Genomic DNA, 110,115 nt, shown 5'->3' with positions numbered 1-110,115 from the left:
GTACTGGGGTGCCCCTCCGCCTTGCGATCGCACGCACCGGACGCCGCAGGCCCCGCCCTGCGGGCGGACGGCGCTACTTTCGCAACACGCCCTAGGGCGCGGAAGCGGGGGAGCCGGTTGAGCGCCGCCTCCCGCGCCGGCCAGTCGAAGCCGTCCGCCCAGTAGGCCACGAGCTCGCGGAGATAGGCGACGTCGGTGCCGAGCGACCACCCGGCGTCCTCGGGCGTATCCGGCCAGCGCGTCGCACGCAGCCGCGTACGGAGGTCATCGAGTGCCGCGGGGGTGGCCCGCGGGGTGAACGGCTCGGGGCGAAGCGGGGCATCCGGCATGGGGCGCACCTTACAAGCCGCCTCGCACGGCATTACGCGAACGCGCTGACCAGGCGCCCGAGGCGGCCGTCGACGTACCCCGGCGCTCGTCGGCTCAAGCGCCGGGAAGCAGTCGTGTGTCGGCGCCCGGCACTCCTTTGGTCCACCAGTGGTCGTAGCGTCCGTAGGCCCTCGGATCACGGGTGGCGAGGAACGCGATGAGGGAACCGGCCTCCGCGGCAAGTCCCTCCCAGACATGGCCCGGAAGGGGATGGAAGGCGGTGGCCTCGATTCCACCGTCGACGGCACGCCAGACGCCGGCGACGTAGCCATCGACCAACAACGTGGGCAGCACATCGCCGTTCACCCGTGTCACGCGCTTGCGGTAATCGGGCGGGACGACGCGGCTGCGATCGGCGTAGGCCAGCAGGGTGCTGTCCCACATCGCCATCAGTCTGGGTGGAGCGGGGGTGTCCTCGGCCGGCCGTGGCGCGCCGGGGATGTCGTACAGCACCGTGCCGCCCGGGCCTTCCAGTTGCTCGAACTCGTCGGCGAGCGCGTTCACCGCCGCTCTGACCCGAGCCCGCTGTACGAGCGCGAACTGCGCCATGTCCGCCACCGACGCCGGCCCGAAGCCCTCCAGGTAGCGGCGTATCAGGGTCCGCAGACTCGCGTCGGCGACGTCGGGATCCGCCAGCACCGGCCGGGTGGCCGCCGCGACATACGACGCCCGGGTCTGGAACGACCAGGGCCCTCCGGTCGGCGCGTGCCACAGCGGCGCGTACTGCCGCAGCATCCGCTGGGCCGCCGACTCCATCGGTGCGCCCAGCCGCTCCCCCAGCCAGCCCCCCAGCTCGGCGGGGGTCCGCGCCCGGTCGGCGTACTCCAGGAGATCCGGGACCAGTACGGTGGCGTCGTCGGCGGTGAGCCCGGACGCCGTGAAGCGCGGGTCGCCGAGCCTGGAGCCGCGCAGCGTCGGCTCCATGGCCTCACGGAAGGTCCGGTAGTCCTCGGCGTGGACCGCGTGCAACGTGATGCGCATCAGCGTCGCCTTGACCGTCCGGTGTCCGGCGAGGGCCGCGTCGAGGCCCGCCGGATCGAATCCGCTGAGTCGGTTCCACAGCGCGATGTACGGCGAGGCCGGCTGCTGTGCCTGCAAGGCGACCACACGTCGCACCGCGTCCGCGACATCGAGCGGCTCACGGCCCAGCAGCAGTTGTCGGGCGAGGGTGGCCCGGTTGAGCGCGTGCGCGGTGATTGTCATGCCGGGATTCTCTCGTCCCGTCGGTCACGCGGAACCGTCGGCCTCCGGCTTGGCCGTCCTGCTCGGGCGGCCTGGCCGGCCGTCTCGGGTGACCGGGCCGTCCGTCTCGGGTGATCGGTCCTGTACGTGGCCGCTCACCGCCGTGCACGCCCCGGAGCGCGATCCGCGCTCCGGGGCATACGGCCACCCCCGTCCAGGGTTCCGCGCCGTGTGTCAGTCCACGAGCATGACGTTGAGCGGCACCGCTCCGGCCGTCGGCGCGAACGCGCTGCCGAAGTTGCCCTCGACCTCCGCCTTCTCGGCGGTGTTCGGGTAGGGGTTCGTGCAGGCGGTTCCCGCGGTGGAACCGGACATCAGGCTCGAACACGGACCGGGCTTGCGGTCCGGCAGGCCCAGGATGTGGCCCAGTTCGTGAGACGAGATGCGGATCGTGTCGTAGCCCTGGTCCACGGCCTGGCGTCCGATGTAGACGGTTCCGTTGCCCAGTGAGGTGGTGATGGCGCGGGGCCAGCCGTTGTCCGCGAGGACCCGTATGTTGGCGCGCTGCCCGGCCGCGGACGGCCGCAGTTCGACAGCGTCGACAACCTCGTTCCAGATCGCCGCGCCCCGGTCGACCGCGGACCTGAACTCCGCGGAACCGCTGGCGTCGTAGGTGACCACCCGCGCGGCCGAGGCCCTGTCCGCGGCCGTGTCCGCGTCGGCGGAAGGAGCGGCCACGGCCTGACCACCCACCAGGGAAAGGGTCAGGGTGACAGCGGCGACAAGCCCGCGGGTCAACTGAGGAACGTGCATGATCGGCCTCCTTGGAGGAGAGATTGGACGGCTATCGATGGTCGTGCACATGACATGAGTTCCTCTGCTCACTGCCCAGGGAGGACTGACACCAATCCGTCAACCCGGCGGCCTGATCCGCGGCGGCCCCGCCCGCGCGGCCGACGCCACCGTCACGGCGTCGCACGGCGAAGCGCCGCCGGGCGGGACCGGTACGCGCCCCGGCCGTGGGCGGGGGCGCGCGGCATCATCCCGTGGCGTCACCTTCGGCACGGGCCTGCCCCGCGAGCACCTGGGACAACCGGTCGCCCACGACGGGCGCGATGGCCTGGGCGTAGGTCTCGGCGACATGGCTTTCGTCGCGGTAGACGAGTGTGTCGTCCACAACGATCGGGCAGTCGCCGTTGGGTGCGCAGAACCAGGGCTCGGGGTCGATGACGGTCACCCCGCTGGAGGCCGCCGCCAGCCGGCCGGCCTCTCTGCGGGTCGGGTCCCGGAACACCTCGGCCGTGGTGGTGGCACATGTGGTCAGCCGCAGCGGGTACGACGCGGCGCAGTCGACCGCGTCGGCCTCTGGCCAGGGTGTGTCGAGGACTTCAACCACCCGGGCCCCGGTTGCCGTGAGGCGCTGGAACGTCGTGCGGTACCCGGCCGTCCACTCCTGAAGGGGATCGAGCCCGGTGTCCGCCAGGGTGCCCGCGTCGGAGGACGAGGCGATCACGAGGAAGGGGCGCAACTCGTCGATCCTGGCGAGGGCGTTGTTCCGCCAGATGTCACAGGAGCGGTAGGGCTTGTGCGCGTTGACGGTGGTCACCGTCGCGACCTTGCACGACGCCTTGGTCAGCGAGACCAGCCGCCAGTGCTCGGTACGGGCCAGACGGTCCAGCGCCGGAAACCACTGGGCGGCGTGGGAGTCACCGAAGATCACCACGACCTTGTCGGAGTCCCGGTCGCCGAAGACGCACGGCCGAGCGCTCGTGCTGGTGTAGTTGGCGTGGCAGCCGTCACGGTAGATCGCCGACCGCTCGCCCTTGACCGCGCCTATCCCCGGCGTGAGGTTGCTCGGCAGACGCGCGGGGGCGGTTCCCAGCAGCTCCGTCAGCCGCCCTTCGGCGTCCGGCGCGGCCCGCAGGACGTTCTGGAGTACGGGCGCGGCCACGCCGGAGTCGATCGCGGGCGGAAACGCCCCCGCGACCAGGGCCAGCGACACGGCCCCCGCCGAGAGGCCCGCGCCCATGCCCAGCGCTCTGCCCGGCCGACGGCGCAGAGCCGGATGGAACCGCACCGGGTTCTCCACCAGACGGGACGTCGCCCACGCGGCGAGCAGGGCGACGGCCATCAGAGCGCACAGCAGCGGAAGTTCCGGGCTCATACGCAGCGCCGTCGGCGCGATGACCAGGAGCGGCCAGTGCCACAAGTACCAGCCGTAGGACAGCCCGCCCACCCATACCGCGGGCCGCAGCGCGAGCAGTCGCCCCGCGCCGAACCGGGTCGGAGCGCAGCCGCCGGCCAGGATCAGGGCGGTTCCCAGCACCGGTAGCAGCGCGTGGTACCCCGGGAACGGAGTGTCCTCGCCGAAGGCGCACGCGGCGATCAGAACGCAGACGAGCCCGACCCAGGTCGCCGGAGCGGCGATCCTGGCCGGGAGTCTCTCCAGCCGGGTGGCGCCAAAGGCGAGCAGGGAGCCGGTCCCGAGCTCCCACACGCGGGTGTGCGGACCGAAGTACGCCCAGGACGGCGAGGACGCGGTGGTAAGCAGGCTCAGCGCGAAGGAGGTCACCGTCAGGACGGCCGTCAGCAGAACGGGCGCGAAGGCGTACCGCCGTGCCGCCATCCAGCCGACCAGCAGAAGGAGCGGCCACAGCAGGTAGAACTGCTCTTCGACGGCGAGTGACCAGAAGTGCTGGAACGGCGAGGGCGGGCCGCTTTGGGAGAGGTAGTCGGTGCCGGTGAGGGCCAGCCGGATGTTGGCCGTGTAGAGGGAACTGCTGAGGGCGTCACCCACGTAGTCGGCGAACCGGACTTTGGAGAGATACAGCCACGATCCGGCGAGGGTGGCGATCACGACCACGGTGGCGGCGGGCAGCAGGCGCATCGCTCGGCGGGCGTAGAAGTCCCTGAGGGACAGCCGGCCGGTGGAGGAGTGCTCGCGCAGCAGCATCGACGTGATCACGAATCCAGAGATCACGAAGAAGACGTCGACGCCGATGTAGCCGCCGCCGAACCGGGCCACTCCGATGTGGGAGAGGACGACAAGGGCCACCGCCAGGGCGCGCAGCCCTTGGATGTCCAGCCGCAGGTGTGCGGCGCCCGACTTTCCTGGTGCGGTTCGGCGGGGCGGCTCTGTCGCGGGAGGCGGCGGCGGAAACGTGGTCATGCCCATTACTGACCGGTGGGCGCCCACCGTTCCGGTGAGAGAGATCACAGAACCGGCGCCGGCCCGTGCGGTCACGGCGTAAAGACGCCCCGGACGGGGCGCCCGCCATGACGTACGTCACAGTGCCGCGCGCGAACGGGGTCCCCGATCCGGCGCCCGGCGCGGGCAACGGACCGCTCTCGTCGGCCGATCCGGGATGACCCCGGGGGCGGGCACGGTGGTGTCCGGCCCCGGGGCAACTAAGGCCACCCTTCCCTGTCGCGGGATCGCCTGGTAAAGATGGCGGGGTTCCGTCGACACATTGGAAGTTTCGCAATGAATCAGGACAATGACATCGGCCTCATACCCTTCACGATCGACCTGACCTTCGAGGAAGCCCGACGACGGGCGGAGGTCGTGGCCGCGCTCGGGCCCGACTGGGACCCGGTGGCCGCACTCCGAGGCGAGGACGAGGCGTACGCACTCCTCTACTCGGGCCTTGACGCCGAGCAGCAGCGCACCTACGACCTCCTCGTGGCGGCCGGTGTCCTGCCGAGGGAGGAGCCCGGCGGTGCGGCTTCCCATTGACCCCCAGGCGGACATCGCCCGCCGCGCCTGGGTGGCCTGCCCCGCCTGCGACGACGCCCGTCACTGCGCGACCTGCGCCGACCGTCGCAATTGCGGTGAGCACTGGCGCTATCTGATCTCCAGCAGCGGACCGGTCGTCCACCTTCAGTGCCCGCGATGCACGCACATGTGGTCACTGAACACCCGGCCGGGCGTCACCTGCCGCGACGACAGCTCCCCCACCGCCTGACCGAGGGCCCGCCTGACCAAAGGCCCGCCGGGCCCGGATCTCCGTCCGGCGTCAGCTCCACGCCCGTCGTTCCCGGCCGTGCGGGTCGTCGATCCGGGTCCACTCGGCGTCGACGCGCATCGTGGCCCGGCGCCCGCTGTCGTACGGGTCCCAGCCGGGGTCGCCGGTCCTGGCGAACCGTACCCAGGTCCCGTGCACACGGGCGGCGAGATCCGCGGGGGGCTTGTCCGGGCCGAGCAGGCCGCGCCGTCCGTGCAGCCGGGGAAGACGCGCGAGGTCGAAGACGAAGGGGAGTTCCACCGCGTGAGAGGCACCGAGCTCGCCGTCCAGGGCATGGGAGCGCCACGCGAACTCGTAGCGGAAGGTGCCGGATCGGGGGTGGGCGGCATGTGCGTCGGCCAGGGCCCGGCTGCCCGCGCCGAACAGCGCGTCGCCCATGATGGCGGAGCGCAGCTCGCCGAAGGACGCCCCGGGGCGCGCCTTTCGGTATGTCTCGACGAGCCGTGCCGGATCCGCGTGCGAGCGGGCCGCCGCCGCGTCGACGTCCATGGCGGTCGAGGTGGAGTAATGGCCCATGGGGGCCAGATAGAGGTTTCCCTCCTCGCTGTTGGTCCCGATGAGCAGGTCGACATCGGCACCGAGGCCGGCGGCGACGGATACGGCGGGCTGCGTGTCGAGGACCAGACTGAAAGGGCTGAGCCCGATCAACGGGTCACTGTGCGTCTCGGTCCGCAGGTCGATACCGGCGAGCCGCGAGGCCGCCTCGACCAGCCGCTCGTCGGAGATCTCCGCGAAGGCGTCGACATGGGGTTCGACGCCCAGGGCCTCGGCCGCCGCCCCGGTGACACGGGCGGCCTGCTCGGTCGTGAACGCGCCCAGGCCGCTGCCGCTCTGGACGATCGCGCGGCGGAAGAGGCCCATGGCCTCGGGGGTGGCGAGGACGCCGCCGACGATCGTCGCCCCGGCCGACTGGCCGAAGAGCGTGACATTGCGCGGATCGCCACCGAAGGCGGCGATGTTCTCCCGCACCCAGCGCAGCGCGGCGACGACATCGAGCAGACCGCGATTGGCGGGCGCTCCGGGGACATCGAGGAACCCCGCGATACCGAGCCGGTAGTTCAGGGTGACGAGGACGACGCCGTCGCGGGCGAAGGCGGAGCCGTCGTACACGGCGGACCGCGTCGATCCGGCGACGAATCCTCCGCCGTGCACGAACACCATGACGGGCAGGTCGCCCGCCATGGCCGCGGGCGTCCACACGTTGACGGTGAGGTAGTCCTCGCCACGGCTCCAACCGGCGCCGAAGTAGGGGGACATGTCCATATCGCCGAGCGTGCGCGCGGACTGCGGCGCGTTGGGCCCGGGCACGGTGGCGTCTCGTACGCCGTCCCAGGACGTGTGCGGCCCGGGCGGCGCGAATCGGCCGGCACCGAGGGGAGGCGCGGCGTACGGGATGTTCAGGAAGGCGGTGATGGCGTCCTGGCGCAGGCCGCGGACCGCCCCCCGCGCGGTGGTCACGACGGGTTCGGGGTGGTGGTTCACTACCGTGCCTTTCTGTGGGCCTCAGCCCTGTTCGGTGTACGGGGCGAAGGGCGCCCAGCCCTTGATGGCGAACTTGCTTCCGTCACGCACCACTTCCGCGGCGCCGTGACCGCCCAGATGCGCGGGGACCAGGAGTGCGTTGTTGTCGGCCGCCCAGCCAAGGACCTTGCGGCGGGTGGCGCGGGCGCCCGCGGGGTCCTCGCAGAAGCAGCTGTTGGCGTCGGGTTCGAGGATCTGCACCGGGCTGTGCAGCAGGTCGCCGACGAACACCGCGCGATCCGACCCGGACGCGAGGGTCAGTACGGAGGAGCCGGGGGTGTGCCCGGGGGCGGCGTCCAGGCGCAGGCCGGCGTCGATCTGATAGCTGTTCTCCCACAGGAGCGTCCGGCCGGCCTCGTGCACCGGGGCCACGCTGTCCTCGAAGACATTCTGGTTGCCGCGGCCGAGCACCGGCTCATGACCGTTCTCGGGATTCCAGAAGTCGAAGTCGTCCTTCGATATCAGATAGGTGGCGTTGGGGAAAGTGGGAACCCAATGCCGGCCGTCGAGATATGTATTCCAGCCGACGTGATCGACATGGAGATGCGTGTTGACCACGATGTCCACGTCCTCGGGTTCGACACCGGCCCGGGCGAGATTGGCCAGGAAGCCGGTTTCCAGATGGCTCCACACCGGTGCGTACGGGCGCTCCTTATGATTGCCCACGCCCGTGTCGATGAGGATCGTCCTGCCCTCACTGCGCAGCAGCCAGGTCTGGATCGCGGAGTTCACGATCGAGGTCCCGGAATCCAGGAAATGCGGGGTCAGCCAGGAGGCGCCTTCTTCCCAGACTTCCTTCGGGCTCTCCGGGAAGAAGGTGTCGGGGGTCATATCCACGGGACCGAAGTATTCCCGGACCCGGGTGACGGTGACATTGCCGAGCTCGATCTGCTCCACAGGGCTTCCTTGAGAATTCAGGGGATTTCCCGGAACCGTACGGGCGCCCACGCCGCCGTCGGTATCCGTCAGCTGACTGCACCCGCCCGAACGTGCTCCGGGCACCCGCCCCGGCGCTTGTAGCCTGGGTGGGGCACGGCACGGCGGCTCCGATCGGGAGCCATGACTCCCGGAGACTTTGTGGACGACGAGCACGCAGGGGATCCCGGTGCGCTCACGCGAGCGGAGCCGGACGCGGGGACGCCGATCGTCGGCCGGAACGCGGAGCTGACCCGTCTCTTCCGCGCGGTGGACTCGGCGCCGGCCGACCCGGTTCTGGTGCTCGTGGGCGAGGTGGGTACGGGGAAGAGCGCGCTGCTTGACGCCGCCGTGGGCCGGGCCGGTGCGAGAGGCACTCGCGTACTGCGCGCCGACGGGAGCGAGTCGGAGTCGAGCCTCGCGTTCTCCGCGCTGCATCAACTGCTGCGGCCGGTACGGGCCGAGCTGGACGGGCTGCCCGAGCGGCAGCGTACGGCGATACGTGACGCCTTCGGCGAGGGGCCGGCCATGACGGCGCCCGACCTGATGCTCATCGGGGTCGCCGTCCTGAGCCTGCTGTCGGCCCTGGGCGACCGGGGCCCTCTGCTCGTGGTGCTGGACGACGCGCAGTGGTGCGACCGTGCTTCCCTGGACGCGCTGTCCTTCGCCGCCAGACGGCTGCGGGACGAACGGGTCACGATACTGATCGGAGCCCGCGCCGGCGATCAACCGCCCGGATTCGACCGGCACGTACCGACGCTCACCCTCGGACCGCTCGACAACGCCGCGGCCAACCGGCTGCTGGACCTCCAGCCGGAGAGCCCCACCGGCCGGACCAGGACCCGCATCCTCGACCAGGCCGGCGGCAACCCGCTGGCACTGGCCGAACTGACGCGGTCGGCCGCCGTACACGGCACGGCCGTTCAGCCGCCGGCGGCGGGTCCGCTCCCGCTCACCGAGCACCTGGAGCGGATCTTCGCGGCCCGTCTGACCGGTCTCTCCGCCTCCACCACCCGGGCGCTGCTGCTCCTGGCCGCCATGGACAGTGCCGATTCCGCGATCGCCGTCTCCGCCGGGCTGCCGCCCGCCGAGGACGACGCATGGCCCCCCGCCGAGCGGGCCGGGCTGGTCCGGCGCACTGGTCGGGACATACGGTTCCGCCACCCGCTGGTCCGGTCCGCCACCTATCACGCCGCGTCCGCCGACGCGCGGCGCGAGGCTCACCTCGTACTCGCGGAGCTGCTGCGGGACGAACCCGACCGGCGTGCCTGGCATCTCGCCGCCGCCTCGCCGCGCCCGGACGCGGCCGTATCGGCGGAGCTGGAGCGGACCGCCGACCGGGCCCGTCTGCGCGGCGGCCACGCGGCGGCGGCCAAGGCCCTGCAACGCGCCGCGGAACTGGCACCGGGACGCGAGGACAGCGCCCGGCTGCTGGTCGAGGCCGCCGCGGCGGCCGTGTTCACCGGCGATATCGCCTGGGTCGAGGAACTGGCCGCCGCGGCACACGCGCGCACCGACGACGCGTCGCTGCTGGCCGCCGCGGCGGTGCAGGTCGGCCGACTGGCGGCGCTGACCGTCCGCCACACCGTGGTCTTCTCCCGACTGGCCGACGCCGCCGAGCGGTTGGCGCTCTCGCGGCCCGCCGTCGCTCTGGACCTGCTGGCCACCGCCGCCGTGGTCCGCTACTACTCCGGGGAGGACACGGGGCGGCAGCGCGTCCGGGCCGTCCTGCGGCGCCTTCCCGAGGACGCGTCACACGCGTGGTCGCGCGCCTGGGTGAGAGCCGTGACGGATCCCTTCGACGACAGAGCCGAACTCCTCTCCCTGCTCCCCCGGTTGGCGGCCGAGGCGGAGCACCGTCCGGACCGGCTCACCACCCTCGCGATCATGGCGTGGCTCCTGGACGAGACCCCGCGGGCCGTCCGCGCCGCCGACGAGGCCTTCGACCGCTGGGAGTCACGCGGACCGCTGCCGGAGGGTTTGGGCGGCGCGATCGCCTGGGCCTATGTGGAACACGGCAGATGGGACCAGGCCCGCGAGGTCTGCGCCCGCACCACCGCGGTCGGTTCGACGACCGGCCTCGACCACGCCGTGGCCTGTGCGGCCTCGGCGGATGCCACCGTACTGGCCTTCCAGGGAGACGTGTCGGCGGCCCGCTCCCGAGCCGCCGACGCCTTCGCCCTGATCGATCCGCTGGAGAGCCGTTCTGTGGCCGTCCGCGCCCGTCGCGCGCTCGGTGCCGCGGCGGTCGCGGCGGGCGACTACGAGACCGCGTACGACCAACTCCGCATGGCCTTCACGGCGGAAGGCGCACCCGTGCACTACCACGCGTCCTACCCGGCCCTCGCCGATCTGGCCGCCGCCGCGGTGCGCGCCGGCCATCGCGAGGAGGCGGTGGCGATCGTCGAGCGTTCCGCACACACGCTCGCGGACAACGCCTCACCCCGCCTGCGCGCGCTGATCAGCCGCGCTCGTGGCCTGCTGGCGGCTCCGGAGAACGCCGAGCCGCATTTCCGGGCGGCCCTGGCGGACCCGGTACTGGAGCGCTGGCCCTTCGAACGCGCGCAGACCCTCCTCGACCTCGCCGAGTGGCTGCGGCGCCGGCGGCGCATCGCGGAGGCGCGAGCGCCGCTGACAGAGGCCCTGGAGATCTTCCGTCGCCTGGGAGCGCGCCCGTGGATCGAGCGCGCCCGCGCCGAATCGCGCGCCGCCGGCCTCGACGTCACGGACCCCGCCCCCGACACGCTCGCCGAACTCTCCCCACAACAGCGGCAGATCATCGGGCTCGCCGCCCGCGGGCTGACCAACCGCGAGATCGGCGAGAAGCTGTTCCTGTCCCCGCGCACGGTCGGCTCGCACCTCTACCGCAGCTTCCCCAAACTGGGTATCACCGCCCGCTCCCAGCTGCGCGATCTCGTCGAGGGACCTCTCCCGACTGCCGGGCGCCAGGAATGACGGCCGCGCCGGGTCGGTAACTTCCGCTGCTTCCCGCGCTGTTGGCCGTCGGCGGTCGGTGCCGGGCTCCCCCGTCAGTCGTCGATGCCGGAGCGCTCCGTGCCCGCGACAATATGGCGTTGCAGCACCAGGAAGACCACCAGCAGGGGGAGGATCGAGACGGCGGCGGCGATGAAGAGCTCATGGAGGCTGATGGTCTGGGCCGTGGTGAAGGTGGCGAGGGCGACCTGGACGGTCCAGGCGTCGCGGTCCTGGCCGATCACCAGCGGCCACAGAAAGGAGTTCCAGGAGCCGATGAAGACGATCGCGCCGACGGCGGCGAAGACCGGCCGTGTGTTGGGCACGACGATCCGCCAGAACGTACGCCAGTGGCCGAGCCCGTCCACCCTGGCCGCGTCCTCCAGCTCGCGGGGGAAGCCCAGGAAGTACTGGCGGAAGAGGAAGACCGCCAGGGCGCTGAAGAGGGTCGGGATGATCAGTCCCCGCAGGGTGGAGATCCAGCCGAGCGCGGAGACCAGGACGAAGCTCGGAACGAAGGTGACGGCGGACGGGATCAGGAGGGTGCCCAGAAACGCGTAGAAGACGTGGTTCGCGTAGGGGTATGCGACGCGGGCCAGGCCGTATCCGGCGAGCGAGGCGAGCAGCAGGGTTCCGGCGGTGGTGAGGACGGCGATCACGGCCGAGTTCCACAGGGCGTGCGCCATGGGCACACCGCTGTCGTCGAACAGCTCCCGGAGGTTCCCCCAGTGCGGGCTGTCAGGGAAGAACGTCCACTCGGGCCCGGTGATGTCCGCCTCGGTGGCCAGTCCGTTGCGTATCAGCAGATAGAACGGGATGAGGAAGAGCCCGGCGAGCGCGCCGAGCAGAACGAGCCGCGGTCCGCGGGCGAATCGCCGGCAGGCCCGGCCTGCCGAGTACTCTCCCGGTCCGCTCGTGGGGTGTCGTCGCATGGGTCAGTCCTCCCGGCGCCCGAGGCCGAACCAGCGTGCCTGTAACACCGTCACGACGGCGATGATGAGTGCGAGGATCACGGCGCCCGCGCTGCCGAGCCCCAGGTTCTGCCCTTGGCCCAGTGCGGTGTAGTAGAGGTAGACCAGGGGCGGTCTGGCGTAGGGCGGGTAACCGCTCGCCGTGGACAGCAGGTTGTAGAACTCGTCGAAGGCCTGGAAGGCGTTGACCACCAGGAGCAGGACGACGGCGACGGAGGTCGCACGGAGCTGTGGGAACGTGATGTGCCGGAAGACCTGCCAGCCGGGGCGGGCGCCGTCGACCGCGGCGGCCTCGTAGAGCGTGGGCGGGATGCGCTGCAGCCCGGCAAGCAGGATCACCATGTAGAAGCCGGCCTGGAGCCAGAGTCGCAGGGTCACGATGACCAGCCAGTACCAGGGCGGTCTGGTGGTCGACAGCCAGGCGATGCCGGAGCCGTCGAACCAGCCGAGCACCGTGTTCGCCAGCCCGTACCGCACCCCGTTGAAGATCGAGAGCTTCCAGATGATCGCGGCGACGACATAGGAGCAGGCGGTCGGCAGGAAGAAGACGGACCGGAAGAACGCCTGGGCGAAGCGCAGCCGGTGCACCATCAGCGCGAGCGAGAGCGAGAGGGCGTACGTCGCCGGGACGATGAAAAGGGAGAAGACGGCGAAGGTGGTGAGGCTGGAGGTGAAGGAGGGGTCGCCGAGGATCTCGATGTAGTTGTCCAAGCCCACGAACTCGGTCGGGGTCACGGTGTTGTGGGCGTCGAAGAAGCTCAGCCATACGCTCCACACCAGTGGTACGTAGACGAAGAGAGCGAGCCCGGCGGCGAAGGGCCCGACGAAGGCCCAGAACCATACGTAGCGATTCTGGGGTCCGCGCAGTCGCCGCCCAAGTGTCCCGCCGTTCAGGTCCTGTCCGGCCGATCTTCGCGGGCGGACAGGACCTACGCGAGTTGTCGGGGCGGCTATGACCGCACCCGCTTCAGCTCGGCCCTCGTCGTGGCGATGACCGGCCTGAGCTCCGCGGCCGGGTCGGCGCCGTCGATGATGATCCGGCTCAGGGCGTCCTGGAAGGCGGTCACGCTCCTGTCGGTCCACAGCAGGGGTCCCGCGTATCCGTAGTCGGTCGTGAACCGGACGGCGTCGGCCGCCGCGCCCTTGGCGGGTCCGGCCGCCTTCTTCGCCAGCGAGAGCCTGGCGGGGATGTGGAGACCGTAGGAGAGCGCGAAGTCCTCCTGATAGTCGGTGCGTTCGACCCACAGCCACTTCACGTAGGCCTTCGCCGCGTCGATGTGGCCGCTGTGCGCGCTGACGGCCGCGCCGTAGGCACCGACCGGGACCGACGGTCTGCCCTGGGGGCCGTCCTCGGGGAAGGGCAGGACGCCGAAGTCGTCGCCGAGCGCCTGCTGGATCCGCGGCAGGGCCCACAGTCCCGTCCACTGCATGGCGGACAGCCCCTGGACGAACGCGGACGGGTCGGACCAGTCGGTGGGAGCGCCGAGCAGGAGGGAGCCGTCGGCGTGGAACCGGTGCAGTTTGCCGAGGGTCCGGGCGGCCCGTGGGTCGTCGAAGCCGACTTCTCCGTCGGAGGTGACCGGTTCCAGGCCGGCGGCGCGCAGCGGGGTGGCACCGAGGACACCGGCGCCGCCGTCATTGCCGAGGAAGAGGCCCTTGACGTCCTTCGTCGTCAACGCCTTCGCGGCGTCGATCAGTTCGTCAAGGGTGCGCGGCGGCCGGACACCGGCCTTGTCCAGTAGGCTCTTGCGGTAGTAGAGCAGCTGTGTGTCGATGACCTGCGGGATGCCGTAGACCTTGCCCTGATACGTCTTGGGGGCGAGCACCGCGGGAGGGAAGTCGTCCCTGACGCCCTTCAGCAGGCCGGTGAGATCGGCGACCTGCCCTCCCCTGATCTGGTCGAGGGTCGGCCGGCCCTCGAAGATGTCCGGCCCGCTCTCGGTCAGCAGTGCCGCGGCCGTCTGCTGGTCGTAATTCCCGGGCCGCCACTGGACGTTGACCCGCGCCTTCCGGTACGCGGACGCATAGCGCCGCACCGCCTGTTCGGTGCCGGCCTCGCCGTACTGGTGATACCACTGATCGAGCGCGGGACCGCCGCCCGCTCCCCCGCCCCGGCCGGTGTTGGAGCCGCAGGCGGCGGTCAGCGCGAGGGCACCGGAGACGGACAGCACCTGCCGGCGGCTGACGCGGGTGGCGGAGGATCTTGAGTGGCGCATGGTTCCTCAGTGTGTGGCGCCGATGTGTGGGAGCGGTATCGCTCGCCCGTGAAACCACCCGGATGTGTCTGCGCGCGACTTGACCGGTCAGCGCCCCGAGAAGCGGACACAACCTGTCCGCTTCTCCTGCGATTGTTGTCTCGTGCCAGCCAATGGGAACAGCACCGAGAACAACCGGAAGGACCTGATCACCGTGACCCCGACGATCACACCCGGCTCAGTCGTCGACGCCGAGCGGGCCGACCTGCTCGCCACGCTCGCGACCGCGCGATCCGCCCTGATCAACACGGTGCGCGGGCTCAGCGACGCACAGGCGGGCGAGCGCCCGACGGTCAGCGAGCTGTGCCTGGGAGGGCTCATCAAGCACGTCGCGTCCATGGAGGAGGAGTGGGCTCGCTTCGCGGTCGAGGGCCCGTCGGCGATGTCGTACGACCTGCCCGACGGTGTCGACTGGGGCGATATCGCCGCCGGCACCGCACGCGAGTTCCCGCAGTGGGCGATCGACCACCGTAACGACTTCCGGATGCTGCCCGGCGAGACGCTGGCCGGGATCCTCGCGCGGTACGAGGAGGTCGCCGCCCGGACCGAGGAGGTCGCCACCACAGTGCCCGATCTGTCGGTGACGCACCCGCTGCCCGAGGCGCCCTGGAACGAGCCGGGAGGGGTGCTCAGCGTGCGCGGGGTGCTGATGCACCTCATCGCCGAGACCGCTCAGCACGCCGGGCACGCGGACATCCTGCGCGAGACGCTCGACGGCCGGAAGTCGACCTGACCGGCGACGGATCCCGACCGGGTCGGGGCCACCGCCCCGGCCCGGTGCCGCGCTCCGGGCGCGGTGAACCAGGGCCGGGCGGCGGCTGTCCGCCGGCCGTCCGGTCCTGGCCTCAGGACATCTATGGCACACGTACGGAACGTGTACGGATTCGAAGGGAACGGCGTCACCGTGACAACGCGCGAGCCGGGGCGGACCGGTCATCAGGTCGGCCCCTGCCCCCTGGGCACCCTGATGTTCGGACGGGCCGGTAACACCGACCGGCAGCGCCCCGCGGGTGTGACCCGATGACCGTTCTCGACACCCGGGCGCTCAACCGCGCGACGCTGGCCCGGCAGTTGCTGCTCGATCGCGCCGACGTACCGGTCCTCGACGCCGTCGCGCATCTCGGCGGTCTGCAAGCGCAGGAACCCCAGGAACCGTTCGTCGGGCTCTGGTCACGGCTGCGCGCGTTCGACCCGGCGGTGCTGTCTGACCTGCTCACCGGGCGGCGCGTGGTGCGGACCCATCTCATGCGCCGCACCGTCCACCTCGTCACCGCGGACGACGCCCTGGCCTGGCGCTCCCGCCACGACGCCATGCTGCGCCAACGGGTACTCGGAACCTACCGCCGCGAGCTCGACGGAATAGACCTCGACGAACTGTCCGCCGCGGGCCGGGCGGTCATGGCCGACGGCGAGCCCCGCTCGATGACCGAGCTCGCGCGAGCGCTCGCCGAGCGCTGGCCTACGCCGGGGAGGCGAGCACTGGGCGAGATGCTGATCGCCGCCCTCGTCCCGGTGGCGCAGCTGCCGCCGCGCGGGCTCTGGCGGGCCAAGGGAGGGGTGCGCAATGTCCCGCTCGCGTCGTGGCTGGGTCGCGAGATCGACCCTCCGTCCCCGGACGGCGCCGATCCCGTGGGCCAGGCGCTGGTACGGCGCTACCTGGCCGCGTTCGGCCCTGCGGCCTCGGCCGACCTGCGTGCCTGGTGCGGTCTCGCGGGACTGCCGGCCGCGGTGGCCGCGATACGCGAAGAGCTGGTGACCTTCCGCGACGAGCGAGGCCGGGAACTGCTCGACCTCCCCGACGCGCCACGCCCCGACCCCGGCACACCCGCCCCGGTGCGGTTCCTGCCGGCGTTCGACAACGCGATCCTCGGTTACCACGACCGCGGCCGGATCATCGACGACGCCCACCGCGGTCTGTCGGTCACCGGCGCCCGCGTTGTCCTGGTGGACGGCCGGGTGGCCGCGACCTGGACTGTCACGGCCGGCACGGTGGTGGTCACCCCGCTGCGCCCGTTCGCCGGGGCCGACCGCGCCGCCGTGGCCGAAGAGGGGCGGGAGTTGGCGTCGTTCCTCTCCGACAGCGACAGCCACCGCGTACAGATCGCCGTTGCCCCCCACTGATCAGGGACGCCCCCACTGACCGGGAGGGAAAGGTCCTGGCCTCCGGAGAGAGGCAAGGGCCCGCTTCCTTCGCGCGCGGCACCGGTCGGGCCGGCCCGGGTGCTGTCTCCATCCCTGGTTAACCGGGTGCTGTCTCTATCTCTGGTTAGAGGGCATGATCGTCCTGGGGCCTGATGCCCACGGGTCGCGGGTGACCGTAGCGTGGAGCCCATCATGGAACGAACTGACAACCGGTTTCTCCCGGTCCTGCTGCTCGGCGCCCAGGCAGCCGTGTGGCCGGGGTACGCGCTGTCGCGCGGCGCGACCCCGACGGCCGCGCACCTCCTCGTGGCCGCCCTGGTGGGCGGTCTGGTGGGCGCCGCGCTCGCGGTCCGCCGTACCCGCCCGGTGCCCGCCCTCATCCTGGTCGCCGCCGCCTGCGCGGTCGGCGCGGGACCGCTGCCCGCGGGCGCGGTGGCTGTGCTCGGTACCGCGGGTGTCGCGCTGGCCCTGTTCACGGTGGCCGTCGAACGGGACACCTTCACTGCGCTGTTGTCTGTGGCGACGCTCGCGGTCTGGCAGCTCGTGCACGGCCTCAGCCTGCACGGTCTCGGCGGCGGCCAGGGCCTCGACCTCGTCCTCACCACACTGCTCTACGCGACCGCCACCGGTACGGGGCTGTTTCTGCGGCGGGTACGGGCCGCTCGGCAGACCGCCGAACGGCGTCTGCACCGGGCGGAGGACGAGCGGCACCGGCTTCCGGCGGCGGAACGACGCCGGATGGAAAGGGAGTTGCACGACGTCAGCGCGCACCACCTCACGGCGGTGGTCGTGACGGTCGAGGCGGCGCTCGGGCTGCGCGACCGCCGGCCCGAGCTGGCCGACCAGGCGGTGCGGTTCGCCGCCGAGACGGGCCGCGAGGTGACCCGGGCACTGAGTGCGGTGAGGGCTCCGACACCCACACCGGAGGACCTCCCGGCGCCGGAGGAGCGACTGCGGGAACTCGTCGCCGGCTTCCGTGCCCTCGGACAGCCGGTGACCTATGAGACCGAGGCCCTTCCGGACGGCTCCATCGGCGACGCCGCGTACGGCATTGTCCGCGAGGCGCTGACCAATGTGGTCCGCCACGCCTCCGGCGCACCCACCACCGTGCGCTGTACCTACGGTGACACCCACACGGACATCGTGGTGCGCAACGCTCCGCCGGACGCGTCCGGCACCGGTACGACGCACGGCGAAGGGCTGGGGGGCGGGAACGGCCAGAACTTCCTGCGCGGCCGAGCGAGGGAGGCGGGCGGCACACTCACCAGCGGGCCGACACCCGACGGAGGGTGGGAGGTGCACGCGGTCCTGCCGGGGCGGAACAGGGCGGCGCCGTCTCCATCCGTTCCGCGCGCCTACCGCCTCGCCCAGCTCACCGCCGCCGCGGGGCTGTGCCTCCAGCCGCTGCTGCCGCTCCTGGTCATCCGGGAGAGCGCGACGCCTGCCGGGTCGGGCGTTTCCGCCGGTGCGCTCTTCGCGCTGCTCGCCACGGCGCAGGTGCTCACACTGCTGTGGTTGCGGCAGGCTCCGCGGACCGCGCTGAGTGTGCTGCTGGTCCTGGCCGGATTCTGGCCGGTGGCGATGTCGGTGAGCGGATACACGGGTCCGGTGCTTCTGCCGCCGGGGCTGAGCATGCTCGCCACCTGCGTGGCGCTCGCCATGGTGGCGGTGCCGCGTCCGGCCGGGAGTCGGGCCGTACCGGCGGTGGCCGCCGCCGTGCACGCGGGCGCGGTGATCGCCGCCGTACTGGCCCGTGGTGTCTCCTTTCCCGCCTGGGCGGTCGTCGGGGCCGCGATCGCCATGGCCGCGTCGGCGGCTGCCCTCGCCCAGTCCGTCGGCGCCCGGTACGGGAAGCGTCGGCGAGCCGCCCGCGATACGGACCAGGACCGTCTCGCGGCATGGACGGAGGAGGCGGTCAGGGACGCCTGGGCCGAACGCCGCCGTATCACCATCGGGCTGGAGACCACCGTGCTGGCACGCACGGCCGAAGTGGTCGAGGAGGCGGAGGCGGGGCGGCTCGCGCGGACAGCGGAACGGGCCCGGGACGCGTTGACCGCCATGCGGTCCCTGCTCGAAACGGTCCGGGCCGGGGAGCAGCACGCCGAACTACGGCCGCAGCCCACGCTGCAGGCCCTCGACCTGCTCGTCGGCCAGTACCGGGCCACCGGCCGTCAGGTGGAGGTACGACTCACCGACCGGGTGCCTGAGCGGCTGCCCGCGGAGGTGGACATCGCCGCCTACCGTGCCGCCGAGACCCTTCTCCAAGCGGGCGGTGACGAACCCGCGGTGCTCGTCCTCGACGCCGTGGACCGCGAACTGACCCTCACCGCGACCGGCGTGTCCCAAGCCACCCACCTCGCGGCACACCACCGGCTGGTGACACGGGCCGCCGCCCTCGGCGGCACTCTCACCACCGAACGACCGGACACGGTCCTGTTGCGTCTGCCCCTGAGCACCGTCCCGAGCGACGGAGCCACGCCCCAGAAGGAAGCCCCATGACCCTCACCGTGCTGGTGGTCGACGACCAGACAGTCGTCCGGGCGGGTTTCGCGGCCGTCATCGACGCCGAGCCGGACATGACCGTCGTGGGTGAGGCAGGCGACGGCGCCGCCGCGGTGGGCCTCGCCGAACAGCTCGCGCCGGACGTGATCGTCATGGACGTACGGATGCCAGGACTCGACGGCATCACCGCCACCCGGATCATCACCGGGCGCGACAATCCGCCTCGCGTCCTCGTGCTGACCACGTTCGACCTCGACGCCTATGTCTTCGAAACGCTGCGCGCCGGTGCGTCCGGCTTCCTGCTCAAGGACGTGCAGGCGGCCGAACTGCTGCACGGCATCCGGATCGTGGCGGGTGGGGAGAGCGTCCTCGCCCCGTCCGCCACCCGCCGGCTCATCGGCCACTACGCCGCCGACCGGCCCGCCGGGCCGTGGGCCGGGAAGGACGCGGCGGCCCTTGACCGGCTGACCGCACGAGAGCGTTTCGTCCTCACCCTGATCGCGTCGGGACTCAACAACGCGGAGATCGCAGCCGAACTCGACATCACCGTCGGCACCGTCAAGTCCCATGTGAACGCGTTGCTGCGCAAACTCGGGGTACGCGACCGGGTGCAGGCGACCATCCTCGCGTACGACCTGGGTCTCGCCCGTGTGACCCCTCCCGGCACGCAGATGTGACGCCCCGGAGCCGTCCGCCACCACGCTCGACCCGACACACGACACCCACCACCCACCACACCGAAAGGGCCGTTGAAGCCATGAGTACCGCACACGAGGAGAGCACTGTCATGACCGAATCCGGCTCCGAGTCGACACACCCGGTCCTGCGCACCGTTCGCCACGCGCTCGGCAGCGTTCTCGCTCGCGTCTATCTCGCCGTCTGCGCGGTCCTGACCGTCTGGGCCGTTGTCGTGAGTCTCGGCGACAACCCCGACGCCTCGTTCGCCGGGGTGGTGCCGCTGATCGCCACCGCACCGGTCAGTCTGATCGTGATCGTACTGCCGGACCATTTCTCCATGATCTTCGTCGCGATCGGTCTCGGCGCCCTGGTGAACGCCGTGGTCATCGGCTGGTGCGCCCGCGCGCTGCGGCGGTGAGAGCCGTCGGGATCAGACCGCCGGGGCCGGGTAGGTCGGGTACTCCACCCCGGACACGTGTTGGACGACACGGATGACCTGGCAGGAGTAGCCGAACTCGTTGTCGTACCAGAGGTAGAGGATCGCGTTGTCGCCCTCGACCTTGGTGGCCCCGGCGTCGACGATCGAGGCGTGGCGCGAGCCGATGAAGTCGCTGGAGACCGCGTCGGGGGCGCTGATGAAGTCGATCTGACGCTTGAGCGGAGAGCTCAGCGACACATTGCGGAGGTAGTCGAGGACCTCCTCGCGATTGGTCTCGCGCGCGAGTCGCAGGCTGAGGATCGCGATCGAGACGTCCGGCACGGGGACGCGAATGGAGCTGCCGGTGATCCTTGCCTTGAGGTCCGGCAGCGCCTTGGCAACAGCGGAGGCGGCGCCGGTCTCGGTGATGACCATGTTGAGAGGCGCCGACCGGCCGCGGCGGTCGGACTGATGGTAATTGTCCAGCAGGTTCTGGTCGTTGGTGAACGAGTGGACGGTCTCCACATGGCCACGCAGGACGCCGTATTCGTCCGCCATCGCCTTCAGCGGCGGGACGATCGCGTTGGTGGTGCAGGACGCGCAGGACATGATCCGCTCGTCCGACGTGATCATGTCGTGGTTGACGCCATGGACGACATTGGGGACGTCACCCTTGCCGGGCGCGGTCAGGACGACCTTGTCGATGCCGGGGCGGAGATGCTTCGACAGGCCCTCGCGGTCACGCCACTTGCCGGTGTTGTCGATGAGGATGGCGTCCTTGATGCCGTACGCCGTGTAATCCACCGACGTCGGGTCGTCGGAGTAGATCACCCTGATCTCGTTGCCATTGGCGATGATCTTGCTGTTCGTCTCGTCGACGGTGATCGTGCCCTGGAACTGGCCGTGGACGGAGTCACGGCGCAGCAGCGAGGCACGCTTGACGAGGTCCTGGCCGGCGCCCTTGCGTACGACGATGGCGCGCAGCCGCAGGCCGTTGCCGGAGCCGGTCTTCTCGATGAGCAGCCGGGCGAGGAGGCGGCCGATGCGGCCGAAGCCGTAGAGGACGACATCGCGCGGCTCGCGGCGCTCGATCTTGTTGTCGCCCGTCGCGCCCGCGACGGCCTCGGCGGTGAACTCCTCCTCCGAGAGACCACGTTCGTCGGCCTGGTACGTCGCGGCGAGCATGCCGATATCGATCTGCGAGGGGCCGAGATCGAGTGTGGTGAGAGCACGCAGGAACGGCAGTGTCTGCGTGACCGAGAGTTCCTCGCCGGCGATCTGCCGGGCGAATCGGTGGGTCTTGAGGATGCTGACCACCGACTTGTTCACCAAGGAACGGCTGTGGAGCAGGACCGTGATGTCCCGCTCCCGATGCAGCTTTCCGATGATCGGGATCATCGCCTCCGCGATCTCCTCGCGGTGCTTCCAGTTGGTGAACGATTCCTCAGCGACAGTCACAGATCTTATCTTTCGAGCTAGGCGGCGCTCATATGGTAACCCGTCGATGTATCGGTCATTCAAACGGTGCCGATATTGACTGGTTCGCCCGTTGGCGATTGGTTAGCGTGCCTGTCGTGACGGACAGCATCGACAGCAACGCCCCTGCCCCTCAGCTCGTGGCCGAAGAGGTCCTGCGCGGACAGGGAGCGGATCTCAGTGGCGCCCGACGCGGACGGGGCTGGACCAACGCCACATGGCTCACCGATGAACTGGTCATTCGCGTCGCGGCCCAGCCCGGGACCGCCGATCTGCTCCGTGAGGAACGGCTGGTGAGGCTTCTCCCGAGGGAGGTCGGCTACCCCACGATCGTGGACTCGGGCGTCACCCGGGGCCACGAGTGGGTGCTCACCCGGCGGCTGGCCGGGGAGAATCTGGAGGAGGTCTGGCCGTCGCTCGACCACACCGACCGATCGCGCGCCCTCGATCAGATGTGGGAACGGGCCCGTCATATCCACCGCGTCGACGTGGCCGCCGCCGCGCCGCACGCCCGCTCCCGCTCGCCGTTCTTCCCCGAGACCGCGGGGGACGTCACGACCGCCCTCGACCGGCTCGTCAAGGCCGGGGAGCTCAACACGTCCCAGGCGAAGGGACTTGGCCGGTCACTTGAGCGTTTCTGGACCGCCCTGCCCGGAGCGCGGAAGGTGCTGAACCACGGCGACTTCTGCACGCCCAACACACTCTGGAACAACGGGGAGGTCGTGGCGCTTCTCGACTTCGAGTTCGCAGTCGTCGCGCCCGTCGCGATCGACCTCAACGAGATGGCCAAGATGGCTTTCGGCCCGGGTGATCCCGAGGAACGCGCACCGCTGCGGGACGTGGTGGGTCGCATCGTGGAAGCCACGCTGGACACCGCGGGCGGCCCCGACGTGCTGATCGGCTACTCCATCATGCTGGAGATGTGGATGCTGGCGAACGAACTGGCCGCGGACGACCCCGACGAAGCCGACCGCGCCACCGCCGCCGCGATGCTCAGGGCGTTCGCCGAGGAGGACGGCGGCTACTTCGCACCGCTTCTCGCCGGTCTCCGGTAGGTGTCCGGCTGATCGCCCCGAGCGGCACCGCCGTTGAGAGCCGCGTACGGCCGGCCGGTGGTGGGGCGGATCCCGGATCGGACCCCGGGTCCGTAACCGTTCCGACGGGCCCCGGACCTACCGCTCCCGGCGGGAACCGTCCGCCTCGGACTCATCGGTCGTGGGTCCGCCCGCTCCGCGCGCGCCCGCCCGTAGTCCGTCCATCACGAGGTCCAGCAGCCGTGCCGCGCGCGGCTGCCAGTCGCCTCGCGGGTCGAGCTGCCAGAGCCCGGCGATGGCGAGCACGAAGTCGTCGGGGGTCAGCCCCGGGCGGATCGTCCCGGCCTTCTCGTTCGCGTTCAGCAGCAGCGTGACCGCCTGGGTCACCGGGCCGTGTCCCAGCTGGGCCAGGCCGCCGTGGTCACTGGTGGCTTTGCGCAGCGCGGCGGCCAGGCCCGCCTTGGCCATCGCGTACTGGGCCAGGCGGTCCATCCACTCCCTCAGGGCCAGGTCGGGCGCGCGGGTCCGGAGGAGCTGGGCCGCGGTGTCGGCGACCTGCTGCATCTCGTAGCGGTAGACCTCCAGGACGAGGGCCTCGCGGTTGGGAAAGTTACGGTAGAACGTCCCCTGCCCGACACACGCCTTCTTCGCGATCACGCTCAGCGGGGCGTCCGCGGCTCGCGTCAGCTCGACCAGCGCGACTTCCAGAATGCGCTCGCGATTCCGTTGCGCGTCCGAGCGCAGCGTCGCCTCTTCCCGCGCTCGTCCCTCTTCCGGTCGCACGTGTCCTCCTGCCGGAATCACAGCCAAGTCTTCCGGGGCTCTCCGGAATAACGATCAAGCCCGGCCTTGCTTACCGGACAGCTGTCCGTTAGGTTCGATGACTAACGGACAGTTGTCCGCTTAGCTTCACCATAGCGGTGATCCGGCCAGTGTGGGCGACCCATGCCCTCTCCCTCCCGGACCGTCTGCCGGGATCGTCTCGTTCGACGACGCGGATCAGCAACGCGAAAGAAGGCTGACATGCCCCCACCTCCCTTCTCGACGCACAGCGCCATCATCCTGAACATCAATGGCGAGAAGTACACACTGCCCGTCGACCATCGCACCACCCTGCTCGACGCCCTGCGTGAGCATCTTGATCTGACCGGTACCAAGAAGGGATGCGATCAGGGTCAATGCGGTGCCTGTACGGTGCTGGTCGACGGACGCCGGACGGTTTCCTGCCTCCAGTTCGCGGTCGCGGCCGAGGGGCGCGCGATCACCACCATCGAAGGCGTTGCCGATGGTGAGCGGCTGCATCCGGTGCAGCAGGCCTTTCTCGACCTCGACGGCTACCAGTGCGGCTACTGCACACCGGGGCAGATCTGTTCGGCGCTCGCCGTGATCGAGGAGCACGCGGCGGGCTGGCCGAGCGCCGTGACCGGCGATATCCGGCCCGAGGCGGGGGTGCCCGCGCTCACCGCCGAGGAGATCCGCGAGCGGATGAGCGGCAACCTGTGCCGCTGTGGCGCCTACGTGTCGATCGTGCAGGCGGTCGCGCGGGCGGCGGAGGCAGCCGAGGCCGAGACGGCCGACGCCGAGGTCAAGGAGGCGGCGGCATGAGGGAATTCGGATACGAACGTGCCTTCGACGTCTCCGGCGCGGTCGCCCTGCTCGGCACCGCTCCCGAGGCCCGCTTCCTCGGCGGCGGCACCAACCTCATCGACCTGATGAAGTCCGGCGTCGAACGGCCCGCGCTGCTCATCGACATACGCGAACTCCCCCTCGACGGAATCGAGTTCACACACGACGGCGGGCTCCGCATCGGCGCGACCGTCACCAACAGCGATCTCGCGGCCCACCCCGACATACGGCGTCACTACCCGGCGTTGGCGCAGGCCGTCCTGGCCGGCGCCTCGGGACAGCTGCGCAACATGGCCACGGTCGGCGGGAATCTGCTCCAGCGGACCCGCTGCGGCTACTTCACCGACCTCGGCAAACCGTGCAACAAGCGTGCTCCGGGCAGCGGTTGCCCCGCGCTCGCGGGTGAGCACCACAATCACGCGATCCTCGGCGCCTCCGAGCACTGCGTCGCCACCCATCCCTCGGACATGGCGGTCGCACTCGCCGCCTTCGACGCCGTCATTTCGTACGAAACGGCGGACGGACCGGGTGAGTTGCCGATCGCCGAGTTCTACGCGCCCGTGGGCGACACCCCGCACATCGAGACCGCCCTTCCGCCCGGCGCGCTGATCACCGGTGTCACGCTGCCACCTGCCCCGGTCGCCGCCCACTCGCGCTACCGGAAGGTGCGCGAGCGCGCCTCGTACGCGTTCGCGATCGGCTCGATCGCCGCCGCGCTCGACGTTCAGGACGGTGTCGTACGGGAAGTGCGCCTGGCCTTCGGGGCGGTCGCGTCCCGCCCGTGGCGGGCCCGTACGGCCGAGCGGGCGCTGATCGGCGGCCCGGCGAGCGCGGAGGCGTTCGCCGCCGCCGCGGATGCCGAACTGGAGGCCGCCGAGGCGCTTCCCGAGAACGGATACAAGGTGACGTTGACGCGCAACCTCGTGGTGGCCGTGCTGACCGAACTCTCCGAGGAGGTGCCCCGATGACCACGCCGACGACATCGACCACGGCGGCCGGTATCTCCGCGGTGACGGGCGCCGTCGGCTCCGCCCGCACCCGGGTGGAGGGCCGCGACAAGGTCACCGGCGCGGCCCGCTACGCGGGAGAGATCCCCTTCGCCGAACTCGCCCACGGCTGGCTGGTGTTGTCGACCGTGGCCCGCGGCCGTATCCGCTCCGTCGAGGACTCCCCCGTCCTTGCCATGCCCGGCGTCCTCACCGTCCTGCACCACGGGAACGCGCCTCGTGTCGACATCGACTACGTGGGCATGTTGGGGCGGCCGAACCCGGTCCTCGGGATCTTCCAGCACGACCGTGTCCCCTTCGTGGGATGGCCGGTGGCGTTGGTCGTGGCCGAGACCTCCGAGCAGGCCAGGGAGGCCGCCGAGGCGCTGGTGGTGCGCTACGACGAGGAGCCGCACGACGTCGCGTTCTTCGCCGGACGTTCCGGTGTGTATACGCCGGACAGCAACGCGATGGTCCAGGCCGAGACGGAGAAGGGCGACATAGAGGCCCAACTCGACGCGTCCGCCGTCGTCGTGGACGAGGAGTACACCACTCCGGAGGAGCACCACAACGCGATGGAGCCGCACGCGGCGACGGCTCGCTGGGACGGCGGCCGGCTCGACGTCGTCGACTCCAACCAGGGCAGCACCTGGGTGGCGACCGAACTGGCGCAGCTCTTCTCCCTCGCCCCGGCCTCCGTACGGGTGCGGTCCGAACATGTCGGCGGCGGCTTCGGATCGAAGGGGCTCAGCCCGCACCAGGTGGCCGCGGTGATGGCCACGACCCTCCTCCATCGCCCGGTCCGTGTCGTACTGACCCGCCGTCAGCTGTTCTCCCTCGTCGGCTTCCGCAGTCCCACGGCGCAGCGGATGAGGCTCGGCGCCGATGCCGACGGCCGGCTGCGGGCGTTCGACCACCAGGCGCTGAGTCTTACGTCGACCGTGCACGAATTCGTCGAGTCGAGCGCCGTGCTGGGGCGTGTGATGTACGACGCCGACGCGCATCGCACACTTCACCGGCTCGTGCGGCTCGATGTGCCGACCCCGTCCTGGATGCGCGCACCGGGCGAGGCGCCGGGGTCCTTCGCCCTCGAATCCTCCCTGGACGAACTGGCCGAGAAGTGCGGCATGGACCCGATCGCGCTGCGCGCGCGCAACGAGCCGGAGACGGGTCCCGTGTCCGGGCTGCCCTTCAGCAGCCGCAATGTGCTCGCCTGCTTCGAGGAGGGCGCCCGCAGGTTCGGCTGGGCGGACCGTGACCCGCGTCCCGGTCTGCGCCGTGAGGGGCGCTGGCTGCTCGGGACCGGAACGGCGGCGGCCACCTATCCCTCGGGAGCCCGCCCGTCCACGGCGGCCGTGACCGCGGAGTCGGACGGCACCTTCACCGTGCGGATCAACGCGGCGGACATCGGCACCGGGGCACGGACCGCGATCGCCTTGGTCGCCGCGGACGCCCTGACGGTGGATCCGGACCGTATCCGGGTACGCCTCGCGGACAGCGATCTCGGCCCCGCGATGTTCGCCGGCGGCTCGATGGGCACGCGCTCCTGGGCGTGGGCCGTGACGATCGCGGCGGACGAACTGCGCGAGCGGCTGGCCCTGGGAGGCGGTATTCCGCCGGAGGGGATCACCGCCCGCTCGAACACGGCCGAGGCCATCGGTGCCCTCACGAAGAAGGAACGGCACTCGTTCGGGGCGCAGTTCGCCGAGGTCGCGGTGGATGTCACCACCGGTGAGGTGCGCGTACGACGGCTGCTCGGCATCTATGCCGCGGGCACCATCGTGAACCCGCTCACGGCCCGTAGCCAGCTCATCGGCGGTATGACCTGGGGGCTGTCGATGGCCCTCCACGAGGAGGCGTTCAGGGACCAGGCCTCCGGCGGCCATGTCGGCGCCGACCTCGCCGGCTACCACTTCGCCGCACACGCCGATGTGCCGGTCATCGAGGCGGACTGGGTGGACGATCCCGTCCCGGACGACCCGATCGGGATCAAGGGCATAGGCGAGATCGGTGTCGTGGGCGTCGCCGCCGCCATCGCCAACGCGGTGTGGCACGCGACCGGCGTACGCCACCGGGATCTGCCGATCCGTCCGGACCGGGTCCTGCGTGCGGCGGACGAGGCCCGGCGCCGGGCGGCGGAGGGAGCCCGGAGTGCTTGATATGGCCGAGGAGTTGAACCGCTGGTTCGAGGAGGGCCGGGACTTCGCCGTCGCCACCGTCGTGGCCGTCGGGGGCAGCGCGCCGCGCGGTCCCGGCGCCGCCCTCGCGGTCGACCGTCAGGGCACCGCCATCGGTTCCGTCTCCGGCGGTTGCGTGGAAGGGGCGGTGTACGACCTGTGCGTCCAGGCGCTCCAGGACGGCCGCACCGTACGCGAACGGTTCGGATACAGCGACGAGGACGCCTTCGCCGTGGGACTCACCTGCGGCGGCGTCATCGAGGTCCTGGTCACGCCGGTGCGCGCGGACGCACCGGTGTTCCGGGCCGCGGTGTCGGCCGCGCGGCGAGGTGAGACGGCGGCACTCGCCCGGGTGGCCGGGGGCCCGGCCGAACTCCTCGGCAGGGCGCTGCTCGTCCACCCCGACGGGTCGTACGAGGGAAGCCTCGAAGGACATCCGGAACTGGACCGGACGGCGGCGGCGGAGGCCCGCGCCCTGCTGGACTCCGGCCGCACCGGCACCGTCGAGATCGCGGCGGACGGATCGCGCTGCCCGGGCGGTGTGACACTGTTCGTGGAGTCGAGGGTGCCACCGCCCCGGATGATCGTCTTCGGCGCCGTGGACTTCGCGACGGCGCTCGTACGGGCGGGCAAATTCCTCGGTTACCACGTGACCGTGTGCGACGCCCGGCCGGTCTTCGCCACCCGCGTCCGCTTCGCCGAGGCCGACGAACTCGTGGTGGACTGGCCGCACCGCTACCTCCGGCGCACCGCGACCGACGAGCGAACCGTCCTGTGCGTGCTCACCCATGACGCCAAGTTCGACGTTCCTCTACTGGAAACGGCCCTGCGGCTGCCGGTCGCGTTCGTCGGCGCGATGGGGTCGCGCCGCACCCACGAGGACCGCGATCGGCGCCTGCGTGATGTCGGCCTCGGCGAAAGGGAGTTGGCGCGCCTGCGCTCCCCGATCGGCCTCGACCTCGGCGCCCGTACGCCTGAGGAGACCGCTCTGTCCATCGCGGCGGAGATCGTCGCGGCGCGCCGGGGCGGGACAGGCGTTCCACTGACCGGTTCCGGGACGCCCATTCACCATGACGGGGACGGACGGGAGATGGGCGGGATCCGCTCCCGAGCCGTGGCCTGACCGGGCCCCGGACGCGGCCCCGGCTCGCCCGTACGACGGGCCGTCACGATCCGAAGACGGCCGCCGTCACGATCCGAAGACGGCCGCCGTCATGCTCCGAAGACGGCGGCCGTCTCTTCCGAGGACGGCCGCCCGGTGGTCCGCTCCGTTTCAGACGCGGGGCCAGGGCCTGCCGCCGAGGCGTTCGATGTCGGTGTTGAAGCGCTTCAGATAGGCGGCGAAGGCGACGATGTCCTCCTCGGGCCAATCGGCCATGACCCGGTCCAGGGAACGGACGAAGCCCTCCCTCTCCTCGTCGAGTACGCGCGCGCCCTCCGGTGTGAGGCGGAACTTGCGGGCCATCCCCCCGTCGGGGTCCGGGATACGCTCCGCGAGTCCGGCGCGTACCGTCGCGGCCGTCTGCCGGTTCAGGGTGGAGGCGTCGAGCCCGAAGGCGTCGCTGAGTTCGCCGATCGACATCGGTCCCTGCACGCGGATACGGCTGAGCAGGATGTAGGCGCTGCGCTCCAGCAGGGCGTCTTTGCGTCGTCCGCCTCTCTGGTTCAAGAACGTGTGGCGGCTGAGCAGCATCTGCTCGTACTCGACCTCGTGCGTGGCGCCGACCATGCGTATGTCGCCTCCTGCCTCTCTCGCCCGTCATTGTCGCACCGCGTCCGGACGACCCGTACTCCTCACCCATATGAATCATGCACGTAAAGTGGAAGTTGCAGTCAGTATGTACGATGCACAAACACTTTCCGGCCGTACATTCATAGGAGTCCCTTGATGGACGCCCCACAGCACGCCTCCCGTTCGGGTGGCGTGGTCGCCACGCTTGCGCTCGCCGGCACCACGGCGGCGATCATGCAGACACTGGTCACGCCGCTCATCGCGGAGCTGCCGCGGATTCTGGGCACCACGCCGTCGAACGCCACCTGGGTGATCACGACCACCCTCCTCGTGGCAGCCGTCTGCGTCCCGGTCGTCGGCCGCCTGGGCGATCTGCTCGGCAAGCGCCGCATGCTCCTCGCGTGCTCGGTGCCGCTGATCGCGGGCTCGGTGGTGTGCGCGCTCTCGTCCTCCGTCGTGCCAATGATCATCGGGCGCGGTCTGCAGGGCATGGGAATGGGCATGGTGCCGCTGGGGATCGCCCTGCTGCGCGACGTCGTTCCGGCGCAGAAACTCAGTTCGTCCATCGCGCTGGTGAGCGCCTCCATGGGGATCGGCGGCGGCCTCGGTCTGCCGATCGCCGCGGCGGTCGCCCAGTACGCGAACTGGCGCGTGCTCTTCTGGGGATCCGCCGTACTGGCCACGGCGATCGCCGTACTGATCTGGTTCCTGATCCCGGGCGTGCCCGCCGCCAAGGGTCAGCGTTTCGACGCGCCCGGCGCGCTCGGTCTCGGGGCCGGTCTGGTCTGTCTGCTGCTCGCGATCTCCAAGGGAGCCGACTGGGGCTGGGGTTCGGGGACCACGCTCGGCCTGTTCGCCGCCGCCGTCGTGCTTCTGATCGGCTGGGGCGCGTGGGAACTGCGTACGACCGACCCGCTGGTCGACCTGCGCACCACGGCCCGCCCCCGGGTGCTGCTCACCAACATCGCCTCGATCTTCGTCGGTTTCGCGATGTACGCCGGCATGCTGGTGATGCCGCAGCTGCTGCAGTTCCCCGAGGCCACCGGCTACGGGCTGGGGCAGTCGATACTCGCGTCCGGTCTGTGGATGGCACCCGGTGGCGTGATGATGATGATCGTCTCCCCGCTCGGCGGCAAGCTGACCAATGCCTGCGGCCCGAAGGTCACCCTGCTCAGCGGAGCCCTGGTCATCGCCGCGGGCTACGGGCTGTCGCTCGCGCTGATGGGGTCCGCGTGGGGAATCATGCTGGCCATCATGGTGATCAACAGCGGTGTGGGGCTCGCCTATGGCTCGATGCCGGCACTCATCATGAGCTCCGTCCCGCTCTCGGAGACCGCCGCCGCGAACAGCTTCAACACACTGATGCGCTCCCTGGGCACGTCCGTCGGTGCCGCCGTGATCGGCCTGGTGCTCTCCCAGATGACGACCAGCATCGCCGGCCGGAGCATCACGTCCGAAGGCGGCTTCCGTACCGGCCTGCTGATCGGCTGCGGCATCGCCGTGGTCTCGGCCGCGATCGCGGCCGTCATCCCGGCCGTACGCGATATCGCGGCCGGCTCGGAGAAGACCCCGGCGGCCCCCGAGCCGGAGAAGTCCACCGTCGAGGCCGGCACCATCGGACGGTAGCTGAAGTAGCCGGGCTTTACCGGAGTTGAGCGCCAGGGCGGACACGGGCCGGAGCCCGCGTCCGCCTTCTCCTATGAGATGCGTCACATTTACTGTCTATTGACGGTAAGGAAACGTGACAGCAATATCTGTAAACGTTTCCAGTTGCCGGAAACGTTTACAGAATCCGGAAGCCAACGGACGCAGGGGGCCAAAACGATGCCGAGGGCACAGAGCGGCGGTCAGCCGACCATCGTGTCGATCGCCGAACGCGCCGAGGTGTCCATCGCCTCGGTCTCCCGTGTGCTCAACGGCCTCGGTGCCCGCCGGGACACCGTCGAGAGGGTGGAGCGGGCCGCGGCCGAGTTGGGCTATGTGCCCAACGCGGTGGCCCGCTCCCTCAAGGACGGCAGGACACGGCAGTTGACGTTCGCGATGCCCGACATCGGTAACCCGGTGTACGTCGCGATGGTCCGCGCCATCCAGTCCGTCACCAAGGCGGCCGGTTACCGGCTGCTGCTGCACTCCACCGACGCCGTGGTGGCCGACGAACTCGCCGTGCTGCGCAGCCTGGGCGACCGCACCAGCGACGGCCTCATCATCTGCCCCATCCGGATCACGGACGAGCATGTCGAGGCGCTGCGCTCCGCGGCCGGACCGGTGGTCGTCATCGGTTCGCTCCCCGACGATGTGCCCGTGGACAGCGTGCGCGCCGACTCCGTCGCGGGCGCCGCCCTGGCCGTGCGCCATCTGTACGAGACCGGCCGGCGCCGTATCGCCTTCGTCAACGGGCCTTCCGACACGGTCCCCGGCCGCAACCGGGACGAGGGGTTCCGCACCGCCATGGCGGAACGCGGCCTCGAATACGACGACTCGCTCGTCGTACACACCGATTTCGGCATCGACTCGGGAGCAGAGGCCGCCGAGAAACTGCTGGCCAACAGCGCCTCCCGGCCGGACGCCGTGTTCTGCGCCAACGACCAGCTGGCACTCGGCGTCGCCCGTGCCCTGCACTCCAGGGGCCTGCGCATCCCCGAGGACGTCGCCGTCGCGGGGATGGACGACAGCCTGCTCGCGCAGGCCGGCTGGCCCCCGCTGACCAGCGTCGACCTCGGCTCCACCGAGCGCGGCCGACAGGCGGCCGAACTCCTGCTGGAACGCCTTCGCACCCCTGACGGCACGCGCCCCGCAGCCACCCGCACCACCACCGCCCCTCCCCGCCTCGTCGTCCGCGCCTCCACCGCGCCGACGGCGGCCACTAGCTAGAGGACAAGGTCCCCATGAGTCTCACCGCCTCCCGGGCCAAGGCCGTCCCGGGCAGCCGCGGCACCCCACCGCCCCGCACCCCCGCCCAGCGCAGACAGGCCCTCGGCCTGGACCGGGACGCCTGGTTCCTGCTGCTTCCCGCGCTGATCCCGATCCTGGTACTCAGCGTGGGCCCGCTCCTGTACGGCGTCTCGCTCGCGTTCACCGACGCGCAGGCGGGACGTACGGCGGCCACCCAGTTCATCGGGCTGGACAACCTTCTCGACCTGCGCCACGACTCGCTGTTCTGGGAGTCCTTCCGCATCGGTCTCGTCTGGGCGGTGTCCGTGACGGCGCTGCAGTTCGTGCTGGCCATGGGTCTCGCGCTGCTGCTCAACCAGAATCTGCGTTTCCGCTGGCTCGCCCGGACGCTGGCGCTCGTACCGTGGGCGATGCCCGAGGTCGTCGTCGGCATCATGTGGCGGCTCGTGTACCACTCCGACGCGGGTGTCCTGAACAAGACACTCACCCAGCTCGGCCTCATCCACGAGAACGTGGACTGGCTCGCCGATCTCTCCTACGCGCTGCCCGCGGTCATCGCCGTCGGCGTCTGGGCGGGCATGCCGCAGACCACGGTCGTACTCCTGGCCGGTCTGCAGAACGTTCCGCACGAACTGCGTGAGGCCGCCCAGTTGGACGGCGCCGGCCTCTGGCGCCGCTTCACCACGGTCACCTGGCCCGCGCTCAAGCCGGTCGTCCTCGCGATCACTTCGCTGAACTTCATCTGGAACTTCAATTCCTTCGGCCTGGTGTACGTCCTCACACAGGGCGGACCGGGCGGGCAGACACGGCTCCCGATGCTCTTCGCCTACGAAGAGGCCTTCAAGTACGGGCAGTTCGGCTACGCGGCCGCCATGGGGCTGGTCATGGTCGCCGTGATCGCGGTCCTGCTCACCCTGTTCCTGCGCAAGAAGCTGAAGGAGGACGCGGCATGAGCGCGACGTCTGCCCCGCCCAAGGCCCTGCCCACGGCCCCGCCCGCGGCCCCCTCCAAGGCCCGGCCCAAGATCCGGGCCCTGCGTGCCGCGGGCCGCACCGGCCAGTACCTGGCGCTGCTGTGCTTCCTGGTCTTCCTGGCCTTCCCGCTCCTCTGGCTGGTGTCCACGTCCTTCAAGTCGCCCCAGGAGCTGGGCTCGATCAACCCGACGTGGCTGCCGGTCGACCCCGGTCTCGGCAACTACCGCGCCGCGTTCGAGGCGCAGCCGCTGCTCCACTCGGCGCTCAACAGCCTTCTCGTGGCGGTCAGCGCCTCGGTCATCTCCGTGTCGATCGCCGTCCCGGCCGCGTATGTGATGGTCCGCTACAGAACGCGGGTCAGCCAGGCGGGCACCGTCTGGATCCTGGTGAGCCAGATGTTCCCGTTCGTACTGGTGATCATCCCGCTGTTCCTGGTCCTGAAGAATCTGCACCTGATCAACAGCCTCGCCGGCCTGATCATCGTGTACGTCGTCTGGAATCTGCCCTTCTCGCTGTGGATGCTCCAGGGCTACGTCAAGTCGGTGCCGCGCTCCCTCGAAGAGGCCGCGGCGATGGACGGCGCGGGCCGGCTGCGCACGCTCGTCAGCGTGGTCCTGCCGCTGCTCGCGCCCGGCCTGGTGGCGACGCTGATGTTCTCCTTCGTCACCGCCTGGAACGAGTTCTTCTTCGCCCTCGTGCTCCTCAAGTCTCCGGAGAACCAGACGATGTCCGTGATCCTCACCCATTTCATCGGCGCCGAGGGCGTGGCGGACCTGGGCCCGCTGGCGGCGGCCTCGGTCCTCGCGACCATCCCCAGCCTGCTCTTCTTCGCGCTGCTGCAGCGCCGGCTCGTGGGCGGCATGCTCAGCGGGGCGGTGAAGGGCTGATGCGTATCCGTACGAAGCGGCTGAGCGCCTGTGCGGCCTCGGCCCTCGCGCTGACCCTGGTCGCCGGGTGCAGCGGCTCGGGGCCTGACTCCTCCGACGGCCGGATCACCCTCGACTTCCTCAGCCTGGCCTGGCAGAAGGAGTCCGTCGACGCCAACAAGGCGCTCGTGCGGCAGTGGAACGCGACCCACCCGGATATCCAGGTCAGATACGTACAGGGCAGCTGGGACAACATCCACGACCAGCTCCTCACCTCCTTCGAGGGCGGTGAGGCTCCCGACATCATCCACGACGACGCCTCCGACCTCACGGACTTCGCGAACGGCGGTTACCTCGCCGACCTCGGCGACTATCTGCCGGCGTCGCTGCGTGAGGACATCCCGAAGGCCGCGTGGGACACCACGACCTACGGCAAGGGGACGTATGGCGTCCCGTTCGTCCAGGAGCCACGCGTCCTCATCGCCAGTACGGAACTTCTCCGCCAGGCGGGGGTCCGCGTCCCCACGGCCCAGCATCCCTGGACCTGGGGCGAGTTCGAGGACGTCAGCAAGAAGCTGACACGCGACAGGAACGGCGACGGCAAGACCGACCAGTACGGCGTGGCCTGGTCCATGAAGGAGCCGGTCGCCCAGTCCGTCAACCTGTCGCTGTCCACCGGTGGCAAGATCTTCTACAAGGACACGGACGGCAAGAACGAGATCCGCTACGACAACGCCGACTCGTCCGTCGCACGGCTGATCGACCGACAGGTCAACGAGGACCGAACCGCGCCCAAGAACGGCCTCGGCATGTCGGGGTCGGACACACTGCCCGGCTTCTTCGCCGGCCGCTACGCGATGGTGCCGCTCAACTTCTCCTTCCGCCAGCAGGTCCAGCAGCAGGCTCCCAAGGGCTTCGACTGGACGGTCCTGCCGATGCCCACCGGCGAGGGGGAGCCGACGCAGGGCACGATCCCGCAGACCCTCTCGGTCGCCGAGGACAGCCCGCACAAGCGGGCGGCGGTCGACTTCATCGCCTTCCTCAACCAGCCCGAGCACCAACTGCGACTGGCGCGCGGTGACTGGCTGCTGCCCACGAGTACCCAGGCCCTCAAGGACCCGTCCCTCAACACCGACACCTATGGATGGAGGACCGGCGCCACCATCGCGGCCGGTCTGCGCGCGTCCCCGGTGCTCGGGGTGCGCGGCTACGCGGAGTGGAAGGACAAGATCGCCACCCCCGCCTACCAGGAGTACTACAACAACGCGTTCGGGATCGCGGAACTGCGAGAACGCCTGGCGGACGACGGAAACCGCATCCTCGACCGTTATCAGCGCTGAACCCGAGCACAACCCCAGAAAAGAGCACGAACCCAGCATGAGTGTCAGCCTCGACTCCGATCCCGCCCCGTCGGCCGAGGGCGCGCCGGATGCCCGCGGGCGCCGTACCGCCCCCTTCTCCCGGCCCGCGTCCGCCGCCGCTGTTCCGCTCCGGGATCGCGCTCGCGGCGCCCTGCTCGGCCTCGCGGTCGGCGACGCGCTCGGCGCACCGGCCGAGAACATGAAGCCCTCCCAGATCCGTGAGCGCTGGGGCCGTATCCAAGGCTTCGTCTCGGACGACCCGGCCGGTACGGACGACACCGAGTACGCGATCTTCTCGGGTCTGCTCCTGGCCGACCACGGCTCCGCTCTCACCATGGCCCATGTCGAGGCGGCCTGGCACGAGGGGATCGCCGACCGTGACGAAGGGGCGTTCAAGGGAGCCGGGTTCAGCGAGCGCGGCACCCTGGAGAACCTGCGCCGTGGTCTCGCCGCCCCCATCTCCGCTCAGCACAGGCACGCCTGGAGTGACGGTCTCGCCATGCGCGCCGCGCCGTTCGGGGTGTACGCGGCGGGGCGTCCGGCCGAGGCGGCCCGTCTGGTCGCGATCGACGGCACCGTGTCGCACGACGGCGAAGGCATCCTCGGCGGCCGGGCGGTGGCGGCGGGCGTCGCCGCGGCCATGGTCAGCCACACCCCGGACGCGGTCGTGCAGGCCGCGCTCTCCGTCGTACCGGACGACTCGTGGACGGCCCGCTCACTGCACCGCGCGGTGTCGGCGGCGCGCCGGGCTCGCCGTGATCCCGGCAGCACTCAGTTGTCGCGGGAGCGAGGGGTGCGCAAGGCCGTCGTCATCGGGGGTTATCCATGGACGGATCTGGCGCCCGAGGCGGTGGGCCTGGCGTTCGGCGCGTTCGCGGTGGCCAGGGGCGACTTCCGCGAGTCGGTCCTGATCGCCGTCAACATGGGCCGCGACGCCGACACCACGGCCGCCGTGGCGGGCGCCCTCGCCGGCGCCCTGCGCGGCGAGTCCGCGATCCCCGCCGACTGGGCGGGCACCATCGGCCCCGTACGCGGCAGCTGTCTCCCCTCCATGGCCGGCCGGCACATCCTCGACATCGCGGACCGGTTGACGCCCACCGCACAGGACCGGCCCGGGACGACGGCGTGACCAGGTCCTGTCCGGTCGATCCGCACGGATCCGGACACCGGGACAGCGCCGTCGTACCGCCCAGTACCACCGAAAGGCCCCTCGCTCTCATGCTCCCCGCACCAGCGGACGCCACCCACCGGATCGAGGGCCTGCTCCTCGGCATCGCCGCGGGTGACGCCGCCGGTTGGCCCTCCGGTCGGCACCGCGCCGCCCGGCTGCCCGACTGGACGCGCCGCCTCACCCGCGAACTGGACACCTTCGCCGAACAGAACGCGACGACCACCCTGCCGGTGCCGATCGCACTGAACCAGCCCCCTGAGCCGCTGCGCCTCGGCCCGTCCGACGACGCGGAGTGGGCGGCCTTCACCGCGCTCTCCGTTCTCGGCGCCTACGCCGACGGTCTCGGGGACCTCCCCGCCGACCAGCGCGTACGCTCCGCGCTCTCGCTCGCGTGGAACACCCTCGCGGACGAGATAGCGGCGGCGGCGGACCGCGCGGACGAGATCGAGTCGGCCGAGATGCCGCTGCGCGCCCGTATCTCCGTACGGGCCGGCCTGGGCAATCTCGCCGCGGGTCTACGGCCTCCCGCGACGGGTCACGACAACCCGCACTACTTCGATGACGCGGCCTGCGTACGCGCCGCGGTCCTCGCGGTCGTACACCCGGGCGAGCCGCGACTCGCCGCTGATCTGGCCGAGTTCGACGCGCGCTACACCCAGGACGGCGACGGTGTGCACGGCGCCCGCGCCATGGCGGCGGCCGTCTCCGCGGCGCTCGGCGGCGCGCCCGTCGACAGCTGTGTGGACGCGGCCCTCGCCCAACTGCCCGAGGGCACCGAGATCCACCGCAACGCGGTGCGCGCCGTCGGCCTGGCCCGCACCGCGGTGACCGCGCACCCCGGCCTGCCCGGCAACGCGTTCGCCCTCGTACCCGTGCTGGAACACGAGATCGTCGACCACGTCTACAGCTATGGCATCGCCGCGGCCGAAACGGTGCCCGTCGCCCTCGCCGTCGCCACGGCGGCGGCCGGCGCCGTCAGCGAGGCGGTCCCCACCGCGGCCTGTCTCTCCCGCGTCGCCGACTCGGCGCCCGCCCTGGCCGGTGCCCTCACCGGCGCGCTCGGCGGCGGTGACGCGTTCCCGGAGAGCTGGCGTGCGGCCTGCCGCACACTCGCGGGCTGCGCGCTGCCGCGCCTGGCCGGTACCGACCTGATCGGCCTGGCGGAGCGCCTGGCCACCATGAGCAGCCCGACCGTCTCCCCCTCTCCCGAAGGAATCCCCGCATGACCACGTCCAGCAACCCGACGAGTCCCATTCCGTCCCTGGAGGACCGCACCGCCGGCGCCCTCGTCGGAGCCGCCGTGGGCGACGCGCTCGGCGGTCCGGTCGAGGGCTGGACCCCGGAGGCCATCGCCGAGCGGCACGGCGGCCGGGTGCGCGGCATCGTGGAGCCGTTCCACAAGGACGAGTGGAAGACCGCGCGGCCCATCGCGCCGTACCACAAGGGCGATGGCCATGTCACCGACGACACCTTGATGACACACGCCCTGATCCGTGTCTACGAGAAGGTCCGCGACCACCTCGACGCGTACGCGGTCGCCGACCATCTGGTCCCTGACCTGATCACCAACCCCCGGTGGATCCCGGAGCTGGAGGCCGAGGCACTGCCGCTCCAGCGCATCTTCCTCGCGGAGAAGTGGATCGTCGCCCGTATCCACTACGGACATGTCGACCCGCGTGAGGCGGGCGTCGGAAATATCGTCAACTGCGGTGCGGCGATGTACATGGCGCCGGTCGGCGTGGTCAACGCGGGCAACCCGCTGAAGGCGTACGAGGAGGCGCTGGAGGTCGCGGGCGCGCACCAGTCGTCGTACGGCCGCGAGGCGGCGGGTGTCTTCGCGGCGGCGGTGGCCTCGGCGTTCACACCGGGCGCCACGCCCGAATCCGTCGTCGAGGATGTCCTGAAGCTAGCGAAGGACGGTACGAGGTCCGCGATCGAGGCGGTGTGCGAGGTGGCGGCGCACCATGACGACTTCGAGGACGCGCTGGCGCCGCTGCGCGAGGCCGTGGCTCCGTTCGACACGGTCGGCCCCGAGTACCGCAAGCCGTCTCTCGGCGCCCGCCGCCCCTCCCGGCTGCACTCCATCGAGGAACTGCCCATCGCCCTGGGCATGTTGCTGGTCGGCCGCGGCGACTTCCGGCACACGGTGCTCGGCTCGGTCAACTACGGCCGCGACTGCGACTCGATCGCCACGATGAGCGGCGCGATCGTCGGTGCCCTGTACGGCGAGGGCGCCGTGCCCAAGGAGTGGAGCACGGAGATCGCGCGGGCCAGCAGGCTGGATCTGCACGCCCCGGCGCTCTCCCTCGCCCGCGTCACACGCGAGGTGTACGCCCGCGACCTGGAGCGGCGCCGGGCCCATGAGGCCGCCTTCACGACGCTCGCGGGGTTCTGATGCTGCGTCTGACGTGGGTACAGCCGGAGGATCTGGTCGGGCACGAGTTGCGCCAGGCGGCCCAGGACGGCCGTGACGCGACGGACGTCGAACGCCGCTGGATCGCGGCGGGCGGCCATCCGGCGCCGGAGCGAGCCGGCGCGTCACCGGACCCGGCCTCCCCCGAACTCAGGGCGCTCGCCCAGGAGCTGCTGGACGAGCTGGCACGGCTCCCGTCCCCCCTCGCGGCAGTGGAACCGGCCGTGTTCCAGATCGGTACGGTACGTGAGGGCAGGCCGTACGGGCGGCAACCGGAACCCGGACCGGAATCAGAGTCGAGACGGGAGCCGGGACCGGACTCGGACCCGGGACCGGACCCCGACCCGCGATCGGAGACGGAGCGCCTGCACGCGGCCTGGCTGGGCCGGGCCGTCGGCTGCGTCCTGGGCAAGCCCGTGGAGAAACTCCCCCTCGACGGTATCCGCGCCATCGCCCGCGACACCGGCAACTGGCCCCTGGGCACCTGGTTCACCGAACGGGACCTGGACCCGCGGATCGCGGCGGCGTACCCCTGGAACCGCCGCTCCCGCCCCACCTCCCTCGCCGAGAACATCGACGGCATGCCGGAGGACGACGACCTCAACTACCCGCTCCTGGGCCTGCTGCTGCTCCAGCGCCACGGCCACGACTTCACCACGGGCGACGTGGCGAAGCTGTGGCTGGACGAACTCCCGGCGGCCCGTACGTTCACCGCCGAACGCATCGCCTACCGCAACCTCCTGGACGGCCTGGAGCCACCGCACACGGCGACACACCACAACCCGTTCCGCGAGTGGATCGGCGCACAGATCCGGGCGGACATCTTCGGCTGGACGCACCCCGGCGACCCGGCGAAGGCCGCCGAACTCGCCCGCCGGGACGCGATGTTGTCCCACACGGCGAACGGCGTGTACGGCGAGATGTTCGTGGCGGCGGCGATCGCGCACGCGGCCGGCCCCGCCCCCACCACGGTCCACGAAACCCTCGCGACCGCCCTGGCCCACATCCCGCCGGACTCCCGCTACGCGCGGGCGATCCGCTTCGGCACCGAGACGGCGCGGGCGGAACCCACCGGCACTCCGGCCGGCTTCGAGCGGGTCGTCGACGCGCTGCACGCCCGCTACGCCCACGACCACCACTGGGTGCACGTCCTGCCGAACGCCGCCCTGCTCGCCGCCGCGCTCACCCACGCCGACGGCGACTTCACCGGCTCCATCTGCCGTGCCGTGTCGGGTGGTTGGGACACGGACTCCAATGGCGCGACCGCCGGCTCGATCGCGGGCCTGCTCGCGGGCAGCCCGGGAGCGCTCGGTGAGCGCTGGACGGTCCCGCTGAAGAACCGCCTCGCCACCACGGTCGGCGGCTTCGACGGCATCGGCTTCGACGAACTGGCCCGCCTCACCCTGGAGGCCCGCGCATGACACGTCCGACCGCCCTCGGCCCGGCCACCATGACCCCGGTCGCCTTGACCCCGGTCGTCAACGTACGGAAGGCACGATGAACGAGACCTCGCTCCCCCGGCCACCCCGGCACGACGGCCCGCTGGCGGGCCTGCGTGTCCTCGATCTGGCGACGCTCTTCGCCGGTCCCCTGTGCGCCACGATGCTCGGTGACTTCGGCGCCGAGGTGATCAAGGTGGAGCACCCCCGCAAGCCGGACCCGTCCCGCGGCCACGGCCCGTCGAAGGACGGCATCGGCCTGTGGTGGAAGCTGCTGGGACGCAACAAGAAGAACATCACGCTCGACCTGTCCACCACCGGCGGCCGGGAGGTACTCCTCAGACTGGTCGCTGAGTCCGATGTCCTGATCGAGAACTTCCGCCCCGGCACCCTGGAGAAGTGGAACCTCGGCTGGGACGAGCTGTCGGCCGCCAACCCCCGTCTCGTCCTGGCGCGTATCACCGGCTTCGGCCAGTTCGGCCCGTACTCCAGGCGCCCGGGATTCGGCACCCTGGCCGAGGCGATGAGCGGCTTCGCCGCGATCACCGGGCAGCCGGACGGTCCGCCGACACTGCCGCCGTTCGGCCTCGCCGACTCGATCGCCGCGCTCTCCACCTCGTACGCGGTGATGGCCGCCCTGCGCGGCCGGGACGAGGCGGGCCGCGGCCAGATCGTCGACATGGCGATCATCGAGCCGATGCTGACGATCCTCGGCCCCCAGCCCCTCTGGTACGACCAGCTCGGCTACGTACAGGAGCGCACCGGCAACCGCTCCGCGAACAACGCGCCGCGCAACACCTACCGCACCGTCGACGGCAAGTGGGTCGCGGTCTCGACCTCCGCGCAGTCGATCGCGGAGCGTGTGATGCGTCTGGTCGGCAGGCCCGGGTTCATCGACGAGGACTGGTTCGCCACGGGGTCAGGCCGTGCCGCGCACGCCGACGAGCTGGACGAGGCGGTCGGTTCGTGGATCGCGGCGCACACCCGCGACGAGGTCGTGACGGCCTTCGAGAAGGCGGAGGCGGCCATCGCCCCGATCTACGACATCCGCGATGTGATGGCCGATGAGCAGTACCGGGCGCTCGACTCGATCACCGAGCTCCCCGACCCGGACTTCGGCACGGTGAAGATGCAGAACGTCCTGTTCCGGCTCTCCGAGACCCCGGGCTCCATCAAGTGGACGGGGCGCCCGCACGGCGCGGACACGGACGAGATCCTCAGCGGAATCGGCCTGACGGACACGGAGATCACCGCGCTGCGCTCGGCAGGTGCGGTGTGACCGACCACGCGTATCTGACCTGGCTGTACGTTCCCGGTGACCGCCCCGGCGTCGTCGCCAAGGCCCTCGGCTCCGGGGCCGACGTGGTGCTTGTCGACCTGGAGGACGCCGTCGCCCCCGACCGCAAGGGCTACGCGCTCGACGCGACCGCCGAACTCCTCGCCGACAAGCACGAGGTGCCGGTCCATGTCCGCGTCAATGCCCTCGACGGTCCCCTCGCGGAGCGGGAGATACGCCGTCTCACCCCGCTGCCCGGCCTGGACGCGCTGCGCCTGCCGAAGGTGACCGGCCCGGACGACCTCACCCGCGTCCTGGACTGGGCGGTCGAAGTGCCGCCCCTGTACGCCCTGCTGGAGTCGGCGCTCGGCATCGAGCACGCCTACACGATCGCGGGCCATCCGAGTGTGCACGGCATCGCGCTCGGCGAGGCGGACCTGCGCGCCGAGCTCGGCGTCACGGACGCGGCGGGCCTCGCCTGGCCGCGCGGTCGCGCGGTGGTCGCGGCGCGGGCGGCGCGACTGCCGCCCCCGCCGCAGTCGGTGTACCCGGACGTCCGCGACACCGAGGGCCTGGCCCGCTCCTGCGCCGAGGGCCGCGCGCTGGGCTTCCTGGGCCGCACGGCGATCCATCCGAGGCAACTCCCGGTGATCGAGGAGGCTTTCCTGCCGACGGAGCCGGAGGTGGCGGCGGCCCGTGAGATCGTCCGGACGGCGGCGGCGGACGCGGGCGCCCTGGCGCTCCCCGACGGCCGCTTCGTGGACGCGGCCGTCGTCGCCGACGCACGACGGCTGCTGACGCTGACGGAACGCCGGGGCTGACCCGCGGACGGTGAGGACGCGATCGGGGTCCCCGGTCAGCTCGATCAGGGACGGCAGCGAGCCGCCGCCCGGGGCGGCCTGGTCGGCGCGGTCGATCCGGCCGCCGGTCGGGGCCGTGTCCAGAGCGCGGTCGACGCGGCCCCCGGCCAGTGCGGCGACACGTTCGGCCATACCGTCGCCGTAGCCGGTCACCCGGGTACGGGCGCTCGAACAGCGCGGCGTCGAACTGCGCGAGGCGGTCGCGCCCGCCGGCCCCGAACAGGTGATCACGAACACGGCCGAATCCGGCGGCGGGACTGTGAAGACACGCCCTAGTCCTCGGCGAGGACCACGACCGTATCGCCCTCGGACAGGACCAGGGGCGCGGTCTTGGAGGGGTTGAGATGCACACCGTAGAGCGGCGGCTCGTCGCTCCGCTGTGCCAGCCGGTAGCCGATGGCCGTCTCGCCGCGCTGCTGGGCGGCCACGATCACGGCGGCGAAGTTCGCCTCGGCACCCGGGACAAGATAGCTCGGCGCCGGCTTGAGGTAGATCTCCGAACCCTTGGGGTCGAAGAGGTCGGCGAACACCGCGTACAGATCCCGGTTCTCGCTGAGTTGGGTGAGCAGGAGGCTGATCACTTTCGTACTGACGATGAAGTCGTCAGCCTTGGTGACCTGCGCGACCTCGCGGTTGGCGTCGTCGTTCATCTCGGTGACGATCGAGTACGGATCGCCGAGCTGGATCTCGATGTCGCGCAGATGCAGCAGGGTGACCAAGGTACGGTCGTCGGCCCGTCGGGGGTCGATCGCGTCGTCCGTCAGCACCACGACATGGCGGTAGCTGTCCAGCCCCAGGGCCTCCAGCGACGGCCGGTGGATGGGGTCGCAGTGCTTGAAGCCGACGGTCAGGTTCTCCCACCGCCCGTTCATGTCCTCCAGCGGTCGCCGTGGGGCCGCGACGTCCACCACGGATCCCGGCTTCACGAGACGGTCGAGCAGTGAAATGATCTTCGGGGCTCGCGGGTTCCAGCCGATCACCAATGTCCGGTCCGGTAAGGGGGACCGCACCTGGGCGGTCCTGATCGCCGACCGCGGGACCACGGGCCGTACGGTCGCCCGCTTGATGAGCAGATCGTCCTCGGCGAGTACCAGCAGCCGGTCTCCGCCCTCCATGACCGTGTCCATGGCCGGGTTGACGAGTATCTCCCCGTCCTCGCGGTGCAGTCCGATGGGTACGCCGAGCTCGAACGCGTTCAGAGATTCCCCGTAGGTGGAACCGGTCAGCCCCGGTTCGGCCCAGGGGTAGATCTCATTGCCTATGAAGCTGAGCAGTTCGTTGAAGACGGTGGACAGCCCGGACTGCCGGTGGGACTGCACGATCAGTCGTACGGCGATGTCGTCGACATCGATCACCAGCGCGGTCTCGCCCGCGGCCAGCCGGGCGGCGGCCAGATTCGGGGAGTTCTGCACGGCCGCCACCACATTCGGGCGCGCCCCGCGCCATGTTCGGTTGTTCAGGAGCAGCAGCACCTTGATGACATCGATATCGCTGTCGTCCCCGACGGGCGGCAGCACGATGATCGCCTTGGCGGTGTCCGGACTCACCAGCTCCAGATCGCCGCGTTGCAGTGGACTGCCGGAGCGGCAGATGACCCGCGTCTTCCCGGTGTCCGGGATCCGCCGCCGGATCTCGTCGTCCATGTCGACCTTGTCCCGGTCGGCGAGGATCACCACACAGGACCGGCGCTCGCTCTGATTGGCCTCCGCCAACTCGGCGATCACGGTGAAGATCTGATCCGACCAGCCCAGTACGATGGTGTGCCCGTGCTCGATCAGACGTGACTTGCCCTTGCGCAGCTCCTGGATCCGGGTCTCCAGACCGGTCGTCAGCACACCGATGAGCGCGCTGACGATGAAGATCCCTCCGATGGTCACTGTCAGCATGAGGATCAGAAACAGCGGCTGCCCAGTGTCCCCGCCCATCGTGCCCGGATCGAGGGTGCGCAGCAGACTCATCCAGACGACGCCCGGCCAGCCGCCGTTCTCTTCCGTGTCTTCGTGCGCCGCGACGACCACCACACTGGAGACCAGGGTGATCAGCCCCAGCGAGGCAAGCCCCAGCCAGCCGATCAGCGCGGGTGTGCCACGGTCCATCGTCCCGTCGAACCAGTACCGCAGTCGCGCGCTCAGCGTTCTTTGCATACGGAATCCCTCCCTAGCCCCATTCCGCCGAGGGGCCCAACAGGGCCGCGAGGGCGGCGTGTTACGCCCCGATGATCTCTCCCCGGCTCCGTGCCACGCCAATCGGCTCCGTCTCCGAGCCGTGCCGACGCGACGCCGAGGTGATGCCGACGCGGCGAGACGTGACGCCTATGTGATGCCGCCCCGACGCGACGCGACGGAAGCGCGGGGACGAAGCGACTCCACGGCCAAAAGCCGCCCTTGCGCGGCGAGTTGAGGCCCCCGATACTCCCGAGCAACACCGGCCGGGGGCGCGCGGTCCGGCCGGGGCGCACGGCCGCCCACGCCGCGCCTCACGGGCCCGCATCCCTCGGAGGGCCCCCGATTCCCCGGGAGACACGCCAAGTGAGGATCACCCACACCTTTCGCCACGCTCGCGTACCCGGACGTCCCCGTCTGCTCGCCGTCGCCACGGGGCTGGCCGCAGCCGTCGCACTCGCGGTCCCCGCCGCCGACGCCGTGACCGTCACCGACGTACCCGCCGCGAACAGGCTCGCCGCCACCGCCGACGCGGTCCTGGACGCCGGTGTGGCGGGCACCGCCTGGTACGCCGACCCTGCGGCCGACACCGTGGTCGTCACCGCGGACAGCACCGTATCGCCCGCGCGCACCGCCGCGATCGAGCGGGCGGCGGGCCCCAACGCCGACGCGCTGCGCATCGAGCACTCACCCGGCCGGCTCTCGACCCAGCTCTCCGGCGGTGACGCCATCTACTCCACTGGCGCGCGCTGTTCGGCCGGTTTCAATGTCGTCAGCGGCAGTACGTACTACTTCGTGACCGCGGGACACTGCACCAGCGGCCGGTCGACCTGGTACACCAACGCCACGGGGACCACGCTCATCGGCTCCACCGTCGGGTCCAGCTTCCCCACCCATGACTACGGCCTCGTGCGCTACACCAACCCCGGGGTCCCCGCCTCCGGCACGGTCGGAAGCGTCGACATCACCGGCGCGGCCCAGGCCACCATCGGTATGGCCGTCACCTTCCGCGGCGCCGTCTCCGGCGTCGTCAGCGGTGTCGTCACCGGCCTCAACGCCACGATCAACTACGGCAGCGGCGACATCGTCACCGGCCTGATCGCCACCAACATCTGCACACAGCCCGGCGACAGCGGCGGAGCGCTCTACTCCGGCGACCGCGCCATCGGGGTGCTCTCGGGCGGCACCGGAAACTGCTCAAGCGGCGGAACGTCGTACTTCCAGCCCATCATCCCGGTGCTGAACGCGTATGGCGTCAGCGTCTACTGACCGGATCGACTGTCTCTGAGGAGCGTGCGCGAAAACGCCAACCGCCCTCTGCGCTCGGCGCAGAGGGCGGGGCAGCAACGGCAGGGCGAATGTCAGAAGTGGAGGAAACCGAACCAGGTCTCGACCTGGAACGCCGAGAACCCGGCCTCGGTGATTCCCGCGTCGCCGCCCAGGTTTTCGTAGTGACCCGAGCCGCCCTCCGCCCCGAAGTGGCCTGCCGCGGCGGACGCCTCGTGACCGTCCCAGGCAGACGCCGAACCGGCGCCGCCCAGCAGAGCGGTGGCGGCGAGGGCGGTGGCGGCGAGCGCCGTACGGATACGCATGTGAGCTCCCTACGTCGGGTGAAGCGAACATCGGATGCATGCCCTGGTATACCGCCTTTTCGACAGGATCCGGTGCTATGTCACCCGCTCGGCCCATCAGAACAGGACAAGCGGCTGCCGCTGTGATCCGGTGCCCGGGCCTCCTCTCAGGTGGCGTGCCATCCGGACCAGCGAGTCACCGCGATCTCCACCACGGGTCCTTCCGGCGGGCGGTCGGCGTACTGCCGCTGGTACTTCCGCGTCAGCAGGCTCACGTACCGCGCGGACGCCGCCGAGTCCGCGGCCGGTGGCAGAACGGTGGCTGTTCCGTCCGCGCGCGCCCACCACAGGCGGTCCCAGTCCTCGTCGTAGCCGTCGACGAGGAGACAGACCTCGGGGTGGGCGCGGATGTTGACCAGCCGCTTCAGCCGGGTCGACCGCTTCGGCTTGTGGTCCACCGCGAAGGCCAGGGTGTCGCCGGTGAGCGCGAAGACCGCGGGTACCAGATGCGGGCGGCCGGAGGCTTCGACGGTCGCGAGCCGGGCGATCCGGGCCCGGGCGAAGTGTTCCCGGGCCCCGCCGCTCGTCATGCTCGGCATCGCGGCATCCGACGGCTCACCGGAAGCGCTCCGCTACGCCGGCGATCTCGTCCAGGTATGCCAGCGTCCCGGCCTCCGGCATCGTCGGCAGATAGAAGAGCAGCCGCTCCACATCGAGCCGGGTGTACTGCTCGACGATCTCGGGCTCCTTCTCCACCGCGTAGACGGTCACGGGCACGTCCCGGCCGGCGACGCCTCGCATCCGCTCGATCTTCGGGGCGAGTTCCCCGGCCCCCGTGCTGTTGGCCAGCCAGGCGTCGCCGAAGGCGGCCACGCGCTTGAAGGCACCCTCGCCACCGCCCACGTAGATGGGCGGGTGGGGGCGCTGGACCGGCTTCGGCCACGAGTAGACCGGATCGAAGTCGACGAACTCCCCGTGGAACTCGGCCTTCTCCTTCGTCCACAGCTCGCGCATGGCCTGGAGCCGCTCGTCCACGAGGCGGCCCCGGGTGCGCGGGTTCGCGCCGTGGTTCTCCATCTCCTCCTCGTTCCAGCCGATGCCGACCCCGAAGACACATCTCCCGGCGGAGACGAGGTCCAGGGATGCCACCTCCTTGGCCGTGATGATCGGGTCCCGCTGGACCACCAGTGCGATGCCGGTGCCCAGCAGGATCCGCTCGGTCACCGCGGCGACCGCGCTGAGCGCGACGAACGGGTCGAGAGTGCGGTAGTAGATCTCCGGCAGCTCGCCGCCGCCGGGGTACGGCGTACGGCGGTCCGCCGGGATATGGGTGTGCTCGGCGATGAACAAGGAGTCAAGCCCTCGCTCCTCGATCGCGCGCCCCAGCGGGGTGGGTGCGATGCCCTGGTCGGTGATGAAGGTCGATACGCCGAACTTCACAGCGGCTCCCTCGGATTCCGGGTTCTCGGGGGTGATGGATCGTCGCGGATTCACGGGGGCCCGCGAGCTCGCGATCAGGGGCCACGTACCCCCATGGGCCCCGGCACAACAATCCGTACGGCCGACCGGCCGATCCCGGTGGACTCCAGCGGGCCGAGGAGCGGTGAGCTACCGGGCACCAGTAGGACCGCCGCGCCCACAGCCCGCTCCCTGGGTGCCGCACGCAAAAGCTTTGCCTTTCGCCGGACGGGTCGTTATGGTTTTTCACGGTCCTGTTGTCTCCGATTGAGGTGGACGTTGCGCATCTGAGGTTCGCGATCACCGCGCCGTACGGCTCTCGCCGTACGTCTGTCACGCCGTAGCGGCACTCGTGCCGCCCGTGACACCCGCGTGGAAGCGACCTCGGTGCAGGGCCGTCCTCTCCATCTCTCGGACCGCCGCACCCTCCTTTTCCCGGTTTGGTCGCCGCGTGGTGCTCGCATACGAAGCCCCCCGTCCACCGCGCTTTCGACTGCGAGAGATCCCATGGCGACACCCACCGCCCCCAGCACCTCCCTGACCTGCTCCGCTCTGTCCTTCCAGTGGCCCGACGGCACCACCGTCCTCGACGGGCTGTCCCTCACCATCGGCCGGGGCCGCACCGGTCTCGTCGGTGCCAATGGCGCGGGCAAATCCACACTGCTTCGGCTCCTGGCCGGCCTGCTGCGCCCCTCCCAGGGGTCGGTGAGCGCGGGCGGCAGCCTCGCCCACCTTCCCCAGAACGTCACCCTCGACACCGCCCTGCGCGTCGACGAGGCCCTGGGCATCGCCGAGCGGCGCGGCGCGCTGCGCGCCATCGAGGCCGGCGACGTCCGCGAAACACACTTCGAGACGATCGGCGACGACTGGGACGTCGAGGAACGTGCTCTGGCGACCCTGGGCTCCCTCGGCCTCGGCGACGTCGAACTCGACCGTACCGTCGGCCAGATGTCCGGCGGGGAGACCGTCCTGCTGCGGCTGGCCGCCTTGCTGCTGGAACGTCCCGACATCCTCCTGCTGGACGAGCCGACCAACAACCTCGACCTGTCCGCGCGCCGCAGACTGTACGAGGCCGTCGACTCCTGGCGCTCCGGCGTACTCGTCATCGTCAGCCACGACCTCGAACTGCTCGAACGCGTGGACCGTATCGCCGAACTGCGCGCCGGCTCCGTGAGCTGGTACGGCGGCGGCTGGTCCGCCTATCAGGAAGCCCTGGCCACCGAGCAGGAAGCGGCCGGGCGGATGCTGCGGGCCGCCGAGGCGGACGTGCGCCGGCAGAAGCGTGAGCTGGAAGAGGCCCAGGTCAAGATTGCCCGGCGCCAGCGGCACAGCAAGAAAATGGACGCGCAGCGGCGGGCCCCGAGGATCGTGGCGGGCGAACGGAAACGTAACGCGCAGGAATCGGGCGACAAGCTGCGCGGCCTGCACGAGGACCGGCTGAATGAGGCGCGCGAGCGCCGGGAGGAGGCCTCGGACGCGATCCGTCATGACGCGGAGATCCGTGTGAGCCTTCCTCATACGGCCGTGCCCGCGGGCCGCACCGTCCTGAGCCTGCGTGAGCTGCGGCCCCGGTTCGGGGGGCTGCGCGAGGGGAACCTCCAGGTGCGGGGGCCCGAGCGGATCGCGCTGGTCGGGCGCAACGGCGCGGGCAAGACCACGTTGCTGCGTACGCTCACCGGGGAGTTGGCCCCGCTGTCCGGCGAGGCCAGGACGTTCGTACCGGTGCGGTTTCTGCCGCAGCGTCTGGATGTGCTGGACGACGAGCTGAGCGTCGCGGCGAACGTGGCCCGGTTGGCTCCCGGGGTGACCGACAACCACATCCGCTCCCAGCTCGCGCGATTCCTGTTCAAGGGTGCGCGCGCCGAGCAGCAGGCGGGCACGCTCTCCGGCGGAGAACGCTTCCGGGCCGCGCTCGCGGCGATGATGCTCGCCGCGCCCGCCCCGCAGCTGCTGATGCTGGACGAACCGACCAACAACCTCGACACGTCGAGTGTGCGGCAGCTGACGAGCGCGCTCGCGTCGTACGAGGGCGCGCTCCTGATCGCCTGCCACGATCTGCCGTTCCTCGAAGCGGCCGGCATCACCCGCTGGCTGCTCCTCTCGGAAGAGCTCCAGGAAACCACCGCGGAAGAGGTCCGCGGTCTGCTGGAGGCGCCGGAAGCCGGCTGACGCGGTCGCCCGCCCGCCGCCCGCCGCGAACCGCTCGCCCTGAACCGGCTCGGGGGCGCATCCCGTTGGATGCGCCCCACTCGGCCGCTCAGGTCTTACGGATCGCGGCGAGCAGAGCCGGTGAGTGGTAGGCCGTCGAGGGTCCGGACAGCCAGGATTCCAGGTCCGGTGGCTCGGGACGGGCGCCGCCCAGGGCGTAGAGGCCCACCAGGAGCAGCGCGCCGATGACGGTGAGCGCGAGTGTGATCGCCACGACGAAGTGGAAGCCTTCGGCCAGGCCGATGGTCAGGGCGAGATGCAGCAGGACCGGCCCGACCAGGAACGCCGCTTCCGAGCGCAGCAGTTCGACCAGGGCGAAGGTCGGGCCGATCTGTGCCGACGGTACGGAGAACCCGGCCAGGAACAGTCCGGGCGTCACGCCCGCGCCCGCGCCGAACCCCAGGAAGAGCGCGGCGACGGGGACGACCGCGGAGGCGTTCGTCGTGGACGCGGTCAGCAGGACCCCGGCGCCGATCGCCAGGCTGATGGTGCCCGAGAGGGCCAGATGCGGGGTCCAGCGGGTCGACACCAGCCGCCGGAACAGTACGGCGGCCACGAACACGCCGACGATCTGGGGCGTGACAAGGACCCCGACGCGCAGTGGCGCGTAGTGCGCCTCCCTGGTCAGAAAGGCCTCGGTCAGTTCCAGCAGCGAGGTGAAGCACGCGCCGACGAGCATCGCGTTGGCCATTCCGACGACCGGCAGTGTGTTGCTGATGGGCCGCACCGGCATCAGCGGAGTGGTCTTTCTGTACTGACCTCCCACCAGGAGCACTCCGCAGATCAGCCCGCACACGACCGGCACGGAGAACGCGGGGTCGCTGAACGAGCCACGGGTCAGCCACGAGACGCCGAAGAACGGCAGCGTGGTGGTGGCGAGCGCGAGCGGAATGGCGGTCCAGTCGAACCGTGCCCTGCGGGCGGGTGGTTCGTTGCCCTCGAACGTCAGGGCGCCGATCGTCAGTCCGATCGCCGCCAGCGCGGCGAGGCCGGCGAACAGTCCTCGCCAGCCACCCAGGCTGCCGACGAGCCCGCCCACCAGCGGCCCGAACGCCACCATGCCGAACAGCCCGAGACTGACAACGGCCCCGGTCGTGGCAAGCCGCTCGACGGGGTGTCCCGTAACCAGCGGTGGCAGCGCCGAGACCAGCAGCATGCCGGTGAACAGGCCCTGAAGGACCACTCCGGCCGTGAACAGGCCGGCGTTCGGCGCGCTGAGCGCCAGCACCGAACTGAGCACGAAGCCCGCCTCACAGATGAGGTAGATCCGGCGACGCGCCACACGCTGGACGAGGTCCGCGGCGGCCACCGCGCCGAACGCGTACGCCGCGTTCGACATGCCACTCGCGAGTTGGAGCTCGAAGCGCGTCGCGCCGATGTCTCCCATGATCCGCGGTTCCATCAGGGCGGTGGCCGTGGTGAGGATCAGATACGGGCTCAGCGCGAGCAGGGAGAGCGCCACCGCCGCGGGATAGCGCCCGGCCAGCGGAATCCGGCTGAACAGACGCGGCGAGGGTGAGCTGAACCGCAAGGACGCCTCCGGGGCCGAGAGGGAAGGGCCGCGGACCGTTGGCGCGCCGGGCACCGGCCTCTGTGCCGTCCTCGTGGTGCGACACCCGAGATCCGGCCGGGCCGCCGGCTCAGCGTACGTCCGTACGCCGCGCGCCCCGGACTGACACGCCCGCGCGCCGGGGCACGCCCACGGGAACCCGTCGGCGCGCTGTACGCCGCGGGCCGGCTCAGCCGTCCGGGAGCCCCCCGCACAGATGGTCTATGGCGAAGGCGCCCGCCTCCCGCTGCAACCGCCGTTCCGCCTCCAGCTGTCGCAGCAGTCCGTCGAGCAGCTTGTCGTCGCGCGGGTTCTGGAGGAATTCCAGTACGGCCCGCTGGAAGGCCCCTCGGAGCGTCGACGGCATGGCGTCGGAGGCGTCGAAGCAGAGCTCGTCCGCCTCCCGGAACAGTTCCAGGACCTTCGCGGTGCCCGCCGTCAGGGCTCCTGGGCCCGCCGTGCGGTCCGGAAAGATGGGGCGCTCCGCGGGTTTCGCCGCGGCGGCCCAGTCGTCACGGGTCTCCCGCGATGTCAGCTGCCCCATGAGCTTCCAGGCCGCGTCGCTCGGTGTGAAGACGGCCGCCATGTCGCCCGAGACCTCGAACGCCTTCTGAGGGGCCGGCAGACCGGGGACGATGTCGGAGGTGGGCGCGGGCAGTACGTCATTGCCGTAGTGGCGGCGGATGAAGGAACCCTGGTGCTCCAGGGTGCAGTCGCCACTGTTCAACAGGCCGTGCCGGCCCTGGAAGGAGGTGGCGAGCGCCTCCTTGCCCGCGTTGCCACCGCCCGCCGTCAGCAGCGTCCGCCAGGACCGCCATGCCTCCCTCACCGGTCCGTCGTCCCACTCCAGATCGCCGGTGGCCCATCGCTCGTACACGGACGGTCCGTACCGCTGGAGCAGCAGATCCTCGATCCAGTCCGTGCCCGGCCAGCCGGATGTGGCGCCCGATGCCATGCCCAGGCACCACGTGGGGTCCCCGGCCGCGTCCCTGTCATCGGGACGGCTCCATACGATGCTCTTGAGGTCGACCCGCACCGGCACCCAGTACGAGTGCTGGCGCTGCTCGCCGTCCTTGTCCTTGAGGGTGATCCTCGGTGACCACGGTCCGATGGCCGCCCCCGCCACGCCCTCCGGCAACGGCCGCGCGTCGCCGTCGCGCGCGTACTCGGCCAGCTCGCCCTGGCCGTTGAGGATCGCCACATCGGGCGAGGTGTCCGTCCGTAGCTGGGCCACGAGCGTCTCGCGCAGGGAGCGCGTGCCCTCGTAGACGTAGGTGTCTCCCGTCCGCTCACTGATCTTCTTCAGCGTGTCCACGAAAGGCTGTTCCTCACCGTCGGTCCACGGGCCGAGCACCACCAGCGTCCTGTCCTCCTCGGTCGAGCAGCCGCTCGACACGAGCGCGGCCATGGCGAGCAGGCAGCCGGCCAGCGCGGCGCGGAACGGGGGGCTCGTGGTTCTCATGGGGACCTCCAGTGGATCGCCAAGTGCCTCCGGCCGTAGTGGAAGAGTGTGAAACCGCAGGCCACGGTGGTCGCACCGGCGAGGGCCAGGGCCAGACCCGCGGCCGGCGCCGAGGCGCCCGGGTGCGTGTCACGCAGGTTCGCGGCGAGCCGCTCGTCCTCCTCCTCGATCAGGGTGTCGGTGTCGATCTCGCTCTTGATCTCTTTCTTGATCCCGTCACCGGCCGCGTGCGGCACCGCGATGTCCCCGAGGTTTTCGGCCGTGCGCTGTACGTGCAGCTGGGCGCGGTGCTGGCCGGCGGCGCCGAATCCCAGCACGACGAGCACCAGCAGGACAGGAACCGCGTACACCGTCAGCAGCGGGCTCCGTATGCGCAGCTGGCCCCGGACGAAGTTGAGCGTGCCCACGACGGTGAGCGTGAAGACCAGCGCCGCCAGCCCCGCCGCCGACGCCGCGCCCACCGGCAGCGCGGTCCAGGCCGAGAGGTCGTCCACATCGGCACGCAGGTCCGCCTCCAGACTCCTGATGCGATCGAGGAGTGCCGGGGAGGTGGCGTCGATGGGACCCGTGCCGCTGCCCAGCAGGCCCGCCGCGTACTCCATGCCGGCGCCGCGCAGTACGTCGCTCTCGTAATGGCTGTCGGCCCAGTTGATCCAGTCGTCGTAGGCGACGACCAGCCCCGAGATCACCCGGACCTCCTGGTCCTGCGCCTTGCTCAGGGCCTTGGTCTGCGCGGCGTTGTTCAGGCTCTGCGACGCCTCGGTCAGCAGGGAGGGGTACCGCTCGCCGAGCCCGACGAGCGCGGTCTGGGCCAGTGGCTCTTCCCCGCCCTTGCCGAGCCGGCGCTCGGCCTCGTACCGCGCCAGCGTCAGCGAGATCCTGGCATGGGTCAGTTCGACCAGGGCCGGGGCGTAGCGGTCGCGGAGCTGTCCCGTACGGCCCTGGAGGTCGAAGTACGCCGTGGCCGCCAGGGCGAGAACCGTGAACGCGACGGCGGGCAGCAGCAGCATCCGGCCTAGCAGGAACTGCGCGGTGGACCGCCGGTCGCCCGAGGGTGTGCGCCCGGACGCCCAGCGCCACAGCGCCCGCCCCGCGACCCGCCAGTTCACTCGGCGCCAGAAGCGCGCGAACGACCGCGCGACGCGTCCGCCGGGCTCCCCGGCGGGCCGGTCACGGAGGCGGCGCCCGAATCGGCGGCTCATCTCCGCTCCCCGGTCGTGGTGGCGCCCGCCGGGCCGGAGGACCGGCCGCGGAGCCAGCCGCGGAACAGGCCGCGGCGCGGTTCACCGCGGCGGTGGCTGAAGGCGTAGGGGCGGGTGCGGTACGCGTTGTCGACCAGGGCCTCGGCCAGCTCCCGGTCCTCGGGCCGTGCGGTGAGCGGCACTTGCTCGGAGAGCCGCAGATAGCAGGCCGCGAGCTGTTCGCGCAGTTCCCGTGCCGTGACCGGGGCGGGGATCGTCTCGGGCAGCTCCGCCAGCTCCGCGTGGAGCGTGGCCAGCGGCCCGGACTCCGCTTCGGCCGCCTCCGGCGCCTTTCCGCCGTGGCCCTGTCTCCCGCGGTCCCGAACCGTATGGCTCGGCTCACTCTCCCGAGCGGTCGTGACCAGCCGGAGCAGCAGCTCCTGCAGATCGGCGCGGAGCCGTTCCTGCGCGTGCCGGTCGGTCAGGCCCTCCTTCAGGGTCAGCCGGTGCAGGGCCACCCACGCCTGTCTGGCCGAGGCCACGGACGGCGGCGAGCCGTCGGCGGGCGGGTCGGCGAGAATGCGCACCATGGCCGTCCGGGCGGCGGTGCGATGGCGCGAATCGGCGGGGACGGCTTCGAGGCAGTCGAGGGCGAGCCGCGGTTTCCGGTCGGCGAGATGGATACGGGCGAGACCGAAGGCAGCGCCGCCCAGGGCGTGATTGCGGTGCCACACGGCCCCGTACAGCACCATGGCCTCCTTCGGACTGCCGAGCACCTCGTGGCAGTAGCCGAGAGCCAGTTTGGGCGCGTACTCACCGGGGATCGCCGCGTAGACCCGGTCGAAGCACTTCAGCGCGGATTCCACCCGGTCACGGGCGAGATGGAGCAGTCTCTGATGCCAGTGCAGCCGCCAGTCGTACGCGGCGAGAGCGCCGACGGCGACCCGGGCCCGCGTCAGCTCCCGTTCGGCGGCGGCCCGTTCCCTGACGGCCTCGGCGGGATGGTCGCGGGCGATTTCCAGATGGAGCCGGCAGCGCAGCAGGGCCCGTTCGGGAGACTCGTCCCAGGCGCTGCTGAGCTGGAGCAGTCCGGCCGGATCGTCGTACGAAGTGCGCTGTAACTCTGTCCAGTTCTCGTCGGCGTCGTCCGGTTTGGGGACCGGCAGCCCAAGAGCGACCTCCGTGGGTCTCGGTGGCCAGGCCGTCAGCCGGCGCTTGCCGTTGCCGCCGTGTCGCCACTGCTCAAGAGGCGGGGCCTTGCCGAGCTCGCCGTCGAGGGCGGCGGGCGCCGCGGCGAAGAGCGGTGACGGCTCGAACGTCTCTTCTCCTATCCGCAGCGAGCGCAGCTCACGCAGTACGCCGCGGAGCTGGACGGACATCTCCTCCGCGGTGGCGAACCGCTCCTCGGGCAGGGGCGCCATGGCGCGGCTCAGCGCCCTTCGCAGCGATGTCGTACCGAGACCGGAGGGGTCCTCGGGGACCCGGTCGAGCAGCGCCTGGAGAACGGCGCCGACGGCATACAGATCGGCCGATACGGTCATGTTGGTGGAGGTGCGCAGCTCGGGGGCCGGATAGGTCACGGGCCCTGGGGAACCGATCTTCCGCACGCCGGCGACATCGATCAGCTTGATGCCGTCGCCGCAGTGGATCACATTGGTGAGGGACAGGTCACCGTAGACGAACTCCCTCTCGACGTGCAGATACGTGAACGCGTGCAGGATGCGCAGCCCGTAGACGGCGATGAACTCGTGGACACGGTAGTCGTGGAACGGCGCGACGCGCTGGGCGATCTGCTCGGCGACCCAGGCCAGCGGCGCGCCGTCGGCGAACTCCATCACGATGAACTTCGCGGTGTTCGCCGGGTGGCCGGGGTGCTTGGCGTAGTTGAAGACCTTGATGATCGACGGGTGGTTGAGGCTGACGAGCCGCAGACGCTCCGTCAGGGCGGTCTTCGTGGCGCTCGGATCGTCGGGATCGCGTACGCCCTTGAGCGCCACGGCCCGCTCTTCGAGCATCTGGTCGCGGGCGAGATACACCTGCCCGTAGCTGCCCTGGCCGAGCCGGCCGACGACCCGGTACTGCTGGTGCAGTTCCTGCCCGCGTACGAGACCGGGATCGGAGTCAAGACCGGGACCGGGCCCGGGCCCGGCGACGGGCGCGCGTGGCGGACGGGTCCGGGCTTCGAACTCGTCGCCGTACTCCGGCTGGTGGTCGGGCTCGGGCTCGGGCTCGACGAAATCGTCGGGATTGCCGACGGTGACATGCGGGAGGTCGGTGAGTCCGTCGCCCGGCGGGAGTACGACGTATCCCCGTGGAGTGTGCGGCAGATCGAGCGACTGTACGGCGTCCTCGACAGCGGTGGTCAGCCGGAACAGCTCGTACGCGACGACCGCGCTGTTGCGCAGCACGTCTCCCTGGCGCAACTCGGCCAGTCGCGCCGCGAGCTGACTTGCCGACGACTCGGGGTCACGCACGGCCCGCCACCCCGTCCTCGTCTGCTGGAGCCGGCGGCGCCTCCTCTCCAGACCGGCGAGCACGGTCAGCCGCCCGGCGATGGCCGCCGCGCGACGTTCCGCCCAACTCGGGTCGAGCAGTTCACCGGTGACGCGCTCCAGCAGTGGGGAGTGGGGATCGCGGAAGACGAGCAGCAGTCTGCTGTGGCCGGGTTTCAGCAGAGCGCGGAGCAGGGGCAGGGCCGCCTCTCCCTCCGGGGCGACCCGGTCGACGGAGAGGAACGCGGCGGAGAGCGGCGGGCACTCCTCGGCGATCCGCTCCAGCAGTACGGCGGTTCCGGCGGCCGGTGACGTACGGTCGCGCAGACCGGCCCGGGCCGCCGTGCGGGCGACAAGCTGCTCGGCCGTCCAGCCCGTCGCGTCCAGCGCGATATCGATCGAGCCCGCCTGCGGATCCATCGGTCCACCGGTGCGTACCGCCCGCGGATTGCGCTCACGATCGGCGAGGATGAGTGTCGAGTGGATGGCGAACAGGGCGTCGTGGTCTCCGTCATGGGCGAAGGCCAGCTCCACGGGCTCCGCCACGCGGTCGGGAACCGCGGCCACGTCGAGAGAGGTCGTAGCCCCGGCCCCCGCACCCGGTGCGCTCGTACGCGCCCCCGCCCCCGCTCCCGCTCCCGTCTTCGTGCCCGACCCCGACGGCGCTCCCGACCGGGCTCCCGTGCCCGTGCCTGCCGTGCCCGCGGTGCCTGTGCCTTTCACGGGGCCGCCGTCGCTGAGCCACCGGGTCATCGTCCTGCGCAGCCCGAGGGCGCGCTCCGAACTCCCCGGCCCGGGGGCGAGCGGAATGGTGCGCGAGACCGCGCGTGGTCCCGACACCAGCAGATCCAGCTTGTCGGTGGGCAGATGCCTCAGGATCGTCTCGGTCGGGATCACATAGGCGTGGCCCAGGGCGACAGGAAAGCGCTCCGTGCCGTGCTGATCCACGAGAATGCCGATGACCCCGCCCGTACCGCTGTGGACCACACCGCTGCCGCTGAACCCGTGCCGGACCGCGTAGGGCGCGGACTCGGGGTCGAGCTGGACCCACTCGGGGTCGTGGCCGGGCCCGCCGCGCCCCATCAGCCGGGCGTTGATGTGCTCACCGCCCGGTAGATCCACCGGATAGCCGACCGTGTGCACCAGCGCGTCGCGCGCCGGGATCTGGCGGTGGAGCACCGCGGGCTTCACCCGTGGGCTCTCGGCCAGCCGCAGTAGCGCGAGGTCGGCGCTGAAGTGCGAGGTGGGCGGCCGTAGATATTCGGCCAGCACCTCGGCGCGCAGCGGCTCGGGCACCGCGGAGCGCGCGCCCGGGAATTCCGCGTACACCCGCTCCAAGGGCCGGGGCGCGCCGGCGCTTCCTGGACGGCGCTCGGACAGGACGACATGGGCGCAGGTGAGCACCAGCCCACCGGACAGCAGCACCCCCGCGCCGAGCGGCGCCGCCCCGCGGTCCTCCCCCTGGAACAGCCGTACCCGCCAACAATCGTCCGCCGAGAAGTATGCGGAAGTTCCCCCGGTCTCCCTCATACCTCTCAACAATAGCCACGGGGGGTGACATTCGGCCCCGTCGTGCTGTGTTCGATCGCCGCCACGACATGTTCGGCGTGCGCGCGGACGTACGGCAGAAGGTCGTCCCAGCGCTCCTCCTCGTCTCCGAGGTAGATGGCACGCGCGCGAGCCAGCGGCGGACGGTGCTCGGCCGGGAGCCGCGCGAGCGCCCAGTCGGCGGCGGTGTCCTTGGAGGCGACCGATCCGGTCACGACGGTCATCCAGACCCTGGCGAGGGTCAGAAGGACGTTGCGGGTGTCCGATTCGAGCTCGGTGAGCAGGTCCGGGACGCCGTCGACGATTCCGCGTACGAGGTCCCCGTGCGGGACGGGGGCGAGTACGTCGCCCGGTGGCGGCCCGGTCAGTGTGGCCTGTCCGAGCAGCACCATCGTGATCAGTGGCGCGAGATCGGGGCTCGGTTCCGACGAAGGCGTCAAGCCCCGCTCGTACGCGTCGCGAAGCCACTCACCGTACTGAAAGTCGCAGCGCGGCGGGTAACTCCACGGGGTGACGTCAGATTGGACGACAACGGTCAACTCGACGGGACGAGCGGGGCCGCGCCCGGCCTTCTGGCCGGAGATCTCCAGCAGCCCGTCGACAAGTGCGCGTCGCTCCTGTGCTGTTGTGTGCCGCCGGACGACGACGAACACATCGATGTCGCTGTGTGGCCGCAGACCGCCGAGTACGGCGGAGCCGTGCAGGTAGCTGCCGATGACGTCGGTGCCGAGCACCGTGTGAACCAGACGGACGATGTCCTCGGTACCCGGACCCGGACCCGGGCCTGGACCTGGGCCCTGGCCCCGTACCGGCGGCGTTTGCGGCTCCACCCGTCAGTCCTCCAGTTCCGCGACAGCCGCCAGCAGCCGGTCCACGTCCGAGCGGTCGTTGTAGTGCACCAGCCCGGCCCGTACCGCGCCGCCGGTGTCCCGGAGCCCGAGCACCCCGGCCAGTTCCCAGGCGTAGCAGTGACCGTCCCAGACATTCACCCCACGGGCCGCCAACCGCTCGGAGACCTCTCTCGGCGTGCGGCCCGCCACCCGGAAGTAGACGGTCGCGGTGCGGTGCGCGGGCTCGCCGTAGAGCGTTACCCCGGGCAGCTCCGTCAGCCCCCGCAGCAGTACGGCGAACAGTTCACGCTCGGACGACTCCACGGCGGCCATCGACCGGAGCAGCCGCTCGCGCCGGTCACCCGGAGCCGGGCCGGCGAGGGCGGCCAGATGGTCGACGGCGGCCGTGACCCCGGCCAGGTCCGCGAAGGGCGCCGTGCCGGTCTCGAACCGGGACGGTACGGCGGCCGGCGAACAGATCAGTTTGTCCGGGCTCAGCGTCTCCAGCAGCCGCGGGTCCGCCGCCACCGCGCCGATATGCGGACCGGACCACTTGTAGGCGCTCGTCGCGTAGAAGTCGGCGCCCAGCGATGCGACATCGACCGGGCCGTGCGGGGTGGCGTGGACCCCGTCGACGAATGTCAGGGCGCCGGCCGCGTGTGCCTTGGCGGAGATCGCCGCGACATCGGGGCGGGTGCCGAGGATGTTGCTGGCCGCCGTCACCGCCACCAGGCGGGTACGGTCGCCCAGCAGCGTGTCGTACTGCTCCACCGGCAGTTCACCGGTCACCGGGTCGGCCTCGGCCCACCGGACGACCGCGCCCGCGCGGGCCGCGGCCTGGAGCCAGGGCCGGATGTTCGCGTCGTGGTCGAGCCGGGAGACCACGATCTCGTCCCCGGGCCGCCAGGTCGACCCGAGAGCCTGGGAGAAGCGGTAGATGAGCGACGTGGTGTTCGGACCCAGGACAACGCCCTCGGGGACCCCGCCGACCAGATCGGCGACTGCTCGGCGGCACTCCGCGACGATCTCCCCCGCGCGCCGACTGGCCGCGAACGAGCCGCCCGCGTTGCCGATCCCGGACCGGTACGCGTCCGTGATCGCGTCGATGACGGCGGTCGGCACCTGCGTGCCCGCCGCGCCGTCGAGATAGGCCGTACCGTCGCTGAGCGCGGGGTAGGACGCGCGTACCGCTGCCACGTCGAACGTCATTGCCGTCAGTTCCTCTCGCTGATGACTCCTGCGGGCCCCAGCCTGGCGCGGACCGCGCCGTAGGGGAAGTGACGCATCCCGTCCCCGGGCGGCACAGCCCCTGGCGGCGGGCCCGGGCGGCAGCCCCGCGCGAACGGCTCGCTACTCCGCGAGGGCGGCTGTCAGCAGGTCATGTGTCTCCCGGTCGAAGGCGATGAGCCGGATCACCTCGACAGAGGTCGGTGACGATCTGACGGTGGCGACCGCGATCCGTGCCGCCCTTTCCGCCGGGAACCCGTACACACCGGTGGAGATGGCCGGAATGGCCATGGTCCCGACGCCCAGTTCGTCGGCGACCTCAAGGCAGCGGCGATAGCAGGAGGCGAGGACGTCGCTCTCACCGTGCTGTCCGCCGCTCCAGACCGGGCCTACGGTATGGATCACATGGGCGATCGGTGGGTCGAGGTCGAAGGCGGGGGTCGCCATCGCGTCGCCCGGCGGGCACGGTCCGATCGCCTCACCCGCTTCGGCCAGTCGCCGCCCGGCCGCGCGGTGAATCGCACCGTCCACGCCGCCTCCGCCCCTCAGCGACGTGTTCGCCGCCGTGACGATGGCGTCCACGTCCTGGCGTGTGATGTCACCCTGTACGACCTCGATCAGAGCCATCCCCCGATGATGCCATCTGACCTGGCACTTCCCCCTCGCGGCGCTACCGCGAGGTGGGTTCGGGGCCCGCCCAGAAGGTGTCGATGGGGTACGGAGTGGCGGCGGCGATCAGCCGACGGGCCGTGAGATGCGCCTTGTCCTCGGCCTTCTCCACGCTGCCCACGGCGTGACCGGCTATCGCTCCCTCGTAGACCAGCAGGAGTTGGTCCACGAGCAGGCCGGGATCAGGCGCGCCCGTCGCCTCGGCCAGCTCCAGCATCCTGGCGCGCAGGGCCCGCTTGTGGGTGGCGGTCACGGAGCGGGCCGGGTGCCGCGGGTCGGCCAGCTCGACCATGGCGTTGACGAGCGCGCAGCCGCGGAAGCCAGGCGATGAGGCCGCCCACGACCGCAGGGCGTCGAAGACGGCGAGGAGCCGGGCGCGGGGGTCGTCACCCGCGTTGTCGACGCACTCGTCGAGTGTCAGCTGCCAGCGGACCTGGCGTCCGTCGAGGTAGGCCAGGAAGGGAGCGGTGTCCATGGTGTTCTCCTCAGCGGTGTTCCCAGCGGTGCCCTGTAATGGGTATAGTTGATTTATTCGGTTACCCTAGCATGGAGTAAGGCTTGAAGATTCCTTTTTCCGATTACAAGCTGGGGGCGGGCGTAGCGACCGATCTGGTCAACACCTCGCCCCTGGTCTGGCGGACGGTGGGCGAGATCCTGACCGGCCCCGCCGCGCTGACGCGCTTCCTGGCCGAGCACGACATCCGCCTCGACGCCCTCACCGACGGCCGGCTGCCGGATGACACCGATCTCGACGAAGTACGCGCCCTGCGTGGAGAGATCCGCGCCATTCTTGAGGCCGGCGCCGAGGAGCGGGTCGTCGAGGCCGCGAGCGCGCTGGTCGGGCGGGGCGGCATCGGACCGTCCCTGTACCGCGACGCCGAGGACCGCTGGCAGTGGTACGTCATGACGTCACCGGACACGTCCGTCGCCGACGAGCTGGCCGTTCTCATGGGCACCGGACTGCTCGGCGCCCTGCGGACCTTGAGCCACGACCGGTTCCGTCACTGCGCGTCGCCGGTGTGCGAGGGGATGTTCGTCGACACCAGCAAGGCCGGGCGCCGTCGCTACTGCATGCCCGAGCTGTGCGGCAACCGGCTCAACGTCGCCAGCCACCGTGCACGCCGGATGGAGAGCACCCGCCGCCGCGCGGACTCGCGGGTCGAGGGCGACACGGACCCGGACACGGACGGCCGGTGAACGGTGATCAGGCAGTCAGTCCAGGTGCCGCCGACCCCCGGGCCGACCCCCGGGCCGACCGCCGCACCGACTGCCGGGCCGCCCGTAGCGCCAGCGCCGCGAGGGCTTCCGGGGCGCCCCTCTGACCGCGTATTCCGGGAAACGCGTTGATGTCCACGATCAGCGGGGTGCCGTCACCCGTGTCGATCACATCGACGCCGTACACCTCCAGCGCGAAAGCGGAACCGACTCCGCGCGCCAAGTCCTGCCAGCCGCGGGGCAGATCGCCGAGTGCGAGCGGGAGCGTGGGGCCCCGCCCGCCCTCGGCCAGCTCCGAGCGGCGCAGGGCCGCGAAGACCCGGCCGTCGATCACCCACAGCTTGTGGTCCCACCCGCTGTTCGCGCTGAACTCCTGGACCACGACCGGCTCCCGGGCCCAGTCGGAGCGCAGTTCGCGCAGCCGCGCGGCGTTGTCGACCCGGGCGACGAGATCGTGCCGTCGGCTGTGCCGGCTCTTGACCACCAGCGGATACGGCAGGTCGCGCTCTTCGGCGAGTCCGGCCAGGCTGGTCACGGTCCGGGTGGCCGCGAACGGCAGTCCGGCGCGCCGGGCCAGACCGGCCATCTCCGTACGGTCCTGGCACAGCGTGGTCGCGGCGGCCGAGTTCAGCACCGGGGCCCCGCGTACCTCGAAGGATCTGGCAAGGGCCAGCGCCCGCGGTGTCCGTGCCTTCAGCAGATAGACGTCGGCGAGCGGGCCGGAAGCGGCCGGGTCCCCGGTCGGGCCGTCGCCCCCCGGCTCCGGAGCCGACTCCGAGTCCGACTCCGGATCGATCGACTCCACCTCATGACGGGGGGTCAGCAGCGCGGTCGTGGCGGCCAGCACCGGGTGATCGGGCCGGGACGTGATCAGACAGATCCTCATCCGGCCTCTCCCGCCGTCGCGGGTATCCGGAACGGAACCCCGGCGGACGTCAGGAGCGATACGGGCTCCGGGACCGGAACCGGCTCGGACACCGCCTCCGGCAGCGGAAACGGGTCAACCGCCGCCGTACCACGGGCGCTACCGCCCGTACGCGCCAGCTCAAGGACCGCCCTCGCCACACGCACCGTCGCGTCAGGCACGCGCCGGAAGCTCGGGAAGTCGTTCACATCGACGATGACCGGACCGTCCGGTCCCAGCAGCACATCCACACCGAACAGATCGAGCCCGTAGACCTCCCCGGCCTCCGCGACCATCCCCGCCACCTCCGCCGGCAGCGGAACGGAACGTTCCCGCTGGGACTGCCCGGGGTGCAGCGGTGAGGACCGTTCCGTCGCGAACAGTTCACCGCCCACCCCGTACACCTTTAGATCGACACCGGAGTTGGGTATGTACGGCTGGGCTATCAGCATCCCCTCCCCCGACAGCCCGGCGCTCGCCGCCGCCAGCTGGTCCGGCGACCGCACCAGCCGCACGCCCCGCCCGGAGCTCCCCTCGGCCGGCTTGACCACCAGTGGAAACGCCGCGGCGGGAAGCTCCGCCAGCAACTCGGGGCGCGCGACCGCGTATGTCTCCGGAACGGGAAGTCCCCGGCTGTGGCCGACCACCGCCGCCGCCACCTTGTCCCGTACGCCGCGGATCGACCGCGCGTCGTTCACCGTCGTCAGCCCGACCGCCGCAGCGGCCTCCAGCAACGCCAGCCCCGGCCCCCCGGACACCGTCTTCAGCACCCACGCGTCATGACCGCCCGCCCGTACGGCCTCCGACAACCGCAGCAGTGACGCGCCCGGCCGTACCACGTCCACCCGGTGCCCCCAGCCGGCGAGCTGACCGATCACCTCCACCGGCATGCCGTCGAACCGGTACTGCTCCTCCACCACAAAACAGAGCCTCATCGACCCTCCCCGCAACCCCCGGACACCAACGGACAGCTGACATCTCGAAGACCATGATCTGCCCCACCGTAACCGGGCCCGTCACCAGCCCCCCGCCGGCCTGACCCGTCGTCCGACCGCCCGGACCGTCCTCGCCGGGCCCGCCATCGCCGCGCGGAAGGCGGGGGCGTGCGCGGAAGGCGGAGGCGCGCGCGTCGGTCCGGCCACTCCGTGTCGTGAGGCCGTCACTCTCGGGCAAACCGGGCGGCGCCCCGTCCGGCCCGCACCCCGGGCGTCTGGAGGCGGAGCGGGCAGGCGCTCGTAGACTGTTTGTTTGGAGGTTCTTTTTCACTGAAGGTCCCTTGAAGGCCGTTTCGTCCTCAGGCGATGGTGATGGCATGGCGAACCCGACGATCTTGACCGTCGATGACGATCCAGCGGTCTCCAGAGCGGTCGCCCGCGACATCCGGCGCAGATACGGCGGCCAGTACCGGGTCGTACGCGCCGTCTCCGGGGCGGAGGCCCTGGACGCGCTGCGCGAGATCAAGCTGCGCGGTGAACGGCTCGCGGTGATGCTCGCCGACTACCGGATGCCGCAGATGAACGGCATCGAGTTCCTCGAAGCGGCGATGGATCTCTTCCCGCTCGCGCGACGGGTGCTGCTGACCGCGTACGCGGACACGGGCGCGGCCATTGACGCGATCAATGTCGTTGATCTGGATCACTACCTCCTCAAGCCGTGGAATCCACCGGAGGAGCATCTGTACCCGGTGATCGACGAGCTGCTGGACGCCTGGGCCACCACCCCGGATCCGGCCATCACCGAGACCCGGGTGGTGGGGCACCGCTGGTCCGCTCCGTCCTTCGCCGTACGTGACTTCCTCGCCCGCAATCTGGTGCCGTACCGCTGGCTGCCCGCCGACGAGCCCGAGGGCGCCAGGCTGCTGGCCGCCGCAGGACTGGCCCCGGGCGATGTACCGCTGGTGGTCACCGCCGACGGCACATCGCTGGTGGCACCGGCCGAGAAGGAGCTCGCCGCGCATGTCGGCCTGAGCACCACCCCCACCTCGGACTTCTATGACCTCGTGGTGGTCGGCGGCGGACCGGCCGGGCTCGGCGCCGCCGTGTACGGCGCGTCCGAGGGGCTGCGTACGGTACTGGTCGAGCGCGAGGCGACCGGCGGACAGGCGGGACAGAGCAGCAGGATCGAGAACTATCTCGGGTTCCCCGACGGCGTCTCCGGAGCCCAGCTCACCGACCGCGCCCGCCGCCAGGCGCTGAAGTTCGGCGCCGAGATCCTCAGTGCCCGCGAGGTCGTCGGGCTGGACGCGGCCGGATCGGGCCGGGTGGTGCGGTTCGGGCAGGGCAGCGCCATCACCGCCCATACGGTGGTGCTCGCCACCGGCGTCTCCTACCGCCGCCTGGCGACCTCCAGCCTGGACGAGTTCACGGGGGCGGGGGTCTTCTACGGGTCCACCGTCACCGAGGCGTCCACCTGCTCGGGCGAGGAGGTGTACTTGGTGGGCGGCGCCAACTCGGCAGGGCAGGCGGCGGTGCATCTCTCCCGCTACGCGCGCCGGGTGCACCTGCTCATCAGGGGCGCCGATCTGACCGGTTCGATGTCCAACTATCTGATCGAGCAGATCGACGACATCGACCATATCGTCGTCCACCCCTGGACCGAGGCGGTCGGCGGGAAGGGCGACGGCCATCTGCAGCAGCTCACGCTGCGCGACGTCCGGTCGGGGGCGACGGACTCGGTCGACTCGTCCTGGCTGTTCGTGTTCATCGGCGCGGAGCCGCGTACGGAGTGGCTGGAAGGTGTGGTCGAGCGCGACGCGCGGGGGTTCGTGATCACCGGCCCCGATCTGGTGGCCGACGGGCGGCGGCCGGCCAACTGGCCGCTGCCGAGGGACCCTTACCACCTGGAGTCCAGCGTGCCTGGGGTGTTCGCGGCCGGGGACGTCCGTGCCGCGTCACTCAAACGCGTCGCCTCCGCCGTCGGTGACGGCGCGATGGCCATTTCCCTGGTCCACCGCTACTTGGAGTCACAGTGAGTGCTTCGAACCGTTTGACGCCGGCGGAACTGCGCACCTTGTTCCTGTTCGAGGCGCTCGACGAGAGCCAGCTGGCCTGGCTGTCGGAGCGGGGCAGGGTCGAGCGGCGGACGGGGGGAAGCGCCGTCTATACCGAGGGTGAGCCGGCCACCTGCTTCTTCGTGCTGCTGAGCGGTGCCGTGACGCTCAGCCGACGGCTGCACGGTGACGAGATCGAGGTCACCAGAACCGACCGGCGCGGTGTCTACAGCGGGGCGACCCAGGCGTACCTCGGTGACCGTGTCGACCAGGTCTATCCGAACACACTGCGGGCCATCAGCGACGCGGAGTTCTTCGCCCTGCCGGCCGATGAGTTCGCCGCGGCCATACGCGGTTGGTTCCCGATGGCGCTCCATCTGCTCGAAGGGCTCTTCTTCGGGTCGCGCGCGGCGGACACGATCCTGGGCGAGCGGGAGCGGCTGGTCGCGCTGGGAGCGCTGTCCGCCGGCCTCACCCATGAACTCAACAATCCGGCCGCGGCGGCGGTACGGGCCACCGAGGCGCTGCGCGAGCGGGTGGCCGGGATGCGGCACAAACTCGCCCTGATCGCGGACGGCCGGCTGGACGGCACGCGGCTGCGCGGCTTGGTGGAGCTCCAGGACGCGGCGGTCAAGCAGGCCGCCGCGGCCTCCCCCATGTCGGCGCTGGACGCCTCTGACGCCGAGGACGAGCTCACCGACTGGCTCGATGAGCACGAGGTGGCCAACCCCTGGGATGTGGCGCCCGTCCTGGTCTCCGGAGGGGTCAATGTGCCCTGGCTGGCGTCGGTCGCCGAAGCGGTGGGCAAGGACCATCTGGACTCGGCGGTGCGCTGGCTGGCGTACGCCATCGACACCGAACTCCTGATGGGGGAGATCGATGACGCCGTGACCCGGGTCTCGGACCTGGTCGGAGCGGCCAAGCAGTACTCCCAGCTGGACCGGGCGCCGCATCAGGTCGTGGATGTGCACGCGCTGCTCGACGCCACGCTGACGATGATGCGGGCCAAGATCCCGGCCGGGATCCGGGTGGTCAAGGAGTACGACCGGACGCTGCCGCCGATCCCGGCGTTCGGCGCCGAGCTGAACCAGGTGTGGACGAATCTGATCGACAACGCGGTCGACGCCATGGACGGAGAGGGCACGCTCACGCTGGGGACGAGGAGGGAGGGCGACCGGCTGTATGTGGAGGTGACGGACACCGGGAGCGGTATTCCCCCGGAGGTCAGGCCGCGGATCTTCGAACCGTTCTTCTCCACGAAGTCGGTGGGTGAGGGCACCGGACTGGGCCTGGACATCTCGTACCGCATCGTCGTCAACAAGCACCACGGCGACATCAGGGTGGACTCGCGGCCGGGCCATACCCGGTTCCGGGTGTGCCTGCCGATCACTCCGGTCGACGAGCCTGCCGACTCCGTCGGCTCTGCCGCGCCGGTGGAGTCGGCCGGTTCGGCCGCCGGGGAGTGACCTCCGTCGGACAGCGGACCCGTCCCGCGCGGACCGGCAACCTTTCCGTCCTCGCCGGCGACCAGAGGGTGAAGTCCCGGGCGCACAGCGCCCGTCCCCCCTCCTTGCCCTGGATAGGGACACACCCGTATGTCCACGATCATCAGCCGGCGCCGCCTGGCGACCCTGTTCGCCTCCACCGTCGCCGTCGCCGCCCTCGGCGCGATCCCCCAGCAGTCCGCCGTCGCCGCGGAGACCGGGCCCATCGGCTTCGGCGCGGGCACCACCGGTGGCGGCAGCGCGACGCCCGTCACGGTCAGCACGCTCGCCGCGTTCACCTCCGCCGTCGCGGGTGAGTCCGCGAAGGTCGTCCGGGTCTCCGGGCTGATCACACTCAGCGGCCAGGTCGACATCGGCTCCAACACCACGGTGCTGGGGGTGGGTTCGGAGTCGGGCTTCACCGGTGGCGGACTGCGCGTCAAGGAATCCACCAATGTCATCATCCGCAATCTCCGGATCAGCAAGCCCATCGCGCCCGCGGACGGCATCACCGTACAGAAGTCCACGAAGGTGTGGATCGATCACAACGCCTTCTCGGCGGACCGCGACCACGACAAGGACCACTACGACGGACTGCTGGACATCACCCACGCGTCCGACCATGTCACGGTGTCCTGGAACACCTTCAAGGACCACTTCAAGGGCTCGCTCGTCGGTCACAGCGACAACAACAGCGGTGAGGACACCGGGCACTTGCGCGTGACGTACCACCACAACCAGTTCAGCAACGTCTACTCGCGCCTCCCCAGTCTGCGCTTCGGCACCGGCCACTTCTACGACAACTACGTCCAGGGCGCCGACACCGCCTGCCACTCCCGGATGGGGGCGCAGCTGCTGGTCGAGAACAATGTCTTCCGCGACACGAAGGTCGCGGTGACCACGAACCGCAGCAGCGATGTGGACGGCTACGCGGTGCTGCGTGGGAACGACCTCGGAGGCGCCGCCACCGAGGTCTCCCGGACCGGCTCCTTCACCACACCGCCGTACAGCTACACGGCCGAACCGGCGTCCAGTGTCATCGCCTCGGTGACGGCGGGCGCGGGTACGGGGAAGATCTGACGCACCCCGGGGCTCCCCGTACCGGGCCGCCGCCGGAAAACGGCTTTCCGGGTGCGGCGAGGGCGTGGCAGGGTCGGCCGATGGACGTATCCCGATGTGAACTGCTGCGCTGGCAGTTCGGCCTCACCTGGCAGCTCTTCGACTACCACTTGGAGCGGCTGGAGCCCGCGGACTTCCTGTGGGAGCCGACGTCCCACTGCTGGACGGTACGACGGGACGAAACCGCCGGGACATGGGTGCCGGACTGGGCGGAGACCGAGCCCGATCCCGTCCCCGTCCCCACGATCGGCTGGCTGAGCTGGCACATCGGATGGTGGTGGAGTGTGACCATCGATCACGCGCGGGGACGGACGCCGCGGGAGCGGGAGGAGATCGGGTGGCCGGGTGACGGTTTGGCGGCCATCGCCTGGCTGCGCGGCCTCCGTGAGGAGTGGCTGACGGTGCTCGACCGGCTCACCGACGCCGACCTGGACGCCACCGCCCCGTTCCCATGGCGGGATGACCCCGAGCACACCGTCGCCCATATGGCCGGCTGGGTGAATTCCGAGCTGATGAAGAACGCCGCCGAGATAGGCCAGCTCCGGCTGCTGCGCGCGGCGTCCGCGGACACACTTTAGGGGGTGCCGTCGAGGAGACGACGGCCTGTGTGCCGGGCCGGTTTGCCGGATCGGCAAAGAGATTTTGCCTGTGGCGTGCCGTCGCGACATGGTCGTGGTGGCGGTGTTCGTCACGGCGGGGCAGCGGGCTGCCGGCTGCCCCGCCGTGATACGCCGTCGCACGAATGGCACAAGGAATGCCCAAGGAGGACGCATGTCTCAGCGCGCGCAGGTACCGGACGTGACACACCGGTTGGTGGATGTACCGGACGGCCGGATCCATCTGGTGGAGCAGGGCACCGGTCCCCTGGTCCTGCTGGTCCACGGGTTCCCCGAGTCGTGGTATTCCTGGCGCCACCAGCTCCCGGCGCTCGCCGCTGCCGGGTTCCGGGCGGTGGCCATCGATGTGCGGGGCTACGGACGCTCCTCGAAGCCGCGTGACATCGAGGCGTACCGGATGCTGGCCCATGTCGCCGACAACGTCGGTGTCGTGCGCGCGCTCGGCGAGGAGACCGCCACCGTCATCGGCCATGACTGGGGTTCGACCATCGCCGCCAATACGGCGCTGCTCAGGCCCGATGTCTTCACCGCCGTGGGACTGCTCAGCGTTCCCTACGCCCCTCGCGGCGGTTTCCGGCCGACGGACGCCTTCTCCCTGATGGGCGGCCCCGAAGAGTTCTATGTCAGCTACTTCCAGCGGCCCGGCCGGGCGGAGGCGGAGATCGAGCGCGATGTCCGCGGCTGGCTGGCCGGGTTCTACGCCGTGCTCTCGGGCGACGCGGTACCCCCGGCCGACGGCGGTGATCCGCACTTCGTCCCGGTGGGCGGGAAACTCTCGGACCGCTTCCCCGACGCCGCCGCGCCCTCATGGCTCAGCGAGGCCGATCTCGACGTCTACGCCGACGAGTTCGAGCGTACGGGGCTGACCGGAGCGCTCAACCGCTACCGCAACATGGACCGGGACTGGGCGGATCTCGCCGCGTGGGACGGGGCGCCGATCACCCAGCCCTCGCTGTTCATCGGCGGCGCGCTCGACGCGTCCACGACCTGGCTGGCCGACGCGATCGCGGCGTACCCCACGACCCTCCCCGGTCTGGTCTCGTCACACATCCTCGAAGGCTGCGGGCACTGGGTGCAGCAGGAACGCGCCGATGAGGTCAGCCGGCTGCTGACCGACTGGCTGCGCGCTCTGCCGGCGCGGGCGCGGAGCTGACCGAGTGGTCGGCCGCGGCGCCCCGCGACCGACCACTCGTCCGCGGACCCGGAATCCGCGTGCCGGGCGCGTTCACAGTGCGTCGGCGAGCTCCCCGATCTGTTCCGCGAGATGCGGGTCGGGGTGCGGAACGCTGCCGAACTCCTCGTCCTCCTCGATCGTCAGACGCTGTACGGCCGCGCGCAGCGCCGGGCTGGGCGGGCGCCGGGGGTGTGTGGTGGGGTGGCAGACGCTGAGGCGCCCGGCCGGGAGCGCCACGAGCCCTGAGTCGAGATCGGCGGCCTGGTCCGCCCAGTGCGCGGCGTCACGCCGCTCACCTCTGCCGAGGTGGAGGAGATAGAGGCAGTAGGCGGCCGTGGGGTTGCCCGCGCCGGCCGCGAACTGCCACCAGAACTGGGCGCCTTCGTGCCATCCGGCCAGGTTCAGCAGGCAGGCGAAGTACAACGCGCCGTCGGGGTCGATACGGCGGGAGTTGGCGAGCCGGGCCAGCTGTCCGGCCGCGTCGATGCCGTGCAGCGCCTCGGCCGACAGCGCGTGCAGATCCTTGCCCGCCTGATCGTGGACGGTCGGGAAGAAGTCGGCCGGGGCCGCCGGCCGGGGCCGGGCGACACCGGCGCCACGGGCGATGGATCCGTCGAACATGAGGGTGTCGGCGACATCACGGGCGAGCTGCGCCTTGGAGGCGGCGAGGTCGTACTCGGCGAACGCGTCGGGGATCACAGCGTCTTCCAGGACTTCGTCGATGCCGCGCGGAGGCTGCATGGGGTTCACTCCTTCTCCTTGCCGGCGTCCGTGTACTGGGGCAGGCCGAGCTTCTGGGCGATACGCCGCTTGGCCAGCCGCCGGTGGGAACGGACGGTGTCGCGCTCCACACCCATGATGCGGGCGACCTTGTACGAGGGGTAGCCCAGCACGTACAGCAGCACGATCACGTCGTACTGCCGCTCAGGCAGCGAGGCGATGGCGGTGTAGAGGCCGAGGGAGGTCTCCATCACCTCGAACGTGCACCGCACCGACTCCAGCACCGCGCGGGCGGTGCGCTGGAACGCGGCGGTCTCCACCAGCTGGGGGTCCAGGCCCGCCAGCCGCAGATGGGTGTCCACCCGCGCCTTCAGCAGGGCCCACGCGTAGGCCTCCGGGCTCTCCGCCCGCATGACGCGCTCCCAGTTGAGGGCGAGATGGGAGAAGCAGCGGCGCACCACCGCCACCGCGGCGGCCTTGTCACCGAGCATGGCGTGGGCGTAGTTCAGATAGGCCTTCACATACAGGTCGTGGAAGGCCTCCAGGGCGGGCGGCAGGGTGTACTGCACCTCGGCCAGGTATTCGCCGTGGTCGTCCGGCGACGGAAGGTCGGTGTTCACGGCTGGGCCTCCTCGTCATGGGCGGCGGGCGTGAGCACTTCTTTCCGGGGAGCACGGGGAGCACCGTGGTGGCGGTCCTCTATCAGTGCGGCGGCTCCCACCCGCACCCCGGCGCGCAGCAGACGCCGCGTCAGGTAGCGCAGGTCCGAGGCGAAGACGCGCACGGCGGTGGCGAGCACCAGCAGGGCGAAGACGTCGTTGGGCGTCACGTCATGTCCTTCTTCTACTGAGCAGCACCCTCGAACCCCCGCTGGTGCTGGAGGACTTCGATGTCCTCAAGAAGCAGCTTTTCGGACCGGGGTGGTCAAACGTGCAACGCGACACCCAAGAAAAATACGGAAAGCGATCGTCCCCTTACACAAAGATGCCACCCCACCCGCCCCAGGCGCCACACCGAGTAAGCGGACGAACACCGTCAGGCAGGCTCCGACCTGCACCGACGGGACGGCGCGAGCTGACTCACCGTCAGTCACCCCCGCGTCGAGTTCAATCCACAATCGATCCGAATGTGGCGCAGATCACTCAGTTGTGGCGCAGGACCTGGCACGGGATACCGGCGGCCGTTCGGCCGAACGGGTGGTTTCATCCCGTGCCGGTCGGCGTGTCCGCCGAACTCCACCGATGCGCGTCGATCGCGGGCTATGGTTTTCTCAGTTCGCGGGTACGAATCCCGCCGCCGGCCCTGGCTGACGTGATCGAGCAGCACGCTGACGTGATCGAGCAGTGCAACGCCCCCTCCGACGGAGGGGGCGTTGTTGTTGTGCGGCTCAGTCCTTCTTGGTGCCGGTGCGCGTGCCGGGTTCCGGGGTGGGGAACGCTTCCACGAGGCTGTCCGGAGCGGCCTGCTTCCAGGAGTCCACGAGGATGTCGCGCAGCTCGTCCAGATCCTCCAGCGCGCTCAGCCGTACCCGCACCCACGCGGAACTCGCCTCGTGCGGCGGCACCCAGAACTTCTCCGGCTCGGCCGCGATCAGCTCCGTCCGCTCGTACCGGGGGCAGCGCACGGCGAACGACGTCTGATCGTCCGGGACCGTGACGAACATCTTCCCGGCGACACGGAATGTGGGCATGCTCCACGCCTCCTTCTCCGCTGTCTGCGGGAGGGACAGCGCGATACGGCGGACTTCCTCGGCATCAATCACGGTCACGGCCACCATGGTAAATGGCGTCCGGCGCTCGTCCCGCGCCCCGGTTCTACCGGTGCGCGAACCACTCCGCGGCGGGCAGCAGTCGCGTGTCGTAACCGAAGAGCGCCTGGTTCTCCCAGGCGTTGCCCGAGGAGGGGTCCTGGGGGTCCCAGCCGCTTCCGTTCACCGCGGTCCAGGCCGGCTCCCAGTAGACGACGCCCAGGCCACGGCCGCCGGGGACCGCCTCGACCACGTTCATGACATCGCGCAGATTGGCCGCCTGGCCGGCCGGAGTCGCCGGATAGCCGGCCGCCAGCTGATCCGCCGAGGACACGTTGTTCTCCAGGAAGTCACCATTGGCCAGCGTATGGGCGTAGGCGGTCTCGGCCACGAGCACCGGCTTGCCGTACCGCGCCGCCACATCGTCCAGATTGGCCTGGAGAGCGGAGAGCGGGCCGTGCCAGTAGCCGTAGTAGGACAGCGCGATCACATCGAACGGCACCTGGCGCGCCACCGCCTGGTCGAACCACCAGCGGGTGCCGGCGTTGTCACCGCCCTTGGCCAGATGCAGGGCGACCTGGGTGGTGGAGGAGACTGCCTTCGCCGCCCGGGCCCCGGAGGTGAGCAGTCCGGCGAGCTGGGTCCAGTTGTCGGTGGAGCCTTCCGGCCACAGCATGCCGCCGTTGATCTCGTTGCCGATCTGCACCATGTCGGCGGTGGTGCCCTGGGCCTTGAGGGCGTTCAGCACCTCGAAGGTGTGGTCGTGGACATCGGTGCGCAACTGGCTGTACGAGTGGGAGGCCCACGCGGCCGGTTTGTTCTGCTGCCCCGGGTCGGCCCAGCGGTCCGAGTAGTGGAAGTCGATCAGGAGCTTCATGCCCTGAGCCTTGGCCCGCTTGGCCATCGCCAGGATCCGGGCCTTGTTGTTGTAGCCGTCGGCCGGGTTCACCCAGACCTTGAGCCGTACGTAGTTCATCCCCGCGCCGCGCAGGATCCGGAGGGCGTCCGCGCTCGCGCCGTCGGCGGCGCGGTAGGTGGCGCCGAACGCCTCGTTCTTCGCGAGCGTCGAGAGGTCGCCGCCCTTGACGGCCAGGCCCGTCGCGCCGGCCGTGAAGGTGAGATCGTCGAAGTTGGCCCACTCCCCCGCGTGGGCGTCGGAGTTGAGGCTGACGGTGCAGTTCCCGCCGCTCACCCGTACCGACGTGACGATACGGATCCACTCGCCGTTCGGCGTGGGCGGCAGATCGGTGCGCTGTTCGGCGCCGCCGCAGCCGCGCAGGGCGATATAGGCGGCGTTCTGGCCGCCGCTGGAGCGGACCCGGGCGCCGAGGGTGTACGTACCGGCGGTGAGGCCCGTCAGAGACTGATACGTCTCGACCTTGTAGGCCGAGGCCGACCAGTGACTGAGCCGGCGGCTGCCGCTGTAGCCGCCGTTCTCGCTGAAGGAGGCGGTGTTCTGCCCGGTGGCGGAGTAGGTACTCCAGCCGGCCGGGGTGGTGGTGCCGGTGGGGTCGGCCTCGAATCCGGCGTTGCCGAGGCCCTCGGCGGCGTGCGCCCGCTGGGCGGGCAGGACGGTGAGGAGCAGGGCGCCCAGCACGCAGAGCGCGGCGGCGGCGCGTGGCGGACGCCAGGTGCGGTGTGTGAGGTGCATCGTCGGTGTCCCTTCGGGGTGGGTGACCGGACTCAGTCGTCGAGCTTCAGAACACGTACCGCTCCGGCCGGCAGACCGAGCCGGCCCGCCGCCCGCTCGCCGGTGAGGAGTTCGGTGCCGGGCGCGGGCAGTGGCACCTTGGCGTCCTTTCCGGTGTGGTTGACGGCGAAGAGGTAGTCGCCGCCCTCGCCGGTGCGGCGTACGACTTCGACGTCACGCGGCAGACCGGTGCGGGGCGCGAGCCCGGCGTCCTCGGCGGCGGCGTCGAGGATCGTGTCGAGGGCGCCGGTGTCCAGGCGGGTGGAGAGGTACCAGGCCGTGCCCCGGCCCAGCCGGTGCCGGGTGATGGCGGGACGCCCGGCGGTGAGCCCGTCGGCGTAGGTCCAGACGGTCTCGGCGCCGCGCGGTACCACGAACTCGCTCCAGACGTCGCCGGTCAGCTCCGCGCCGCCGGCCGCGGTGAGCCGGACCCGTTCGCCCTCACCGAGGGGCGAGAACTCCTCGACAGTGAGGCCGAGGACATCGCGCAGAACGCCGGGGTGGGCACCGGGGTGGACGGCGTCGTGCTGGTCGACGATTCCGGAGAAGTACGAGACGACGAGTGTGCCGCCGTTCTCGACGTAGGTACGGAGGTTGCGTCCCGTGGCCTCGCCCGCGAGGTACAGGGCGGGCACCACGACGAGGGGGTAGCGCGACAGATCGGCTTCCGGGTGGGCGAAATCGACGGTGAGATGACGGTCGTAGAGCGTCTCGTAGAAGGTGTCGGCCCGTTCGCGGGCGTCGTGGTCCTCGCTCGGCCGCCCTTCGAGGCGCTGCGCCCACCAGGACTGCCAGTCCCAGACCAGCGCGGCGTCGGCGACTGTCCTCGTGCCGCGTACTGCCGCCAGGTCCCCCACCACGGCGCCGAGTTCGACGACCTCGCGCCAGACGCGGCTGTCGGTGCCCGCGTGCGGCAGCATCGAGGAGTGGAACTTCTCGGCGCCGCGCCGCGACTGGCGCCACTGGAAGAACATCGCGCCGTCGGAGCCGCGGGCCACATGGGCGAGGCTGTTCCTGGCCATCTGGCCGGGCGCCTTGGCCGGGTTGCGCGGCTGCCAGTTGACGCCGCTGGTGGAGTGTTCGAGCAGCAGCCAGGGGGCGCCGCCCGCCACGGAACGGGTGAGGTCGGCGGCCATGGCGAGGTTCACATGGGTCCGCCGGCCGTCGGTGATGAGGTAGTGGTCATTGGTGACGAGGTCGACCTCGCGTCCCCAGGCCCAGTAGTCGACGGAGTCGCACTGGCTGAGCGCGGTCATGAAGTTGGTGGTGACGGGGATGCCCGGGGAGTGCAGATGCAGCAGATCGCGTTCGCGGACGAAGTTCTCCCGCATCGTGGCGTCGGCGAAGCGCGCGTAGTCGAGCCGCTGCGCGGGGTTGCACACGCCGGGGGTGGCGCGGGGCGGTTCGATCTCGTCGAAGGAGCCGTAGCGCTGGCCCCAGAAGGCCGTCCCCCAGGCTTCGTTGACGGCGTCGACGGTGGAGTAGGCGGCGGTGAGCCAACGGCGGAAGTGGGTCGCGCAGTTGTCGCAGTAGCAGGCGCTGACGGGGGCGCCGTATTCGTTGTGGACGTGCCACAGCGCCACCGCTGGGTGGTTGCCGTAGCGGCGGGCGAGTTGTTCGGTGATGGCCGCGGCGGCGGCGCGGTACGCCGGTGAGCTGTGGCAGATCGCGCCGCGGGAGCCGAACGCGTACCGCATGCCCTCCCGGCTCACAGGGAGCGCGTCGGGGTGGGCGCGGTAGAACCAGGCGGGCGGGGCGACGGTGGGGGTGGCCAGGTCGATCCGGATGCCGTGCTCGTGCAGGAGGCCGATGATGCGGTCGAGCCAGTCGAAGTCGTAGTGGCCGGGCTCGGGTTCCAGCAGGGCCCAGGAGAAGATGCCGAGACTCACCAGGTTGACGCCGGCCTCGCGCATGAGACGGACGTCCTCCTGCCAGACGTCCTCCGGCCACTGTTCGGGGTTGTAGTCCCCGCCGAACGCGAGCCCTTCAAGACCTGCGGGTGCGGTGTCCGGCATGGATGTGCCTCCTGTGCTGCGTGCGATGCGGAATGCGGGGCGGGACATGGGAACGTGCACACACATGAGCGGCGACGCAGATCCAACATAACCGCACAGGAACAACCATTGACAAGCGTCCGGGACGTTTCTCTACTGTGAACGCTCACAGAGCACGACCGGTCCACCGCAGTCAGGTCGGGGACCATCGTCAGGGGAGAAACCCATGCAATTCACCACGCGCGGACGCCTCGTGGCCCTATGCCTCACCATCGCGCTCGGCGCCACCACCCTCGCCGCCTGCGGCTCGGGCGACGGGGACGACGCGGAGTCCGGTTCCGACGGTCCCGTCTCGCTCACCTACTGGGCCTGGGCGCCCGGTATGGACAAGGTCGCCGACATCTGGAACACGACGGAGGGCAGGAAGACCGGCGTCACGGTCACGGTCAAGAAGCAGGCGTCCGGGGACGATCTGGTCACCAAGATCATCACCGCGGCCAAGGCGAAGAAGGCCCCCGACCTGGTGCAGGCCGAGTACCAGGCGCTGCCGACACTCATCAGCAATGACGTACTGGCGGACATCTCCTCGGACGTCGCCGACGCCGAGGGCGAGTTCGCGCCGGGCGTCTGGCAGCAGACGACGCTCGGTACGGACGCCGTCTACGCGGTCCCGCAGGACTCCGGGCCGATGATGTTCTACTACCGCGCGGATCTCTTCGAGGAGTTCGGGCTGACGGTGCCCACCACCTGGGACGAGTTCGCCGACACAGCGCGTGCCCTGAAGAAGAAGGACCCTTCCAAGGCGCTGACCACCTTCTCCAGCAATGACGCCGGACTCTTCGCCGGACTCGCGCAGCAGGCGGGCGCCGCCTGGTGGACGACGGAGGGCGAGACCTGGAAGGTCGGGATAGCCGACGCCGCGACGGAGAAGGTCGCGGACTTCTGGGGCGGGCTGGTCAAGGAAGGGGCCATCGACAACCAGCCCATGTACACACCCTCCTGGAACAAGGCGCTCAACACGGGCAGGCAACTCGCCTGGGTGAGCGCGGTATGGGCGCCAGGCACCCTGACCACCGCGGCGCCGGACACCAAGGGGAAGTGGGCGATGGCCCCGCTGCCGCAGTGGAGCGCGGGAGAGCGGAAGACGGGCAGTTGGGGCGGCTCCTCCACGGGCGTCACCAATGACTCCGGCCACAAGAAGGCCGCCGCGCGGTTCGCCGCCTGGCTGAACACGGACAGCCGCGCGCTGGCCGCGCTGGTGAAGGAGGGCGGGATCTATCCGGCCGCCACCGCCGCGCAGACGGGCGGCACACTGAGCGCGGCCCCCGGCTTCTTCCCCGACCAGCCGGACTTCTACGCCGAGGCGGCCGAGATCGCGAAGACCACCGTGCCCTCCGCGTGGGGGCCGAATGTGAACGTCGCGTACACCGCGTTCCGTGACGCCTTCGCCTCGGCGGCCAAGAACAGGTCCGACTTCGGCGCGGCCCTCGGCGTCATGCAGCGGGACACCGTCGCCGACCTGGAGAAGCAGGGCTTCGAGGTCACCGGGTGATGGCCACGGACGTCCGCCGCGACGGGCCGCGGCGCGCCGGATGGCGGGTGCGGGGCGCCCCGTATGCCTTCCTCCTCCCCGCCGTTGTGCTGTTCGCGCTCTTCTTCGCCCTGCCCATCGGTTACGCCGGTTATCTGAGCCTGCGAAAGGTCGAGGTCAAGGGGCTCGGACTGGGTTCGGGAGCGCGTCAGGAGGTGTGGGCGGGGCTCTCCAACTACACCGCCGCGCTCGCCGACTCCGAACTGCTCGGCAGTGCGCTGCGTGTGCTGGGCTACGGCGCGATCGTCGTACCGTCGATGCTGGGGCTCGCGCTCGTCCTGGCGCTGATGCTGGACGCCGAGCGCACCCGGCTCGGCGGTTTCTCCCGGCTCGCGATCTTCCTGCCGTACGCCGTCCCCGGTGTGATCGCCGCGCTGATGTGGGGGTTCCTCTATCTGCCGGACGTCAGCCCGTTCCACTATCTGCTCGACAGGGCGGGCCTGCCGGCGCCCGATCTGCTGGACGGCGGACCGCTCTACGCGGCCCTGGCCAATATCGCCCTGTGGGGCGGCACCGGCTTCAACATGATCGTCATCTATACGTCATTGCGCTCCATCCCGGTGGAGATCTACGAGGCGGCCCGGCTCGACGGTGCCTCGCAGCTCCAGACGGCCCTGCGGATCAAGATCCCGATCGTCGCGCCCTCGCTGGTGCTGACCTTCTTCTTCTCGATCATCGCGACGCTCCAGGTGTTCAGCGAGCCCACCACGCTCAAACCGCTGACCAACTCGCTGTCCACCACGTGGTCCCCGCTGATGAAGGTCTATCAGGACGCCTTCGTCAAGGGAGACATCTATTCCGCGGCGGCCACCTCGGTGGTCATCGCCGTCATCACCCTCGTACTGTCCTTCGGCTTCCTCAGGACCGTGGGCTCTCGTTCGAACCGGGGAGAGACCCAGTGACCGCCAGCGCCACCCGCCGGATCGCCTGGGTGCCGACCGTGGCCCTGCTGATCGGCGCCCTCTACTGCCTGTTGCCCGTGGCCTGGGTCGTGATGGCCGCGACGAAGTCCGGCCGGGAGCTGTTCTCCACCTTCACCTTCCTGCCCGGCACCGGGTTCACCGACAATGTCGCCGACCTCTCCGCGTACCGCGACGGCGTGTACTGGCGGTGGATGCTCAACTCCCTCTTCTACGCGGGGTTCGGCGCCCTGCTGTCGACCGCGGTGTCCGCGCTCAGCGGCTACGCGCTCGCGGTCTACCGCTTCCGGGGCCGCGAGACCCTCTTCAACGTACTGCTCGCGGGCGTACTGATGCCGCCGGTCATCCTGGCCGTACCGCAGTATCTGCTGATGGCGAAGGCCGACATGGCCGACAGCTATCCGTCCGTGCTGCTCCCGCTGATCCTCTCGCCGTACGGGGTCTATCTCGCCCGGATCTACGCGGCGGCGGCCGTACCGTCCGATGTGGTGGAGGCGGGGCGGATGGACGGCGGCGGTGAGTGGCGGATCTTCCGGTCGGTGGCGCTGCCGATGATGGTGCCGGGTCTGGTGACGGTCTTCCTCTTCCAGTTCGTCGCCGTCTGGAACAACTTCCTGCTCCCGTACATCATGCTCGGCGACGACCGGAAGTTCCCCGTCACTCTGGGCCTGTACACCCTGCTCCAGCAGGGCTCCAACACCCCCGCCCTCTACACTCTGGTCATCACCGGTGCGCTGCTCGCGGTGCTGCCGCTGATCGCGCTGTTCCTGGTCATCCAGCGGTTCTGGAGCCTGGATCTGCTGTCGGGGGCCGTAAAGTCCTGACGCGACAGGCACGATCATGAGAGAACGACAGGTATGAGCCGCACGGGCAGCAACGGCCGGCGCAAGCCGCCCACCATCCATGACGTGGCACGGGAGGCGGGTGTGTCACGGGGCACCGTCTCGCGCGTGCTCAACGGCGGCCATTATGTGAGCCCGGCGGCGGAGGAGGCGGTCAACGCCGCGATCCGCAGGACCGGGTACGTGGTCAACCGGCACGCCCGCAGTCTGATCACGGGCCGGTCCGACTCGGTCGCCTTTCTGCTCACCGAACCGCAGGAGCGCTTCTTCGAGGACCCCAACTTCAATGTGCTGCTCCGCGGTTGTACGCAGGCGCTGGCGAACCATGACATTCCGCTGCTGCTGATGATCGCGGGTACGAAGGACGAACGGCGCAGGATCACGCGGTACATCACCGCCGGTCATGTGGACGGTGTGCTGCTGGTGTCCAGTCACTCCGGGGACCCGGTCGCCGAGCGACTGCGCGCGGCGCGCGTCCCGCTGGTGGCCTGCGGCAAGCCGCTGGGGCAGAGTTCACGGGTCAGCTATGTCGCGGCCGACGACCGGGACGGAGCGCGGGAGATGGTCCGCCATCTCGTACGGAGCGGACGTCGGCGGATCGCCACGGTGACCGGTCCGCTCGACACCCCGGGCGGCACCGAACGGCTCGCCGGATACCGGGACATCCTCGCCGAGTCCGGTGTCGAGGCCGATGAACGGCTGATCGCCACCGGTGACTACAGCAGGGCGAGCGGCGAGTCGTGCGCCGCCGAACTGCTGCGGCGGGCACCGGACTTGGACGCGATATTCGTCGCGTCCGATCTGATGGCGCAGGGCGTGCTGAGCGCGCTGCGGGACGCGGGCCGCCGGGTGCCCGACGATGTGGCGGTGGGCGGGTTCGACGACTCACCGGCGGCGCTGGACACCCGGCCCGCCCTCACCACGATCCGCCAGCCGTGGGACCGCATCAGCTCGGAGATGGTGCGGGTACTGCTCGCGCAGATCGGTGGGGAGGACACGGCCACGGTGATTCTCCCCACCGAACTGGTGCGGCGGGAATCGGCCTGACGCGCCCGCGGGACGGGTCCGGACAACCGGCTCAGCCCCGTACGGAGCCGTCGGCCGACGGGCCCCGGCCGGTGGTGAGGACGCTGACCGTGTTGGCGGTCACGATCGCCGCGATGGCGAGCCATTCGACCACGTGCGGGGTCTGGTCCAGGACGACCAGGCCCACCAGGGCCGCGAGCACCGGGTTGACACTCATGAAGACGCCGAAGAAACGGGCCGGGATCCTGCGCAGGGCGAGCAGGTCGGCGAGGAACGGGACCGCTGAGGAGAGAATGCCCGCGATGGCCGCGTAGCCGAGCGCGCCCGCCGTCGGCGGGTGGTGGACGAGGACGGTGACACCGACGGGTATGTACAGCAGCGCGGACAGCCCGGCTGCCGCCGCCGAGCCCTGCGCACCGGGGATCCGGCTGCCGACGGTGCGGTTGAGCAGGATGTAGGAGGCCCAGCACACCGCGGCCAGCAGTCCCAGCGCGATACCCGGATAGTCGGTGGTCGGCTGGGGACGGGCCAGTACGACGACGGCGGCTCCGGCGATCAGCGCGCAGCCGAGGTCCACCGCCCGGCGCGCGGCGGCCAGCGCCACGGCCAGCGGTCCGAGGAACTCCAGCGTGACCGCCAGCCCGAGGCCGATACGGTCGATCGCGGTGTACAGCGACAGATTCATCGTGGCGAACACCACCGCGAGGCAGAGCACGGGCCACCACTGCCGCCAGGTGAACGAGCGTACGCGTGGACGGCCCACGGCCAGCAGCACGGCTCCGGCCACCCACTGCCGTACGGCCACCACCCCCGCGGGTCCGATCACCGGGAAGGCGAGGGCGCCGGTCGCCGCGCCGACCTGGTTGGACAGTCCGCTGCCGAACATCATCGCCACGCCGGCCAGCCGGCCTGAGCGGCCGGAAACCCGGTGGGAATCACCGTCGGGAGTCCCCGTGCCCCCGGCCCGTCGCGCGCGCACAGACATCTTCATGCGGCGGAGCATGCCCGCTGGTACACCCGAGCGAATAATGTCCGGGCGCCGCCATTTATACGCTGAGGTTATGGATATGGAGCTGCGGCATCTGCGCTGTCTGGTCGCGATCGTCGAGACCGGCAGTTTCACCGACGCCGCGATCGAACTGGGTGTCTCGCAAGCCGCGGTCTCCCGCACCCTGCTCTCGCTCGAAGAGATCCTGGGTGTGCGGCTGCTCCACCGCACCAGCAGGAGCGTCACCCCCACCACCACGGGCGCACGGGTCCTGACACGGGCCAGGCACCTGCTGGCGGAGGCGGACGATCTGATGGCCGAGGCCACCACCGGTCACACCAGGCTGCGTATCGGCCACGCCTGGTCGGCCATGGGCCGCCACACCGCGGAGTTCCAGCGCCGCTGGGCCGTCCTGCGCCCGGATGTGGAGCTCCGGCTGATCCGTATCAACTCCGCCACCGGCGGTCTGGCCGAGGGCCTCTGCGATCTCGCCGTGGCCCGCGCCGCCTTCGACGAACGGCGCTTCGCGAGCGCGGTCGTCGGCAGGGAGCGCCGCTACTGCGCCCTGGCGGCCGACGACCCCTGGGCCGGGCGCCGCTCCCTGAGGCTGGACGAAGTCCGGGAACGGACGATCCTCGTCGACCGGCGTACCGGCACCACCACGGCCGGTCTCTGGCCGGACGGCCCCCCGCCGACAGTGGAGTACACCCAGGACATAGACGACTGGCTGGCGTTGATCGCCACCGGCCGCAGCATCGGGATCACTCCGCAGAGCACTGTCAGCCAGTACCGACGCCATGGGATCGTCTTCCGGCCGCTGCGCGACGCCCCGCCGATCGCGGTCCGGCTCATCTGGCCCCGGCACGACCCCCATCCGGCGACGGACGCCGCCGTCACCCTGCTGACCGAGCTGTATCGGCCTCCCCGGTGACCTACCCGCGGGGCCTTCAATGTTAGGGTCACCTTACTTTTTGGACGGTGAGGTTCCGCCCGGTGGACAGCCGGTGGCGGAGAGGCAGTGAGGGCGGCTCGTATGCGCGGTGGCACGATCGGTTCGAAGGCCGTCGGGGCGTGACGGCGGACTCGCTGACCGGCGTGGACACCGAGAAGGCCGGTCGTACGGCCCGGAGCCGTCCGTTGCTCGCCGCGGGCCTGCTGGCGACCGCGGTCGTACTCGCGGTGGTGACCTGCGCGAGCCTGGTGATCGGTTCGGGAGACGCGGGCGCGGGTGATGTGCTGCGCGCGCTGCTCGATACCGATATGTCCGACAAGGGGCAGCTGATCGTACGGGAGGTGCGCGTTCCGCGTACGGTCGCCGGTCTTCTGGCGGGCGCGGCGCTGGGCTTGGCCGGGGCGGTGATGCAGGGGGTGGCCCGTAATCCGCTGGCCGACCCGAGCCTCCTCGGGATCAACGCGGGTGCGTCGGTGGTCGTGGTGTTCGCGATCGGTGTGCTCGGGCTGGCTGAGCCGTCGCAGTACATCTGGTTCGGGTTTCTCGGTGCGCTCGGCGCGGCCGTCCTGGTCTATGGCGTCGGTTCGCTCGGCCGGGAGGGCGCCACGCCCGTGAAGCTCGCTCTCGCCGGCGCGGCGACCACCGCCGTCCTCACCTCGCTGACCACCGCCATGCTGCTGGCCGACCGTCAGACCTTCGACCAGTTCCGCTTCTGGCAGGTCGGCTCGATCGCCGACAGGGACACCGCGGTGCTCTGGCAGGCAGTGCCGTTCATCGCCGTGGGAGCCGTGTTCGCGCTGGCGCTGGGGCCACGGCTGAACGCACTCTCGCTCGGTGACGACCTCGCGCGGGCGCTGGGGCAGCGGGTGGGCCTGGCCCGGCTGGCGTCGGCCGCGGCCGTGGTGCTGCTGTGCGGCGCGGCCACCGCGATCGCCGGGCCCATCGGCTTCGTCGGCCTCCTCGTCCCGCATGCCGCGCGGGTCGTCACCGGCCCCGACTACCGCTGGATCCTGCCGTACAGCCTGCTTCTGGCGCCCGTTCTCGTGCTGATCTCGGACATCGTGGGGCGCGTCATCGCCCGGCCGGGCGAGGTACAGGTGGGGATCGTGACGGCCGCCATCGGCGCGATTCCCTTCGTGCTGCTGGTGCGCCGCCGCGATCTGGTGGAGCTGTGAGGGAGTTGACGGCGGAAGTGACACGTGACGTGGCCGGAGAGACACGGCCCCCCGGCGGCGCGGTCACGGAAGAGCGACTGGCCGGTGCCGTACGGGAGGTCGCCCTCGTCCGCCGGGCGGGCCGGGCCCGTGCCACCACCGTCTCGGTCACCCTGCTGGCCGCCGTGTTCGCCGCGCTGTGTCTGGCGCTGTCGGTGGGCGATCTCGTCGTACCGCTCCGCGAGGTCGTCGCCACCCTGGCCGGTGGGGGCGACCCCGGTTCGCGGTTCGTCATCATCGACCTGCGGCTGCCGCGCGCGCTGACCGGTCTGCTGGTGGGGGCGGCGTTCGGTCTCTCGGGGGCGGTGTTCCAGACACTGCTGCGCAACCCGCTGGCCAGCCCCGACATGATCGGTATCACCTGGGGCGCGAGCGCCGCCGCCGTGTTGGCCAGTGCGGTGTTCGGCGTCAGCGGTTTCCCGCTCTCGGTCAGCGCGCTGGCGGGCGCGGTGCTGACCGCGGTGGCGATCTACGCACTGGCCTGGCGCGAGGGTGTCGCCGGATACCGGCTCGTGCTGGTCGGTGTCGGCATCGGCTCGGGGCTGTCCAGCCTGGTCTCGTATCTGCTGACCAGCTCGGCGGTGACCGAGGCGCAGAAGGCCCTCGCCTGGCTGGCGGGCAGCCTCAACGGTGTGTCCTGGCAGCAGCTGTGGCCGCTGCTGGGCGCCATGGTGGTGCTCGTACCGCTGACCTTTCTGGCGGCCCGGGCGCTGCCCACGTTGCAACTCGGCGACGACACCGCGCGGGGGCTCGGCGCTCGGGTGGAGCGCGGCCGACTGGCCCTGATCGGCTGCGCGGTGGCGCTCGCGGGGGTGGCGACGGCCGCGGCGGGACCGGTGGGTTTCGTGGCCCTGCTGTCGGCGCCGATCGCACGCCGGCTCCTGCCGCGCCAGGGCGCCGCCCTGCTGCCCGCCGCGCTGACGGGGGCGTTGATCGTGAGCGTCGGTGACTTCGCGGCACAACATCTGCTGGGCTCCGTCCAGTTCCCGGTGGGCGTGGTGACGAGCCTGATCGGCGCCCCGTATCTGCTGTGGCTGCTGGCCCGGTCGAACCGTGTGGGCAAGGGCGGCTGATCGATGGAACGGAAGGATCTGCGCATGAGTGCGGAGCACACGCTGGCGGCGCGGGACGTCCGGCTCGGCTATGGCGGTCGCGAGGTCGTCAGCGGGCTGAGTCTGGACCTGCCGCCGGGTGCGATCACCATGATCGTCGGCCCGAACGCGTGCGGGAAGTCCACCCTGTTGCGTTCGATGGCCCGGCTGCTCGCGCCGTCCTCGGGCAGTGTGCTCCTGGACGGCAGGAGCGTCCAGGAGATGCCGACCAAGGAGGTGGCGTCGGTGCTGGGCATCCTGCCGCAGAGCCCGGTGGCGCCGGACGGCATCACGGTGAGCGATCTGGTGGGCCGCGGCCGCTATCCGCACCAGGGGTGGTTCCGCCGCTGGACGGCCGAGGACGACAAGGCCGTGGCACGGGCGCTGCTCGCCACCGATGTGCTGGAGCTCGCCGGGCGGCCGGTCGACGAGCTGTCCGGTGGCCAGCGGCAGCGGGTCTGGATCGCCATGGCGCTCTCCCAGCGTACGGACATCCTGCTGCTGGACGAGCCGACGACCTTCCTCGACATCAGCCACCAGCTCGATGTACTGGACCTGCTGACCGATCTGAACCGTGAGTTCGGCTCCACCGTCGCGGTCGTCCTGCACGATCTGAATCTGGCCTGCCGGTACGCCGACCATCTGGTCGCGATGAAGGACGGGCGGATCGTGGCGGAGGGCGCTCCCACCGAGATCGTGACGGCGGAGCTGGTCACGGAGGTGTTCGGGATGCGCTGTTCCATCGCCGAGGACCCCGCGTCGGGCACGCCCATGATCGTGCCGATCGGGCGTCATCACATCACCCCGGTTCAGGCATGATTTAGGCTAGGCTAACCTAAGTCCATGTCATCGAGAAAGAACCCCTCCGCTCCCCCCGCACACCGCTCCCGGCCGGCTTCCGTCGCGCTGTGGGCCGTACTCGCCGCCCTCGTCGTGGGGTTGACGGCCTGCGGCACAACGTCCGACTCCGGCTCCGGCAGCAGTTCCGCGGAACCCGCGTCCGGTGCCGAGGACGGTGCCTTCCCCGCCACCGTCGCGACCAAGTTCGGCGACATCACCGTGAAGAAGCGGCCCGAGCGCGTCGTCGCGCTGGGCTGGGGCGATGCCGAGGCCGTGCTCTCGCTCGGCGGACAGCCCGTCGGAGCCAGCGACTGGCTGGCGTTCGGCGGTGACGGCGTCGGCCCCTGGGCCAAGGGCCTCTACAAGAAGAGCCCTCAGCTGATCGGCACACTGGAGCCGGAGTTCGAGAAGATCGCGGCCCTCAAGCCCGATCTGATCCTGGACACCAAGTCCAGCGGCGACCAGGCCCGTTACGACACGCTCAGCAAGATCGCACCCACCGTCGGCGTCCCGAAGGGCGGCGACCAGTACAAGATCTCGTGGCGGCAGCAGACCGAGATGGTGTCGGCCGCCCTCGGTGTTCCCGCGAAGGGCAGGACGCTCATCTCCGAGACCGAGAAGAAGTTCCGTGACTCGGCCGCCGCCCACCCCGAGTTCAAGGGCAGGACCATCACCCTCGGCTCCCGGACCAGCGACGGATTCGGCGCGTATGTGCACGGCACGGGCCGCACCGACTTCGTCGAGCGCCTCGGCTTCAAGAACAACCCCGCGGTCGACGCCAAGGCCGGCGCGTCGTTCTACATCGATGTCTCCCGCGAGAACCTCGATCTGCTCGACGCCGATCTGACGGTGATGACGCCCATCGGGATACCCGCCTCGAAGATCAGCGACGACCCGCTGTACCGGGCCGTTCCCTCCGTCAAGGCCGGCCGATCCGTGGTGTTCGACGACGAGACCCTCAGCGCGGCCTTCTCGACGGACTCGGTGTTCTCGGTGGCGTACGCGCTGGAGAAGGTCGTGCCGCTGTTCGCCGAACCGCTGAAGTAGCCGCCGGCCGCCCCGGACGGACAGATAGTGCCGGACGGACCGGCGGTGTGGGACGGGCAGGAGGTGTGGGACGGACGGGTGGTGTTTCTGAGTTTTCGGTTAACTCCCGCGTGCTTCGCCGCATCGTGGGCACGGGCACTGAATGGACTCCCCACCCACCGCGGACACACGAGGCAGCGCGGGCGCCGCTGCCGCACACCTACCCGACCGGACCGGACACCACACCACCCGGCCCGCTGTCGCCCTGGCTCTCCTGCCACGACGGATCGAGGGCCGACTCGTCCGGGGCGGGCGCGGCTTCCCCTCCGCGCTACGGGCCGAGGGCCGGGTCCGGGGTGTGGACGGTCTGCGGGCGCTGGCCGTCGCGGTGGTCATCGTCTATCACCTGGAACCGGGCCTGCTGCCGGGCGGCGCCCTCGGGGTGGATGTCTTCTTCACCATCAGCGGCTTCGTCATCACCCGGCTGCTGCTGGCCGAGTTCGCCCGTACCGGCGATGTCGCCATGCGGTCCTTCTACTGGCGGCGCTGGGTGCGGCTGGTCCCCGCCCTGCTGGCCGTCTGCGCGGTGTGCGCCGTGCTGGCGCTCACCACGGGGCTGCCGAGTTTCGACAGCCCCTGGGTGGCGATCACGCTGGCCGCCACCTTCCTGATGAATATCGTCAGGGCCGCCCAGCCCGGCGTCTATTCGAGCGACACCTCTCTGCTGTCCCACAGCTGGTCCCTGAGTGTGGAGGAGCAGTTCTACCTGGTCTGGCCGCCCGTTCTGGTGCTGCTCCTGCGGCGGGTGGGCGCGCGGACCGTGCTGCTCTGCGCCGCGGTGCTGTGTCTGCTGCCGCTGGTCTGGCGCGTGATCCTGTGGAACCCGACCGCGGCGCACCGTATCTACAACGGCGTCGACACCCGCGCGGACCAGCTGCTGGCCGGTGCGGTACTGGCGATCCTGGTGGCCCGGCTGCATACGGACGACCCGCGGCTGGCCGCGCTGCGACGCTGGTCGGCGCGGCTGGCCTGGCCCGCGCTCGGGGTCCTGGCGCTGATCGTCCGGTACGTACCGATGACCGGCACGAGCGCCTGGACCGTGCCCTGGTACACCGTCGGCTTCCTGGTGACCGCCGTGCTGTCGGCGACGGTGGTGGCGGCGCTGGAACTCCAGCCGCGTACCTGGCTCTCCCGGGGACTCTCGCTGGCCCCGCTCGCCTGGGTCGGCCGCAATCTCAGCTATGGCCTCTATCTGTGGCACTACCCGCTCAGCCGGCTCGTCTCCGATCTGGGTGTGAGCGCCGCGTGGCACACGACCGCCACGGTCGCCGCCAGCCTCGCCGCCGCCACGGCCTCCCACTACCTCATCGAGAAGCCGCTCACCCGGCGCGCACGCCCCCGGCCCGCCGCCGTCCCGGCGGTCACCTGACGGCATGACGGTGTGAACGGTGTCACGGGCGGCACGGGTACATGGACGGGACGGGCACACGGACGGGACGGGTACATGGACGGAACGGGTACATGGACGGGACGGGACGCGGTCGCCGGCCGGGGTGGTGACGGCACCGGCTCAGGCGACGGTGGTCAGGGACTGGATACCGTGCAGCTCGGTCATCACATCGCGCAGCGAACGGCAGTCCTTCGGGACCGGGGGCAGCGTGGGCATCGGGGTGCCACGGCCGCCCTCCAGCGCGTCCGCCATCGCGGCCAGCGCTCCGGTGACCCACCGTGCCTCGGTGGCCGTGGGCAGGGGCACTCCTTGCTCGACCCGTACGGCGCAGACGGTGGCGGCGTCGACGACGCGCTCCGCGCGTGCCATGACGGCCAGCCAGTCGTGGCGGTGTGCGCGGTGGAGCCCCGGCAGTTCGGCCGCGGCCGTCTCCGCAGCGGCCCGCGCCTCGGAGAGCGCCCGGTACGCGGCGTACCGCAGCGCGATGCCCTTCGCGTCGCCGCCGCGTGGCGCCGCCGAGGTGTCGGGCGCGGTCGCCGGGCCGGTCCTCGGGCCGGTCCTCGGGCCGGTCCTCGGGCCGGTCCTCGGGTCGGTCCTCGGGTCGTCCAGTACGTGCCGCAGATACCGTTCCGTGTGGCGCAGCGCGACGGCGAAGCGGTGGCCGACCCGCACCCGTGGATCCGTCAGACGCGGAAGGTGGCCGACGAGCAGCACGATCCCGCAGGCGAGTGCTGTGTCCAGCAGCCGCGCGGCCGTCGCCTCGGTGTCACCCACCGCATAGACGAACGAGAGGACGAGCAGGGTCACCACCGCGGTCTGGAAGCCGAAATGGCGGGTGGCGACCGGTATGAGCGCGCCGCCCGCCACGACCACGGCGACCAGCCACCACAGGCCGCCGAGTCCCGCCATGGCCAGGGTGAGGACGGTGAAGACGAGCACGCCCGTCGCGGTGCCGGCGACACGGTTGACCACACGGGAGAAGAGCGGCCCCAGATCGGGCTTCACCAGAAAGGCGGCGGTGGCCGGGAGCCAGTACCAGTGGGTCTGGTGGAGGCTGAGCGCGACGGCCGCGCTGGCCGCCACGCAGAGGGCCACGCGCAGCGCGTTCTCGCGCCTGGCGGGGGCGAACGCGCGGCCGAGCGTACGGAGCACGCCGGGCCCGGTCAGCTCCTTCAGCGCCCGGCGGGCGCTTCGGGGGTTCAGGGACGCACGCGGGGGAAGCGCCGGACGCGTCGGCTCGTACGGTACGCGCGATACGGGCGGTATGGGCACCACCGGCGGCACGGGCGTCTCGCGCGGCGCCGTGCGGTCGAAGATCACCGCCGCGGTCAGCAGCGCCCGGTCGAACGCGCCGCGCTGGACCGTGTCGGATACGGGGCTCGCCAGTGCGCCGGGGGCTGAGTCGGCTCGTACGGCAATGGCCAGCAGGCGCGGTGCGTTCGCCACCTGCGGGGGCAGCGGCCTGCCCTCCCACAGCAGTGCGATCCCGGCCTCGCACAGGGCGGTGGCGGCGGCGAAACGTTCCGTGACGCGGTGCGCCTGTGCGGAGCCGCGGCCCTCGCGCCGGCCGTGGAAGGGCAGCAGCCGCATCAGCCACAGTGACTCGTCGGCGCGGTGCTGTGCGGCGATCAGCCGGCGGCGGGCGGACTCCGCACCGGGTCCGCCGAGGGCGTGGAGGGCGTCGGCGAGCGCGTCGAAGACCGCGGCGACGGCCTCGCGTTCGCCCTCACGGCGGGCGCCGCGCCGCAGGATGTGCCGTGGGGCGCGCAGCAGGAAGCGCAGCAGCAGGAGCCAGACCGCGCCGCCCAGATAGCAGACCGCCTTGAGCCACGCGGGGCCCGGTATCGGCATCCCGGCGCCGATCGCCGCGGTGACCAGACACTGCATGGCCGCCGCCGACCACACCGGGCCGGTCACACTCAGCGCGCCGGAGAGCCACCCGACCACGAAGAGCGCGGGTACGGCGGTCCAGCGGCTGTCGGCGTCGGCGAGCAGTCCGCCGCACAGCAGTCCGAGGGCGCCGCCGACGGCGGGCAGACCGATGTGGACCACACCGGTACGCCGGGTACCCGGCCGGTCGTTGACACCGGCGAGCATCGCGCCGAGCCCGGCGAGTACCGCCTGGCTCAGGTGTCCGGTCAGCAGGCCGAGCGCCAGCAGCGGTCCTGCGCTCAGTGCGCCACGGAGCATGGCGGTCCACGGGATGGGCGCGGAGCGCCAGCCCAGAGGGTGCGTGAGCCACGCGGGCAGGGACCGCGGGGCGGAGGACGGGGGGCGGGAGGAAGGCGGTGCGGACACGAGTCTCCTGTACGACCGGTCTCATGGAGCGGGGGAAGCAGACCGGCGGGCAGCGGTGACCGCGTGTCTCCGACCGTAACACCAACGCTTGTCCTTCGAGCCGCCGTTCTGTTACGCGCGGATGTCACACGCGTTCCGGGGCGGTGCGGCCGGCGGACGACGAGGTCCCGGGCCGATGAGGTCCCGCAAGTCGATGAGTTCCTGCGGTCGATGAGTTCCTGCGGTCGGTGAGGTCCCGCGGCCGGTGAGGTTCCCCGGTCGGTGAGCTGCCGGATCCGTTCGGGCCGCCCGGATCTCCGTGCGACCACCACACCGCCGAAAACCGGCGGCGAAATCCCACGGCTTCGTTTCGGGCGGCAGTTCACCCCTCGGTCTCACACCGCCCTTGAGCCAAGGGTGAGTTGGCATGTCGTGGTGACCGTTTCACACCTCGCCTTACGGGCGCCGCACCGCGAACTCGGGGCCGTTTCGCGCCCATCCGTTACCAGTCACAACGCAACAGCGCCTAGTCTGCTCTCCAGCGGTCACCAACGGGGGCAAAAACAGCGGTGACGCGGAACGAGAGGCCTACACCATGACATCCCCATCCAACACACCGGACAGCATCGAAACCACGACGGCGCTCCTGCGCGGTGAACTCCCCCAGCTGGAAACACAGCAGCAGTCCCTCGAACGGGAGCTGGCCGGCGTCACCGAGCGCCTGGAGTCGGTACGTACCGCCCTGGGCGCCCTGCAGGCACTCAGCCCCGCCCCCCAGGCACAGGAGACCGTGCCGGTGCAGCGGGCGGCGGAGCCGTCGACCGCGGAGACTCCCGTCGCCGAGGCACCCGTTGTGGTGACTCCCGTCGAGGAAGCACCCGCTGAGGAAGCACCCGTCGAAGAGGCGCCCGCCAAGGCGCCTGCCAAGGAGAAGTCCGCACCCGCCAAGGCGGTCAAGTCCCGCAAGTCCGCTTCGGCGTCGGCCCGTACCTCCACCGGGGGCTCCGGGGCGAAGTCGCAGGCGCCCAAGGAGCAGGCGCCCAAGGAGCAGACAGCCAAGGAGCAGAAGGCCAAGGAGCCGACGCCCAAGGAGCGGACGAGCCGCCCGGCCAAGAAGTCCGCGCCCGCCACGGCCACCAAGACCCGCGCGGCGAAGACGGCCGCCGCCGCTGCCGCCACGGCGGACGAGCAGGCGAGCGGACTGACCGAGCAGATCCTCGCGGTGCTCGCGGCGTCCGACGGCAACCCCGTCCGTGCCCGCGATGTGGCGCAGGCGCTGGGCCGTGACGGCACCCCCGGGAGCATCAACGCGGTACGCAGCACCCTCGACCGACTCGTCGGCACCTCGCGTGCCCACCGGGCCGGTCGTGGCCTTTACCAGGCGTCCGCCGGCTGAGGCTCCGACTGATCAGCCACCGCCCCCCGACACACCACCTGTGTCCGCCCCTCGTATCGAGGTCTGATCCGGACCGACTGTGGCTCAGCCATGGTCGGTCCGGATTCGGTCGCGACCGCGGGATTGAAGACATGGCGGGAGGGGAAAGGCCGTCCGGCGGCACGACCGGGGCGCGTGACTATGCACCTGGCACTTCTCGGCCACATTTTCCGGTCGAATACTGACCGAAGTATCCACGATCACCGTGTCCCGCCCGAATCGCCGGTCGAGTCGGTCAGCAAAACCACAAGCGACGGTGGCCAAAACCACACGGTAACCATTCCATTCGAACATCGGGCTTCGAAATGTGCCGCACCGCACAATTACGCTCGACCACTCGATCTCCACGGCGCGGCGTACGCGCCGTGGAGTCGAAGTGAAACGTTTCTCGCACGCCATCGACGAGAAATAGCACATACATGTCAACTCCACTATCGCCGGGCCGCCGGGTTCACTCTCCGCGCGACCGCGGCACAAGCCCTTCGGCGCGGCCCACGGCAATGCCCCGGCAAACAGACAACGGGGATGGCACAAGCGGACTCGGGCGAGAGAGATTTTACGTTCGCATGACCAACCGAACCCGCGGCGGACACCGGTCGAAATAGTCGGCGGAGCGGATCGATGAGGGAAGTCGGACATGAACGCAGAAACCCGCCGGACCGTGGCGCCCGGTCTAGGCGTCACGGTCCGGCGGGTGGATGCGTGGTCGGTGGATTCCGCGCTGGAGGCGGTATCGACCGCGGGGGACAGAGCCGTTGGCGGCCGGCTCCACCCACCGATGTCATTTGATGAAGTCCTCGACGACCTTCGGCGGCCAGGTGCCGACGTTCAGCACGCCCATCGAGTAGGCCCGGGAGACCAGGGCGGCCCGGTTGGGCACCCTGAGCTTCCTGAGCAGCCCCGTCACGTGGTACTCGACGCCCTGTCGGCTCAGATAGAGCCGCGAGGCCAGCGGGATGGTGGACAGACCCGCGGCTATGCCCTCAAGAATGCGCGCGTCGATCTCGGTGAGGATCTTCTTCTGGTTGGTGAGCACGCCCGCGTCCTCGGTCCCCTCCGAGGAGCGCATGAGCACCAGGATCGCCGCCACGTCGGGGGTTTCCCCGCTGACGGCCGCGGCCGTCAGCGTCCCGGCGAACGCGGAGTCCTCCGGTCCCACGGCCACCACGTGCGAGGCGAACCGCTGACGCTTCCCCTCCACCAGGCGGGAGAACTGGCGCATCAGCGGCTGCTGGACGCTGGGATGCACCAGATCGCGGAAGCTGCGGCCACAGACGCCTGCCGAGGAGTCACCGAACCGACGGAAGAACTCCTCGTTCGCCTGCTGGATGGTCAGAGCCGGGTCGAGTGAGGCCATGCACAGCCCCGGCTGGTCGAACTGCTGGGCGCGTCCGTGCCCGTTCTGGTCGGGTTTGAGGTCGCTCGTTGTGACCTGCGCCGAATCTGCGAGTGCAGCAATCGCCACGAGACCGCCATCCTTTCGGGTCCCCCCGATTTATTGGGAATACTCAACATCGCTATGTGGGGCGGATAACACCGGCAGTCGGTCTCTCGTGACCTCATTGACGGGGTTATCCATTTACTGAATTGAGAGTAGGTAGCTTTGCGCTGGCCCGTCAACAAGAGCCCTGTTCACATGGCTAAAGCTGTGGTCCCGCCCCGGGAAGGTTCGGTCCGCAATGACGATGACTACGGTGGGAAAAACCCGGCATGCCGGGCGGGACGGATTGGCGCCGCATCCGTGCAATTCAGCCTTGTTTGAGGTTCCCCTGAGGTTCGTGCGGCAAGCCGGGCCGAACCAGGTCGCACAGGGGCCGCACAGGCCACAGCGTCACGTAGCATGCTGTTAACAGTTACGTGGCGGAGTCTACGCGGGAAGAGCATCCGCCAGCTCATGCCGGCCCGAGATGCCAAGCTTGCGATAGGAATTCGTAAGATGTTTCTCGATGGCACGTGAACTCACACCGAGTTCACCCGCAATTTCCTGGTTGGTGAGCCCGCGGCCGACAAGAGTGATCACCTTGCGCTCGCTGCGGGTGAGCACGGCGGTCTTCGGCGCGGAGGTCGTACCGAGACCGTGCTCGGCCCGCTCGACCAGCCAGGGAGCGCCGCAGGCCGCCGCGACCGTGCCCGCCTCCCGTAGCGCCGCCTCCGCCTCGGGACCGCTGCCCAGCTGCCGGCCCAACAAGACGAGTGTCCTGGCGAGTTCCAGTTGGAAGGAGGAGCCGCGCAGTACGGCGACCGCTTCGCGCAGCAGCGGAACACCCTGCGCGCCCTGGAGCCAGCCCTTCAGCCGCAGGGCGCGGCCGAGCCCGGCGGGTGCTCCCCACTCCGTGCCCCAGGCGAGTTCCTCATCGGCGAGCCGCAGCGCGGAACGGGAGTCCCCGAGCCGCTGGTAGAGGCCGATGGCATGCGGACGCCATGGGAAGAGCGCCGAGTTCCGCCAGCCGGAGACGTCCAGTTGACGGCCGCAGGCGAGCAGGGACTCCAGCGCTCTGGGCCGCAGCCCCCGCTGGGCGTCCACCGACGCCTGGAGTATCTGCAGTGCGGCCGTCAGGGCCAGTCCCGCGGTCCGGCGCCGCAGGGCCCTGGCGAGGATCCGCTCGCTGAGCGCCGGATCACGCAGTTCGAGCGCGACCGTGGAGAGAATCATGATGGAGGCCTCGCGCCAGTCCGCCTCGGCCGACGCCATGGCACGCTCGACGTATTCGCGTGCCTGGGCGGGCCTGCCCTGCGAGACGAGGACGAACGCACGTTCCGCGAGCAGAAGGACGGTGTCGGCGCCGGTCGCGTTCTGCCATCGGGCCTGCTGCTCGGTCGACAGCCACGAGGCCACGTCCTGTACCGACTCGGCGGCGAAGAGCGTGATGACGACCAGCGGCAGCGCGGTGTGCGCGCCCGCCGAGGTGGCCGGTTCGCGTTCCAGGATGCGGCCGCCCACGCGTGCCACCTCCGCCGCGGTCAGCCCGCCGGTGAGCGTGCCGGAGAAGAGGAGCACGGCCACCAGTTCGCGTTCGGCCACGGAGCCGAGCGGGGGTTCCTCCCCCAGCTCGCGCAGGCGTGCCATGGCCGACGCCAGCTCGCCCGGGTTCTCGTGTCCGTCATGCCTGAGCCGGGCTTCGAGCCGCAGGGCCATCTCCCGTGCGGGACCGTCCAGTTCGGCGGGCCGTCCCAGCTCCTCGCCGACACCGCGCAGGAGCGCGGCCGATGCGGGGGGTACGGCGCCGAGCAGCGGCGGCGGAACGCGCAGCGCGGCGGCGGCCCGGTCCCTGACCGTGGTCAGCAGAGGCATCGCCTGGACGATATGGCGCCGGCATGCCTCGGGGTCGAATCCGCGCTCCGCGGTGGCCAGTTCGACCAGCAGTCTGGCCCGGCTCTCGTCCTGGGGGCGGTGACCGAGCAGCGCACGGCGCAGATAGCGGGCGGCGGTCTCCGGCGCGCCCCGGCGCAGCGCGGTGTCCGCGGCGCCACGCAGCACCATCACCGACCACGGGCGGCCGAACGTGGTGACGGCCATCAGATGGGCCGCGACCTGCTCGGCGGGACGGCCGCTGCGGTACAGCAGATCGGCGGCGGCGGCGTGCCAGCGCTCGCGTTCGGCCACCGACATCGCGGATTCGACGGCGTCCTGGACGACGCGGTGGACGAAGCCTGGTTCGCGCGCGTCGGTCAGCAGCCCCGCCTCGCGCAGTGCGCGCCGGGCGGCGCCGAAGCCGATCTCGTCCAGTCCGGCGAGTTCCGTGATGAGCGCGGGGTCTCCGTGGCCGCCGAAGGCCGCGATCGCCGCGGCCGTGTCACGTACCGCCTGTGGCCGGGTCCGCAGATAGCTCGCCAGCCGCTCCCGCAGCCCGGCGGGCCGCAGGGCACGTACCCGCTCGGTGTGGTCGGCGGTCGGCTCACAGCCCCGTGCCTCCATGCCAAGCAGCACGGACATCAGGAACAGCGGGTTGCCGCCGGTCACCTCCTGACAGGCGCGTACGTACTCCTCGTCCCCGGGCACGCCGGACCGTTCGCGGATCACCGCCCGGGTGGCGTCGCGCGACAGCGGGGCGAGGCGCAGAATCTGGGTCGAGGCGGCGGCGATCTCGCGCACCAGGGCGTGTCCGGCGTCCTGGTCGCCGTCCCGGAGCGTGCAGACGAGCACGACCCGCAGTCCGCGCAGCCGTTTGGTGAGGTACGCGAGCCAGCGCAGGGAGGGGATGTCCACCCACTGGAGGTCGTCCACGAGGATGAGCAGCCGGGCGCGTTCGCTGATGTCGGCGAGCAGCGAGCGCGGACCGTGCAGGGTCGCCTCGCACGCGGCGCCGGCCGGGATGCCGTCGGCGCCGAGCATCAGGCCGGTGGCCCGGTCGGGGTCGCACGCCCAGCGCTCGCGCTGCGCCTGCGAGGCACCGGCGAGCAGACTGTCGAGCAGCTGCCTGACCACACCGAACGCGAAGTCCCGCTCCATCGGGGCGGCGTTCGCCCGCAGGACGCGGACGTCCGTGCCGGAGACGACACCGGGCAGCCGGCGCAGCAGGGCCGATCTTCCGATGCCGAGGGGTCCGGACAGCAGTATCACCGATGAGGTGCCCTCGTCCGCGGCGTTCAACGCGGCCCCCACCCGTGCCAGTTCCGAATCCCGCTCAAGAAGCATCGCTCTGCCGCTCTCCCATGTTCCTCACCAGTACGCACAGCTCCTCGCGTCCGGTGATCCGCAGCTTTCGGTAGGTGTTGCTCAGCCGCAGCTCGACGGTGCGTCTGCTCACGGAGAGCAGTTCCGCGATCTCGCGGTTCCCGTAGCCGCGTCCGGCGAAGGTCGCGGTGCGCTGTTCGGCCTCCGAGAGCGTGGTCCACTCCGGGGGCAGGGCGGGGGTCACCGGCCCGGCCGGCCTTTCCAGCCGTTCGGTGAGCCCGCTCACCACCGCCGCCAGCCGGCTCGACGGATGAGCCGCGGTGAACGGGGAGAGCTGGGCGAGGGAACGCGCGGCGGCCCGGCTGTCGCCCTCCTCCAGTTCACAGGAGGCCAGTCGGGCCAGCGCCCACGCGTAGGCCAGCCGGGCGGGTGAGGAGCCCAGGACGCGGACCGCCTCGCGGGCGGCGATCACGGGCCTGCCGCCGGCGCCGGTCATCGGGACGGTCCACAGCTCGGCGACGCCGAGCGCGCTCGCCGCGCCCCACCGGCGGGAGAGCCTCAGCTCCTCCAGGCCCAGCCGCGCCGCCTCCTCGCGGTCGCCGAGGGCGTAGCAGGCCTCGGCGGCCTGCGGGCGCCAGCACAGCAGCGCCGGATTGCTCCACTGTCTGCGCAGCAGCCGTCGGCCGCTCTCCTTCGCCAGTTCCAGCGCCTCGGTCCAGCGTTCGTCGACGGCGGCGACCCGTGCCCTGGCGTAGAGGAGGGCGGACCAGGGCACGCCCTCCTCCGCCCCGGGCGGCGTGGGCGCGGCGGCGAGTGAGCGCGCGTAGCCCTGGCGGCCGGATTCCACCGCGCACGCGATACGCAGGGCCGTCAGGCACGGGACGATGAGCGGATGCCTGCTCGACATCGGCAGGGCCCGTTCCGCGCTCTCGATGTCCCGTTCCACGGCGTCGAACCGGCCTGCTTGCAGGGACAGTTCGGCGCGTGCCGTCAGGATCCGCGCGGTGGCCGCCCTGCGATGGTCGCGCCGTACGACGGTGAGCAGCGCGTCGAGCTCGGCGGCGGCTTCTTCGTGGTCGTCGGTCAGGATGAGCGCCCGGCAGGCGGCGAGCCGGGGCAGTATCAGGGGCGTGTCGGGGCCGTCGCCCGCGAGGGCGGCGCGGGCCAGCGTCCTGGTCGCCACCAGGTCCTCGCCGCGCACCGCGAGCTGCCAGGCCCGTACGCCGCTCTGCGCGGGGGTCGAGGGGCGGTCGGGCAGTACGGGCACCTCGGGCACCATCGGTTCCGTGTCGTCCCGTGACTCGTCGGCGAGCCAGAACAGCGCGATCAGACTGTCCCGTTCGCCGGGCCGGACCTCGCACAGCGCCTCGGCCGTCGCGCGGCGTGCCCAGTCGCTGTCGCCGCGGGCCAGTCCGAGGTCGACGGCGCGGGCCCGCAGTCCCTCCGGGGCGCCGCTGCCGGCCCGGACGAGTTCACCGAGCCTCCGGTCCCCCGCCAGGGGCGCCGACATCGTTTCGGCGGCGGCCAGTTCCAGGGTGAGCCGGGCGCGCTCGCGCGGCTCCAGCGGTTCGCGCAGGGCACGGGAGAGATACGCGGCGGCGCGGCCGTGGTCCTCCGCCGCCAGGGCCGCCGCGAAGCTCTCGCGGAGCGTGCTGACCACCCAGGGGGCTCCCAGCGGCGGCGTACGGAGCAGGATCTGGGCGACGTCCTCGTCGTTCGCCCAGGCCCGGTGGGCCAGTTCGGCGGCCCGGGAGTGCAGCTGGGCCCGTTCGTCGGTGGCCATGTCCTCCAGCACCCGGGTCTTCACCGCGGGGTGGCGTACCTGTGTCCTCGTCCCTCCGGAGACGGCGAGCCCGGCCGCTTCCAGCATCACACGTACTTCCTGGCCGCGTACGGGCCTGAGCCCGGCCAGCGCGCGGACGAGGGGAAAGCTGAGCAGTTCGCCGCAGACGGCCAGCGCCCGCAGCAGCGCGACCGCCTCTGCGGGCAGTCCGTTCAGCGAGCGCGTCGCGTGGTCGCCGACGACAGCGGCGGTGATCGTACGTAGCTCGGGCAGCCGGGCGGCGACCGGTTCATGGCCCTGGTCGGTGAACCGGCACAGCACATCGCGCAGTACGGCGGGGTTGCCCTCGGTGGCCGCCGCGACCGTCGCGGTGAACCGCTGGTCGCCGGCGGTGCCGCAGACCGTCTCCACGACGGTGCCGACGCCGTGCTCGGTCAGTCCTCGCAGCACGAGTTGCTTGCTGGGCACCGGGGAGGCGGGCAGCAGGCTGAGCCAGTCCCTGCCCTTGGCCGACACGCCGCTGCCGCTCGCCAGCACCGCGACCGGTGTGTCCGGGGTCAGCCGCCTCACCAGCGCGTGCAGCCAGCGCAGGGAGGCGGGATCGAGCCATTGGGTGTCCTCGATCACCAGGAGGGTAGGCATCGTCTGTGCGAAGTGAAGGGTCGCGTCGAGTCCGGGCAGCGGATCGGGCTGCCGGTGCTCCATCAGTTCCCGCAGCGAGGCCCCGGCCGAGCCCTCCTCGGTCTGGCCCGCCATCGATGTCATGAGCTGCGCGATCACGCCGTAGCGCACCTCGCGTTCGGCCGGGGCCGCTTGAGCGTGCAGCACACACAGTCCGCCGTCCCGGGCTCGCCGGGCCGCCCATCTCAGCAGCGCGTTCTGCGCGTGGCCCGGTCTTCCGGTCAGGGTCACGATGCCCGCGCGTCTTCCGCCCAGCGAGGTGAGCAGGGAGGTCAACGCCGCTTGCTCACGCCCGCGTTCGAGCAGGTCCATCCCGTCTCGATGGGTGTCCGGTCCGTACGTCCACTCCAGGGACCGCGTGCTCAGACAATTGTCGTTCCGGCCAGTCACACGCACCGCCTCGCCCCGTTCGCTTCAGCGTCGCCAGCGTGATTCGGATACCCAGCCCGGTGGTTGCCCATCGGGGATGTCGGGTGTGCGCAGGACCGCGCTCAGTTCGGTACGCCCGCTCACGCCCAGTTTCCGGTACACGCTGGTCAGATGTGTTTCGATGGTGCGGACCGTGACGAACAGGGTCTCCGCGATCGAGCGGTTGCTGGCGCCCGCCGCGGCGAGACCCGCCACCCTGCGTTCCATCCCGGTGAGCATGTCGAGCGGTGAGGCACTCATCTTCCGCATCCTGCCGCCGGCGGTGACCAGCAGCCTGCGGGAGACGCCCGCGAGCGCCAGGGCCCCGCAGCGCTGGGCGAGGTCGGTGGCGGTCCGCAGATGCTCACGGGCGCCGCGCTGGTCGCCGGTCTTCAGCAGGGCACGGCCGAGGACGAATTCCGCGTTGGCGTGCTCCGCTCTGGCGGGCGAGCCGGCCAGGGTGAGGACCGATTCTCTGAGCGATTCGATGCCCGTGCCACCGGGGGCGATCACCCCGCGGGCGAGCGCGGCGAGCCCGAGGGCGCGCGGGGTGCCCCATCGCTGGGCCAGTTCGCCGCCGTACTCGGCCATCTCCCTGGCCTCGTCGCCGCGGTTCATGACCGCGAGCAGACACGCCGCCTCGGACCACCAGGGCAGAAACGCCGGATTGCTGAACCGGGACTCCTTCAGCGATCTGCCGCATTCGAGGTAGAGACCGAGCGCCGCCTCCCGGTCGCCGAGCGCCGATCTGGCGCGGGCCCGTGCCATCAGAGACCAGTGGTATTCGATGACGAACCGGTCGAGGCCGCCCCGCTTGATACCCCGGATCACTTCCTCGGCCCGTTCGGCCTCGCCCCGTTCCACCAGCATCGTCGCGAGCGCGATCTGCGGCAGCGCGGCGCCGTCGCCCCATCTCTCCTCGCCGATGATCTCGATGGAGGTCTGCGCGTCGGCCAGGGCGTCGGGGAACGCGCCCGCTCCGTGCAGCACCAGGGCGCGTGTGGACAGCGCGAGCACGAAGGTCCAGACAGCGGCGTTGTCCTGGCTGTGCTGGAGCATACGGTCCAGTGCGTCCACCGCCTCGTCGACCTCGTCGGCGAGGCTGAGCGCGAACGACGAGGCGAGCAGCGGCCAGCTCTCCAGCTCCGCCCCGGGTGAACTCATCGCGCGGCGGGCCTGTTCGACCGTCCGCTCCGCCGAGCGGCCGTCCATCGCGGTCAGTACAGTCATCATCGCGAGCATCTGGCGCTGGGCCGGCGTATCGCCGGGAGGCGCGGTCAGCAGCGCGGCCCGGTCCAGGGTCGCGGAGACCGTCGCCTTCTCGTCCGCCCCGACGATCAGCAGGACCGACTCGACGAGCGTGTGCAGCTCACGGTCGGCGGGATCGGGGCCGGGGCCCAACTCGGCTTCCAGTTCGGCCAGGACCTCTTCGAGGACCCGTACGCCGGCGGGCGACCGCTGAACGGCCAGACAGACCATTCCGTACCGCACGGCGACCATCGCCCTGGCGCGTGGGTCGTCGGCCAGCGACAGCGCCTCCTCCAGCAGCCGGATGGCCTCCGCCGGATTGATCTCCGCGAGGGACGTGGCCATCTGGGTGCGTACCGGCACGCTGTCCGGTTCCACCTCCAGTACGCGGTGCAGATAGCGCACCGCGGCCTCGGGAGCACCGCGCCCCTCCGCCTGAACGGCCGCGTCACGGAGCACCGCCGGCATCCACGGCTGAGTCAGGGCGGGCAACAGCAAGAGCCGGCCCGCGACTTCCTCGGCGGGGCGGCCCGCGTCACTCAGCAGCAGGGCGGCTCTGGTGCGCAGCCCGGCAAGCGCCTCGGGGCCGAGGGGTGCCAGCACGGCCGAACGCACCACCTCATGCACCAGGTCGGCCCGGTCCGCGGCGAGCACCTCGGCGCGCCGCAGGGCGACAACGCCCTCCGCGACGAGCGCGGGGGGCACATCGGCGAGCATGCCGACCAGATCGGGGGACTCCTCGCCGAGGACCGCGATGGCCCGGGCCACCTCCCGTACCCAGAGCGGCTGATTGTCCAGCAGCGCGCTCACGGAGGACGCGATCACCTGGCCACCGACCTCGGCCACCCTCCGAACGCCCTTCTCGTCGGGCTGCACGCCCTCGGCGCGCAGTTCGCCCAGGAGCCGGCTCAGCGTCAGGGGGTTGCCGCCGGAGACCGCGGCGGCGCGCTCGACGAAGGACGGTTCGACGGGCACCTGGAAGATCTGCCGGGCCATCTCGCCGACGGCCGCGCGCGTGAGCGGCGCCAGCCGCATCAGGGCGGGCCGGCGCTGCGCGGCGATGTCGGCCAGCGCGGAGTGCGCGACCGGCTCGGCCTCGCTGCGGTGGGCGAGCACCACCAGCAGCGGCAGATCGTCCGCGCGGCGCAGCAGGAAGTCCACCCAGCCCAGGGAGCGTTCGTCGCACCAGTGCACATCGTCCAGTACGAGCACGAGCGGTCGGTCCACCATCAGATTCGCCGCGAGCCAGTACAGCCCGTGGAGCACCGGATAGGTGGCGGACGCGCCTAACCTCTCGTGCTCGAAGGGACCGGCCGTGAGGGCGGGCAGCGCGCGACGGGCGAGACCGCGCAGCAGCGGGGAGTTCCTGGCGTCCTCACCGCTGAGCCCCAGCGAGCCGAACAGCTCGCGTACGCCGCCGTATCCCGCGCCCGCGGCGACTTCGCCGCACGACCCGTACAGCACGGCCATGTTGCGGCACGCGTCGCTCTTGAGGAACGCCCGCAGAAGGCTGGTCTTCCCGATGCCCGCGGGGCCGGACAGCATCACCAGGCCCGCGCGTCCGGCGCGCGCGGCCTCGGCATGGCGGCTCAGCGCCCGCAGCTCACGGGCGCGACCGACAAGACTGCTGGACAAACCGGAGAGGTCGGCCTGTTCCAGCATCTTGGTCTCCTCGCCTCTCGGGGGACACAACAGACGCGATGACTCGTCGACGCGTACCGCACATCCCGCACATCTCGCAAAAACAGCTGAACGTTCCACGATCGACAGCGCGAAGTTGCATGATCACAAGATCCCGCAACCCACGAAGCCCACGAGGCCCGTTTCGGCACTTGGGGACTACCCAGCGCGAACTGGATCAAGCACTACTGTCCGCTGGACGCCATTGCACCGTCCGGGAGTTGGTGACATGCCCGCCGGAGAGCCGCCCGTTCTCCGGGCAGCGCTCCACTCCGGAAACCCGGATGTCCGGATAACCGGATGATCCGGATGACCGAACAAGAAGACATTCTTCCAGAGCTGCGAGCACGACCGCGCCAACACCCGCGCCAGAAGCGCATCAGGAAGCACACACCACCCAAAGGTGTTGATCATCCGAGAGATGTTGACCACTCGGAGCCACTGATCACGGAGGTGCACGACTCGGACAGGTCGGTCGCCCAGTAGTATCGGTCGCTTATCGGAATCGATCGCTCAGTGAGGTCGGTCGACGCGGTTCGCCGACGCCGCTCCCCGCTTCCGTCGGATCGGCGGACTGACGGGGCCCTAGGCTTGAGGCGAGAGATGGTTCCGCAGGAGCGCGATCACCGCCGGCGCCTGCGAACTGAGGAAGAAGTGCCCGCCGGGGTAGACCTTCAGGTCAAAGGCTCCCGTGGTGTGGCCACGCCAGTCCTCGGCCTCGTCCAGCGTGGTCTTCGGATCGTTGTCGCCGGTCAGCGCGGAGATCGGGACCCGGACCCTCGTCGCTGGATCGCAGCGGTAGGTCTCAATGGCCCGATAGTCACTGCGGATCGCCGGGAGGATCATCCGTAGGATTTCCTCGTCGCCCAGCAGCGCCGTATTCGTGCCGGACAGCAGCTTCAGCTCGGCGACGATGCCGTCGTCGTCGCGCTGATGCACACGCTCGTCCCGGTGGCGCGAGGGGGCGCGCCGGCCGGAGGCGAACAGATGGGAGAGCTCACCGCCGTCGGCCTCGAAGCGCCGCGCGACCTCGAAGGCGATCGTCGCGCCCATGCTGTGCCCGAAGAACGTGGTCGGCCGGGCGCGCAGCTGCTTGCGCAGCGCCTCGTAGATCTGATCGGCCATGACCCCGAGATCGCCGGGGCTGGCCTCCTTGCGCCGGTCCTGACGGCCGGGGTACTGCACCGAGAACACCTCGGCCACGGACGACAGTTGCGCGGAGACCGGGAAGTAGAAAGACGCCGAGCCACCCGCGTGGGGGAAACAGAAGAGTTGTTCCGAGCTGGCCGGTGCTGGATGAAAGCACCGCGCCCAGAGGCTCTCCTCGGTGGACGTCGTCATGTGTTGCATCCTCCTAGGGGTGGGCCAAGCGATCCGGACCGCGCGACGGTCCGGGCCTCCGGGCCGGTGACAGCGGAACCTGACGGGACGTGGCACAACGCGAGCGCCGTGATCTCGCCGACGCGACCGAACGTTCCATGCGGCACTCCTACCCAACAGAGCGGGCGGGCGACTCACGTCACCCGGCTCTCACTCTCTCACCGACCGCCACTTGTCGGCCCGGTGACCGACCACCCCATTCCACTAGGACGGACAGTGGGAAATTCCCTAGTCTCTGTATGGACTTCGTATGGACATCGGTGGCGGAAACCACTCGTGAGTGAAGGAACCGCCTTCGACGCACCGGCCGACCGAGGGGTCCGGGAGAGGCCACCGGGTCCAGGAGTGGCCACGGGGGTCCGGGAGACCTGGGCCGCCTTCCGGAGAGCCCGTCTCCCGAAGACCCCAACTCCCGGAGGCCCCGGCTCCCGGAGACCCCGCCGGTCAGGACAGACCGAGTTCGTCGTCGAGGAGTGCGAACACATCGTCGTCCGACGCCGCCTCCAGGTCGAACTCCCCGGAGCCGTTCGCCGACTCCTGCCGCAGCGCGGCCCATTTCGACCTCAGCACCTCGATGCGTCCGGCGACATGCTTGAACTCCTGCGCGTCGACCGTCATCTCCGTGATCGCCGCCTCCAACTGGTCGAGTACGGCGAGCACCGATCCGGCTCCGGTGACCTCCTCGGTCACCAGCTGGGAGTGGAGATGGTCCACGACCTCGGCCGGGGTGGGGAAGTCGAACAGCAGGGTGGCCGGCAGGCGCAGCCCCGTGGCCGCGTTCAGCCGGTTCCTGAAGTCCACCGCCGTCAGCGAGTCGAAGCCGAGCTCCTGGAACTGCCGCGAGGCGCCGATCGCCGTTCCGTCCGCGTGTCCGAGCACCACGGCCGCCTGATCGCGGACCAGCGTCAGAAGAACGTCACGACGCTCCTCGTCGGTCAGTCCGGTCAGCCGCTGCCCGAGCGATTCGGCCGACCGCGGAGCGGCCGTCGCCGACCGCCGGGACGGTGTCCGGATCAGACCGCTGAGCAGGGGCGGGACCTCGCCCTGGGCGCGGAGGGCCGCCAGATCCAGCTGTACGGGCAGTACCAGCGCCCGCGGGCCGGTGGCCGCCGCGTCAAAGAGCGCGATGCCCTGCTCGATGGAGAGCGGCGGCATCCCGGAGCGGGCCAGACGACGCATGTCCGCCTCGGTCACCGTCCCCGTCATCCCGCCCGCCTGATCCCACGGACCCCAGGCGAGCGACACACCCGGCAGACCCTCAGCCCGCCGACGCACCACCAAAGCATCCAGGAAACTGTTCGCGGCAGCGTAGTTACCCTGCCCCGCACCACCGAACACCCCCGCCACGGACGAGAACACCACAAACGCACCCAGACCGAGATCACGCGTCAACTCATGCAGATGCCACGCCGCATCCACCTTCGGCCGCAGGACCGTGTCCAACCGCTCCGGCGTCAGCGAACCCACCACACCGTCATCCAGCACACCCGCCGCATGCACGACCGCCGAGAGCGGATGTGCGGCGGGTACGGCTGCCAGCACCTCGGCCAGCGCTCCCCGGTCGGCGACATCGCAGGCCGCGGCCGTGACCTCGGCGCCGAGCCGCTCCAACTCCTCGACGAGCGCTCCCGCGCCCTCGGCAGCAGGACCCCGACGGCTGAGCAGCAGCAGCCGGCGTACGCCGCGTTCCGCGACCAGGTGCCGGGCCAGTACGGCGCCGAGTCCACCGGTTCCGCCGGTGATCAGGACCGTGCCGCCCCGCTCCCAGCTCTCCGCCGCCTCTTCCTTCTCCCCCTCGGGGGGAGTGACCTGCTCCGGGAGGGTGACGCGGTCCAGCCTGGCGGCCCTGGCCTCGCCCCCTCGGAGCACCAACTGCGGTTCATCGGAGCCGAGAGCCCAGCTCAGCGGGGACGACGCCGCGGCGTCGTCCGACGGGTCGAGGTCGAGTAGCCCGAAGCGGCCCGGGTTCTCCGACTGCGCGGACCGCACCAGACCCCATACAGACGCCGCGGCCAGATCGACCACAGGCCCATCATCCACACCCACCGCTCCCCGCGTCACAAACACCAGCCGCGACCCGGCAAACCGATCCTCGACCAGCCAACCCTGAATCAACGCCAAGGACGCGGCAGTCAGCGCGTGGACCGACTCCGCGACCCCATCCCCGCTCCTGTCCTTGTTCTCGTACGACGTACCGTCGATGCCCACCAGCACAGTGCCCGGAACCGGGGACTCCCCGGCCACCGACGACACCAGATCGGCATAGGTCCCGACCGCCCCGACCTCCACGCCGGCATCGGCCATACCCTCGACAAGTCCCAGCGTGTCCGGACCCAGAACGACCACCGACCCCGGAACATCCGACCCGGCCGCAGCCGTCACCGGCATCCACCACAGCCCGAACAGAGAGTCCCTGCCCACACCAGCCGGGCCGTTCAACTGCTCGCTCGACAGAGCCCGTACGAGCAGTGAGTCGACCGAAACGACCAGCTGACCCGAAGAGTCAGCGGCAGCCACGGACACCGCGTCCTTACCGACCGGAGCCAGCCGCACCCGCAGCGCCGACGCACCCGCCGCACGCAGCGACACACCCTCCCACGAGAACGGCAAACCACCACCGGTCCCCTCAGCGTCACCGTCGCCCGCCAGAAGCGAGGCATGCAGAGACGCGTCAAGCAACGCCGGATGCAGACCGAACGCCGCAGCCTCACCCTCCGCACTCTCCGGAAGACTCACCTCCGCAAAGATCTCACCATCACGCCGCCAGGCCGCCCGCAAACCCTGGAAGACCGGACCATACGCGAACCCGATCTCGTCGAACCGCTCATAGCACCCCTCAACATCCAGCACCTCAGCACCAGCCGGCGGCCACACCGTCGCATCGAAACCGGTCTCCGCCCCCTCTGAGCCGCCCTCCAGCGAACCGCTGGCGTGCTGGGTCCAGGAAGCCTCCGCCACGTCCTCCGGGCGCGAGTAGACCCCCACCGAACGCCGCCCCGACTCATCAGGACCACCGACCACCACCTGTACCTGCACCGCACCACGATCCGGAAGAACAAGAGGCGCCGCAAGCGTCAACTCCTCCACCCGATCACAACCAACCTCGTCACCAGCCCGAATCGCCAGCTCAAGCAACGCCGTACCCGGGAGAAGAACACGACCCATCACCACATGATCAGCCAGCCACGGATGCGACTGAACCGACAAACGACCGGTGAACAACACGCCTTGACCGGCAGCCAGTTCGACGGCCGCGCCCAGCAGCGGATGCTCGGCCGAACCCAGACCCGCCGCGCGCACATCACCGGCGGCAGCGGACTGCGAACCCGCCGGCCAGAACCACTGGTGCTGGAAGGCGTACGTGGGCAACTCGACCCGCCGCGCCCCCGTCCCCGCGAAGAACCCGGTCCAGTCAACCGTCGCGCCGTGCGCGTGCAGGCGAGCCAGCGCGGTGAGGGCGGTCAGTTCCTCGTCACGGTCCTTGCGGAGGATCGGGACGATCGCCGCCTCCTCCGGCGCGGTCTCCTGCGCCATGGCCGACAGCACACCGTCCGGCCCCAGCTCCAGGAACGTACTCACACCCTGCTCGGCCAGCGTCCGCACCCCATCGGCGAAACGTACGGCTTCGCGGACATGCCGTACCCAGTACTCGGGCGAGCACAGCTCCTCCACCGAGGCCAGAGCGCCCGTCAGATTCGACACCACCGGGATACGCGGAGCCTCGAACGACAACCCCTCCGTAACCGTACGGAAGTCATCCAGCATCGGCCGCATCAGAGGTGAATGGAAAGCGTGCGACACCCGCAGGCGCGTGGTCTTACGACCCCGCTCCGCCAACCGCGCCGCCACCGCCAGGACAGCATCCTCATCACCCGACACGACAACCGAACCGGGACCATTGATCGCGGCAATCGACACCTCGTCCGACAGCAACGGAACGACTTCCTCCTCCGTCGCCCGTACCGCGACCATCGCACCACCGGCCGGCAGCGCCCGCATCAGCTTCGCCCGCGCCACGACCAGTGTGCAGGCGTCCTTCAGCGAGAACACCCCCGCCACATACGCCGCCACGATCTCACCGATCGAATGACCCGCCACGAACTCCGGCCGCACACCCCACGACTCCACCAACCGGAACAACGCCACCTCAACGGCGAACAACGCCGGCTGCGTGAAACCCGTGTCATTCAACAGCTCGGCATCACCACCCCACATCACCTCACGCAGGGGCCGATCCAACTCGCCGTCCAGCACGGCAAGTACCGAATCCAGCGCCTCCGCGAACACCGGGAACCGCCCATACAGCTCACGACCCATACCGAGCCGCTGACTGCCCTGACCCGAGAACAGCACCGCCGTCTTCCCACCGACGACCGCACCCGACACCGCCGAACGATCCGCATCACCAGACGCCAGAGCCGCAAGGGCTCGCACCGCTTCCGCAGGCTCACCGGCCACCACCACAGCCCGGTGGTCGAACGTCGACCGGCCCGTCGCCAACGAGAACCCGACATCCACCGGCCGCAGCTCCGGCCGCGCCTCAACGTAGGAGAGCAGCCTGGCGGCCTGGGCCGAAAGCGCCTGCTGGCTCTTGCCCGAGAGGACCCACGGCACCACAGCGGGCGAAGCGGACTCCGCCTCGAAGGGCTGCGCCGGTTCGGCGGACTCGGCCGACTCGGCCGCGAACTCGGCCATCGGCTCCGGCTGTTCCAGGATGACATGCGCGTTGGTTCCGCTGATCCCGAAGGACGAGACACCCGCACGCCGTACCCGGTCGGTCTCCGGCCACCGCGTCTGCTCGGTCAGCAGCTCCACCGCACCCGCCGACCAGTCGACATGCGACGACGGCTCGGTCACGTGCAGCGTGCGCGGCAACGTTCCGTACCGCATCGCCAGCACCATCTTGATGACACCGGCGACGCCCGCGGCTGCCTGGGTGTGACCGATGTTGGACTTCACCGAACCGAGGAGCAGCGGACGCTCCGGGTCACGGTCACGCCCGTACGTCGCGAGCAGGGCCTGCGCCTCGATCGGGTCACCCAGCGTCGTACCCGTACCATGCGCCTCCACGGCGTCCACATCGTCCAGGGACAGTCCGCCGCTGGCCAGCGCCTGACGGATCACGCGCTGCTGCGACGGGCCGTTGGGGGCGGTCAGACCGTTCGACGCGCCGTCCTGGTTGATCGCGCTGCCGCGCAGCACCGCCAGCACCTGGTGACCATTGCGCCGCGCGTCGGACAGCCGCTCAAGGACCAGCATGCCGACACCCTCCGACCAGCCCACGCCATCGGCGGACTCGGAGAACGCCTTGCACCGGCCGTCGGGCGACAGACCCCGCTGCCGGGAGAACTCCACGAAGGTGCCCGGGGTCGACATGACCGTCACACCGCCCGCGAGCGCCAGCGAGCATTCGCCGCCGCGGAGCGCCTGGGCCGCCAGATGCATCGCGACCAGAGACGACGAGCACGCCGTGTCCACCGTCACCGCCGGACCCTCGAACCCGAAGGTGTACGAGACCCGGCCCGAGGCGACGCTTCCCGCGCTGCCCTGGCCCTGGTGTCCTTCGAACTGCTTGCCGTTCAGCGTGGTGCCGTAGTCGTTGTACATCACCCCGGCGAACACGCCGGTCGCACTGCCCATCAGCGACACCGGGTCGATCCCGGCCCGCTCGATCGCCTCCCACGAGGCTTCGAGCAGCAGCCGCTGCTGCGAGTCCGTCGCCATCGCCTCGCGCGGGCTCATCCCGAAGAAGGCGGGATCGAACTCGCCCGCGTTCTCCAGGAATCCGCCCGAGCGGGTGTACGACGTGCCTGCGTGGTCCGGATCCGGGTCGAACAGCCCGTCCACGTCCCAGCCACGGTTCGTCGGGAAGCCCGAGACCGCGTCGACGCCCTCGGTGACAACGCGCCACAGATCCTCCGGCGAAGCCACCCCGCCCGGGTACCGGCAGCTCATCCCGACGACCACGATCGGATCGTCGGCAACGGGCGGCAGCATCCGGACCGGGATCGTGGTCTCGGCCTCGGTGCCGAACAGCTCGTCGCCGAGATGGTCCGCGAGCGCTGTCGCGGTCGGGTAGTCGAAGATCAGGGTGGCTGTCAGCCGCAGACCCGTCACCGTACTCAGCCGGTTCCGCAGCTCCACCGCTGTCAGCGAGTCGAAGCCCAACTCCCGGAACTGGGAGGTGGCGTCGACCGCTGCCGCGTCGGCGTGGCCGAGTACGAGGGCGACCTGACTCCGTACGAGGTCCAGCAGTTCGTCGTGCCGGGCGGACGAGGTCAGTCCGGCGAGCCGGCCGAGAAGCCCGGTAGCGGCGGCGGTGGCCGATCCGGCGACCGCGCTCCGACGGGAGCGGGTACGGATCAACGACCTCAGCAGCGGTGGAACTTCACCCTGTGCGCGCATTGCGGGGAGGTCCAGCAGC

At 70.8% G+C, this 110,115-nt stretch carries 83 protein-coding genes and 1 pseudogene (1 of these 84 only partly in view); 43 read left to right on the top strand and 41 right to left on the bottom strand.

Annotation, left to right across the window (positions count from 1 at the left end; all coding sequences use genetic code 11):
- From AB0M67_RS15105 to AB0M67_RS15090, 4 genes are all read right to left on the bottom strand, one after another.
- Positions 1 to 329: epoxide hydrolase N-terminal domain-containing protein (locus AB0M67_RS15105; RefSeq protein ID WP_365745794.1), on the bottom strand; the 329-nt coding region annotated here is incomplete at its 3' end.
- Positions 330 to 423: 94 nt separating this feature from the next.
- Positions 424 to 1,572: a winged helix DNA-binding domain-containing protein gene (locus AB0M67_RS15100; RefSeq protein WP_365745792.1), complete on the bottom strand. Its 1,149-nt coding sequence runs from the start codon at positions 1,570 to 1,572 to the stop codon at positions 424 to 426.
- 213 nt (positions 1,573 to 1,785) lie between these two features.
- Positions 1,786 to 2,364, bottom strand: a complete 579-nt coding sequence (locus AB0M67_RS15095; RefSeq protein WP_365745791.1) for a snapalysin family zinc-dependent metalloprotease — start codon at positions 2,362 to 2,364, stop codon at positions 1,786 to 1,788.
- 226 nt (positions 2,365 to 2,590) lie between these two features.
- Positions 2,591 to 4,720, bottom strand: a complete 2,130-nt coding sequence (locus AB0M67_RS15090; protein ID WP_365745790.1) for an acyltransferase family protein — start codon at positions 4,718 to 4,720, stop codon at positions 2,591 to 2,593.
- A 315-nt stretch (positions 4,721 to 5,035) separates the two neighbouring features.
- Between AB0M67_RS15090 and AB0M67_RS15085 the strand changes: the two genes are divergently transcribed.
- Together AB0M67_RS15085 and AB0M67_RS15080 are read left to right on the top strand one after the other, a co-directional pair.
- Positions 5,036 to 5,287, top strand: coding sequence for a DUF6400 family protein (locus AB0M67_RS15085; protein ID WP_365745789.1), 252 nt, complete (start codon positions 5,036 to 5,038; stop codon positions 5,285 to 5,287).
- Entirely contained in the window at positions 5,271 to 5,516 is a 246-nt protein-coding gene (locus AB0M67_RS15080) for a hypothetical protein (RefSeq protein ID WP_365745788.1), read from the top strand. The genes AB0M67_RS15085 and AB0M67_RS15080 overlap by 17 nt, the downstream gene beginning before the upstream one ends.
- Positions 5,517 to 5,567: 51 nt before the next feature.
- Here AB0M67_RS15080 and AB0M67_RS15075 read toward each other — a convergent pair whose 3' ends face one another.
- Both AB0M67_RS15075 and AB0M67_RS15070 read right to left on the bottom strand, forming a co-directional pair.
- On the bottom strand, positions 5,568 to 7,058 hold the full coding sequence (locus AB0M67_RS15075; protein ID WP_365745787.1) for a carboxylesterase family protein: 1,491 nt from the start codon (positions 7,056 to 7,058) through the stop codon (positions 5,568 to 5,570).
- Between the two features lie 21 nt (positions 7,059 to 7,079).
- Positions 7,080 to 7,994 carry an MBL fold metallo-hydrolase gene (locus AB0M67_RS15070; RefSeq protein ID WP_365745786.1) on the bottom strand — a complete coding sequence of 305 codons (915 nt, stop codon included), beginning with the start codon at positions 7,992 to 7,994 and terminating at the stop codon, positions 7,080 to 7,082.
- Between the two features lie 162 nt (positions 7,995 to 8,156).
- Between AB0M67_RS15070 and AB0M67_RS15065 the strand changes: the two genes are divergently transcribed.
- Complete coding sequence (locus tag AB0M67_RS15065) at positions 8,157 to 10,967, top strand: AAA family ATPase (RefSeq protein ID WP_365745785.1); 2,811 nt, start codon at positions 8,157 to 8,159, stop codon at positions 10,965 to 10,967.
- 74 nt (positions 10,968 to 11,041) lie between these two features.
- Here the strand turns inward: AB0M67_RS15065 and AB0M67_RS15060 are convergent, their stop codons facing one another.
- The 3 genes from AB0M67_RS15060 to AB0M67_RS15050 are packed head-to-tail and all read right to left on the bottom strand — an operon-like array spanning position 11,042 to position 14,172.
- The gene (locus tag AB0M67_RS15060) at positions 11,042 to 11,917 is read right to left on the bottom strand and encodes a carbohydrate ABC transporter permease (RefSeq protein WP_365745784.1); all 876 of its coding nucleotides are present in this window, start codon (positions 11,915 to 11,917) and stop codon (positions 11,042 to 11,044) included.
- A 3-nt stretch (positions 11,918 to 11,920) separates the two neighbouring features.
- Positions 11,921 to 12,850, bottom strand: a complete 930-nt coding sequence (locus AB0M67_RS15055; RefSeq protein ID WP_365745812.1) for a sugar ABC transporter permease — start codon at positions 12,848 to 12,850, stop codon at positions 11,921 to 11,923.
- A gap of 56 nt (positions 12,851 to 12,906) precedes the next feature.
- Entirely contained in the window at positions 12,907 to 14,172 is a 1,266-nt protein-coding gene (locus AB0M67_RS15050) for an extracellular solute-binding protein (protein ID WP_365745783.1), read from the bottom strand.
- Between the two features lie 187 nt (positions 14,173 to 14,359).
- On the opposite strand from AB0M67_RS15050, the gene AB0M67_RS15045 reads away from it, so the two are divergent.
- The 5 genes from AB0M67_RS15045 to AB0M67_RS15025 all read left to right on the top strand — a co-directional run bounded on the left by AB0M67_RS15045 (position 14,360) and on the right by AB0M67_RS15025 (position 19,951).
- Positions 14,360 to 14,944, top strand: a complete 585-nt coding sequence (locus AB0M67_RS15045; RefSeq protein WP_365745811.1) for a DinB family protein — start codon at positions 14,360 to 14,362, stop codon at positions 14,942 to 14,944.
- A gap of 287 nt (positions 14,945 to 15,231) precedes the next feature.
- Entirely contained in the window at positions 15,232 to 16,332 is a 1,101-nt protein-coding gene (locus AB0M67_RS15040; RefSeq protein WP_365745782.1) for a winged helix DNA-binding domain-containing protein, read from the top strand.
- Between the two features lie 213 nt (positions 16,333 to 16,545).
- Positions 16,546 to 18,852 (top strand): histidine kinase, encoded by a 2,307-nt coding sequence (locus AB0M67_RS15035; RefSeq protein ID WP_365745781.1) that lies wholly within the window; start codon positions 16,546 to 16,548, stop codon positions 18,850 to 18,852.
- Entirely contained in the window at positions 18,849 to 19,532 is a 684-nt protein-coding gene (locus AB0M67_RS15030) for a response regulator transcription factor (protein WP_365745780.1), read from the top strand. Before AB0M67_RS15035 ends, AB0M67_RS15030 begins: the two co-directional genes overlap by 4 nt.
- Positions 19,533 to 19,642: 110 nt before the next feature.
- Positions 19,643 to 19,951, top strand: a complete 309-nt coding sequence (locus AB0M67_RS15025; RefSeq protein WP_365745779.1) for a hypothetical protein — start codon at positions 19,643 to 19,645, stop codon at positions 19,949 to 19,951.
- 12 nt (positions 19,952 to 19,963) lie between these two features.
- Here the strand turns inward: AB0M67_RS15025 and AB0M67_RS15020 are convergent, their stop codons facing one another.
- Positions 19,964 to 21,409 (bottom strand): glyceraldehyde-3-phosphate dehydrogenase, encoded by a 1,446-nt coding sequence (locus tag AB0M67_RS15020; protein WP_365745778.1) that lies wholly within the window; start codon positions 21,407 to 21,409, stop codon positions 19,964 to 19,966.
- 116 nt (positions 21,410 to 21,525) lie between these two features.
- On the opposite strand from AB0M67_RS15020, the gene AB0M67_RS15015 reads away from it, so the two are divergent.
- Positions 21,526 to 22,482, top strand: coding sequence for an aminoglycoside phosphotransferase family protein (locus AB0M67_RS15015; protein WP_365745777.1), 957 nt, complete (start codon positions 21,526 to 21,528; stop codon positions 22,480 to 22,482).
- A gap of 117 nt (positions 22,483 to 22,599) precedes the next feature.
- Here AB0M67_RS15015 and AB0M67_RS15010 read toward each other — a convergent pair whose 3' ends face one another.
- Complete coding sequence (locus AB0M67_RS15010; RefSeq protein ID WP_365745776.1) at positions 22,600 to 23,244, bottom strand: TetR/AcrR family transcriptional regulator; 645 nt, start codon at positions 23,242 to 23,244, stop codon at positions 22,600 to 22,602.
- A gap of 240 nt (positions 23,245 to 23,484) precedes the next feature.
- On the opposite strand from AB0M67_RS15010, the gene AB0M67_RS15005 reads away from it, so the two are divergent.
- From AB0M67_RS15005 to AB0M67_RS14990, 4 genes are read left to right on the top strand one after another with little or no spacing between them, the layout of a single operon-like run.
- Positions 23,485 to 24,066 carry a 2Fe-2S iron-sulfur cluster-binding protein gene (locus AB0M67_RS15005; RefSeq protein ID WP_365745775.1) on the top strand — a complete coding sequence of 194 codons (582 nt, stop codon included), beginning with the start codon at positions 23,485 to 23,487 and terminating at the stop codon, positions 24,064 to 24,066.
- Positions 24,063 to 25,055, top strand: coding sequence for a xanthine dehydrogenase family protein subunit M (locus AB0M67_RS15000; RefSeq protein ID WP_365745774.1), 993 nt, complete (start codon positions 24,063 to 24,065; stop codon positions 25,053 to 25,055). The genes AB0M67_RS15005 and AB0M67_RS15000 overlap by 4 nt, the downstream gene beginning before the upstream one ends.
- Positions 25,052 to 27,232, top strand: coding sequence for a xanthine dehydrogenase family protein molybdopterin-binding subunit (locus AB0M67_RS14995; RefSeq protein ID WP_365745773.1), 2,181 nt, complete (start codon positions 25,052 to 25,054; stop codon positions 27,230 to 27,232). The genes AB0M67_RS15000 and AB0M67_RS14995 overlap by 4 nt, the downstream gene beginning before the upstream one ends.
- Complete coding sequence (locus AB0M67_RS14990) at positions 27,225 to 28,373, top strand: XdhC/CoxI family protein (protein ID WP_365745772.1); 1,149 nt, start codon at positions 27,225 to 27,227, stop codon at positions 28,371 to 28,373. Before AB0M67_RS14995 ends, AB0M67_RS14990 begins: the two co-directional genes overlap by 8 nt.
- Before the next feature lie 150 nt (positions 28,374 to 28,523).
- On the opposite strand, the gene AB0M67_RS14985 is transcribed toward AB0M67_RS14990, so the two are convergent.
- Positions 28,524 to 28,979 (bottom strand): MarR family transcriptional regulator, encoded by a 456-nt coding sequence (locus AB0M67_RS14985; RefSeq protein ID WP_365745771.1) that lies wholly within the window; start codon positions 28,977 to 28,979, stop codon positions 28,524 to 28,526.
- A 159-nt stretch (positions 28,980 to 29,138) separates the two neighbouring features.
- Between AB0M67_RS14985 and AB0M67_RS14980 the strand changes: the two genes are divergently transcribed.
- The 11 genes from AB0M67_RS14980 (at position 29,139) to AB0M67_RS14930 (ending at position 42,195) form a co-directional block, all read left to right on the top strand.
- Complete coding sequence (locus AB0M67_RS14980) at positions 29,139 to 30,608, top strand: MFS transporter (protein WP_365745770.1); 1,470 nt, start codon at positions 29,139 to 29,141, stop codon at positions 30,606 to 30,608.
- Between the two features lie 198 nt (positions 30,609 to 30,806).
- Positions 30,807 to 31,853, top strand: coding sequence for a LacI family DNA-binding transcriptional regulator (locus AB0M67_RS14975; RefSeq protein WP_365745769.1), 1,047 nt, complete (start codon positions 30,807 to 30,809; stop codon positions 31,851 to 31,853).
- Positions 31,854 to 31,867: 14 nt separating this feature from the next.
- Positions 31,868 to 32,827: a sugar ABC transporter permease gene (locus AB0M67_RS14970; RefSeq protein ID WP_365745768.1), complete on the top strand. Its 960-nt coding sequence runs from the start codon at positions 31,868 to 31,870 to the stop codon at positions 32,825 to 32,827.
- Positions 32,824 to 33,735 carry a carbohydrate ABC transporter permease gene (locus AB0M67_RS14965; protein ID WP_365745767.1) on the top strand — a complete coding sequence of 304 codons (912 nt, stop codon included), beginning with the start codon at positions 32,824 to 32,826 and terminating at the stop codon, positions 33,733 to 33,735. The genes AB0M67_RS14970 and AB0M67_RS14965 overlap by 4 nt, the downstream gene beginning before the upstream one ends.
- Complete coding sequence (locus tag AB0M67_RS14960; protein WP_365745766.1) at positions 33,735 to 35,054, top strand: sugar ABC transporter substrate-binding protein; 1,320 nt, start codon at positions 33,735 to 33,737, stop codon at positions 35,052 to 35,054. The genes AB0M67_RS14965 and AB0M67_RS14960 overlap by 1 nt, the downstream gene beginning before the upstream one ends.
- Positions 35,055 to 35,091: 37 nt before the next feature.
- Positions 35,092 to 36,204, top strand: a complete 1,113-nt coding sequence (locus AB0M67_RS14955; protein ID WP_365745765.1) for an ADP-ribosylglycohydrolase family protein — start codon at positions 35,092 to 35,094, stop codon at positions 36,202 to 36,204.
- 89 nt (positions 36,205 to 36,293) lie between these two features.
- The gene (locus tag AB0M67_RS14950) at positions 36,294 to 37,472 is read left to right on the top strand and encodes an ADP-ribosylglycohydrolase family protein (RefSeq protein ID WP_365745764.1); all 1,179 of its coding nucleotides are present in this window, start codon (positions 36,294 to 36,296) and stop codon (positions 37,470 to 37,472) included.
- Positions 37,469 to 38,641, top strand: coding sequence for an ADP-ribosylglycohydrolase family protein (locus tag AB0M67_RS14945; RefSeq protein WP_365745763.1), 1,173 nt, complete (start codon positions 37,469 to 37,471; stop codon positions 38,639 to 38,641). The genes AB0M67_RS14950 and AB0M67_RS14945 overlap by 4 nt, the downstream gene beginning before the upstream one ends.
- On the top strand, positions 38,641 to 40,080 hold the full coding sequence (locus AB0M67_RS14940) for an ADP-ribosylglycohydrolase family protein (RefSeq protein WP_365745762.1): 1,440 nt from the start codon (positions 38,641 to 38,643) through the stop codon (positions 40,078 to 40,080). Before AB0M67_RS14945 ends, AB0M67_RS14940 begins: the two co-directional genes overlap by 1 nt.
- A gap of 76 nt (positions 40,081 to 40,156) precedes the next feature.
- Positions 40,157 to 41,377: a CoA transferase gene (locus AB0M67_RS14935; RefSeq protein WP_365745761.1), complete on the top strand. Its 1,221-nt coding sequence runs from the start codon at positions 40,157 to 40,159 to the stop codon at positions 41,375 to 41,377.
- A complete protein-coding gene (locus AB0M67_RS14930) occupies positions 41,374 to 42,195 on the top strand; it encodes a CoA ester lyase (protein WP_365745760.1) in 822 nt (273 codons plus the stop codon). The genes AB0M67_RS14935 and AB0M67_RS14930 overlap by 4 nt, the downstream gene beginning before the upstream one ends.
- Positions 42,196 to 42,201: 6 nt before the next feature.
- On the opposite strand, the pseudogene AB0M67_RS14925 reads toward AB0M67_RS14930, so the two are convergent.
- Both AB0M67_RS14925 and AB0M67_RS14920 read right to left on the bottom strand, forming a co-directional pair.
- A pseudogene (locus AB0M67_RS14925) lies at positions 42,202 to 42,384 on the bottom strand (NADP-dependent oxidoreductase); the annotation flags it as partial.
- Positions 42,385 to 42,506: 122 nt separating this feature from the next.
- Positions 42,507 to 44,378: a potassium transporter TrkA gene (locus AB0M67_RS14920; protein WP_365745759.1), complete on the bottom strand. Its 1,872-nt coding sequence runs from the start codon at positions 44,376 to 44,378 to the stop codon at positions 42,507 to 42,509.
- Positions 44,379 to 44,762: 384 nt separating this feature from the next.
- On the opposite strand from AB0M67_RS14920, the gene AB0M67_RS14915 reads away from it, so the two are divergent.
- A complete protein-coding gene (locus tag AB0M67_RS14915) occupies positions 44,763 to 45,665 on the top strand; it encodes a S1 family peptidase (RefSeq protein ID WP_365745758.1) in 903 nt (300 codons plus the stop codon).
- A gap of 92 nt (positions 45,666 to 45,757) precedes the next feature.
- Here the strand turns inward: AB0M67_RS14915 and AB0M67_RS14910 are convergent, their stop codons facing one another.
- The 3 genes from AB0M67_RS14910 to AB0M67_RS14900 all read right to left on the bottom strand — a co-directional run bounded on the left by AB0M67_RS14910 (position 45,758) and on the right by AB0M67_RS14900 (position 47,407).
- Positions 45,758 to 45,988 carry a hypothetical protein gene (locus tag AB0M67_RS14910; RefSeq protein WP_365745757.1) on the bottom strand — a complete coding sequence of 77 codons (231 nt, stop codon included), beginning with the start codon at positions 45,986 to 45,988 and terminating at the stop codon, positions 45,758 to 45,760.
- Positions 45,989 to 46,134: 146 nt separating this feature from the next.
- Positions 46,135 to 46,566: a TIGR03668 family PPOX class F420-dependent oxidoreductase gene (locus tag AB0M67_RS14905; protein ID WP_365745756.1), complete on the bottom strand. Its 432-nt coding sequence runs from the start codon at positions 46,564 to 46,566 to the stop codon at positions 46,135 to 46,137.
- 16 nt (positions 46,567 to 46,582) lie between these two features.
- Positions 46,583 to 47,407 (bottom strand): LLM class F420-dependent oxidoreductase, encoded by an 825-nt coding sequence (locus AB0M67_RS14900; RefSeq protein ID WP_365745755.1) that lies wholly within the window; start codon positions 47,405 to 47,407, stop codon positions 46,583 to 46,585.
- Positions 47,408 to 47,932: 525 nt separating this feature from the next.
- Here AB0M67_RS14900 and AB0M67_RS14895 point away from each other — a divergent pair.
- On the top strand, positions 47,933 to 49,594 hold the full coding sequence (locus AB0M67_RS14895) for an ATP-binding cassette domain-containing protein (protein WP_365745754.1): 1,662 nt from the start codon (positions 47,933 to 47,935) through the stop codon (positions 49,592 to 49,594).
- Between the two features lie 88 nt (positions 49,595 to 49,682).
- Here the strand turns inward: AB0M67_RS14895 and AB0M67_RS14890 are convergent, their stop codons facing one another.
- The 8 genes from AB0M67_RS14890 to AB0M67_RS14855 form a co-directional block, all read right to left on the bottom strand.
- Positions 49,683 to 51,164 carry an MFS transporter gene (locus AB0M67_RS14890; RefSeq protein WP_365745753.1) on the bottom strand — a complete coding sequence of 494 codons (1,482 nt, stop codon included), beginning with the start codon at positions 51,162 to 51,164 and terminating at the stop codon, positions 49,683 to 49,685.
- 208 nt (positions 51,165 to 51,372) lie between these two features.
- Positions 51,373 to 52,644, bottom strand: coding sequence for an extracellular solute-binding protein (locus AB0M67_RS14885; protein WP_365745752.1), 1,272 nt, complete (start codon positions 52,642 to 52,644; stop codon positions 51,373 to 51,375).
- Positions 52,641 to 53,846, bottom strand: coding sequence for a hypothetical protein (locus AB0M67_RS14880; protein WP_365745751.1), 1,206 nt, complete (start codon positions 53,844 to 53,846; stop codon positions 52,641 to 52,643). Before AB0M67_RS14880 ends, AB0M67_RS14885 begins: the two co-directional genes overlap by 4 nt.
- The gene (locus AB0M67_RS14875) at positions 53,843 to 57,847 is read right to left on the bottom strand and encodes a tetratricopeptide repeat protein (RefSeq protein ID WP_365745750.1); all 4,005 of its coding nucleotides are present in this window, start codon (positions 57,845 to 57,847) and stop codon (positions 53,843 to 53,845) included. The genes AB0M67_RS14880 and AB0M67_RS14875 overlap by 4 nt, the downstream gene beginning before the upstream one ends.
- Positions 57,848 to 57,852: 5 nt before the next feature.
- Entirely contained in the window at positions 57,853 to 58,620 is a 768-nt protein-coding gene (locus tag AB0M67_RS14870) for an aminoglycoside adenylyltransferase family protein (RefSeq protein WP_365745810.1), read from the bottom strand.
- A gap of 78 nt (positions 58,621 to 58,698) precedes the next feature.
- The gene (locus AB0M67_RS14865) at positions 58,699 to 59,904 is read right to left on the bottom strand and encodes a cysteine desulfurase-like protein (protein WP_365745749.1); all 1,206 of its coding nucleotides are present in this window, start codon (positions 59,902 to 59,904) and stop codon (positions 58,699 to 58,701) included.
- A gap of 141 nt (positions 59,905 to 60,045) precedes the next feature.
- Positions 60,046 to 60,549 carry an O-acetyl-ADP-ribose deacetylase gene (locus AB0M67_RS14860; RefSeq protein WP_365745748.1) on the bottom strand — a complete coding sequence of 168 codons (504 nt, stop codon included), beginning with the start codon at positions 60,547 to 60,549 and terminating at the stop codon, positions 60,046 to 60,048.
- A gap of 43 nt (positions 60,550 to 60,592) precedes the next feature.
- On the bottom strand, positions 60,593 to 61,066 hold the full coding sequence (locus AB0M67_RS14855; protein ID WP_365745747.1) for a TetR/AcrR family transcriptional regulator: 474 nt from the start codon (positions 61,064 to 61,066) through the stop codon (positions 60,593 to 60,595).
- A gap of 83 nt (positions 61,067 to 61,149) precedes the next feature.
- On the opposite strand from AB0M67_RS14855, the gene AB0M67_RS14850 reads away from it, so the two are divergent.
- The gene (locus AB0M67_RS14850) at positions 61,150 to 61,788 is read left to right on the top strand and encodes a CGNR zinc finger domain-containing protein (RefSeq protein WP_365745746.1); all 639 of its coding nucleotides are present in this window, start codon (positions 61,150 to 61,152) and stop codon (positions 61,786 to 61,788) included.
- Positions 61,789 to 61,795: 7 nt separating this feature from the next.
- On the opposite strand, the gene AB0M67_RS14845 is transcribed toward AB0M67_RS14850, so the two are convergent.
- Positions 61,796 to 62,692 (bottom strand): alpha-L-glutamate ligase, encoded by an 897-nt coding sequence (locus tag AB0M67_RS14845; RefSeq protein ID WP_365745745.1) that lies wholly within the window; start codon positions 62,690 to 62,692, stop codon positions 61,796 to 61,798.
- Positions 62,689 to 63,645: a hypothetical protein gene (locus AB0M67_RS14840; protein WP_365745744.1), complete on the bottom strand. Its 957-nt coding sequence runs from the start codon at positions 63,643 to 63,645 to the stop codon at positions 62,689 to 62,691. Before AB0M67_RS14840 ends, AB0M67_RS14845 begins: the two co-directional genes overlap by 4 nt.
- Positions 63,646 to 64,022: 377 nt before the next feature.
- Between AB0M67_RS14840 and AB0M67_RS14835 the strand changes: the two genes are divergently transcribed.
- The 5 genes from AB0M67_RS14835 (at position 64,023) to AB0M67_RS14815 (ending at position 70,072) form a co-directional block, all read left to right on the top strand.
- Entirely contained in the window at positions 64,023 to 65,681 is a 1,659-nt protein-coding gene (locus AB0M67_RS14835; RefSeq protein WP_365745743.1) for an FAD-dependent oxidoreductase, read from the top strand.
- Positions 65,678 to 67,165 carry an ATP-binding protein gene (locus AB0M67_RS14830; protein ID WP_365745742.1) on the top strand — a complete coding sequence of 496 codons (1,488 nt, stop codon included), beginning with the start codon at positions 65,678 to 65,680 and terminating at the stop codon, positions 67,163 to 67,165. Before AB0M67_RS14835 ends, AB0M67_RS14830 begins: the two co-directional genes overlap by 4 nt.
- Before the next feature lie 129 nt (positions 67,166 to 67,294).
- Entirely contained in the window at positions 67,295 to 68,263 is a 969-nt protein-coding gene (locus AB0M67_RS14825; RefSeq protein WP_365745741.1) for a polysaccharide lyase family 1 protein, read from the top strand.
- Positions 68,264 to 68,343: 80 nt separating this feature from the next.
- A complete protein-coding gene (locus tag AB0M67_RS14820) occupies positions 68,344 to 68,880 on the top strand; it encodes a DinB family protein (RefSeq protein ID WP_365745740.1) in 537 nt (178 codons plus the stop codon).
- A 193-nt stretch (positions 68,881 to 69,073) separates the two neighbouring features.
- Positions 69,074 to 70,072 (top strand): alpha/beta hydrolase, encoded by a 999-nt coding sequence (locus AB0M67_RS14815; RefSeq protein WP_365745739.1) that lies wholly within the window; start codon positions 69,074 to 69,076, stop codon positions 70,070 to 70,072.
- A gap of 72 nt (positions 70,073 to 70,144) precedes the next feature.
- Here AB0M67_RS14815 and AB0M67_RS14810 read toward each other — a convergent pair whose 3' ends face one another.
- The 6 genes from AB0M67_RS14810 to AB0M67_RS14785 all read right to left on the bottom strand — a co-directional run bounded on the left by AB0M67_RS14810 (position 70,145) and on the right by AB0M67_RS14785 (position 76,265).
- Complete coding sequence (locus tag AB0M67_RS14810; protein ID WP_365745738.1) at positions 70,145 to 70,834, bottom strand: hypothetical protein; 690 nt, start codon at positions 70,832 to 70,834, stop codon at positions 70,145 to 70,147.
- Positions 70,835 to 70,839: 5 nt separating this feature from the next.
- Positions 70,840 to 71,433, bottom strand: coding sequence for a sigma-70 family RNA polymerase sigma factor (locus AB0M67_RS14805; protein WP_365745737.1), 594 nt, complete (start codon positions 71,431 to 71,433; stop codon positions 70,840 to 70,842).
- A complete protein-coding gene (locus tag AB0M67_RS14800; RefSeq protein ID WP_365745736.1) occupies positions 71,430 to 71,642 on the bottom strand; it encodes a hypothetical protein in 213 nt (70 codons plus the stop codon). Before AB0M67_RS14800 ends, AB0M67_RS14805 begins: the two co-directional genes overlap by 4 nt.
- A gap of 558 nt (positions 71,643 to 72,200) precedes the next feature.
- Positions 72,201 to 72,590: an MmcQ/YjbR family DNA-binding protein gene (locus AB0M67_RS14795; protein ID WP_365745735.1), complete on the bottom strand. Its 390-nt coding sequence runs from the start codon at positions 72,588 to 72,590 to the stop codon at positions 72,201 to 72,203.
- 37 nt (positions 72,591 to 72,627) lie between these two features.
- Positions 72,628 to 74,211 carry an arabinogalactan endo-1,4-beta-galactosidase gene (locus AB0M67_RS14790; RefSeq protein ID WP_365745734.1) on the bottom strand — a complete coding sequence of 528 codons (1,584 nt, stop codon included), beginning with the start codon at positions 74,209 to 74,211 and terminating at the stop codon, positions 72,628 to 72,630.
- Positions 74,212 to 74,243: 32 nt separating this feature from the next.
- The gene (locus AB0M67_RS14785) at positions 74,244 to 76,265 is read right to left on the bottom strand and encodes a beta-galactosidase (RefSeq protein WP_365745733.1); all 2,022 of its coding nucleotides are present in this window, start codon (positions 76,263 to 76,265) and stop codon (positions 74,244 to 74,246) included.
- 205 nt (positions 76,266 to 76,470) lie between these two features.
- Between AB0M67_RS14785 and AB0M67_RS14780 the strand changes: the two genes are divergently transcribed.
- The 4 genes from AB0M67_RS14780 to AB0M67_RS14765 are packed head-to-tail and all read left to right on the top strand — an operon-like array spanning position 76,471 to position 80,644.
- Complete coding sequence (locus AB0M67_RS14780; RefSeq protein ID WP_365745732.1) at positions 76,471 to 77,796, top strand: extracellular solute-binding protein; 1,326 nt, start codon at positions 76,471 to 76,473, stop codon at positions 77,794 to 77,796.
- On the top strand, positions 77,796 to 78,737 hold the full coding sequence (locus tag AB0M67_RS14775; protein WP_365745731.1) for a sugar ABC transporter permease: 942 nt from the start codon (positions 77,796 to 77,798) through the stop codon (positions 78,735 to 78,737). The genes AB0M67_RS14780 and AB0M67_RS14775 overlap by 1 nt, the downstream gene beginning before the upstream one ends.
- Positions 78,734 to 79,579, top strand: coding sequence for a carbohydrate ABC transporter permease (locus AB0M67_RS14770; protein ID WP_365745730.1), 846 nt, complete (start codon positions 78,734 to 78,736; stop codon positions 79,577 to 79,579). Before AB0M67_RS14775 ends, AB0M67_RS14770 begins: the two co-directional genes overlap by 4 nt.
- 33 nt (positions 79,580 to 79,612) lie before the next feature.
- Positions 79,613 to 80,644: a LacI family DNA-binding transcriptional regulator gene (locus AB0M67_RS14765; protein ID WP_365745729.1), complete on the top strand. Its 1,032-nt coding sequence runs from the start codon at positions 79,613 to 79,615 to the stop codon at positions 80,642 to 80,644.
- Positions 80,645 to 80,675: 31 nt separating this feature from the next.
- Here AB0M67_RS14765 and AB0M67_RS14760 read toward each other — a convergent pair whose 3' ends face one another.
- Positions 80,676 to 81,608 carry an EamA family transporter gene (locus tag AB0M67_RS14760; protein ID WP_365745809.1) on the bottom strand — a complete coding sequence of 311 codons (933 nt, stop codon included), beginning with the start codon at positions 81,606 to 81,608 and terminating at the stop codon, positions 80,676 to 80,678.
- A gap of 76 nt (positions 81,609 to 81,684) precedes the next feature.
- On the opposite strand from AB0M67_RS14760, the gene AB0M67_RS14755 reads away from it, so the two are divergent.
- The 6 genes from AB0M67_RS14755 (at position 81,685) to AB0M67_RS14730 (ending at position 88,163) form a co-directional block, all read left to right on the top strand.
- A complete protein-coding gene (locus AB0M67_RS14755; protein WP_365745728.1) occupies positions 81,685 to 82,542 on the top strand; it encodes a LysR family transcriptional regulator in 858 nt (285 codons plus the stop codon).
- A gap of 140 nt (positions 82,543 to 82,682) precedes the next feature.
- A complete protein-coding gene (locus AB0M67_RS14750; protein ID WP_365745727.1) occupies positions 82,683 to 83,738 on the top strand; it encodes an iron chelate uptake ABC transporter family permease subunit in 1,056 nt (351 codons plus the stop codon).
- A 17-nt stretch (positions 83,739 to 83,755) separates the two neighbouring features.
- Positions 83,756 to 84,850, top strand: coding sequence for an iron chelate uptake ABC transporter family permease subunit (locus AB0M67_RS14745; protein WP_365745726.1), 1,095 nt, complete (start codon positions 83,756 to 83,758; stop codon positions 84,848 to 84,850).
- A gap of 24 nt (positions 84,851 to 84,874) precedes the next feature.
- Positions 84,875 to 85,687, top strand: coding sequence for an ABC transporter ATP-binding protein (locus AB0M67_RS14740; protein ID WP_365745725.1), 813 nt, complete (start codon positions 84,875 to 84,877; stop codon positions 85,685 to 85,687).
- A 24-nt stretch (positions 85,688 to 85,711) separates the two neighbouring features.
- Entirely contained in the window at positions 85,712 to 86,755 is a 1,044-nt protein-coding gene (locus tag AB0M67_RS14735; RefSeq protein ID WP_365745723.1) for an iron-siderophore ABC transporter substrate-binding protein, read from the top strand.
- Between the two features lie 142 nt (positions 86,756 to 86,897).
- Positions 86,898 to 88,163, top strand: coding sequence for an acyltransferase (locus tag AB0M67_RS14730; RefSeq protein ID WP_365745722.1), 1,266 nt, complete (start codon positions 86,898 to 86,900; stop codon positions 88,161 to 88,163).
- A gap of 141 nt (positions 88,164 to 88,304) precedes the next feature.
- On the opposite strand, the gene AB0M67_RS14725 is transcribed toward AB0M67_RS14730, so the two are convergent.
- Positions 88,305 to 90,482, bottom strand: coding sequence for an FUSC family protein (locus AB0M67_RS14725; protein WP_365745721.1), 2,178 nt, complete (start codon positions 90,480 to 90,482; stop codon positions 88,305 to 88,307).
- A gap of 574 nt (positions 90,483 to 91,056) precedes the next feature.
- On the opposite strand from AB0M67_RS14725, the gene AB0M67_RS14720 reads away from it, so the two are divergent.
- On the top strand, positions 91,057 to 91,857 hold the full coding sequence (locus tag AB0M67_RS14720) for a hypothetical protein (protein ID WP_365745720.1): 801 nt from the start codon (positions 91,057 to 91,059) through the stop codon (positions 91,855 to 91,857).
- Between the two features lie 820 nt (positions 91,858 to 92,677).
- Here AB0M67_RS14720 and AB0M67_RS14715 read toward each other — a convergent pair.
- From AB0M67_RS14715 to AB0M67_RS14690, 6 genes are all read right to left on the bottom strand, one after another.
- The gene (locus AB0M67_RS14715) at positions 92,678 to 93,259 is read right to left on the bottom strand and encodes a LuxR C-terminal-related transcriptional regulator (RefSeq protein WP_365745808.1); all 582 of its coding nucleotides are present in this window, start codon (positions 93,257 to 93,259) and stop codon (positions 92,678 to 92,680) included.
- Between the two features lie 504 nt (positions 93,260 to 93,763).
- Positions 93,764 to 96,532 carry an AAA family ATPase gene (locus tag AB0M67_RS14710; RefSeq protein WP_365745719.1) on the bottom strand — a complete coding sequence of 923 codons (2,769 nt, stop codon included), beginning with the start codon at positions 96,530 to 96,532 and terminating at the stop codon, positions 93,764 to 93,766.
- Entirely contained in the window at positions 96,522 to 99,287 is a 2,766-nt protein-coding gene (locus AB0M67_RS14705; protein ID WP_365745718.1) for an AAA family ATPase, read from the bottom strand. The genes AB0M67_RS14710 and AB0M67_RS14705 overlap by 11 nt, the downstream gene beginning before the upstream one ends.
- Positions 99,288 to 99,389: 102 nt before the next feature.
- Positions 99,390 to 102,293 carry an AAA family ATPase gene (locus AB0M67_RS14700; RefSeq protein WP_365745717.1) on the bottom strand — a complete coding sequence of 968 codons (2,904 nt, stop codon included), beginning with the start codon at positions 102,291 to 102,293 and terminating at the stop codon, positions 99,390 to 99,392.
- Positions 102,294 to 102,896: 603 nt separating this feature from the next.
- Positions 102,897 to 103,652 carry an alpha/beta fold hydrolase gene (locus AB0M67_RS14695; protein ID WP_365745716.1) on the bottom strand — a complete coding sequence of 252 codons (756 nt, stop codon included), beginning with the start codon at positions 103,650 to 103,652 and terminating at the stop codon, positions 102,897 to 102,899.
- Positions 103,653 to 104,135: 483 nt separating this feature from the next.
- On the bottom strand, positions 104,136 to 110,115 hold the 3' portion of the coding sequence (locus AB0M67_RS14690) for an SDR family NAD(P)-dependent oxidoreductase (RefSeq protein ID WP_365745715.1). 26,990 nt of this gene lie beyond the right edge of the window; only the last 5,980 of its 32,970 coding nucleotides appear in the window; its start codon lies beyond the right edge, outside the window; it ends in the stop codon at positions 104,136 to 104,138.

The organism is Streptomyces sp. NPDC051662 (genome assembly GCF_040681655.1).
Lineage (GTDB): Bacteria > Actinomycetota > Actinomycetes > Streptomycetales > Streptomycetaceae > Streptomyces.
The sequence above is the reverse complement of the archived record's forward strand: the minus strand, read 5'-3'. Positions and strand labels throughout refer to the sequence as shown.

Bases quoted from the DNA above. Each gene is read 5' to 3' on its own strand.
- AB0M67_RS15100 (WP_365745792.1), bottom strand. From the start codon at position 1,572: ATGACAATCACCGCGCACGCGCTCAACCGGGCCACCCTCGCCCGACAA.
- AB0M67_RS15095 (WP_365745791.1), bottom strand. From the start codon at position 2,364: ATGCACGTTCCTCAGTTGACCCGCGGGCTTGTCGCCGCTGTCACCCTG.
- AB0M67_RS15090 (WP_365745790.1), bottom strand. From the start codon at position 4,720: ATGACCACGTTTCCGCCGCCGCCTCCCGCGACAGAGCCGCCCCGCCGA.
- AB0M67_RS15085 (WP_365745789.1), top strand. From the start codon at position 5,036: ATGAATCAGGACAATGACATCGGCCTCATACCCTTCACGATCGACCTG.
- AB0M67_RS15065 (WP_365745785.1), top strand. From the start codon at position 8,157: ATGACTCCCGGAGACTTTGTGGACGACGAGCACGCAGGGGATCCCGGT.
- AB0M67_RS15060 (WP_365745784.1), bottom strand. From the start codon at position 11,917: ATGCGACGACACCCCACGAGCGGACCGGGAGAGTACTCGGCAGGCCGG.
- AB0M67_RS15050 (WP_365745783.1), bottom strand. From the start codon at position 14,172: ATGCGCCACTCAAGATCCTCCGCCACCCGCGTCAGCCGCCGGCAGGTG.
- AB0M67_RS15040 (WP_365745782.1), top strand. From the start codon at position 15,232: ATGACCGTTCTCGACACCCGGGCGCTCAACCGCGCGACGCTGGCCCGG.
- AB0M67_RS15035 (WP_365745781.1), top strand. From the start codon at position 16,546: ATGGAACGAACTGACAACCGGTTTCTCCCGGTCCTGCTGCTCGGCGCC.
- AB0M67_RS15030 (WP_365745780.1), top strand. From the start codon at position 18,849: ATGACCCTCACCGTGCTGGTGGTCGACGACCAGACAGTCGTCCGGGCG.
- AB0M67_RS15025 (WP_365745779.1), top strand. From the start codon at position 19,643: ATGACCGAATCCGGCTCCGAGTCGACACACCCGGTCCTGCGCACCGTT.
- AB0M67_RS15005 (WP_365745775.1), top strand. From the start codon at position 23,485: ATGCCCCCACCTCCCTTCTCGACGCACAGCGCCATCATCCTGAACATC.
- AB0M67_RS15000 (WP_365745774.1), top strand. From the start codon at position 24,063: ATGAGGGAATTCGGATACGAACGTGCCTTCGACGTCTCCGGCGCGGTC.
- AB0M67_RS14995 (WP_365745773.1), top strand. From the start codon at position 25,052: ATGACCACGCCGACGACATCGACCACGGCGGCCGGTATCTCCGCGGTG.
- AB0M67_RS14985 (WP_365745771.1), bottom strand. From the start codon at position 28,979: ATGGTCGGCGCCACGCACGAGGTCGAGTACGAGCAGATGCTGCTCAGC.
- AB0M67_RS14980 (WP_365745770.1), top strand. From the start codon at position 29,139: ATGGACGCCCCACAGCACGCCTCCCGTTCGGGTGGCGTGGTCGCCACG.
- AB0M67_RS14975 (WP_365745769.1), top strand. From the start codon at position 30,807: ATGCCGAGGGCACAGAGCGGCGGTCAGCCGACCATCGTGTCGATCGCC.
- AB0M67_RS14970 (WP_365745768.1), top strand. From the start codon at position 31,868: ATGAGTCTCACCGCCTCCCGGGCCAAGGCCGTCCCGGGCAGCCGCGGC.
- AB0M67_RS14965 (WP_365745767.1), top strand. From the start codon at position 32,824: ATGAGCGCGACGTCTGCCCCGCCCAAGGCCCTGCCCACGGCCCCGCCC.
- AB0M67_RS14960 (WP_365745766.1), top strand. From the start codon at position 33,735: ATGCGTATCCGTACGAAGCGGCTGAGCGCCTGTGCGGCCTCGGCCCTC.
- AB0M67_RS14955 (WP_365745765.1), top strand. From the start codon at position 35,092: ATGAGTGTCAGCCTCGACTCCGATCCCGCCCCGTCGGCCGAGGGCGCG.
- AB0M67_RS14950 (WP_365745764.1), top strand. From the start codon at position 36,294: ATGCTCCCCGCACCAGCGGACGCCACCCACCGGATCGAGGGCCTGCTC.
- AB0M67_RS14945 (WP_365745763.1), top strand. From the start codon at position 37,469: ATGACCACGTCCAGCAACCCGACGAGTCCCATTCCGTCCCTGGAGGAC.
- AB0M67_RS14940 (WP_365745762.1), top strand. From the start codon at position 38,641: ATGCTGCGTCTGACGTGGGTACAGCCGGAGGATCTGGTCGGGCACGAG.
- AB0M67_RS14935 (WP_365745761.1), top strand. From the start codon at position 40,157: ATGAACGAGACCTCGCTCCCCCGGCCACCCCGGCACGACGGCCCGCTG.
- AB0M67_RS14920 (WP_365745759.1), bottom strand. From the start codon at position 44,378: ATGCAAAGAACGCTGAGCGCGCGACTGCGGTACTGGTTCGACGGGACG.
- AB0M67_RS14910 (WP_365745757.1), bottom strand. From the start codon at position 45,988: ATGCGTATCCGTACGGCGCTCGCCGCCACCGCCCTCGCCGCCACCGCT.
- AB0M67_RS14905 (WP_365745756.1), bottom strand. From the start codon at position 46,566: ATGCCGAGCATGACGAGCGGCGGGGCCCGGGAACACTTCGCCCGGGCC.
- AB0M67_RS14895 (WP_365745754.1), top strand. From the start codon at position 47,933: ATGGCGACACCCACCGCCCCCAGCACCTCCCTGACCTGCTCCGCTCTG.
- AB0M67_RS14885 (WP_365745752.1), bottom strand. From the start codon at position 52,644: ATGAGAACCACGAGCCCCCCGTTCCGCGCCGCGCTGGCCGGCTGCCTG.
- AB0M67_RS14880 (WP_365745751.1), bottom strand. From the start codon at position 53,846: ATGAGCCGCCGATTCGGGCGCCGCCTCCGTGACCGGCCCGCCGGGGAG.
- AB0M67_RS14875 (WP_365745750.1), bottom strand. From the start codon at position 57,847: ATGAGGGAGACCGGGGGAACTTCCGCATACTTCTCGGCGGACGATTGT.
- AB0M67_RS14865 (WP_365745749.1), bottom strand. From the start codon at position 59,904: ATGACGTTCGACGTGGCAGCGGTACGCGCGTCCTACCCCGCGCTCAGC.
- AB0M67_RS14860 (WP_365745748.1), bottom strand. From the start codon at position 60,549: ATGGCTCTGATCGAGGTCGTACAGGGTGACATCACACGCCAGGACGTG.
- AB0M67_RS14855 (WP_365745747.1), bottom strand. From the start codon at position 61,066: ATGGACACCGCTCCCTTCCTGGCCTACCTCGACGGACGCCAGGTCCGC.
- AB0M67_RS14845 (WP_365745745.1), bottom strand. From the start codon at position 62,692: ATGAGGATCTGTCTGATCACGTCCCGGCCCGATCACCCGGTGCTGGCC.
- AB0M67_RS14840 (WP_365745744.1), bottom strand. From the start codon at position 63,645: ATGAGGCTCTGTTTTGTGGTGGAGGAGCAGTACCGGTTCGACGGCATG.
- AB0M67_RS14835 (WP_365745743.1), top strand. From the start codon at position 64,023: ATGGCGAACCCGACGATCTTGACCGTCGATGACGATCCAGCGGTCTCC.
- AB0M67_RS14825 (WP_365745741.1), top strand. From the start codon at position 67,295: ATGTCCACGATCATCAGCCGGCGCCGCCTGGCGACCCTGTTCGCCTCC.
- AB0M67_RS14820 (WP_365745740.1), top strand. From the start codon at position 68,344: ATGGACGTATCCCGATGTGAACTGCTGCGCTGGCAGTTCGGCCTCACC.
- AB0M67_RS14815 (WP_365745739.1), top strand. From the start codon at position 69,074: ATGTCTCAGCGCGCGCAGGTACCGGACGTGACACACCGGTTGGTGGAT.
- AB0M67_RS14810 (WP_365745738.1), bottom strand. From the start codon at position 70,834: ATGCAGCCTCCGCGCGGCATCGACGAAGTCCTGGAAGACGCTGTGATC.
- AB0M67_RS14795 (WP_365745735.1), bottom strand. From the start codon at position 72,590: ATGGTGGCCGTGACCGTGATTGATGCCGAGGAAGTCCGCCGTATCGCG.
- AB0M67_RS14790 (WP_365745734.1), bottom strand. From the start codon at position 74,211: ATGCACCTCACACACCGCACCTGGCGTCCGCCACGCGCCGCCGCCGCG.
- AB0M67_RS14785 (WP_365745733.1), bottom strand. From the start codon at position 76,265: ATGCCGGACACCGCACCCGCAGGTCTTGAAGGGCTCGCGTTCGGCGGG.
- AB0M67_RS14780 (WP_365745732.1), top strand. From the start codon at position 76,471: ATGCAATTCACCACGCGCGGACGCCTCGTGGCCCTATGCCTCACCATC.
- AB0M67_RS14775 (WP_365745731.1), top strand. From the start codon at position 77,796: ATGGCCACGGACGTCCGCCGCGACGGGCCGCGGCGCGCCGGATGGCGG.
- AB0M67_RS14765 (WP_365745729.1), top strand. From the start codon at position 79,613: ATGAGCCGCACGGGCAGCAACGGCCGGCGCAAGCCGCCCACCATCCAT.
- AB0M67_RS14760 (WP_365745809.1), bottom strand. From the start codon at position 81,608: ATGTCTGTGCGCGCGCGACGGGCCGGGGGCACGGGGACTCCCGACGGT.
- AB0M67_RS14755 (WP_365745728.1), top strand. From the start codon at position 81,685: ATGGATATGGAGCTGCGGCATCTGCGCTGTCTGGTCGCGATCGTCGAG.
- AB0M67_RS14740 (WP_365745725.1), top strand. From the start codon at position 84,875: ATGAGTGCGGAGCACACGCTGGCGGCGCGGGACGTCCGGCTCGGCTAT.
- AB0M67_RS14735 (WP_365745723.1), top strand. From the start codon at position 85,712: ATGTCATCGAGAAAGAACCCCTCCGCTCCCCCCGCACACCGCTCCCGG.
- AB0M67_RS14730 (WP_365745722.1), top strand. From the start codon at position 86,898: ATGGACTCCCCACCCACCGCGGACACACGAGGCAGCGCGGGCGCCGCT.
- AB0M67_RS14720 (WP_365745720.1), top strand. From the start codon at position 91,057: ATGACATCCCCATCCAACACACCGGACAGCATCGAAACCACGACGGCG.
- AB0M67_RS14710 (WP_365745719.1), bottom strand. From the start codon at position 96,532: ATGCTTCTTGAGCGGGATTCGGAACTGGCACGGGTGGGGGCCGCGTTG.
- AB0M67_RS14705 (WP_365745718.1), bottom strand. From the start codon at position 99,287: ATGGACCTGCTCGAACGCGGGCGTGAGCAAGCGGCGTTGACCTCCCTG.
- AB0M67_RS14700 (WP_365745717.1), bottom strand. From the start codon at position 102,293: ATGCTGGAACAGGCCGACCTCTCCGGTTTGTCCAGCAGTCTTGTCGGT.
- AB0M67_RS14695 (WP_365745716.1), bottom strand. From the start codon at position 103,652: ATGACGACGTCCACCGAGGAGAGCCTCTGGGCGCGGTGCTTTCATCCA.